This window comes from Klebsiella sp. JB_Kp004 (assembly GCF_040065795.1).
Classification (GTDB): domain Bacteria; phylum Pseudomonadota; class Gammaproteobacteria; order Enterobacterales; family Enterobacteriaceae; genus Klebsiella; species Klebsiella quasipneumoniae.
This window is the reverse complement of sequence record NZ_JBEAKW010000001.1, coordinates 283,260-394,162: the sequence shown is the minus strand read 5'-3', so window position 1 is coordinate 394,162 and position 110,903 is coordinate 283,260. Positions and strand designations below refer to the sequence as shown.

120 protein-coding genes and 1 pseudogene (2 of these 121 cut by a window edge) are annotated in these 110,903 nt (G+C 55.9%); 81 read left to right on the top strand and 40 right to left on the bottom strand.

Annotated elements, in window-relative coordinates:
• The 13 genes from yceG to ABLX76_RS01900 all read left to right on the top strand — a co-directional run.
• On the top strand, positions 1-66 hold the 3' end of the coding sequence (gene yceG / locus ABLX76_RS01960; protein ID WP_023289140.1) for a cell division protein YceG. It extends 957 nt beyond the left edge of the window; 66 of the gene's 1,023 nt are visible here — the last part of the coding sequence; its start codon lies off the left edge, out of view; the stop codon is at positions 64-66.
• Positions 56-697 (top strand): dTMP kinase, encoded by a 642-nt coding sequence (tmk, locus tag ABLX76_RS01955; protein ID WP_023289141.1) that lies wholly within the window; start codon positions 56-58, stop codon positions 695-697. Before yceG ends, tmk begins: the two co-directional genes overlap by 11 nt.
• Complete coding sequence (gene holB / locus ABLX76_RS01950) at positions 694-1,698, top strand: DNA polymerase III subunit delta' (RefSeq protein WP_348873858.1); 1,005 nt, start codon at positions 694-696, stop codon at positions 1,696-1,698. The genes tmk and holB overlap by 4 nt, the downstream gene beginning before the upstream one ends.
• 10 nt (positions 1,699-1,708) lie before the next feature.
• Positions 1,709-2,503 carry a metal-dependent hydrolase gene (locus ABLX76_RS01945; protein WP_032452441.1) on the top strand — a complete coding sequence of 265 codons (795 nt, stop codon included), beginning with the start codon at positions 1,709-1,711 and terminating at the stop codon, positions 2,501-2,503.
• 296 nt (positions 2,504-2,799) lie between these two features.
• Positions 2,800-4,233, top strand: a complete 1,434-nt coding sequence (gene ptsG, locus ABLX76_RS01940; protein WP_002900680.1) for a PTS glucose transporter subunit IIBC — start codon at positions 2,800-2,802, stop codon at positions 4,231-4,233.
• A gap of 261 nt (positions 4,234-4,494) precedes the next feature.
• Positions 4,495-4,851 carry a purine nucleoside phosphoramidase gene (gene hinT, locus ABLX76_RS01935; protein WP_032452442.1) on the top strand — a complete coding sequence of 119 codons (357 nt, stop codon included), beginning with the start codon at positions 4,495-4,497 and terminating at the stop codon, positions 4,849-4,851.
• 4 nt (positions 4,852-4,855) lie between these two features.
• Positions 4,856-5,230, top strand: coding sequence for a YcfL family protein (locus ABLX76_RS01930; RefSeq protein WP_348873856.1), 375 nt, complete (start codon positions 4,856-4,858; stop codon positions 5,228-5,230).
• 21 nt (positions 5,231-5,251) lie between these two features.
• Positions 5,252-5,890, top strand: a complete 639-nt coding sequence (gene lpoB / locus ABLX76_RS01925; RefSeq protein ID WP_072096711.1) for a penicillin-binding protein activator LpoB — start codon at positions 5,252-5,254, stop codon at positions 5,888-5,890.
• On the top strand, positions 5,871-6,698 hold the full coding sequence (gene thiK / locus ABLX76_RS01920) for a thiamine kinase (RefSeq protein WP_348873854.1): 828 nt from the start codon (positions 5,871-5,873) through the stop codon (positions 6,696-6,698). Before lpoB ends, thiK begins: the two co-directional genes overlap by 20 nt.
• A gap of 23 nt (positions 6,699-6,721) precedes the next feature.
• The gene (nagZ, locus tag ABLX76_RS01915) at positions 6,722-7,732 is read left to right on the top strand and encodes a beta-N-acetylhexosaminidase (protein WP_167878548.1); all 1,011 of its coding nucleotides are present in this window, start codon (positions 6,722-6,724) and stop codon (positions 7,730-7,732) included.
• A 35-nt stretch (positions 7,733-7,767) separates the two neighbouring features.
• On the top strand, positions 7,768-8,310 hold the full coding sequence (gene ycfP / locus ABLX76_RS01910) for an alpha/beta hydrolase YcfP (protein WP_002900775.1): 543 nt from the start codon (positions 7,768-7,770) through the stop codon (positions 8,308-8,310).
• A 244-nt stretch (positions 8,311-8,554) separates the two neighbouring features.
• A complete protein-coding gene (locus tag ABLX76_RS01905) occupies positions 8,555-9,859 on the top strand; it encodes an NAD(P)/FAD-dependent oxidoreductase (protein ID WP_008805997.1) in 1,305 nt (434 codons plus the stop codon).
• 193 nt (positions 9,860-10,052) lie between these two features.
• Positions 10,053-10,592 (top strand): glycine zipper 2TM domain-containing protein, encoded by a 540-nt coding sequence (locus ABLX76_RS01900; protein ID WP_002900781.1) that lies wholly within the window; start codon positions 10,053-10,055, stop codon positions 10,590-10,592.
• A 57-nt stretch (positions 10,593-10,649) separates the two neighbouring features.
• Here ABLX76_RS01900 and ABLX76_RS01895 read toward each other — a convergent pair whose 3' ends face one another.
• A complete protein-coding gene (locus ABLX76_RS01895; protein ID WP_048297236.1) occupies positions 10,650-12,839 on the bottom strand; it encodes a TonB-dependent siderophore receptor in 2,190 nt (729 codons plus the stop codon).
• Between the two features lie 68 nt (positions 12,840-12,907).
• Here ABLX76_RS01895 and ABLX76_RS01890 point away from each other — a divergent pair, with 68 nt between their 5' ends.
• Positions 12,908-13,030 (top strand): hypothetical protein, encoded by a 123-nt coding sequence (locus tag ABLX76_RS01890; protein ID WP_048326277.1) that lies wholly within the window; start codon positions 12,908-12,910, stop codon positions 13,028-13,030.
• Positions 13,031-13,082: 52 nt separating this feature from the next.
• Here the strand turns inward: ABLX76_RS01890 and ABLX76_RS01885 are convergent, their stop codons facing one another.
• Positions 13,083-13,718 carry a TetR/AcrR family transcriptional regulator gene (locus tag ABLX76_RS01885; RefSeq protein WP_023289148.1) on the bottom strand — a complete coding sequence of 212 codons (636 nt, stop codon included), beginning with the start codon at positions 13,716-13,718 and terminating at the stop codon, positions 13,083-13,085.
• Positions 13,715-13,834: a hypothetical protein gene (locus tag ABLX76_RS01880; RefSeq protein ID WP_044522093.1), complete on the bottom strand. Its 120-nt coding sequence runs from the start codon at positions 13,832-13,834 to the stop codon at positions 13,715-13,717. The genes ABLX76_RS01885 and ABLX76_RS01880 overlap by 4 nt, the downstream gene beginning before the upstream one ends.
• Before the next feature lie 133 nt (positions 13,835-13,967).
• Here ABLX76_RS01880 and bhsA point away from each other — a divergent pair, with 133 nt between their 5' ends.
• On the top strand, positions 13,968-14,225 hold the full coding sequence (bhsA, locus tag ABLX76_RS01875; RefSeq protein ID WP_002900788.1) for a multiple stress resistance protein BhsA: 258 nt from the start codon (positions 13,968-13,970) through the stop codon (positions 14,223-14,225).
• A 128-nt stretch (positions 14,226-14,353) separates the two neighbouring features.
• Here the strand turns inward: bhsA and ABLX76_RS01870 are convergent, their stop codons facing one another.
• Positions 14,354-15,307 carry a L,D-transpeptidase family protein gene (locus ABLX76_RS01870; protein ID WP_348873851.1) on the bottom strand — a complete coding sequence of 318 codons (954 nt, stop codon included), beginning with the start codon at positions 15,305-15,307 and terminating at the stop codon, positions 14,354-14,356.
• Between the two features lie 165 nt (positions 15,308-15,472).
• The gene (gene mfd, locus ABLX76_RS01865) at positions 15,473-18,919 is read right to left on the bottom strand and encodes a transcription-repair coupling factor (protein WP_348873849.1); all 3,447 of its coding nucleotides are present in this window, start codon (positions 18,917-18,919) and stop codon (positions 15,473-15,475) included.
• Between the two features lie 39 nt (positions 18,920-18,958).
• Here mfd and ABLX76_RS01860 point away from each other — a divergent pair, with 39 nt between their 5' ends.
• The 7 genes and pseudogenes from ABLX76_RS01860 (at position 18,959) to ABLX76_RS01830 (ending at position 24,601) form a co-directional block, all read left to right on the top strand.
• Entirely contained in the window at positions 18,959-19,090 is a 132-nt protein-coding gene (locus ABLX76_RS01860) for a hypothetical protein (protein WP_032428740.1), read from the top strand.
• 133 nt (positions 19,091-19,223) lie between these two features.
• Positions 19,224-20,423: a lipoprotein-releasing ABC transporter permease subunit LolC gene (lolC, locus tag ABLX76_RS01855; RefSeq protein WP_023289151.1), complete on the top strand. Its 1,200-nt coding sequence runs from the start codon at positions 19,224-19,226 to the stop codon at positions 20,421-20,423.
• Positions 20,416-21,117: a lipoprotein-releasing ABC transporter ATP-binding protein LolD gene (gene lolD / locus ABLX76_RS01850; protein ID WP_032452447.1), complete on the top strand. Its 702-nt coding sequence runs from the start codon at positions 20,416-20,418 to the stop codon at positions 21,115-21,117. The genes lolC and lolD overlap by 8 nt, the downstream gene beginning before the upstream one ends.
• Positions 21,117-22,361 (top strand): lipoprotein-releasing ABC transporter permease subunit LolE, encoded by a 1,245-nt coding sequence (gene lolE, locus ABLX76_RS01845; protein ID WP_023289152.1) that lies wholly within the window; start codon positions 21,117-21,119, stop codon positions 22,359-22,361. Before lolD ends, lolE begins: the two co-directional genes overlap by 1 nt.
• A gap of 48 nt (positions 22,362-22,409) precedes the next feature.
• On the top strand, positions 22,410-23,321 hold the full coding sequence (gene nagK, locus ABLX76_RS01840; protein WP_044522096.1) for an N-acetylglucosamine kinase: 912 nt from the start codon (positions 22,410-22,412) through the stop codon (positions 23,319-23,321).
• Between the two features lie 14 nt (positions 23,322-23,335).
• Positions 23,336-24,166, top strand: coding sequence for a Sir2 family NAD+-dependent deacetylase (gene cobB / locus ABLX76_RS01835; protein ID WP_017898959.1), 831 nt, complete (start codon positions 23,336-23,338; stop codon positions 24,164-24,166).
• Between the two features lie 90 nt (positions 24,167-24,256).
• A pseudogene (locus ABLX76_RS01830) lies at positions 24,257-24,601 on the top strand (hypothetical protein).
• A 24-nt stretch (positions 24,602-24,625) separates the two neighbouring features.
• Here ABLX76_RS01830 and ABLX76_RS01825 read toward each other — a convergent pair.
• On the bottom strand, positions 24,626-25,588 hold the full coding sequence (locus tag ABLX76_RS01825; RefSeq protein WP_004140612.1) for a sugar-binding transcriptional regulator: 963 nt from the start codon (positions 25,586-25,588) through the stop codon (positions 24,626-24,628).
• Between the two features lie 35 nt (positions 25,589-25,623).
• Positions 25,624-26,418 (bottom strand): triose-phosphate isomerase, encoded by a 795-nt coding sequence (locus ABLX76_RS01820; RefSeq protein ID WP_065881727.1) that lies wholly within the window; start codon positions 26,416-26,418, stop codon positions 25,624-25,626.
• Positions 26,419-26,660: 242 nt separating this feature from the next.
• Here ABLX76_RS01820 and pdxA point away from each other — a divergent pair, with 242 nt between their 5' ends.
• The 9 genes from pdxA (at position 26,661) to ABLX76_RS01775 (ending at position 37,993) form a co-directional block, all read left to right on the top strand.
• Complete coding sequence (gene pdxA / locus ABLX76_RS01815; RefSeq protein ID WP_008806010.1) at positions 26,661-27,668, top strand: 4-hydroxythreonine-4-phosphate dehydrogenase PdxA; 1,008 nt, start codon at positions 26,661-26,663, stop codon at positions 27,666-27,668.
• Between the two features lie 35 nt (positions 27,669-27,703).
• On the top strand, positions 27,704-29,422 hold the full coding sequence (locus ABLX76_RS01810; RefSeq protein ID WP_012968563.1) for a four-carbon acid sugar kinase family protein: 1,719 nt from the start codon (positions 27,704-27,706) through the stop codon (positions 29,420-29,422).
• 92 nt (positions 29,423-29,514) lie between these two features.
• Positions 29,515-30,534: a 2-keto-3-deoxygluconate permease gene (locus ABLX76_RS01805; RefSeq protein WP_004204602.1), complete on the top strand. Its 1,020-nt coding sequence runs from the start codon at positions 29,515-29,517 to the stop codon at positions 30,532-30,534.
• Between the two features lies 1 nt (position 30,535).
• Complete coding sequence (locus ABLX76_RS01800; protein WP_064180330.1) at positions 30,536-30,910, top strand: PTS glucitol/sorbitol transporter subunit IIA; 375 nt, start codon at positions 30,536-30,538, stop codon at positions 30,908-30,910.
• A 28-nt stretch (positions 30,911-30,938) separates the two neighbouring features.
• A complete protein-coding gene (gene rpiB, locus ABLX76_RS01795; RefSeq protein ID WP_008806013.1) occupies positions 30,939-31,397 on the top strand; it encodes a ribose 5-phosphate isomerase B in 459 nt (152 codons plus the stop codon).
• Positions 31,398-31,427: 30 nt separating this feature from the next.
• Positions 31,428-32,378: a transaldolase gene (gene tal / locus ABLX76_RS01790; RefSeq protein ID WP_065881725.1), complete on the top strand. Its 951-nt coding sequence runs from the start codon at positions 31,428-31,430 to the stop codon at positions 32,376-32,378.
• A 19-nt stretch (positions 32,379-32,397) separates the two neighbouring features.
• Positions 32,398-34,404, top strand: coding sequence for a transketolase (gene tkt / locus ABLX76_RS01785; RefSeq protein WP_261901567.1), 2,007 nt, complete (start codon positions 32,398-32,400; stop codon positions 34,402-34,404).
• 239 nt (positions 34,405-34,643) lie between these two features.
• Complete coding sequence (locus tag ABLX76_RS01780; protein ID WP_348873846.1) at positions 34,644-36,272, top strand: long-chain fatty acid--CoA ligase; 1,629 nt, start codon at positions 34,644-34,646, stop codon at positions 36,270-36,272.
• Positions 36,269-37,993: an aldehyde dehydrogenase family protein gene (locus tag ABLX76_RS01775; RefSeq protein ID WP_348873844.1), complete on the top strand. Its 1,725-nt coding sequence runs from the start codon at positions 36,269-36,271 to the stop codon at positions 37,991-37,993. Before ABLX76_RS01780 ends, ABLX76_RS01775 begins: the two co-directional genes overlap by 4 nt.
• A 45-nt stretch (positions 37,994-38,038) precedes the next feature.
• On the opposite strand, the gene potD is transcribed toward ABLX76_RS01775, so the two are convergent.
• The 4 genes from potD to potA are packed head-to-tail and all read right to left on the bottom strand — an operon-like array spanning position 38,039 to position 41,841.
• A complete protein-coding gene (gene potD / locus ABLX76_RS01770) occupies positions 38,039-39,085 on the bottom strand; it encodes a spermidine/putrescine ABC transporter substrate-binding protein PotD (RefSeq protein WP_277475828.1) in 1,047 nt (348 codons plus the stop codon).
• A complete protein-coding gene (gene potC / locus ABLX76_RS01765; RefSeq protein WP_004150813.1) occupies positions 39,082-39,867 on the bottom strand; it encodes a spermidine/putrescine ABC transporter permease PotC in 786 nt (261 codons plus the stop codon). The genes potD and potC overlap by 4 nt, the downstream gene beginning before the upstream one ends.
• Positions 39,864-40,721 (bottom strand): spermidine/putrescine ABC transporter permease PotB, encoded by an 858-nt coding sequence (gene potB, locus ABLX76_RS01760; RefSeq protein ID WP_004150812.1) that lies wholly within the window; start codon positions 40,719-40,721, stop codon positions 39,864-39,866. Before potB ends, potC begins: the two co-directional genes overlap by 4 nt.
• Positions 40,705-41,841 carry a spermidine/putrescine ABC transporter ATP-binding protein PotA gene (potA, locus tag ABLX76_RS01755; RefSeq protein ID WP_032452454.1) on the bottom strand — a complete coding sequence of 379 codons (1,137 nt, stop codon included), beginning with the start codon at positions 41,839-41,841 and terminating at the stop codon, positions 40,705-40,707. Before potA ends, potB begins: the two co-directional genes overlap by 17 nt.
• Before the next feature lie 257 nt (positions 41,842-42,098).
• On the opposite strand from potA, the gene pepT reads away from it, so the two are divergent.
• Both pepT and ABLX76_RS01745 read left to right on the top strand, forming a co-directional pair.
• Complete coding sequence (pepT, locus tag ABLX76_RS01750) at positions 42,099-43,331, top strand: peptidase T (RefSeq protein WP_023289160.1); 1,233 nt, start codon at positions 42,099-42,101, stop codon at positions 43,329-43,331.
• Positions 43,332-43,614: 283 nt separating this feature from the next.
• Positions 43,615-44,106 carry a transposase gene (locus ABLX76_RS01745; protein WP_348873841.1) on the top strand — a complete coding sequence of 164 codons (492 nt, stop codon included), beginning with the start codon at positions 43,615-43,617 and terminating at the stop codon, positions 44,104-44,106.
• A 493-nt stretch (positions 44,107-44,599) separates the two neighbouring features.
• Here the strand turns inward: ABLX76_RS01745 and ABLX76_RS01740 are convergent, their stop codons facing one another.
• The 4 genes from ABLX76_RS01740 to ABLX76_RS01725 all read right to left on the bottom strand — a co-directional run bounded on the left by ABLX76_RS01740 (position 44,600) and on the right by ABLX76_RS01725 (position 48,204).
• Positions 44,600-45,721, bottom strand: coding sequence for a cupin domain-containing protein (locus tag ABLX76_RS01740; RefSeq protein WP_004206634.1), 1,122 nt, complete (start codon positions 45,719-45,721; stop codon positions 44,600-44,602).
• Between the two features lie 85 nt (positions 45,722-45,806).
• Entirely contained in the window at positions 45,807-47,273 is a 1,467-nt protein-coding gene (gene phoQ / locus ABLX76_RS01735; RefSeq protein WP_004206635.1) for a two-component system sensor histidine kinase PhoQ, read from the bottom strand.
• The gene (phoP, locus tag ABLX76_RS01730; RefSeq protein ID WP_004206636.1) at positions 47,273-47,944 is read right to left on the bottom strand and encodes a two-component system response regulator PhoP; all 672 of its coding nucleotides are present in this window, start codon (positions 47,942-47,944) and stop codon (positions 47,273-47,275) included. The genes phoQ and phoP overlap by 1 nt, the downstream gene beginning before the upstream one ends.
• A 41-nt stretch (positions 47,945-47,985) precedes the next feature.
• On the bottom strand, positions 47,986-48,204 hold the full coding sequence (locus tag ABLX76_RS01725) for a hypothetical protein (protein WP_123822730.1): 219 nt from the start codon (positions 48,202-48,204) through the stop codon (positions 47,986-47,988).
• Positions 48,205-48,225: 21 nt separating this feature from the next.
• Here ABLX76_RS01725 and ABLX76_RS01720 point away from each other — a divergent pair, with 21 nt between their 5' ends.
• Both ABLX76_RS01720 and ABLX76_RS01715 read left to right on the top strand, forming a co-directional pair.
• Positions 48,226-49,032 (top strand): AraC family transcriptional regulator, encoded by an 807-nt coding sequence (locus ABLX76_RS01720; protein ID WP_023289162.1) that lies wholly within the window; start codon positions 48,226-48,228, stop codon positions 49,030-49,032.
• Positions 49,033-49,115: 83 nt separating this feature from the next.
• A complete protein-coding gene (locus tag ABLX76_RS01715) occupies positions 49,116-49,478 on the top strand; it encodes a cupin domain-containing protein (RefSeq protein WP_348873839.1) in 363 nt (120 codons plus the stop codon).
• 54 nt (positions 49,479-49,532) lie between these two features.
• Here the strand turns inward: ABLX76_RS01715 and purB are convergent, their stop codons facing one another.
• The 5 genes from purB to rluE are packed head-to-tail and all read right to left on the bottom strand — an operon-like array spanning position 49,533 to position 53,891.
• A complete protein-coding gene (gene purB / locus ABLX76_RS01710) occupies positions 49,533-50,903 on the bottom strand; it encodes an adenylosuccinate lyase (protein WP_004176557.1) in 1,371 nt (456 codons plus the stop codon).
• A 3-nt stretch (positions 50,904-50,906) separates the two neighbouring features.
• Positions 50,907-51,548, bottom strand: coding sequence for a high frequency lysogenization protein HflD (gene hflD / locus ABLX76_RS01705; RefSeq protein WP_004140557.1), 642 nt, complete (start codon positions 51,546-51,548; stop codon positions 50,907-50,909).
• 54 nt (positions 51,549-51,602) lie between these two features.
• Positions 51,603-52,709, bottom strand: a complete 1,107-nt coding sequence (gene mnmA / locus ABLX76_RS01700) for a tRNA 2-thiouridine(34) synthase MnmA (RefSeq protein ID WP_012542211.1) — start codon at positions 52,707-52,709, stop codon at positions 51,603-51,605.
• A 56-nt stretch (positions 52,710-52,765) separates the two neighbouring features.
• Positions 52,766-53,224: an NUDIX hydrolase gene (locus ABLX76_RS01695; RefSeq protein WP_348873837.1), complete on the bottom strand. Its 459-nt coding sequence runs from the start codon at positions 53,222-53,224 to the stop codon at positions 52,766-52,768.
• Between the two features lie 16 nt (positions 53,225-53,240).
• Entirely contained in the window at positions 53,241-53,891 is a 651-nt protein-coding gene (rluE, locus tag ABLX76_RS01690; protein WP_032452457.1) for a 23S rRNA pseudouridine(2457) synthase RluE, read from the bottom strand.
• A gap of 240 nt (positions 53,892-54,131) precedes the next feature.
• Between rluE and icd the strand changes: the two genes are divergently transcribed.
• The 5 genes from icd (at position 54,132) to ABLX76_RS01665 (ending at position 58,204) form a co-directional block, all read left to right on the top strand.
• A complete protein-coding gene (gene icd, locus ABLX76_RS01685; protein ID WP_023289166.1) occupies positions 54,132-55,382 on the top strand; it encodes an NADP-dependent isocitrate dehydrogenase in 1,251 nt (416 codons plus the stop codon).
• A 595-nt stretch (positions 55,383-55,977) separates the two neighbouring features.
• The gene (locus ABLX76_RS01680; RefSeq protein ID WP_130941825.1) at positions 55,978-56,244 is read left to right on the top strand and encodes a hypothetical protein; all 267 of its coding nucleotides are present in this window, start codon (positions 55,978-55,980) and stop codon (positions 56,242-56,244) included.
• Between the two features lie 798 nt (positions 56,245-57,042).
• Positions 57,043-57,429: a hypothetical protein gene (locus ABLX76_RS01675; RefSeq protein ID WP_032452458.1), complete on the top strand. Its 387-nt coding sequence runs from the start codon at positions 57,043-57,045 to the stop codon at positions 57,427-57,429.
• Positions 57,426-57,764 (top strand): YecR family lipoprotein, encoded by a 339-nt coding sequence (gene yecR, locus ABLX76_RS01670; protein WP_050442630.1) that lies wholly within the window; start codon positions 57,426-57,428, stop codon positions 57,762-57,764. Before ABLX76_RS01675 ends, yecR begins: the two co-directional genes overlap by 4 nt.
• 20 nt (positions 57,765-57,784) lie before the next feature.
• Positions 57,785-58,204 carry a hypothetical protein gene (locus ABLX76_RS01665; RefSeq protein WP_065883861.1) on the top strand — a complete coding sequence of 140 codons (420 nt, stop codon included), beginning with the start codon at positions 57,785-57,787 and terminating at the stop codon, positions 58,202-58,204.
• 203 nt (positions 58,205-58,407) lie between these two features.
• Here the strand turns inward: ABLX76_RS01665 and ABLX76_RS01660 are convergent, their stop codons facing one another.
• The 4 genes from ABLX76_RS01660 to ABLX76_RS01645 form a co-directional block, all read right to left on the bottom strand.
• Entirely contained in the window at positions 58,408-59,178 is a 771-nt protein-coding gene (locus ABLX76_RS01660; protein ID WP_087848969.1) for a winged helix-turn-helix domain-containing protein, read from the bottom strand.
• On the bottom strand, positions 59,175-59,567 hold the full coding sequence (locus ABLX76_RS01655; protein WP_087848968.1) for an amino acid-binding protein: 393 nt from the start codon (positions 59,565-59,567) through the stop codon (positions 59,175-59,177). Before ABLX76_RS01655 ends, ABLX76_RS01660 begins: the two co-directional genes overlap by 4 nt.
• On the bottom strand, positions 59,560-59,883 hold the full coding sequence (locus tag ABLX76_RS01650) for an antibiotic biosynthesis monooxygenase (RefSeq protein WP_004203706.1): 324 nt from the start codon (positions 59,881-59,883) through the stop codon (positions 59,560-59,562). The genes ABLX76_RS01655 and ABLX76_RS01650 overlap by 8 nt, the downstream gene beginning before the upstream one ends.
• 136 nt (positions 59,884-60,019) lie before the next feature.
• A complete protein-coding gene (locus ABLX76_RS01645) occupies positions 60,020-60,493 on the bottom strand; it encodes an OsmC family protein (protein WP_032452461.1) in 474 nt (157 codons plus the stop codon).
• A 157-nt stretch (positions 60,494-60,650) separates the two neighbouring features.
• Between ABLX76_RS01645 and ABLX76_RS01640 the strand changes: the two genes are divergently transcribed.
• Together ABLX76_RS01640 and ABLX76_RS01635 are read left to right on the top strand one after the other, a co-directional pair.
• Complete coding sequence (locus ABLX76_RS01640) at positions 60,651-61,292, top strand: GntR family transcriptional regulator (RefSeq protein ID WP_064154847.1); 642 nt, start codon at positions 60,651-60,653, stop codon at positions 61,290-61,292.
• A 290-nt stretch (positions 61,293-61,582) separates the two neighbouring features.
• Positions 61,583-62,128, top strand: coding sequence for a cysteine hydrolase family protein (locus ABLX76_RS01635; RefSeq protein ID WP_241516187.1), 546 nt, complete (start codon positions 61,583-61,585; stop codon positions 62,126-62,128).
• Between the two features lie 54 nt (positions 62,129-62,182).
• Here ABLX76_RS01635 and ABLX76_RS01630 read toward each other — a convergent pair whose 3' ends face one another.
• The gene (locus ABLX76_RS01630) at positions 62,183-62,410 is read right to left on the bottom strand and encodes a DUF1272 domain-containing protein (RefSeq protein ID WP_023289211.1); all 228 of its coding nucleotides are present in this window, start codon (positions 62,408-62,410) and stop codon (positions 62,183-62,185) included.
• Between the two features lie 111 nt (positions 62,411-62,521).
• The gene (locus tag ABLX76_RS01625; protein WP_023289212.1) at positions 62,522-63,715 is read right to left on the bottom strand and encodes a zinc-dependent alcohol dehydrogenase; all 1,194 of its coding nucleotides are present in this window, start codon (positions 63,713-63,715) and stop codon (positions 62,522-62,524) included.
• Positions 63,716-64,325: 610 nt separating this feature from the next.
• Here ABLX76_RS01625 and ABLX76_RS01620 point away from each other — a divergent pair.
• The 6 genes from ABLX76_RS01620 (at position 64,326) to cydB (ending at position 69,001) form a co-directional block, all read left to right on the top strand.
• Entirely contained in the window at positions 64,326-64,511 is a 186-nt protein-coding gene (locus ABLX76_RS01620; RefSeq protein ID WP_004150795.1) for a general stress protein, read from the top strand.
• 90 nt (positions 64,512-64,601) lie between these two features.
• The gene (locus ABLX76_RS01615; RefSeq protein ID WP_023289213.1) at positions 64,602-65,096 is read left to right on the top strand and encodes a ferritin-like domain-containing protein; all 495 of its coding nucleotides are present in this window, start codon (positions 64,602-64,604) and stop codon (positions 65,094-65,096) included.
• Positions 65,097-65,122: 26 nt separating this feature from the next.
• Complete coding sequence (locus ABLX76_RS01610) at positions 65,123-65,629, top strand: ferritin-like domain-containing protein (RefSeq protein WP_023289214.1); 507 nt, start codon at positions 65,123-65,125, stop codon at positions 65,627-65,629.
• 15 nt (positions 65,630-65,644) lie between these two features.
• The gene (locus ABLX76_RS01605) at positions 65,645-66,532 is read left to right on the top strand and encodes a manganese catalase family protein (protein ID WP_348873832.1); all 888 of its coding nucleotides are present in this window, start codon (positions 65,645-65,647) and stop codon (positions 66,530-66,532) included.
• Positions 66,533-66,587: 55 nt separating this feature from the next.
• Complete coding sequence (locus ABLX76_RS01600) at positions 66,588-67,994, top strand: cytochrome ubiquinol oxidase subunit I (protein ID WP_285202996.1); 1,407 nt, start codon at positions 66,588-66,590, stop codon at positions 67,992-67,994.
• On the top strand, positions 67,991-69,001 hold the full coding sequence (gene cydB / locus ABLX76_RS01595) for a cytochrome d ubiquinol oxidase subunit II (protein ID WP_048297273.1): 1,011 nt from the start codon (positions 67,991-67,993) through the stop codon (positions 68,999-69,001). Before ABLX76_RS01600 ends, cydB begins: the two co-directional genes overlap by 4 nt.
• On the opposite strand, the gene ABLX76_RS01590 is transcribed toward cydB, so the two are convergent.
• Genes ABLX76_RS01590 through ABLX76_RS01580 form a run of 3 tightly spaced genes read right to left on the bottom strand, consistent with a single transcriptional unit; the run spans position 68,995 to position 72,174 of the window.
• Positions 68,995-69,915: an HlyD family secretion protein gene (locus ABLX76_RS01590; protein ID WP_023289218.1), complete on the bottom strand. Its 921-nt coding sequence runs from the start codon at positions 69,913-69,915 to the stop codon at positions 68,995-68,997. The two genes, cydB and ABLX76_RS01590, sit on opposite strands and share 7 nt — an antisense overlap.
• The gene (locus ABLX76_RS01585) at positions 69,912-70,124 is read right to left on the bottom strand and encodes a DUF1656 domain-containing protein (RefSeq protein WP_049014926.1); all 213 of its coding nucleotides are present in this window, start codon (positions 70,122-70,124) and stop codon (positions 69,912-69,914) included. Before ABLX76_RS01585 ends, ABLX76_RS01590 begins: the two co-directional genes overlap by 4 nt.
• Positions 70,117-72,174 carry an FUSC family protein gene (locus ABLX76_RS01580; protein WP_348873829.1) on the bottom strand — a complete coding sequence of 686 codons (2,058 nt, stop codon included), beginning with the start codon at positions 72,172-72,174 and terminating at the stop codon, positions 70,117-70,119. The genes ABLX76_RS01585 and ABLX76_RS01580 overlap by 8 nt, the downstream gene beginning before the upstream one ends.
• Positions 72,175-72,251: 77 nt before the next feature.
• On the opposite strand from ABLX76_RS01580, the gene ABLX76_RS01575 reads away from it, so the two are divergent.
• Complete coding sequence (locus ABLX76_RS01575) at positions 72,252-73,046, top strand: helix-turn-helix transcriptional regulator (protein ID WP_044522244.1); 795 nt, start codon at positions 72,252-72,254, stop codon at positions 73,044-73,046.
• Positions 73,047-73,105: 59 nt separating this feature from the next.
• Here the strand turns inward: ABLX76_RS01575 and ABLX76_RS01570 are convergent, their stop codons facing one another.
• A complete protein-coding gene (locus ABLX76_RS01570; RefSeq protein WP_023289222.1) occupies positions 73,106-73,303 on the bottom strand; it encodes a hypothetical protein in 198 nt (65 codons plus the stop codon).
• Positions 73,304-73,871: 568 nt separating this feature from the next.
• Between ABLX76_RS01570 and ABLX76_RS01565 the strand changes: the two genes are divergently transcribed.
• From ABLX76_RS01565 to ABLX76_RS01550, 4 genes are all read left to right on the top strand, one after another.
• Positions 73,872-74,504, top strand: a complete 633-nt coding sequence (locus ABLX76_RS01565; RefSeq protein WP_023289223.1) for a helix-turn-helix domain-containing protein — start codon at positions 73,872-73,874, stop codon at positions 74,502-74,504.
• Positions 74,505-74,549: 45 nt separating this feature from the next.
• Complete coding sequence (locus tag ABLX76_RS01560; protein ID WP_032429125.1) at positions 74,550-74,705, top strand: hypothetical protein; 156 nt, start codon at positions 74,550-74,552, stop codon at positions 74,703-74,705.
• 427 nt (positions 74,706-75,132) lie between these two features.
• On the top strand, positions 75,133-75,819 hold the full coding sequence (locus ABLX76_RS01555) for an EAL domain-containing protein (RefSeq protein WP_065883873.1): 687 nt from the start codon (positions 75,133-75,135) through the stop codon (positions 75,817-75,819).
• Positions 75,820-75,953: 134 nt separating this feature from the next.
• Complete coding sequence (locus tag ABLX76_RS01550; RefSeq protein ID WP_348873826.1) at positions 75,954-76,364, top strand: Spy/CpxP family protein refolding chaperone; 411 nt, start codon at positions 75,954-75,956, stop codon at positions 76,362-76,364.
• A gap of 84 nt (positions 76,365-76,448) precedes the next feature.
• Here the strand turns inward: ABLX76_RS01550 and ABLX76_RS01545 are convergent, their stop codons facing one another.
• Complete coding sequence (locus tag ABLX76_RS01545) at positions 76,449-77,951, bottom strand: UbiD family decarboxylase (protein WP_023289226.1); 1,503 nt, start codon at positions 77,949-77,951, stop codon at positions 76,449-76,451.
• 120 nt (positions 77,952-78,071) lie between these two features.
• On the opposite strand from ABLX76_RS01545, the gene ABLX76_RS01540 reads away from it, so the two are divergent.
• On the top strand, positions 78,072-78,971 hold the full coding sequence (locus ABLX76_RS01540) for a LysR substrate-binding domain-containing protein (protein ID WP_023289227.1): 900 nt from the start codon (positions 78,072-78,074) through the stop codon (positions 78,969-78,971).
• On the opposite strand, the gene ABLX76_RS01535 is transcribed toward ABLX76_RS01540, so the two are convergent.
• Entirely contained in the window at positions 78,968-80,752 is a 1,785-nt protein-coding gene (locus tag ABLX76_RS01535) for a diguanylate cyclase (RefSeq protein WP_087849426.1), read from the bottom strand. The genes ABLX76_RS01540 and ABLX76_RS01535 overlap by 4 nt on opposite strands.
• 73 nt (positions 80,753-80,825) lie before the next feature.
• The gene (locus ABLX76_RS01530) at positions 80,826-82,034 is read right to left on the bottom strand and encodes an HD domain-containing phosphohydrolase (RefSeq protein WP_065883883.1); all 1,209 of its coding nucleotides are present in this window, start codon (positions 82,032-82,034) and stop codon (positions 80,826-80,828) included.
• Between the two features lie 303 nt (positions 82,035-82,337).
• Here ABLX76_RS01530 and fraE point away from each other — a divergent pair, with 303 nt between their 5' ends.
• From fraE to ABLX76_RS01510, 4 genes are all read left to right on the top strand, one after another.
• Entirely contained in the window at positions 82,338-83,381 is a 1,044-nt protein-coding gene (gene fraE, locus ABLX76_RS01525; RefSeq protein WP_044522254.1) for a fructose-asparagine asparaginase, read from the top strand.
• Positions 83,382-84,055: 674 nt separating this feature from the next.
• A complete protein-coding gene (gene lpxP / locus ABLX76_RS01520) occupies positions 84,056-84,970 on the top strand; it encodes a kdo(2)-lipid IV(A) palmitoleoyltransferase (RefSeq protein ID WP_023289231.1) in 915 nt (304 codons plus the stop codon).
• 89 nt (positions 84,971-85,059) lie between these two features.
• Positions 85,060-85,698, top strand: a complete 639-nt coding sequence (gene leuE, locus ABLX76_RS01515) for a leucine efflux protein LeuE (protein ID WP_004203730.1) — start codon at positions 85,060-85,062, stop codon at positions 85,696-85,698.
• Between the two features lie 130 nt (positions 85,699-85,828).
• Positions 85,829-86,092, top strand: a complete 264-nt coding sequence (locus ABLX76_RS01510; protein WP_004203731.1) for a DUF2534 family protein — start codon at positions 85,829-85,831, stop codon at positions 86,090-86,092.
• Between the two features lie 59 nt (positions 86,093-86,151).
• Here the strand turns inward: ABLX76_RS01510 and ABLX76_RS01505 are convergent, their stop codons facing one another.
• The 5 genes from ABLX76_RS01505 to ABLX76_RS01485 all read right to left on the bottom strand — a co-directional run bounded on the left by ABLX76_RS01505 (position 86,152) and on the right by ABLX76_RS01485 (position 89,305).
• Positions 86,152-86,277 (bottom strand): hypothetical protein, encoded by a 126-nt coding sequence (locus tag ABLX76_RS01505; RefSeq protein ID WP_004203733.1) that lies wholly within the window; start codon positions 86,275-86,277, stop codon positions 86,152-86,154.
• Between the two features lie 192 nt (positions 86,278-86,469).
• Positions 86,470-86,571: a YoaK family small membrane protein gene (locus tag ABLX76_RS01500; RefSeq protein WP_004150782.1), complete on the bottom strand. Its 102-nt coding sequence runs from the start codon at positions 86,569-86,571 to the stop codon at positions 86,470-86,472.
• 57 nt (positions 86,572-86,628) lie between these two features.
• A complete protein-coding gene (locus ABLX76_RS01495) occupies positions 86,629-87,642 on the bottom strand; it encodes a sensor domain-containing diguanylate cyclase (protein ID WP_017898645.1) in 1,014 nt (337 codons plus the stop codon).
• Between the two features lie 264 nt (positions 87,643-87,906).
• A complete protein-coding gene (locus ABLX76_RS01490; protein ID WP_004131512.1) occupies positions 87,907-88,890 on the bottom strand; it encodes a tyrosine-type recombinase/integrase in 984 nt (327 codons plus the stop codon).
• Positions 88,891-89,005: 115 nt separating this feature from the next.
• Positions 89,006-89,305: a helix-turn-helix transcriptional regulator gene (locus ABLX76_RS01485; RefSeq protein WP_004213095.1), complete on the bottom strand. Its 300-nt coding sequence runs from the start codon at positions 89,303-89,305 to the stop codon at positions 89,006-89,008.
• A 120-nt stretch (positions 89,306-89,425) separates the two neighbouring features.
• Between ABLX76_RS01485 and ABLX76_RS01480 the strand changes: the two genes are divergently transcribed.
• The 11 genes from ABLX76_RS01480 to ABLX76_RS01430 all read left to right on the top strand — a co-directional run bounded on the left by ABLX76_RS01480 (position 89,426) and on the right by ABLX76_RS01430 (position 100,569).
• Positions 89,426-89,704, top strand: a complete 279-nt coding sequence (locus ABLX76_RS01480) for a regulatory phage cox family protein (RefSeq protein ID WP_020806130.1) — start codon at positions 89,426-89,428, stop codon at positions 89,702-89,704.
• Positions 89,705-89,724: 20 nt separating this feature from the next.
• Positions 89,725-89,943 (top strand): DUF4761 domain-containing protein, encoded by a 219-nt coding sequence (locus ABLX76_RS01475; protein WP_100679923.1) that lies wholly within the window; start codon positions 89,725-89,727, stop codon positions 89,941-89,943.
• A 15-nt stretch (positions 89,944-89,958) separates the two neighbouring features.
• Positions 89,959-90,336, top strand: a complete 378-nt coding sequence (locus ABLX76_RS01470) for a hypothetical protein (protein ID WP_094311305.1) — start codon at positions 89,959-89,961, stop codon at positions 90,334-90,336.
• 15 nt (positions 90,337-90,351) lie between these two features.
• Positions 90,352-90,624, top strand: coding sequence for a hypothetical protein (locus ABLX76_RS01465; RefSeq protein ID WP_004213097.1), 273 nt, complete (start codon positions 90,352-90,354; stop codon positions 90,622-90,624).
• 68 nt (positions 90,625-90,692) lie between these two features.
• Positions 90,693-90,917 carry a hypothetical protein gene (locus tag ABLX76_RS01460; protein ID WP_004213098.1) on the top strand — a complete coding sequence of 75 codons (225 nt, stop codon included), beginning with the start codon at positions 90,693-90,695 and terminating at the stop codon, positions 90,915-90,917.
• Positions 90,918-90,925: 8 nt separating this feature from the next.
• Positions 90,926-91,480: a 3'-5' exonuclease gene (locus tag ABLX76_RS01455; RefSeq protein WP_227524870.1), complete on the top strand. Its 555-nt coding sequence runs from the start codon at positions 90,926-90,928 to the stop codon at positions 91,478-91,480.
• Between the two features lie 273 nt (positions 91,481-91,753).
• Positions 91,754-92,770 (top strand): phosphoadenosine phosphosulfate reductase family protein, encoded by a 1,017-nt coding sequence (locus tag ABLX76_RS01450; RefSeq protein WP_094311306.1) that lies wholly within the window; start codon positions 91,754-91,756, stop codon positions 92,768-92,770.
• Complete coding sequence (locus ABLX76_RS01445; RefSeq protein ID WP_227515060.1) at positions 92,767-94,989, top strand: replication endonuclease; 2,223 nt, start codon at positions 92,767-92,769, stop codon at positions 94,987-94,989. The genes ABLX76_RS01450 and ABLX76_RS01445 overlap by 4 nt, the downstream gene beginning before the upstream one ends.
• Before the next feature lie 480 nt (positions 94,990-95,469).
• Positions 95,470-97,209, top strand: coding sequence for a retron Ec67 family RNA-directed DNA polymerase/endonuclease (locus ABLX76_RS01440; protein ID WP_071549017.1), 1,740 nt, complete (start codon positions 95,470-95,472; stop codon positions 97,207-97,209).
• Between the two features lie 216 nt (positions 97,210-97,425).
• The gene (locus ABLX76_RS01435; protein ID WP_348873820.1) at positions 97,426-97,833 is read left to right on the top strand and encodes a hypothetical protein; all 408 of its coding nucleotides are present in this window, start codon (positions 97,426-97,428) and stop codon (positions 97,831-97,833) included.
• A 54-nt stretch (positions 97,834-97,887) separates the two neighbouring features.
• Positions 97,888-100,569 (top strand): hypothetical protein, encoded by a 2,682-nt coding sequence (locus tag ABLX76_RS01430; RefSeq protein WP_348873818.1) that lies wholly within the window; start codon positions 97,888-97,890, stop codon positions 100,567-100,569.
• Between the two features lie 597 nt (positions 100,570-101,166).
• On the opposite strand, the gene ABLX76_RS01425 is transcribed toward ABLX76_RS01430, so the two are convergent.
• Both ABLX76_RS01425 and ABLX76_RS01420 read right to left on the bottom strand, forming a co-directional pair.
• Complete coding sequence (locus ABLX76_RS01425; RefSeq protein ID WP_117082582.1) at positions 101,167-102,228, bottom strand: phage portal protein; 1,062 nt, start codon at positions 102,226-102,228, stop codon at positions 101,167-101,169.
• A complete protein-coding gene (locus ABLX76_RS01420; protein ID WP_117082583.1) occupies positions 102,222-103,949 on the bottom strand; it encodes a terminase family protein in 1,728 nt (575 codons plus the stop codon). The genes ABLX76_RS01425 and ABLX76_RS01420 overlap by 7 nt, the downstream gene beginning before the upstream one ends.
• Before the next feature lie 156 nt (positions 103,950-104,105).
• On the opposite strand from ABLX76_RS01420, the gene ABLX76_RS01415 reads away from it, so the two are divergent.
• The 12 genes from ABLX76_RS01415 to ABLX76_RS01360 form a co-directional block, all read left to right on the top strand.
• Positions 104,106-104,945: a GPO family capsid scaffolding protein gene (locus ABLX76_RS01415; protein ID WP_117082584.1), complete on the top strand. Its 840-nt coding sequence runs from the start codon at positions 104,106-104,108 to the stop codon at positions 104,943-104,945.
• A gap of 9 nt (positions 104,946-104,954) precedes the next feature.
• Positions 104,955-105,989 carry a phage major capsid protein, P2 family gene (locus ABLX76_RS01410; RefSeq protein ID WP_004213107.1) on the top strand — a complete coding sequence of 345 codons (1,035 nt, stop codon included), beginning with the start codon at positions 104,955-104,957 and terminating at the stop codon, positions 105,987-105,989.
• Between the two features lie 49 nt (positions 105,990-106,038).
• Positions 106,039-106,896 carry a phage terminase small subunit gene (gene gpM, locus ABLX76_RS01405; RefSeq protein ID WP_117082585.1) on the top strand — a complete coding sequence of 286 codons (858 nt, stop codon included), beginning with the start codon at positions 106,039-106,041 and terminating at the stop codon, positions 106,894-106,896.
• Between the two features lie 112 nt (positions 106,897-107,008).
• Positions 107,009-107,524 (top strand): head completion/stabilization protein, encoded by a 516-nt coding sequence (locus ABLX76_RS01400; RefSeq protein WP_348873815.1) that lies wholly within the window; start codon positions 107,009-107,011, stop codon positions 107,522-107,524.
• The gene (locus tag ABLX76_RS01395; RefSeq protein ID WP_004131559.1) at positions 107,524-107,724 is read left to right on the top strand and encodes a tail protein X; all 201 of its coding nucleotides are present in this window, start codon (positions 107,524-107,526) and stop codon (positions 107,722-107,724) included. The genes ABLX76_RS01400 and ABLX76_RS01395 overlap by 1 nt, the downstream gene beginning before the upstream one ends.
• Positions 107,715-107,999 (top strand): hypothetical protein, encoded by a 285-nt coding sequence (locus tag ABLX76_RS01390; RefSeq protein WP_004215823.1) that lies wholly within the window; start codon positions 107,715-107,717, stop codon positions 107,997-107,999. The genes ABLX76_RS01395 and ABLX76_RS01390 overlap by 10 nt, the downstream gene beginning before the upstream one ends.
• Positions 107,996-108,541 carry a lysozyme gene (locus ABLX76_RS01385; RefSeq protein ID WP_004213111.1) on the top strand — a complete coding sequence of 182 codons (546 nt, stop codon included), beginning with the start codon at positions 107,996-107,998 and terminating at the stop codon, positions 108,539-108,541. The genes ABLX76_RS01390 and ABLX76_RS01385 overlap by 4 nt, the downstream gene beginning before the upstream one ends.
• A gap of 186 nt (positions 108,542-108,727) precedes the next feature.
• Positions 108,728-109,063, top strand: coding sequence for a peptidase (locus ABLX76_RS01380; protein ID WP_157846642.1), 336 nt, complete (start codon positions 108,728-108,730; stop codon positions 109,061-109,063).
• Complete coding sequence (locus ABLX76_RS01375) at positions 109,064-109,531, top strand: phage tail protein (protein WP_117082587.1); 468 nt, start codon at positions 109,064-109,066, stop codon at positions 109,529-109,531. It begins immediately after the preceding gene.
• A complete protein-coding gene (locus ABLX76_RS01370) occupies positions 109,528-110,163 on the top strand; it encodes a phage virion morphogenesis protein (RefSeq protein WP_348873813.1) in 636 nt (211 codons plus the stop codon). Before ABLX76_RS01375 ends, ABLX76_RS01370 begins: the two co-directional genes overlap by 4 nt.
• Positions 110,160-110,747: a phage baseplate assembly protein V gene (locus ABLX76_RS01365; RefSeq protein WP_009486481.1), complete on the top strand. Its 588-nt coding sequence runs from the start codon at positions 110,160-110,162 to the stop codon at positions 110,745-110,747. Before ABLX76_RS01370 ends, ABLX76_RS01365 begins: the two co-directional genes overlap by 4 nt.
• Positions 110,744-110,903 carry the 5' portion of a GPW/gp25 family protein gene (locus ABLX76_RS01360; protein WP_274891497.1) on the top strand. Its footprint extends 191 nt past the window's final position, so only the first 160 of its 351 coding nucleotides appear in the window; its start codon is at positions 110,744-110,746; its stop codon lies beyond the right edge, outside the window. Before ABLX76_RS01365 ends, ABLX76_RS01360 begins: the two co-directional genes overlap by 4 nt.

Here is a 110,903-nt window from a genome sequence, read left to right as displayed (position 1 = left end):
CTGGTCAGCCATAACCGCGCGGTGCAGGACTATCTGAAAGTACTTAAGGAAAAAAATGCGCAGTAACTATATCGTCATCGAGGGGCTGGAGGGCGCCGGGAAGACCACCGCACGTCAACTGGTGGTGGAGACGCTGCAGTCGGCAGGTATTCACGATATGGTGTTTACCCGTGAGCCGGGGGGCACAATCCTTGCCGAAAAACTGCGTAGCCTGGTGCTGGATATCCAGTCCACGGGCGATGAAGTGATTAACGATAAAGCGGAAGTGCTGATGTTTTACGCGGCGCGCGTCCAGCTGGTGGAGACCGTGATTAAGCCTGCTCTGGCTCGCGGCCAGTGGGTGATCGGCGATCGTCACGATCTCTCCACTCAGGCCTATCAGGGCGGCGGCAGGGGGATTGACCGCACGATGCTGGCGACGCTGCGTGATGCCGTTCTCGGCGATTTTCGACCTAATTTGACGCTGTACCTCGACGTCACGCCGGAAGTGGGGCTGCGGCGCGCCCGCGCCCGCGGCGAACTGGATCGCATTGAGCAGGAGTCCATGAACTTCTTCAATCGTACCCGTGCGCGCTACCTTGAGCTGGCCGCGGCGGATCCTTCTATCCGCACGGTGGACGCGACGCAGCCGCTGGATGCCGTCGCGCGCGATATTCGCGCCACGATCGTCCAGTGGATGGCGGAGCAACCGGCATGAAATGGTATCCGTGGCTGCGCCCCTCGTTCGAGCAACTGGTCGGTAGCTATCAGGCCGGACGAGGCCACCACGCCTTACTGTTACAATCCCTGAGCGGGATGGGCGGCGAGGCGTTGATTTATGCGCTGTGCCGCTTCCTGATGTGCCGCCAGCCCGAAGGGCATAAAAGCTGCGGTCACTGCCACAGCTGCCAGCTGATGCAGGCCGGTACGCACCCCGATTACTACCCGCTGAGCCCCGAGAAAGGCAAAAGCGCGCTGGGTATTGACGCGGTGCGCGATGTCAACGACAAGCTCTATGAGCGCGCGCGCCTCGGTGGGGCGAAGGTGGTATGGATTAGCGATGCCGCCTTGCTGACCGATGCCGCCGCCAACGCGTTGCTGAAAACGCTGGAGGAGCCGCCGGAAAATACCTGGTTCTTCCTCGCCTGCGAGGAGCCGGCGCGTCTGCTGACCACTCTGCGCAGTCGCTGCCGCCTGCACCACCTGTCGCCGCCGACGGAATCTTATGCCCTGGCCTGGCTGGAGCGTGAGGTGAACCTGCCGCAGGAGGCGCTGCTGACCGCGTTACGTCTGTGCGCCAGCGCGCCGGCCGCCGCGCTTGAGCTGCTTAAGGAGCCGCAGTGGACGGCGCGACAGCAGCTGTATCAGGCGCTGGCGACCACGCTGGCGAGCGGTGACTGGCTGGCGCTGCTGCCAATACTCAATCATGAACAGGCGGCGGTTCGCCTGCACTGGCTGGCATCGCTGCTGGTCGATGCGCAAAAACGACAGCAGGGAATTGCCCTGGTGAGTAATCCGGATGTCTGGCCGCTGCTGGAGCAGTTGGCGCATAGTCTGCCCGCCTCCCGGCTGCAGGCGATTGCCCATGACGTCTGTACCTGCCGCGAGCAATTGCTGAACGTCGTCGGCGTCAACCGCGAACTGCTGCTCACCGAGCGCCTGCTGCGCTGGGAACATTACCTGCAACCCGGGACGGTTTTACCCGTCTCCCACCTCTGAGTGAGACATTATGTTTTTAGTCGACTCCCACTGCCATCTTGATGGTCTGGATTATCAAACTCTGCACAAAAACGTCGATGACGTGCTGGCAAAAGCGGCCGCGCGCGATGTGAAATTTTGCCTGGCGGTCGCCACGACGCTGCCTGGCTACCGCAGTATGCGCGAGCTGGTAGGAAGGCGTGACAATGTCGTTTTCTCCTGTGGCGTGCACCCGTTAAACCAGGACGAGCCCTACGAGGTGGAGACGCTGCGCACGCTGGCGGCGGAAGAGGGCGTCGTCGCGATGGGAGAGACCGGGCTGGATTATTTTTATACCCCGGAAACCAAAGCCCAGCAGCAAACCTCATTCCGTGACCATATCCGCATCGGCCGGGAGCTGAATAAGCCAGTGATCGTGCATACCCGTGACGCTCGCGCCGATACCCTGGCCATTTTACGTGAAGAAAAGGTGACGGATTGCGGAGGCGTACTACACTGTTTCACTGAGGACAGGGAGACGGCGGGTAAGCTGCTCGACATGGGGTTCTATATCTCGTTTTCCGGTATCGTCACTTTCCGTAACGCCGAGCAACTGCGCGATGCGGCGCGCTATGTTCCGCTGGATCGTCTGCTGGTGGAGACCGATTCACCGTACCTGGCGCCGGTACCCCATCGCGGCAAAGAGAACCAGCCGGCGATGGTTCGTGACGTTGCTGAATACATGGCGGTACTGAAGGGTGTGTCGCTGGAGCAACTGGCTCAGCAGACCACCGACAATTTTGCCACGCTGTTCCACATTGACCCCGCCCGCTTGCAACCTGCTTGATCTGCTTATTATTTTAAGGCTCGTAATTAATAGCCAAAGCGAGTAAAGTTCACCGCCACAAAAGTGGCGGTGAAGGTTTTTTGGCAACATCTGGATACAACTTATGTAAGCTGATGTAAATTTTTACCGGAAGGCTGATTGAAACGTGATAGCCGTCAAACAATCATCCCGTTAATTATTTTACTCTGTGTAATAAATAAAGGGCGCTTAGATGTCCTGTCCACGGCGCGGTTCTCCCCCCGGGCCAATGCGTGAAAACGTAAAAAAGTACCAAATACTCAGGAGCACTCTCAATTATGTTTAAGAATGCATTTGCTAACCTGCAGAAGGTCGGTAAATCGCTGATGCTGCCGGTATCCGTACTGCCTATCGCAGGTATCCTGCTGGGCGTCGGTTCCGCAAACTTCAGCTGGCTGCCAGCCGTGGTCTCCCACGTTATGGCAGAAGCAGGCGGTTCTGTTTTCGCCAACATGCCGCTGATCTTCGCTATCGGTGTGGCCCTCGGCTTCACCAATAACGACGGTGTATCCGCACTGGCTGCAGTCGTAGCTTACGGCATCATGGTGAAAACCATGGCGGTGGTTGCGCCGCTGGTGCTGCATTTACCTGCTGACGAGATTGCGGCAAAACACCTGGCTGATACCGGCGTGCTTGGCGGTATTATCTCCGGTGCTATCGCCGCGTACATGTTCAACCGCTTCTATCGCATCAAGCTGCCAGAATATCTCGGCTTCTTTGCGGGCAAGCGCTTTGTACCGATTATCTCTGGTCTGGCCGCTATCTTCACCGGCGTGATCCTCTCCTTCATTTGGCCGCCGATCGGTTCCGCGATCCAGACCTTCTCCCAATGGGCTGCTTATCAGAACCCGGTGGTGGCGTTTGGTATCTACGGTTTCATCGAGCGTTGCCTGGTGCCGTTTGGTCTGCACCACATCTGGAACGTTCCTTTCCAGATGCAGATCGGCGAATACACCAACGCGGCGGGTCAGGTTTTCCACGGCGATATCCCGCGCTACATGGCAGGCGACCCGACTGCGGGCAAACTGTCTGGCGGCTTCCTGTTCAAAATGTACGGTCTGCCGGCAGCGGCTATCGCGATTTGGCACTCTGCTAAACCGGAAAACCGCGCCAAAGTGGGCGGTATCATGATCTCCGCCGCGCTGACCTCGTTCCTGACCGGTATCACCGAGCCGATCGAGTTCTCGTTCATGTTCGTGGCGCCGATCCTGTACGTTATCCATGCCATCCTGGCGGGTCTGGCGTTCCCGATCTGTATCCTGCTGGGTATGCGTGACGGTACCTCGTTCTCTCATGGCCTGATCGACTTTATCGTGCTGTCCGGTAACAGCAGCAAGCTGTGGCTGTTCCCGATCGTCGGTATCTGCTATGCGATCGTGTACTACGTCATTTTCCGCGTGCTGATTAAAGCCCTGGATCTGAAAACCCCGGGTCGTGAAGATACCACCGAAGAGAGCAAAGCTGGCGCAACCAGCGAGATGGCTCCGGCTCTGGTCGCCGCTTTCGGCGGTAAAGAGAACATCACCAACCTCGACGCATGTATTACTCGTCTGCGTGTTAGCGTGGCGGATGTAGCGAAAGTTGACCAGGCTGGCCTGAAAAAACTGGGCGCCGCTGGCGTGGTAGTGGCAGGTTCTGGCGTACAGGCCATCTTCGGTACCAAGTCCGATAACCTGAAAACTGAAATGGATGAGTACATCCGTAACAGTTAAGACGTAGTATCGGGGAGACTAAGGCAGCCAACTGGCTGCCTTTTTTACGTGACCAGATCGGCCTTCCAGAGGCGATAACCCCGCAAACTGTCCGCCAAATGCTTATTCCCTCAGCAGCTAAGTCCATAGTTGAATAAGAAAAAGAGCTTTCAGGTTGAAAGAGAGGGAGGATGTCGCTCATACTCTTACCGGAACCTGTGCGTCCGCGTTTATCTGCAGAAGCAGGCCAGCGTACGGGATAAAACTAATAAGGAATCAGTCATGGCAGAAGAAACGATTTTCAGCAAAATCATTCGCCGGGAGATCCCGTCGGATATGGTTTATCAGGATGAGCTTGTGACCGCTTTTCGCGACATCTCCCCGCAGGCGCCCACCCACATTCTGATTGTCCCGAACGTTCTGATTCCTACCGTAAATGACGTTACCACTGAACATGAACTGGCCCTGGGCCGGATGATGACCGTCGCGGCGAAGATTGCCCGCGATGAAGGCCTCGCCGACGATGGCTACCGGTTGATCGTCAACTGCAACCGTCACGGCGGCCAGGAAGTTTACCATATCCATATGCATCTGCTGGGCGGTCGTCCGCTGGGTCCGATGCTGGCGCACAAAGGCTAACGTCATGCTCAGGACCCTTTTGGGCGTGTGTCTGGCGGCGGGGCTGCTGGCCGGTTGTAGTTCACATCCGGAGATCCCGGTTTCTGACCAGCAGGCGCTGGTGATGGAGTCGAGCGTGCTGGCCGCCGGGATCAGCGCCAGCGAGCCTGTCGTCGTGGCGACGGAGATCCAGGCCACCGCCTCCTCTACGCTGTATAACGAGCGCCAACAGCCGGTCACTGTGCATTATCGTTTTTTCTGGTATGACGCCCGAGGGCTGGAGATGCACCCTCTGGAGGCGCCGCGCACCATCGTGGTTCCGGCTCGCTCCTCGGTGACGTTGTATGGCAGCGCCAATATCCTGGGGGCGCATAAGGCCCGCCTTTATCTTTATCTGTAAGGGGTAATTATAATGATGAAAATGTGTCGCTATGCGTTAATCACAGCACTGGCGATATTCCTCGCAGGCTGTGCGGGGCTGCGTGAGCAGCCCGCGCCGGTAGAAGAGGCCAAACCGCAGCCGCAGCAGCCTGCGCAGCCGCAGCCCACGGTGCCGACGGTACCGGCGGTGCCATCCGTCCCGTCGCAGCCAGGACCGATTGAGCATCAGGATCAGCAGTCGGGTCAGCCGGCGCCGCGCGTGCGTCATTATGACTGGAACGGCGCGGTGCAGCCGATGGTGGGACAGATGCTGCAGGCGGGCGGGGTCAATGCCGGCAGTATTCTGCTGGTTGACAGCGTGAACAACCGCACCAACGGTTCGCTGAATGCCGGAGAAGCTACCACCGCGTTACGCAACGCGCTGGCGGGCAACGGCAAATTTACCCTTGTTTCACCGCAGCAGCTGGCGGTCGCCAAGCAGCAGCTGGGCCTGTCGCCGCAGGACAGCCTCGGCAGCCGCAGCAAAGCCATGGGCATCGCCCGCAACGTGGGCGCGCAGTATGTGCTTTACTCCAATGCCACCGGCAACGTCAACGCGCCTGAGCTGAAGATGCAGTTGATGCTGGTGCAAACCGGCGAGATTATCTGGTCAGGTAAAGGTGCTGTTCAGCAACAATAAGCTAACGCGCGACGAGCTCTTGTCGCGCTTCTTTCCCCACTATCATCCTGTCGCCTCGCTGAGCCAGACCGGCCTCAGCGGCGGCAGTGTGATTATCAGCGACGGCGACCGGCGACGAGTGCTGCGTCAGCCGCACGACCCGTCTGCCGCTGCCTGTTATTTTCGCCGTCAGTATCGCGCGCTGCGCCGGCTGCCTGCCAGGCTGGCGCCCAACCCCCTGTTTTACTCGCCCTGCTGGATGGTGGTGGAGTATTGCGCGGGTGAGGTGAAAAGCGAGTTACCTGACTGCCCGCAGCTGTCTGCCTTATTGTATGATTTGCATCAGCAACCGCGGTTCGGCTGGCGTGTTAGTCTCGGGCCGCTGCTGGCGCAGTACTGGCAGAGGAGCGATCCGGCCCGGCGCACGCCGCGCTGGTTACGCTGGCATCAGCGGCTGTGCCGCCGGGGCGAGCCTCGTCCTCTGCGCCTGGCGCCGCTGCATATGGACGTCCATGCCGGCAATATTATCCACAGCGACGCCGGTCTGAAGCTGATCGACTGGGAATATGCCGGCGATGGCGATATCGCGCTGGAGCTGGCCGCCGTATGGATCGCCCCGGGCGAGCGCCGCCAGCTGGTGATGGCGTATGCCCGGCGGGCGGCCATCGACCCGCAGCAGCTATGGCGGCAGGTGGCGCGCTGGCGTCCGTGGGTACTGCTGCTGATGGCGGGCTGGTATGAAATGCGCTGGCGGCAGAGCGGGGATCGGCAATTTATCACGCTGGCAGATGAAACATGGTGTCAGTTAGACAACGAACGCAAAGGATAAGAGAGGTCAGTGTGGGCCCAGTGATGTTGGATGTTGAAGGGTATGAACTGGATGCGGAAGAGCGAGAGATTCTGGCGCATCCGCTGGTGGGAGGGTTGATCCTCTTCACCCGAAATTATCACGATCCGGCGCAGCTGCGGGAGCTGGTGCGCCAGATCCGCGAAGCCTCCCGTAACCATCTGGTGGTGGCGGTCGATCAGGAAGGGGGACGCGTTCAGCGTTTTCGCGAAGGCTTTACCCGTTTACCGGCGGCCCAGTCTTTCGCCGCGCTGCTGGGGATGGAAGAGGGGGGCAAACTGGCCGCCGAGGCCGGCTGGCTGATGGCCAGCGAAATGATCGCCATGGACATCGATATTAGCTTTGCGCCAGTGCTGGACGTCGGCCATATCAGCGCCGCGATCGGCGAACGTTCTTATCATGAAGATCCGCAGAAAGCGCTGACGATGGCGCGTCACTTCATTGACGGCATGCACGCCGCGGGGATGAAAACCACCGGCAAACACTTCCCGGGACACGGGGCGGTGACTGCCGATTCGCATAAAGAAACCCCATTCGATCCGCGTCCGGCATCGGTCATCCGCGACCACGATATGGCGGTATTCAAAAGCCTTATCGCTGAGCAGCGTCTGGATGCCATTATGCCGGCGCATGTAATTTATCCGGAGCTCGATCCGCGCCCGGCCAGCGGTTCAGCGTACTGGCTGAAGACGGTGCTGCGCGGCGAGCTGGGCTTCGACGGGGTGATTTTCTCCGACGATTTGTCGATGGAAGGGGCGGCGATCATGGGCAGCTATGCCGAACGCGGCCAGGCATCGCTCGACGCCGGTTGCGATATGATACTGGTCTGCAATAATCGTAAGGGCGCGGTCAGTGTGCTGGATAACCTGTCGCCGATCAAAGCAGAGCGTGTTACGAAATTGTATCATAAAGGTTCCTTTTCCCGTCAGGAGTTAAGGGATTCAGCCCGTTGGAAAACGGTGAGTGCCCAGCTGGAGCAGCTTCATGCGCGCTGGCAAGAGGCGAAGTCCGCGTAACGCTCTGCGGGGCGTTGTTGTCTGGTGAGGATGCGATGATTATCTATTTACACGGTTTTGACTCGAACAGCCCCGGTAACCACGAGAAAGTGATGCAGTTGCAGTTTATTGACCCTGACGTGCGGTTGATAAGCTACAGCACGCGCCACCCCAAGCACGACATGCAGCATTTGCTGAAAGAGGTCGATAAAATGCTGCAGCTTACCGCCGATGACCGGCCGCTGATCTGCGGCGTTGGACTCGGCGGTTACTGGGCTGAGCGGATTGGTTTCCTGTGCGATATTCGTCAGGCGGTGTTCAATCCGAACCTGTTTCCGCATGAGAATATGGAAGGCAAAATCGACCGACCGGAAGAGTATGCTGACATCGCCACCAAGTGCGTGACCAACTTTCGCGAGAAGAACCGCGATCGCTGCCTGGTGGTGCTTTCCCGGCAGGACGAAGCGCTGGACAGCCAGCGTTCCGCCGACCTTCTGCACCACTATTATGAAATTATCTGGGATGAAGAGCAGACCCATAAGTTTAAAAACATCTCGCCGCACCTGCAGCGGCTGAAAGCGTTTAAAACCCTCGGTTAAGCCTTTTCCCCTGTCTCCAAACCCGCGCCGGGTTCACCGCGCGGGTTTTTTCATGTCTACACTTATTGGTTTCGCTGAAAAAATACGCGACAAAACTTGATGCACATCAATTTTGGTATGACCAATGCACCGTTCATGGTATTCTCGACAGTGCTGAATGGTTTCATTGACGTAACTTGTTGTTAAATAAAGGCTATTTTAATAACTTTTATTTAACAATTGGTTAATAATTTTAGGGGTACACATGACTACGCCATTGAAAAAAATCGTAATTGTGGGTGGCGGCGCAGGCGGACTGGAACTGGCAACTCAGCTGGGGAAAAAGTTAGGGCGCCATAAGAAAGCGAAAATCACCCTGGTGGACCGTAACCACAGCCATCTGTGGAAGCCGCTGCTGCACGAAGTGGCCACCGGTTCTCTGGATGAAGGCGTTGATGCGCTGAGCTATCTGGCCCATGCCCGCAACCACGGCTTCCAGTTCCAGCTGGGGTCGGTGGTCGATATCAATCGCGAAGGGAAGACCATCACCCTCGGCGAACTGCGCAATGAAAAAGGCGAGCTGCTGGTGGCTGAGCGTAAACTGCCGTACGACACGCTGGTGATGGCGCTGGGCAGTACCTCGAATGACTTCAACACCCCTGGGGTGAAAGAGAACTGCATTTTCCTCGACAACCCGCATCAGGCGCGTCGTTTCCATCAGGAGATGCTCAACCTGTTCCTTAAGTACTCCGCGAACCTTGGCGCTAACGGTAAAGTGAACATTGCCATCGTCGGCGGCGGCGCCACCGGCGTGGAACTCTCCGCTGAGTTGCATAATGCCGTGAAACAGCTGCACAGCTACGGTTACAAAGGGCTGACCAACGAAGCGCTGAACGTCACGCTGGTCGAAGCGGGCGAACGCATTCTGCCTGCGCTGCCGCCGCGCATTTCCGGCGCGGCGCACAATGAGCTGACCAAGCTGGGCGTACGGGTGCTGACGCAGACCATGGTCACCAGCGCCGATGCGGGCGGCCTGCACACCAAAGATGGCGAATATATTGAAGCGGATCTGATGGTCTGGGCGGCCGGGATCAAAGCGCCAGATTTCATGAAAGAGATCGGCGGCCTGGAAACCAACCGTATCAATCAGCTGGTGGTTGAGCCGACGCTGCAGACCACCCGCGACGCGGATATTTTCGCCATCGGCGACTGCGCCTCCTGCGCCCGTCCGGAAGGCGGGTTTGTGCCACCGCGTGCTCAGGCGGCGCACCAGATGGCCACCTGCGCGCTGAATAACATCCTCGCGCAGATGAAAGGCAAACCGCTGAAGGCGTATACCTATAAAGACCATGGCTCGCTGGTGTCGCTGTCCAATTATTCCACCGTCGGCAGCCTGATGGGCAACCTGATGCGCGGCTCGATGATGGTGGAAGGGCGCATTGCGCGCTTCGTGTACATCTCCCTGTACCGTATGCACCAGATCGCCCTGCACGGCTATTTCAAAACCGGCCTGATGATGCTGGTTGGCCGCATCAACCGCATCATTCGCCCGCGTCTCAAGCTGCACTAATCGCTACCCCGACCCGGAGCTCGCCCTGGCGGCGCCTCCGGGCTCTTCTGCTGAACCGGCGGGGATCCCGCTCGGAATCCTCTGAATCCCTTTGATTTGCAGCGAATTCTCGCACTTTTCATCCGCTATCTGATTTGCGCCTTGCCGGGTCCGGTTGCAAAATTGTATCAACAGCAACAAAGGAGGATCTCCCGTGAATAAATCTATGTTGGCGGGTATAGGGATAGGCGTGGCTGCCGCGCTGGGCGTTGCAGCTGTCGCTGGTCTCAACGTGTTAGATCGCGGCCCGCAGTATGCGCAAGTGGTCTCCAGTACACCGATTAAAGAAACCGTGAAAACGCCGCGCCAGGAATGCCGTAATGTCACCGTGACCCATCGTCGTCCGGTACAGGATGAAAACCGCATCGCCGGTTCCGTGCTGGGCGCGGTGGCGGGCGGGGTGATTGGCCACCAGTTCGGCGGCGGTCACGGACGCAGCGTGGCGACGGTGGTGGGCGCACTGGGCGGCGGCTATGCCGGTAACCAGATCCAGGGCGCGATGCAGGATAACGACACCTACACCACCACGCAGCAGCGCTGCAAAACGGTGTATGACAAATCCGACAAAATGCTGGGCTACGATGTGACCTATAAGATAGGCGATCAGCAGGGGAAAATCCGTATGGATCACGATCCTGGCAGCCAGATCCCGCTGGACAACAACGGCCAGCTGGTCCTGAATAACAAAATCTAAAAACAGATTTGTGTAATGATTAGCCCCTCAATCGCTCAGGCTGAGGGGCTTTTTTTGTCAGAAAGTTAACGCGTAATTCAGACCGAAGGTACGGCCACGGCCTTTGTATTCATACAGCGACGAGCTGCCGTAGGTTGGGCTGTAGAGCAGCGGCGCGCGCTGGCCCCAGATGGTGACATAATCTTCGTTAAGCAGGTTTTCGATACTGAAGGTCAGTTTCCCCACCGGCAGCGCGTAACTGCCGATAAAATCGACGGTATTATAGCCTTCCAGCTTGTTGCCGGCGGCGTCGCTGAGGTCAAACACCTGCTGGCTCTGCACGCGCAGGCTCCACGGATCCGGCGCCCAGCCTACCCAGGCGGTGGCTTTGGACGGCGAGGCGAGGGTGACGTCCCATTTTTGCCAGCGGCCATCGGTCTGCACCTGTGATTTCAGCACGTTGAAGTTGCCGCCGACGCTCCAGTCGCTGTCCGGAATAAAGTAATCGACCGCTCCCTCAACGCCGTAAATACGCCGCTTGTCGGACTGAACATCGATGGTCATGTCGGTACGGTTGACCACGATGGTCTTATCCGAAGTCGAGTAATACGCCGCCAGCTGGGTGCGCAGGTTATCGCCGGTGTAGCGCCAGCCCAGCTCATACGAGTTAACTTTGATCCCCTGCAGCGGCGAGTCATCGACGTTGACGCTGGAGAGCAGCGGCAGATGACCATTGACCGCGGCGCCGTATTTCCCGATGCCATAGTATTTACCCGGATCCGGCAGCTCAACGCCCTGCGAGAAGTTAAACCAGGTCTGTTGACGCTCGGTCAGATGGGCGACGATCCCGGCGTTAAACAGGAAGTTGTCATAATCGGTTTTGCCGCCTTTGATGGCGTCGGCGGAGCGCGCTTTGCCGTTGGCGATATCCTGTTGCTGGGCGTAGCCGACAAAGTCGTCAACCCGGTTTTCGGTCCACTGGTAGCGAACCCCGCCGCTGATGGTAAAGATATCGTTCAGATCGTAGCTTGACTGCAGGAACGGCGCGACGTTGGAGATGCTGTATCCCGGGTAGCGGCCGGTGGTGTAGATCGATTCGTTGTGCAGCCCGCCGGAAGCCAGCGATTGTTGCAGATCGAAGAACATCTGATTGGCATTGAAGGTCTCATGATCGGCGTCGAGACCCCAGGTAAGATCCCAGCCCGCCAGCGGCTGACTGTTCAGGGTCAGCTTTGCCCCATACTGATCGGTATCCTGCTGCGACGAGGAGAAACTGCTGACCTGGCCTTTGCTGAGCGTCGGGAACGGATAGAAGGTGAGGGATTCATCGCGATAGTACACCTGGCTCACCAGATTCTGACCGAAGAAGTCGGCATCGGAGTACTGGAGGCTGATCAGATGGCGCTCGGTGCCGGGGATACGATCGGAATTGAGCCCATCGGTGGTGTACGCTTTGCCGCCGCTGGTCACCGCGGACATATTCTTTCCGAGCCACAGGCCATAGTCATCATCGCCCTGGCTTTTATAATACTGGGTGACCAGCTGCAGCTGGCGGTTGTCGTCGATCTCGATCGTCCCCGTTCCCATGACGTCCAGACGGTCGGAGTGCTGGAGCCCCGTTTGGGTGTTATCGAGGAGCAGCGCATCGTTGTTGCCGTCGTACCAGCCGCCGAAACGCTGATAGGCTACCGATAAACGCCCGGACGCGTGGTCTGTCCCGCCGCTGACGGCCGCCGCGACGCGCTCATCATGATCGTTGCTGTTGGCAAACCCGCTCTTGCTGCCCACCTCAAGATCGACCTGCCGATCCTGCTGCCCTTTTTTGGTGACGATGTTGATAAGTCCGCCGGTACTGCCGCCGCCGTACAGTGAGGTCGCCCCGGAGATCACTTCGATATGTTCGATGTTGAACGGATCGATGGCGTCGAGCTGGCGACTGTCGGTGCGTGAGGAGTTGAGCCGGACGCCGTCAATCAGCACGACGATGGCGCGCCCGCGCATGTTCATCCCGTAATTGGTGCGCCCCTGGCTGCTGACATCGATGCCCGGGATCAGCTGAGCCAGCACGTCTTTGAACTCTTTCCCGCCCTGGACCTGCTGCTCAATCTCCTGGCCCTCAATGACCCAGGTGGTTTGGGCCATCTCGGCCACGGTACGGTGGGTGCGGTTCGCGCTAACGATGATGCTGTCTTCATCAGACTGAGCCGCCAGCGCAGGCAGCGCGCTGGCCAGCAGCAGAGGGTGGAGCACCCAGAGGCGCTTTTTCATATCCATTCCTTTTAAGAGCAAGTTGCTTTGTCGTTGTTATGGGCCGGCGTCGGCCGGTATTCGTTACAATGCGAAACATCTGGAAAAACTCAAAAAAGGATTTTGCACATAATGAATATCGCAATCAATATCATTTGCGTTTATCTTGCGTGAGAAAAGGTAATAAAAATCAATCTATTTTGTGGGGGTAAAGCGAAACGGCGGGCGGTTCCGGCGGCAGAATACCGCCGGAAGCGGGGCGCATCAGGACTCGAGGACCAGCGGCCAGAGACGGAGAGTGGTGTCAGTGATTTGCATCAGTTTGTCGAAATCGGCGCCTTCCCGTGCGCTGATGGACATCCCCTGCAGGACACAGTTGAGAAACTGCGCGAGCTGCGCCACGTCGCGGCCCGCGGGCAGTTCGCCCTGCGCTTGCCGCTGCTGCAGAAACTGGGTTAGCGCCTGCTCCTGCATCGCATGGCGGGATTTGATGGTGTTGGCGATATCCGTCGAGGAGGCGGCCAGCGCGGCGGAGGTATTGATGATAAAGCAGCCGGCCGGCGTCTCTTTGCTGGTAAAGCAGGTGGCGACCGCGGTGAAGTAGTCGCGCAACGCCCGATCGACGGTTTTTCCCTCAGCAAACAGCACGGCTTCGTGCTTCGCGGCAAAGCGCGAAATGTAACGATCCAATACTGCGCGGAACAGTCCTTCTTTATTCACAAATTCCGCATACAGGGTGGGGGCTTTTGCTCCTGTCGCCTCGACCAGATCGGCGAGCGAGGTCGCCTCATAGCCGTGCTGCCAGAAGAGTGTCATGGCTTTGTCCAGCGCCGCATCCCTGTCGAACACCTTCGGTCGGCCACGGCTTTTTTTGGCGCAACTTTGAACGTCAGTTGTCATGATGCCGTTGTACCTATGTTGGTTTGATGAATGGCCATTATAAAAATAAACGATCGCCGGGGCCAGCGCTGTTGGTTCAAAAATAAATAATTCATATGCGTATGAAAATTAAGCATTTTATAAATAGTTAAACGATCGTTATAAAAATGCGTTGACGTGTGACTTAGATCACATTATTATTTACCTATCGATCGTTAAGTTAATGCTTACGACCCTACTATAAAATTCATCTGCATAGGTATAATAATCATGAAAACCGTTAATACTCTGGCTATTGCCGCCGTGCTTAGCTCCCTCTCTTTCGCCAGCTTTGCCGCTGTTGAGGTGCAGTCCACCCCAGCCGGCCAGCATAAAGTGGGCACCATCTCTGCGTCCGCAGGGACTAACCTGGGATCGCTGGAAGACCAGCTGGCGCAGAAAGCGGATGAAATGGGCGCCACTTCATACCGTATTACTTCGGTAACTGGTCCGAATACTCTTCACGGTACCGCGGTTATCTACAAGTAAACCCGATGCGTCGCTGCCCGGCCCCCTTCACCGGTCAGCGATGAGTAAGACCCTGTTGTACCCCTGTTTGACCCTTGCCAACAAAAAACCCGCCGTCAGGCGGGTTTTTTGTTTTCTGCAGCGTGAGGTTACAGCGACTGCGGACCAGGGTCGGCATGACGGGTAACGTCAATGGGCATGCCCGAGCGGTAATTCATCGCGCGCTCCATTACCGTGCCGTCGGTCTGCGGCGCCTGTTTGAACGCCTTCATGGCCGCGTTAAGCGTAATAGGCAGGGTCTGCGGGTCGTCATCGATATGCTCAGACAGCGGCTGGTGGATTTCGACCAGACGGCGGCCGTCCGGCTCCACCGACGCCTTAATCGGCGTGTTGATAATATTCACCTTCGTGCCCGGCGAGATCGCGTTGTACAGCGCCTTGATATCGTTGTCGCGCAGACGAATACAGCCGGAGCTGACGCGCATGCCGATGCCGAAATCGGCATTGGTGCCGTGCAGGAGATAGACTCCGCCATAGGCGGCAAGGCGGATAGCGTAATGGCCCATCGGGTTGTCAGGACCGGCAGGCACCACCGCCGGCAGCTCAATCCCCATCGCTTTGTAGCGCGCGCGAATGTTAGCGGTTGGCGTCCAGGTCGGATTAGCCCGCTTGTCGGATACGGTGGTGACCATCGTCGGTGTGATGGTGGTTCCGCCCAGTTGGCCGATGCCGATCGGGTAGACGGTCACTTCATTCTTGCCCGGCGGGTAATAGTAGAGGCGCAGTTCGGCAAGGTTGATCACCAGCCCTTCGCGCGGCGCATCGGGCAGCAGCGTCTGCAGGGGGATAGTCAGCACGCTGCCGGCGCGCGGAACATAGGGGTCTACCCCGGGATTGGCCTGCAGCAGGGCCAGAAAGCCGACATTGTACTTTTTGGCAATCGCCTCCAGCGAACCGCCGTTATCCTGCACCACATGGAACTGATTCTGCCCCACCAGCCGGCTGCCCGGCGGGGGAAGGGGCCAGGTGTTAGCGCGCGCAGGCAGCGCCAGCGCGGCAACCAGCGCGACCAGCGCCAGCGCCAGGGGGAAACGGTTTCTCATTACCATAACTCCAAAATATATAACTGGTTATTTTTATATGAAAAAGGAGATGAGATTATGGCGTGAGTCTGTGTGGGGAAATCCAGGCGGATTGCAAAATGTTTGTAAAGATTGCCAGATATGTGAAAAGGGAGATACGGCGTACCGGCCGTATCTCCCCCGCGATCAGGCGACGGCGTTCTCTTCCAGCTGGCGCATGAACTGGCGAACCCAATCCATCCGCGTCTTACGCTCCTCGAGATCCTGCATGAACTTCAGGCGCGTCGGCCCGTCCAGGCGGAAGTGCTGCGGCTGCTTCTGCAGCAGGCCGATCAACCACACCGGATTGACGTTGTTTTTCTCGTTAAATTCGATCACGCCGCCTTTTTCATTGCTCTCCAGCTTACGGATCCCCAGCTTCTGCGCTTGCTGACGCAGACGGGCGATATCCAGCAGATTGCGGGCGGCGTCGGGCAGCCGGCCAAAACGATCGATCAGCTCGACTTTGATCTCCTCCAGATCCTGTTCGTTTTTGGCGCTGGCAATGCGCTTATAGAACGACAGACGGGTATTGACGTCGGGGATGAAATCATCAGGCAGCAGGGAAGGCATGCGCAGTTCGACTTCCGTCTGCTGGTTGGTGAGATCTTCCAGCGACGGCTCGCGCCCGGCTTTCAGGGCATCTACCGCATTCTCCAGCAGCTCCATATACAGGGAGAAGCCGATGGTCTCCATCTGACCGCTCTGATCTTCGCCCAGCAGCTCCCCGGCGCCGCGGATCTCCAGATCGTGGGTCGCCAGCGCAAAGCCGGCGCCAAGATCTTCCAGCGAGGCAATGGCTTCGAGGCGCTTTTGCGCATCGGTGGTCATCGCCTTCGGGTGCGGCGTCAGCAGCCAGGCATAGGCCTGGTGATGGGAGCGGCCAACGCGGCCGCGCAGCTGGTGCAGCTGGGCGAGGCCAAAGTGGTCGGCGCGTTCGATAATGATGGTGTTGGCGGTGGGAATGTCGATCCCGGTTTCGATGATGGTGGTGCACACCAGCACATTGAAGCGCTGGTGATGGAAGTCATTCATCACCCGCTCCAGCTCGCGCTCCCGCATCTGACCGTGGCCGATGGCGATCCGCGCCTCAGGCACCAGCTCCGCCAGCTTGTCGGCGGCTTTCTGGATGTTCTCGACGTCATTAAACAGGTAGTAAACCTGACCGCCGCGCAGCGTTTCACGCAGGATCGCCTCGCGCACGACCAGCGCATCGTATTCGCGAACGAAGGTCTTTACCGCCAGGCGGCGCGCCGGCGGCGTGGCGATGATCGACAGATCCCGCATCCCGCTCATCGCCATGTTCAGCGTTCGCGGGATCGGCGTGGCGGTGAGGGTCAGGATATCGACATCGGCGCGCATCGCTTTGATGCGCTCTTTATGCCGCACGCCAAACCGGTGCTCTTCGTCGACGATCAGCAGCCCCAGATCGCGCAGCTTCACCTCGCTCTGCAGCAGCTTATGGGTGCCGATCAAGATATCGATTTTGCCTTCCGCGGCCTGCTCGAGGATCTGCGCCTGCTCTTTAGCGCTGCGGAAGCGGGAGAGCATTTCGATGCGTACCGGCCAGTTGGCGAAACGATCGCGGAAGTTGTCATAGTGCTGCTGAGCCAGCAGGGTGGTCGGCACCAGTACCGCCACCTGTTTGTGGTTCTCCACGGCGAGGAAGGCGGCGCGCATGGCCACTTCGGTCTTGCCGAAGCCCACATCGCCACACACCAGGCGGTCCATGGCCAGCGGCTGGCACATATCGCTGAGGACGGCGTTGATCGCCTGCGCCTGATCCGGCGTGGTTTCAAACGGGAAACCGTCGCAGAACAGCTGATACTGTTCGCGGTCGTGTTTAAAGGCAAACCCGGCTTTCGCCGCGCGCTGGGCGTAGATATCCAGCAGTTCGGCCGCGACGTCGCGTACCTTCTCGGCCGCTTTTTGCCGCGCCCGGGTCCAGGCATCGCCGCCCAGCTTGTGCAGGGGCGCGTTCTCTTCCGCTCCGCCGGCGTAGCGACTGATAAGATGCAGGGAGGAGACCGGAACGTATAATTTGGCATCGTTGGCGTAGGTCAGCATCAGGTATTCGCCGGTGATGCCGCCCGCCTCCAGGGTGGTCATCCCCGCATAGCGGCCCACGCCGTGTTCCAGGTGAACGACCGGCTGGCCAATATGCAGTTCGGCAAGGTTGCGAATGAGCGTGTCAGGGTTAATGGTGCGACGGGAATCCTGACGACGGCGCGCTACGCGCTCACCGAGCAGGTCGCTCTCGCAAATCAGTGCCAGGCCACGCTGGCTGTCGATAAACCCGTGCTCGGCGGCGCCAATCATCAGATAGCGCCCGTTGCCGGTGGCTTCCTCCAGGCGCAGCAGGTGTTTCGGCGCAATTTTGATCCGCGCCAGCATTTCGCTCAGCGCTTCACGGCGACCCTCGCTTTCAACGGAGAAGATCACCGGGCCGGCAAACGCTTCGAGGAAGCGGCGCAGATTATCCAGCGGCGCTTTGTTTTGCGCCTGGACGGCGAGGTCCGGCAGCGTCTGGTAGCCCAGGTTGGTATTCGCTGCTTTTTCGGCCAGGCGCTCGGTTTTCAGCTGAACGCGCGGCCACTTTTTCAGTTCGCTGAACAGCTCATCGCTGCGCAGCCACAGTAGTTCCGGCGGCAGGAGCGGGCGCATCGGATCGACGCCGCGGTTTTCAAAGCGGGCGCGGGCTTCATTCTGGAAACGCTCCGCGCTGGCCTCGAGATCGCCGGTGTTGACGATCAGCGTGCTGGCCGGGAAATAGCTAAATAACGGCGGCAGCGGCTCGCTGAAGAACAGCGGCTGCCAGTATTCGATACCGGCAGGCAGCGTCCCTTTACTGACCTGCTGATAGATATGCTCGGCGTCGCGCTTCACCTCAAAGCGGTCGCGCCACTGACTGCGGAACAGCTCGATGGCGGTCTGGTCGGTGGGGAATTCGTGCGCCGGCAGCAGGTTAATGGCCGCCACTTCCTCCAGCGTGCGCTGGCTGTCGACGTCGAACAGGCGCAGGCTGTCGATTTCATCGTCAAAGAAATCGAGGCGGTAGGGCTGGTCGCTGCCCATCGGGAACAGGTCGAGCAGCGCGCCGCGGGTGGCGTATTCGCCATGCTCCATCACCTGATCGACATGGCGGTAGCCGGCCCCCTCGAGCTGATCGCGCAGCGCATCGCGCGACAGGCGCTGACCCTTTTTCATCACCAGCGCGTGGCCGTGAAGGAAGCTGTGCGGACAGACGCGCTGCATCAGCGTGCTGACCGGGACGATCAGCACGCCGCGCTGCATAGTGGGTAACTGGTAAAGGGTGGCAAGACGGGAGGAGATGATGTCCTGATGCGGCGAGAAGCTGTCGTAAGGGAGCGTTTCCCAGTCCGCCAGCCCCATCACCAGGCTGTCGGTGAACTGCCTGATCTCGTCGTTCAGACGCAGCGCGTTTTGCATGTCAGGCGCCACCAGCACCACCGGGCCCTTGTGGCGTTCGGCCATCTCCGCCACCAGGGTGGCGCAGGCTGCGCCGGTCAACTCGCCAAGCTGGCGCTGGTCACCGGCTTTCACCGGCAATGAGTATCGATATTGTTCAGGCATAGACGGTTTCATGGTCTCTTAGGGATTCGCTCTGCCGATATGGAGGGCAACTCGCTGATATTCAATAGTGAGATTATCCGCGATTGGTCTGGATTCGCCAACCCGAATTGCCATCGCGTGTTGAGTGAAGAAAGGTCAGCGCTGTCGATAAGCGTAAAGATTAATAAGTAAGTACATATCTATCCGTTTGTATTTGCTTGATTTTTAGGATTATTGCTAATAAAGTCGTCAGGTATCAGTCATTTACGCTGCCCCTAATCGCTTATATACTCGGGAATCGGCTATCAGCAACCAGATGGATGACATGTACCAACCTGCCGCACTCTTTATCGGCCTGCGCTATATGCGCGGGCGCGCAGCCGACCGCTTCGGTCGTTTCGTCTCCTGGCTTTCCACCATCGGTATTACCCTCGGCGTCATGGCGCTGGTGACGGTCCTGTCGGTGATGAACGGCTTTGAACGCGAACTGCAAAACAACATCCTGGGGCTGATGCCCCAGGCCATTCTTAGCGCCAAACAGGGTTCGGTGAATCCCCAACAGCTGCCGGAGCGCGAGGCGAAACTCCAGGGCGTCACCCGCGTGGCGCCGATCACCACCGGCGACGTGGTGCTGCAGAGCGCGCGCAGCGTGGCGGTCGGCGTGATGCTGGGCATCGACCCGGCGCAGAACGATCCCCTGACACCGTACCTGGTGAACGTCAAACAGAGCGATCTGCAGGCGGGCAAATATAACGTGATTCTCGGCGAGCAGCTGGCGGGCCAGCTGGGGGTGAATCGCGGCGATAAAATTCGCGTGATGGTCCCCTCCGCCAGCCAGTTTACGCCGATGGGACGCGTGCCGAGCCAACGTCTGTTTACAGTCATCGGCACCTTCGCCGCCAACAGCGAAGTCGATGGTTATCAGATGCTGACCAACATCGACGATGCTTCCCGTTTGATGCGCTACCCGCTGGGGAATATCACCGGCTGGCGCCTGTGGCTGGATAAACCGCTGCAAGTGGATACCCTCAGCCAGCAGACGCTGCCGTCGGGTACCCAGTGGCAGGACTGGCGCGAGCGCAAGGGCGAACTGTTCCAGGCAGTGCGTATGGAGAAAAATATGATGGGCCTGCTGCTCAGCCTGATCGTCGCCGTCGCGGCCTTCAATATTATTACCTCGCTGGGGATGATGGTGATGGAGAAGCAGGGCGAAGTGGCGATCCTGCAGACCCAGGGGCTGACGCCGCGACAGATTATGGCCGTCTTTATGGTGCAGGGCGCCAGCGCCGGGATCGTCGGCGCGCTGCTGGGAGCCGTGCTTGGCGCGCTGCTGGCCAGCCAGTTGAATAATTTAATGCCGATCATCGGCGCCTTCCTTGACGGCGCGGCGCTGCCGGTGGCGATTGAGCCGCTGCAGGTCGTCGTGATCGCCCTGGTGGCGATGGCGCTGGCATTGTTGTCTACGTTGTACCCTTCCTGGCGCGCTGCCGCCACTCAACCCGCTGAGGCTTTACGTTATGAATAAGATCCTGCTGCAATGCGACAACCTGTGCAAACGCTATCAGGAAGGCAATGTGCAAACCGATGTCCTGCACAATGTCAGCTTCAGCATTGATGAAGGCGAGATGATGGCCATCGTCGGCACCTCCGGCTCCGGCAAAAGTACCCTGCTGCATCTGCTGGGCGGCCTCGATACGCCCACCTCTGGCGACGTGATTTTCTCCGGCCAGCCGATGAGCAAGCTCTCTACCGCCGCGCGCGCCGACCTGCGCAACCGCGAGCTGGGCTTTATCTATCAGTTCCACCATCTGCTGCCGGACTTTAGCGCGCTGGAAAACGTGGCGATGCCGCTGCTGATTGGCAAAAAGAAGCCGGCGGACATTGAACGTCAGGCGAAAGCGATGCTGCATGCGGTCGGGCTTGAACACCGCAGCCATCACCGTCCGTCGGAGCTCTCCGGCGGCGAACGCCAGCGGGTGGCGATTGCCCGCGCGCTGGTGAACAAACCGCGGCTGGTATTGGCGGATGAGCCGACCGGTAACCTCGACGCCCGCAACGCGGACAGCATCTTCCAGCTGCTGGGCGAACTGAACCTCGCGCAGCGCACCGCGTTTCTGGTGGTGACCCACGACCTGCAGCTGGCGAAGCGGATGAGCCGCCAGCTGGAGATGCGCGATGGCCGCCTGACCGCCGACCTGACCCTGATGGGGGCCGAGTAATGGCCTCTCCGTTATCGTTATTAATTGCATTGCGTTTCAGCCGCGGCCGGCGGCGCGGCGGCATGGTGTCGCTGATCTCGGTGATCTCCACCATCGGCATTGCGCTGGGGGTGGCGGTGCTGATCGTCGGTCTCAGCGCGATGAACGGCTTTGAGCGCGAGCTGAACCACCGCGTGCTGGCGGTGGTGCCGCACGGTGAAATTGAACCCGTGAACCAGCCGTGGAATAACTGGCAGGAGGCGCTGGCGAAGGTGCAGAAGGTGAAGGGGATTGTCGCGGCGGCGCCCTATATTAACTTCACCGGCCTGGTGGAGAGCGGCAGCAATATGCGCGCCATCCAGGTGAAAGGGGTCGACCCGCAGCAGGAAACCCGGCTCAGCGCGCTGCCCACCTTTGTGCAGAATAACGCGTGGGCCGGCTTCAAGGCCGGCGAACAGCAGGTGATTCTGGGTAAAGGCGTCGCCGATGCCCTGCACGTGAAGCAGGGGGACTGGGTGTCGATCATGATCCCTAACGCCGACGCCGACCATCAACTGCTGCAGCCGAAACGCGTCAGGCTGCATGTGACCGGTATTTTACAGCTGAGCGGCCAGCTCGATCATAGTTTTGCCATGATCCCGATGCAGGATGCGCAGCAGTACCTGGAGATGGGCGGCAGCGTGACCGGCATCGCCATCAAGGTCACCGACGTTTTCCATGCTAACAAGCTGGTGCGCGACGCCGGCGAGGTGACCAACAGCTACGTCTACATCAAGAGCTGGATTGGCACCTACGGCTATATGTATCGCGATATCCAGATGATCCGCGCCATTATGTACCTGGCGATGGTGCTGGTGATCGGCGTGGCCTGCTTCAACATCGTCTCGACGCTGGTGATGGCGGTCAAAGACAAAAGCGGCGATATTGCGGTGCTGCGCACGCTTGGCGCAAAAGACGGCTTAATTCGCGCGATTTTCGTGTGGTATGGTTTATTAGCCGGATCGGTAGGCAGCCTGTTCGGGGTGGTGATCGGCGTGATCTGCGCGTTGAATCTGACGTCAATCATCAATGGCATCGAATACCTGATTGGGCATAAATTCCTCTCCGGCGACATCTATTTTATTGACTTCCTGCCGTCTGAACTGCACTGGCTGGACGTCTTTTATGTGCTGGTGACAGCACTGTTGCTGAGTTTGCTGGCCAGCTGGTATCCCGCCCGCCGCGCCAGCCGTATCGACCCGGCGAGGGTGCTGAGTGGCCAGTAATTTATCGTCATCGTCGGCCTGGCTGACGACACAAGAGGAATTGCTGAAATGTACTATGGATTTGACATTGGCGGCAGCAAGATAGCGCTGGGCGTATTTAATCAGGAGCGGCGGCTGCAGTGGGAAAAACGCGTCGCCACGCCGAAAAGCAGTTATGAGGATTTCCTCCAGGCGGTGGAGGCGCTGGTCCGCGAGGCCGATGCGCGCTTCGACCGGCAGGGGACGGTTGGGATCGGTATCCCGGGGATGCCGGAGACGGCGGACGGCACGCTGTATGCCGCTAACGTGCCTGCCGCCAGCGGCCGGCCGCTGCGCGCCGACCTCAGCGCGCGGCTGGGGCGCGATGTGCGCCTCGATAATGACGCCAATTGCTTCGCGCTGTCGGAAGCGTGGGACGATGAGTTTACGCAATACCCGCTGGTGATGGGGCTGATCCTCGGCACCGGCGTGGGCGGCGGCCTGGTGTTGAACGGTAAATCGATTACCGGACATAGCTATATCACCGGCGAGTTTGGTCATATTCGTCTGCCGGTGGATGCCCTGGAGGTGGTCGGGCGTGATTTTCCGCTGCTTCGCTGCGGCTGCGGCCAGCTGGGCTGCATTGAAAATTATCTCTCCGGCCGCGGTTTCGCCTGGCTGTATGAACATTTTTATCAGCAACCGCTTACCTCGCCGGAGATTGTGGCGCAGTGGCAGCAGCACGATCCCCGCGCCCAGGCGCACGTCGAGCGCTATCTCGATCTGCTGGCGGTGTGTCTGGGAAATATACTGACCATTGTCGACCCGGATTTGCTGGTGCTCGGCGGTGGATTATCTAACTTTACGGCCATTAGCGAAGGGCTGGCGCAGCGATTGCCGCGCCATCTTCTGCCGGTCGCCAGGGTACCGCGCATTGAGCGCGCGCGCCACGGCGATGCCGGGGGAATGCGCGGTGCGGCCTTCCTTCATCTGAGCCATTAACCACAGAGGTAGCTATGCAGTCGCGCCGTTTACATCGATTGAGCCGTTTTCGTCGCAATAAACGTCAGTTGCGTGACCGTCTGCGTCAGCGGATTTTCTTTAGGGAGGACAGGATGAAGCCTGAAGCGATGGCCAAACCGAGAGTGGTGGTGTTAACCGGCGCGGGCATATCGGCGGAGTCGGGGATCAAAACTTTCCGCGCGGCCGATGGCCTGTGGGAAGAGCATCGGGTGGAAGATGTGGCGACGCCGGAAGGCTTCGCCCGCGACCCGGCGCTGGTGCAGGCGTTCTACAACGCCCGCCGTCGTCAGCTGCAGAGTCCGGAGATCGCGCCGAACGCGGCGCATCTGGCGCTGGCGCGTCTGGAGGATCTGCTGGGCGACCATTTTCTGCTGGTCACCCAGAATATCGATAATCTGCATGAACGCGCCGGCAACCGCCGGGTGATCCATATGCACGGCGAGCTGCTGAAGGTGCGCTGTTCGTGGAGCGGCCAGGTGCTGGAGTGGACCGGGGACGTCACCGCAGAGGACAAATGCCACTGCTGCCAGTTCCCGGCGGCGCTGCGTCCGCACGTGGTCTGGTTTGGCGAAATGCCGCTGGGGATGGACGAGATCTACAGCGCGCTGGCCGAAGCGGATATCTTTATCGCCATCGGCACCTCCGGCCACGTCTATCCGGCGGCCGGCTTTGTGCACGAGGCGCGACTGCACGGCGCCCATACCGTTGAACTGAACCTCGAGCCCAGCCAGGTGGGCAGCGAGTTTGCCGAAAAGCACTACGGGCTGGCAAGCGAAGTGGTACCCGCCTTTATCGATAAGCTGCTGCAGGAAAACGCGCTGTAAACTGAATCAGCCTGCCGGTGGCCAGGGCGACGCCAACCGCTTCCGGCAGCGCTGTTGACAAGGATGTCACGTCATGACAGGAGTCAGACCATGCATCATCCCCTGGTCATTGCATCGATCGCCTTGATCGCGTCCATTATCGTCGGCATCTGGAGCCAGCGTGCGCTACCTGAATACGCTGATAGCCGACCGATCCTCTTCCTGCTGTGCCTGTTGATCGGCACCGGCAGCGCGTAGTGCCTGCTGCTGGATGGCTTAGCCCTGCTGTTCACCGGTCAGGTCGCGACGGGCGGTGTGCGGGTATACGGCCCCATGCTGCTGCTGGTGGTGCTGTGGAAACCCCTCAACGGGATCTTCGGCATCATTGAAGATTTTGTGCAACGGCGAGCCGAAAAAGGGAAGGACAAAGGCCAGCGCGACGGAGGGCGACGCTGAGCCGCCGCCTGCGCCGTAGCTTATTTATAGCGCCTTTTGCATATTAATGACCGAACGGGCGTTCGAGGCGCTGGTAGCCAGCACATCTATAACCCCGGTGCGTAATGCCCCCAGGATCGCCGTCGCTTTCGTACTTTCGGAGGCGATAGCGATGACGCAGGGAATGGCCCGCAGCTGTTCGAGACTTAAGCCAATGACCCGGTCATTCATCACCGTATCGACGGGTTTGCCCTGAATATTGAAAAAGCTGTACCCCGCCAGATCGCCCACCACCCCCTGTTCCTGACGCGCGGTGGCAATTTCCTGCGGCGTAAACCAGCCGAGCTGGACCATAAAGCTGTTTTCATTCATATCGCCGAGGCCAATGATCGCCACGTCAGCTTTGCTGGCCTGTTCGAGCGTGGCCTTAATCAGGCGGTTTTGCATAAAGGCGGCGCGCAGCTCCGGGGTTTCCACATAGGCCGGGGCGTAAAGCGTTTCGCTGAAGCCGTTAAATTTGCGCGCCAGATTCCGGCTGATGTGGTCGGCGTCGATCAGCTGATTGTCGCGCTTGGTTCCGCCGATGCCGCAGATAAAGCGGCAGTGGCGCTCAGGAAACACACCGACGTGATTCGCCACCGCGGCCACATTGCGCCCCTGACCAACGGTGACGGTCATATCGTTTTTTAACACCCCAGCCAGGTAGTTACTGACCAGGGCCGCCACCTGCTGGCGCTGTTCATCTTCATCATGGTGATCCAGGGCAATCAGCGCGCGCTTAATGCCAAAGTGCGAAATAAACTGCTGCTCAATCTGGGAGCTGAAGACCGGATGGTATTTGACGCTGATCTCAACAATCCCTTCCTGGCGCGCTTTTTTCAGCAGGCGCCCGACTTTGATACGCGAAATGCCGAATCGTTTGGCGATCTCTTCCTGCGTTTGTTCCTGATCGTAATAAGCCACCGCAATTTCAGTGAGCAGGGCGTAATCTGAGTCTTGTTCAATCATGGCCTGGAATTTCCATCTCTGGTGTCCCTCTTATATTACTGCGCCTGCAAAATAAATTCCTGTGTAACGCGTTGAACAATGTCGCAATAGCCTTGTGCGTCCCAGGCCGCGCGGCCGATAAACAAGCCATTGATCTCCGGCTGGCGCAGCAGTTCCACCGCGTTTTGCAGTGTAACGCTGCCGCCATAGAGCAGTGGGATACGGATTCCTGTCTCATGACCAAACCGCTCGCAAAGCGCCTCACGCAACGCCTGATGAATGACGCCCGCCTCCTGCGGTGAGGCGGGCGTACCATGTTCGCCAATGGCCCACACCGGTTCATACGCAATCAGGATCTGCAGCGCTTGCTGGTGGCTCAGGCCATACAGGGCGATCTTCGTCTGCCGCACCACGCTTTCACGCGACACCTGCCAGCGTTTCTCCTCGGCGCTATCGCCAATACAGATCAGTGGGCGCAGGCCATGACCTAAGGCGCTATGTACTTTTCGATTAATCGCGGCATCGCTTTCATTAAAGGCGGCGCGTCGTTCTGAATGTCCCAGCTCAACAAGCGTGGCGCCGGTTTCTGCCAACATGGCCGCCGAGATTTCCCCGGTCCAGGCGCCCTGATCCGCTTCATGCATATTCTGCGCGCCGGTCAAAAGTGGTAACTGATGCATTTGCAGAAAATGGCTGACGGGTTGGATCGCGGTGAAGGGGGGAATGACGAAGGGCTGAATAGCAGGGTGACAGCCCTCTGGCATCCGCGCTGCCAGCGTTTCGCACCAGGCCATGGCCTGCGACAGCGGCTTATTCATTTTCCAGCTGGTTCCTAACCATATCGGGGTCATCTTTGCTTCTCCTGTTAATAAAATCAAACGCTTGCAAAATGTGGGTGTCATACCCTGTATTGAGGTTGAACTTTTTATCAGTACATGAACATATGTTAGATCACATTTTTCGATGAAAAAAATCTATGAATTTTTTTATGTGATCCTCATCACTAATGGCGGCTCATTCATCAGGTAATGTTTTGAGCATATGATTTGACTATGAACATATGAACAATCAACTGAGACAAGAGAGGCGCATGATGTCAGCAGAGAAAAAACCCGTTGTGGCGATTACCATCGGCGATCCGGCAGGGATCGGCCCAGAGATCACAGTGGCCACCATGATGGACAAAAGCGTGTATGACGAGTGCAAACCGTTCCTGATCGGCTCGGTACCGATTATCAGCCGGGCGATGAAAATCATGGGCTGCGATTTTGCTATCCATAAAATTGCTCATCCTCAGGAGGCCCGTTTCAGCTGGGGGACGCTGGATGTCCTAGAAACCGGCGACTACGACTGCGACAGCATCGAATGGGGCAAGGTGCAGAAGCTGGCGGGGCAAATGTCGCTGGACTATGTGATGAAGTCGATCGAACTGGGCAAAGCGGGGCTGATCGACGTGGTCTCTACTGCACCTATTCATAAGGAAGCCATCAAGCTGGCGGGATGTAAGCTCCCGGGCCATACCGAAATCTATCAGGTGGAAACCCAATCTGATTATGGCTTGACTATGTTCCACGTCCACAACCTGCGCGTCTTCTTCGTGAGCCGCCATATGGCGCTAAAAGCTGCCTGTGACTATGCCAATAAAGCGCGGGTGCTGGCCTGCGTTCAGCAGATCCATCATGAATTTACTGCCCTGAACATCAACAATCCGCGTATTGCCGTGGCCGCCCTGAACCCGCATGGTTCCGACAACGGTCTTTTTGGTCACGAAGAGGCAGACAATCTGATCCCGGCGGTGAAAGCGGCCCAGGAGATGGGGATCAACGCTATCGGGCCGGTACCGGCCGATTCCGTGTTCCATCTCGGCAAACAGGGGCGCTACGACGCCATTCTCTCGCTTTATCACGATCAGGGGCATATCGCCTGTAAAACCCTCGACTTTGAACGTTCAATCACCATTACCTTCGGCCTGCCGTTTATGCGCAGCTCCGTTGACCATGGGACGGCGTTTGATATCGCCGGTACCGGTAAGGCGGGTACTGTCAGTATGCTGGAGTCGACGCTGGTGGCGGCCCGTTACTGGAAAATGAAGCATCAATAATCGCTGAGGTTCATGCGAATCACGAGGACAGAGAAATGGAAAAACATCTGTTGATTAGCAAGGGCTGTAAGGGCTGGGGTGGGCCTCTGACTATCACGCTGGGTCAGGGAAAAAAGATTGCGTACATTACCGGGGGGATCCGTCCCCCGGTCGTGGACCGCCTGAGCGAACTGACCGGCTGGCCCTCCATTGATGTATTCAAAAATGGCGAACCGCCGGCAGAAGAGATTGGTTTAATGGTCATCGACTGCGGCGGCACGCTGCGCTGCGGACTCTATCCGAAGCGGGGAATTCCCACCATTAACCTGCATCCCACCGGCAAAAGCGGCCCGCTGGCGGAATTTATACACGAAGGGATCTACGTCTCCGGGGTGACGCCTGCCTGCATTGAGATGGTCTGGCCACAAGGGGAAGGCGGAAAGCTTGGGATCGTGGCTGACGATTTGACCGGGGCGACCACCGTCGGGGTGCTGCTGGCACGTAGCGGTTTAAAAACCGCCGCGTTTTTCGATACCGAATCCTTCTCCCGCAATGAGGTCGAGTATCCGGCGATGGTCGTCAGCAGCGACAGCCGCCCATTGCCGAAAGCGGAGGCCCAGCACAAAGTGAGCGCTGCGGTGAAACAGCTGCAGGCTCGCGGCGCGCACTACTTCACCAAGCGGATTGATACCACGCTGCGCGGCGGCATCGGATTTGAAATCGATGCCATGCTGGAACAACTGCCGCAGGAGACGGTGGCGGTTGTGGTGCCGGCGATGCCGCAGTCACGGCGTATTCTCGTCGGCGGTTATTCGGTGATTGATTCGGTAGCCCTGTCGCGGACCGATGTGGCTCGCGATGTACGTACCCCGGTCACCGAGTCGTGGGTGCCGGGACTGTTGGCGGCGCAGACCCATCATCAGGTCGGGCATATCGCGCTGACGTCGGTGATGAAAGGCGAAGGGCAAATCCAGCAGGATTTGCAGGAGCAACAGCAACGCGGCGTGCGGGTGATAGTGGTCGATGCGATAACCGTCGACGATGTCGATGCCATCGCCGGGGCGGTAGTGGCCCTGAACTGGAACGTGCTGGCCGTCGATCCGGGGCCCTTTACCGAACGGCTGGCGGTTCGTCGCGGCCTGATGCGCGAAGCGCGGAGCAGCGCGCCCGCGAGCCTGACAGCGGACGGCCAGCGCGGCTCGATTTTGATCGTTGCCGGCAGCGCAACGCCAGTAACCAAAAAACAGCTCCAGTATTTGATCGCCAGGGATGACCGGGTCTGCCATATCCCGGTTGATGCCGAGCTGTTGGTTGACAGGAAAAACGCCGCTGAGATTGAAGTCAATCGCGTGGTACAGCATGCCCGACAGTGCGTCCCGGCGCAGCACAACGCGCTCTTTGTTTTTGAATCCGCCTTGACCGGGCGGTTGCTAAACCTTCAGGAAGAGGAGCAGAGATTTGGTCTGGCCCACGGTGAGGCTGCGCAAAATATTAACCACGGATTGGGCAGTATTGTACGCGAGGTGCTTAACTGTGCGTCGGGTGAAATTAAAGGATTGTATATGACCGGCGGTGACACCATGGTCAATGTCCTAAAAGAGCTGGGCGCGACCGGAATAGAAATGATTGACTATGTCATCCCGCAAACCGATATGGTGCGGATTATTGGTGGTGATTATGCCGGCTTAATTTGTGTCGGAAAAGGAGGGTTAACCGGACCGGAAGATATTATTGGCATCATTGTTGACCGAATTTATCAAGAAGCACAGCAATAACCCAGTCATCTAATAAAAAATAAACGACGTAATGGTCGTCAGGGTAGTATTGCGTCGTTATCTCTGTTAAATCTTAATTTAAGAGTCACCCTATGAATATTAATATACTTGAGAAAATGAATAAGGTGCCCGGTGGGCTAATCATTATTCCACTGCTGGTGGCAATATTGATTAATACCTTTGCTCCCCAGGTGCTCAGTATTGGCGGCCCGACCACCGCTTTATTTAAAGTCGGTTCCAGCGCCATGATGGGCATATTTTTGCTCATTTGCGGAACCTCAATCAATATCCGTCAGGCCGGTTTGCCGCTCTATAAAGGCGCCGTGCTGCTGTTTCTCAAATGTCTGGCCGGGGCCCTGGCGGTATGGGCCGCGGGAACGTTGTTTGGCCCGAGCGGATTTCTCGGGATATCGACCCTGGCGCTGATTGCCTGCCTGACCAGCTCGAACAGCTCCCTCTATATCGCATTGTGCAGCAACTATGGCGATGCCAGTGATGCCGGGGCGATCTCCGTGTTCTGCATCAAGGATGGTCCGTTTGTCACCATGATGGTGCTGGGCGTCAGCGGCCTGGCCAATATTCCCTTCGCCGCGCTGCTGTCGATGCTTATCCCGCTGCTGATTGGCATGCTGTGGGGCAATCTGGACGAACGTTTTAAACAGTTATGCGCCGCGGCGCAGCCGCTGGTGATCATTATTATGTCGTTCGCCATCGGCGCCAACTCCAGCATCAATACGGTGTTTACCGCCGGCCTGTCCGGGATCCTGTTGGGGATTATCTCCGCGCTCACCGGGATTGTGTTCTACTTTATCTACAACCTGTTTTTGAAGAAGAAAAGCGCGCTGGGCGCCGCGCTGGGAACCACCGCCGCCAGCTCAGCGCTGACGCCGGCGATGGTTGCCCAGGCGGATCCTTCGCTGGCGATGTACGTGGATGCCGCCACCGCGCAGCTGGCGACGGCGAGCATTATCACCATGATCACCGCGCCGATACTGGTCGCCTGGTTTGATAAACGGCTGAAAAAGCGGGCGCCAGCCGCTGAACCTTTGAAAGACGCGAAAAGTGAAGAGAGCGTGACATTATCTTCCCCTGCCGCCAAAGGACACAAATAGTATGAGCGTGCCGTTGTATTCATTACGAATTACCGCCGTCGGGGAATATGTTGAGTGCTCTTTGCGGGAGCAGCGGCTTATTTTATTCTCCGATGCCGTTCCCGACGATATTGCGAGTTATTGCGCCGTACACCAGGCCAGCGAACTGACCGCCGAGTTAGCGCCCGGTCAGCGAATGAAATTAAATGATAAAAATTATCGGGTGACCGCGGTAGGCAGTGTGGCAACGGCAAATTTACGACAGCTTGGCCATATCACGCTAAATTTTGATGGCGCAGATATCGCTGAATTACCCGGGACGGTACACCTTTACGGCGAACCACCACAAATTATTCAGCCCGGCGACCAAATTTCGTTTTACCCGAATTGTCATTAAGACGTACTGTTAAATTAAGGAAATAACCATGAAAACAATCGCTATTGGTGCGGATGATGCCGCCTATGCTTTTCGCGATACTATCGTCGCTTATTTGAATGGGCTGGGAATAAACGTCGCGGATTACAGCAGCGATAAGCGCCAGGGGAGTACCGTTTATCCGGATGTTGCCCATGCGGTGGCGATGTCGATTAAACAGGGCGAACACGAGCGCGGCATTCTGATCTGCGGTACCGGCATTGGGATGAGTATTGTGGCCAATAAAGTCCCCGGGGTCCGTGCCGCCCAGTGTCACGATACCTTCTCCGCTGAGCGAGCGCGTAAAAGTAACAACGCGCAGATTATTACCCTCGGCGCGCGGGTGATTGGCACTGAGCTGGGCAAAAAAATTATTCAGGCGTGGCTTGAGTCCGAATATGAAGGCGGCGGCTCCGCGCCCAAAGTGGAACGTATTGATTATTACGAACACCAGCATGCCAGAGATTAATCTCCGCAGTCGTAAGATAAGGAACAGATGATGAGCCAGTTAGACGAACTGAAAAAATACACCACGGTTGTTGCTGATACCGGCGATATTGAATCGATTAAAAAGTTTGCACCCCAGGATGCGACCACCAACCCCTCGCTGGTGCTGAAGGCCGCGCAGCTGCCGCAGTATCAGCCGCTGATTGCCGATGCGATTGGCAAGGCACGCCGCCAGGGAGGCAGCGCAGAAACACAATTGATTAACGCCTGCGATCAGGTGGCAGTGGATATCGGCAGCGAGGTGCTGCGCCATGTGCCCGGGCGTATCTCCACCGAAGTGGATGCCCGCTTTGCCTGGGATCGCGGGATGTGCGTCGCGAAGGCGCGCAAGCTCATCCAGTTATATGAAAAAAATGGCATTGGTCCCGAGCGGATTCTAATTAAGCTCGCCGCCACCTGGGAGGGCATTCGCGCTGCCGAAGAGCTGGAGCAGAGCGGTATAAACTGCAACCTGACGCTGCTGTTCTCTTTCGCTCAGGCCCGGGCATGCGCCGAAGCGGGCGTCTTTCTCATCTCGCCCTTTGTGGGCCGCATCTACGACTGGTATCAGAAGCACCAGCCGCAGTCAGCCTATCAGGTGGACAGCGATCCGGGCGTGGTCTCTGTGCGCCAGATTTATCAGTATTACAAATCCCATGGCTATGACACGGTGGTAATGGGCGCCAGCTTCCGTCGAATTGAGCAGATCCAGGCGCTGGCGGGCTGCGATCGACTGACCATCTCTCCGGCACTGCTGGACGAGCTGGCGGCCAGCGAAGGGGCGTTGACCCGCCAGTTGACCCCCGGCTGCGTGACGGAAACCCGTCCCAGCCCGATGACGCAGGCGGAGTTCCTCTGGCAGCATCATCAGGATCCCATGGCAGTGGAAAAACTAGCGGAAGGGATCCGACTGTTTGCTGTCGATCAGGTGAAACTGGAACAACAGATTCAGCAGATGTTGTAATCCGCGGGGATAAAGACTGATGAAAACGACAAATACCACTCGCCGCCAATGCGCCAACGCGCTGCGTGCCCTGAGCATGGACGCAGTACAGAAAGCCAAATCCGGCCACCCGGGTGCCCCGATGGGTATGGCTGACATTGCCGAAGTGCTGTGGCGTGATTTCCTGAACCATAACCCGAACAATCCGGCCTGGGCTGACCGTGACCGTTTTGTGTTGTCAAATGGCCATGGTTCGATGCTGATTTACAGCCTGCTGCACCTCACTGGCTACGATCTGCCGATATCCGAGCTGAAAAACTTCCGCCAGCTGCACTCCAAAACGCCGGGTCACCCGGAAGTCGGCTACACTGCAGGCGTGGAAAACACCACCGGTCCGCTGGGCCAGGGTATCGCTAACGCGGTCGGGATGGCTATCGCCGAGAAAACCCTGGCGGCGCAGTTCAACCGTCCGGGACACGATATCGTCGACCACTACACCTACGCTTTCATGGGCGATGGCTGCATGATGGAAGGCATTTCTCACGAAGTGTGCTCTCTGGCCGGTACCCTGAAGCTGGGCAAACTGGTGGCCTTCTATGATGACAACGGCATCTCCATCGACGGCCACGTTGAAGGCTGGTTTACCGACGATACCGCCAAACGCTTTGAAGCCTACGGCTGGCACGTGGTGCGCGGCGTTGACGGTCACGACGCTGACGCCATCAAACGCGCAGTAGAAGAAGCGCGCGCGGTCACCGACAAACCGTCCCTGCTGATGTGCGAAACCATCATCGGCTTCGGTTCGCCGAACAAAGCCGGTACCCACGACTCCCACGGCGCGCCGCTGGGCGACGCCGAAATCGCCCTGACCCGCGAAGCGCTGGGCTGGAAACACGCGCCGTTTGACATCCCGTCTGACATCTATGCGCAGTGGGATGCCAAAGAAGCTGGCCAGGCGAAAGAAGCGGCATGGAATGAGAAGTTCGCTGCCTACGCCAAAGCCTTCCCGCAGGAAGCAGCCGAATTCACCCGTCGTATGAAAGGCGAGATGCCGTCTGACTTCGACGCCAAAGCCAACGAGTTCATCGCGAAGCTGCAGGCCAACCCGGCGAAAATCGCCAGCCGTAAAGCCTCTCAGAACGCCATCGAAGCTTTCGGTCCGCTGCTGCCGGAATTCCTTGGCGGTTCCGCTGACCTGGCGCCGTCCAACCTGACCCTGTGGTCTGGTTCTAAGCCGATCAACGAAGACACCGCGGGTAACTACATTCACTACGGCGTGCGTGAGTTCGGTATGACCGCTATCGCCAACGGTATCGCGCTGCACGGCGGCTTCCTGCCGTACACCTCCACCTTCCTGATGTTCGTGGAATACGCGCGTAATGCGGTACGTATGGCGGCGCTGATGAAGCAGCGTCAGGTGATGGTCTACACCCACGACTCCATCGGTCTGGGCGAAGATGGCCCGACTCACCAGCCGGTAGAGCAGGTGGCTTCCCTGCGCGTAACGCCGAACATGTCCACCTGGCGTCCGTGTGACCAGGTTGAATCCGCGATTGCGTGGAAATATGGCGTCGAGCGTCAGGACGGTCCGACCGCGCTGATCCTCTCCCGTCAGAACCTGGCGCAGCAGGAGCGTACCGCAGAGCAGCTGGCGAACGTGGCCCGCGGCGGTTATGTGCTGAAAGAGTGCACCGGCTCGCAGCCGGAGCTGATCTTCATCGCCACCGGTTCAGAAGTGGAACTGGCGGTTGCCGCGTGGGACAAACTGACCGCCGAAGGCGTGAAGGCGCGCGTGGTTTCCATGCCGTCCACCGACGCGTTCGACAAGCAGGATGCGGCTTATCGCGAATCCGTACTGCCGAAAGCCGTGACCGCGCGCGTTGCCGTGGAAGCGGGTATCGCTGACTACTGGTTCAAATACGTTGGCCTGAACGGCGCCATTGTTGGCATGACCACCTTCGGTGAGTCTGCGCCGGCTGAGCAGCTGTTCGAGGAGTACGGCTTCACCGTCGATAACGTGGTTGCTAAAGCGAAAGCGCTGCTGTAAATCCCCACCACTATCGCCCGGCCCGGAGTCGGGCGATACGCTCTCTGAGTAATGATCTTCCGGTCATGAGTTTGTCTTTTCCTTTCTGAACCATTTCCCACTCTATTTTGTGCGTGACCGCTGATTTCTGTACGTTTTTTTGTGCAGACCGGCAAATGTAGACCAGATTCAATAGGCGTCCGCACGTTCGCGCCGCGACCCTGTTCCCCCGCCCGGAAGTCTGCAAAGGAGACCCCGCCATGCCGTCACCGATGATTTATCAGGATCTCACCACCACCGCGCTGCTCAGCCATGCGGCGCAATACCACAGCGAGACGGAGATCGTTTCGGTGGGCGCCGGCGGTGAGAAAGAGCGCAGCTGCTGGGGGGAAGTGGCCAGCCGCGCTCAGCGGCTGGCATCGGCGCTGGCGTCGCTGGGGCTGCCGCCGGGCGCCCGCTGCGCCACCCTCGCATGGAACAATCGCCGCCACCTGGAGATCTATTTCGCCGTCGCCTCCGGCGGCTGGGTGACGCACACCGTCAATCCGCGGCTGTCGGTTGACCATCTGCGGTATATCCTCAACGACGCCGCCGACGAGGTGCTGTTCTTTGACCAGACCTTTTTGCCGCTGGTGGCGCAGCTGCTGCCGCAGCTGCCGACGGTGAAACACGTCGTGCTGATGGCGCCCCGCAGCGAAGCGGCGCTCAGCCAGCTGCCCTCATTGCTGTTTTTTGACGAACTGTTGCAGCAGGGGATGGCAGACTATCGTTGGCCGCCGCTCAATGAACTGACGCCGGCCTCGCTCTGCTACACCTCGGGGACCACCGGCCGACCGAAAGGGGTGTTGAATACCCATCGTTCGCTGGTCCTGCATGCCCTGAGCGGCAATCAGCCGGACGCCGCCGGGATCTCGGCCAGGGATAGCCTGTTGCCGGTGGTGCCGATGTTCCATGTCAACGCGTGGGGGACGCCGTTTATCGCCGCCCTGGTCGGCGCGCGGCTGGTGCTTCCGGGGCCGCACCTCGATGGCGACAGCCTGCTGCAGCTGCTGGCCGCCGAGAAGGTGACGGTGGCGTTCGGCGTGCCGGTGATCTGGGCCGGTCTGTTGTCGGCGATGCGGCGGTCGGACATGCGGCTGCCTGATTTTAAACGCGCGTTTGTTGGGGGCTCCGCGCTGCCGCCGTCGATGATGGAGGCCTTTCAGCACGATTACGGCATTACGCTGATCCACGCCTGGGGAATGACCGAAACATCGCCCATCGGCACCATTAACACGCTGTTGAGCAAACATGACGCACTCCCGGCACCGGAGCAGCAAAAACAGCGTAGCGGTCAGGGGCGGCCTATTTTTGGCATCGAGCTACAGGTGGTGGATGTCGAGGGCGACCCACTGCCGATGGACGGTCAAAGTCAGGGATATCTGCAGGTCAGAGGGCACTGGGTGGTGGAGCAGTACTATGGTCAGGACGAAAGCGCCCTGACCGCGGCTGGCTGGTTTGATACCGGCGATATCGGTACGCTCGACGCCAATGGTTATCTGGTGATCAGCGATCGGGCAAAGGATATCATCAAGTCCGGCGGCGAGTGGATCTCCACCGTTGAGCTGGAGAATATCGCCATCGCGCATCAGGCGGTGCGCAGCGCGGCGGCCATCGCCGCCCGCCACCCGCGCTGGGACGAGCGGCCGGTGCTGCTGTGCGTTCGCGTGGAAGGGGGCGAAGTGGAAGAGAGCGATCTGCTGGCCTGGTTTGAGAAACGGGTACCCAAATGGCAGATCCCGGACCGGGTGATATTTGTCGATGCGCTACCGGTCAGCGCCACGGGCAAGGTGCTCAAAAATCAGCTGCGCCAGGCCTATGGAGAGATTTTAATGAGTGAGGGAAAATGAGCCACGCGCGACCCGGTCTGACGACCTGCTCTCAGTATGACGCAGCGCTGCACGCCTTGTCGGCGGCGCGCCAGCGCTGGGCGGAGACTTCAGTGAATCGTCGTCTGGCGCTCCTGCGCCAGATCAAGGATGCCCTGGCTTCAATTGCTCCTGCGTGGGTGGAGGCGGCGGCGAGGGCCAAAGGACTACCGCCAGGCGATCCGCTGACGGGCGAAGAGTGGCTGGCAGGCCCCTGCGCGCTGATGGTCGGCTGCAACGGGCTCATCGCCACCCTGGAGCAGCTGGAGGAGAAGACCTTTCTGCGGCGGATCCCGCTGCGGACGCTGGCGGACGGCCGCCTGGCGCTGCGGGTGGTGCCCGGCACGCTCTGGGATCGACTGTTGCTGTCTGGTGTTCGCGCTGAAATTTGGATGCAGCCGGGGGTCACCCGGGCCAATCTCGATCGCTGCGCGGCAGCCGCATACGATATCCCGCCGGCCGCGCGGCAGGGCAAGCTGGCGCTGGTGCTCGGCGCCGGGAATGTGGCCGCTATCGCGCCGCTGGACGTATTACACAAACTGTTTATTGAAAATCAGGTCTGCCTGCTGAAGCTCAACCCGGTGAATGATTATCTGCACGATCTGCTGGCTCAGGCTCTGGCGCCGCTGATCGCCATGGATGCGCTCCGCATCGTCACCGGCGATGCCCAGGCGGGAGCGTGGCTGACCACCCATCCCGCAGTCGATGAGATCCATATCACCGGCTCGCGGGAGAGCCATGACGCTATCGTCTGGGGCGACGGTGAGGCGGCTCGCCAGCGTCGGGCCGCCGGGACGCCGCTGAACCCGCGTCGGGTGACCTCGGAGCTGGGCGGCGTCAGCCCTACCATTATCGTCCCCGGTCCGTGGAGCGAGGCGGATATCGCTTTTCAGGCGCAGCAGCTGGCGACGCAGAAGATGAACAATGGCGGGTTTAACTGCGTGGCCAGCCAGGTGCTGATCCTGCAGCAGGGCTGGGAGCCGGCGTCGGCCCTGCTTAATCAGCTGTACCGGCTGATCGCCGCCAATACCCGTCCGGACTATTACCCCGGCGCGGAAAACCGGCTGACTGACTTTCGCCTGCGCGCCCGTCAGCCGCTGGAGATAGCCCGCGGCGACGCGCTGCCGTTGATTGTGGCGAACACCGAGGATGATCCTGACTTCTGCCAGCAGGAGGTCTTTGGCCCGGGGCTGTCGATCACCCGCCTTGAGGCCGACAGCGCGGAAAGCTTTTTGCGCCAGGCGATCGGCTATGCCAATCAGCGGCTGCAGGGCACGCTGGGGGCCAATATTGTGATCCACCCGCGCACCCGCAAGGCGATTGGGCGTAAGCGTTTTAACGCGCTGATCGCCGAGCTGCGCTACGGCACGGTGGCGATCAACTGCTGGAGCGGGGTGGCCTTCCTCTTAGCTCCCTGCCCGTGGGGGGCGTTTCCCGGCCACAGGCTCGACGATATTCAGAGCGGGCGGGGCAAGGTGCATAACAGCTTTATGCTGGAGAAAACCGAGCGCACGGTGATTGAGGCGCCGTTTCGGCCGTTTCCGCGCAGTCTGTGGCATGGCGAACTGACGCTGATGCCCCTGCCGCCCTGGTTTATTACTCACCGGGGGCAGGAAGCGGTGGCGCAGCGGCTGGTGGATTTTTATCATCGGCCGCGCTGGCGCAAGCTGCCGGCGATCCTCTGGTGCGCGCTGAGGGGCTAAAGTGAGAGCAAAAAAAGGGCGGAACCGCGGTTCCGCCCGGCGGGATTAGCGGCCCGCTTTCAGCTTCTGGTAATACTCTTCATAAATAGCGCTGGCGCTGCCGACGTCATTTTGCCATTCGCCTTTCTCGATGGTGGCGGCGTCCGGATAGAGCGATTTATCGTTGGCCACGGCCGGGCTGAGCATTTTGCGCGCCGCCAGGTTTGGCGTGGGGTAGCCGATGGTTTCCGCGACCTGCTTGGCGACATCCGGGCGTAGCAGGAAGTTAATCAGCTTCAGCGCGCCGTCGACGTTTTTCGCATTTGCCGGGATCGACAGGCTGTCCATCCAGAAGATGCCGCCTTCTTTCGGCCAGATCACTTCCAGCGGCGTACCAGCCTGGCGGGCGACGTAAGCCGAACCGTTCCATACCATGCCGAGGTTCACTTCGCCTTCCATATACGGGTTCGCCGGGTTATCGGAGTTAAACGCCGCGACGTTGGGCATCAGTTTTTTCAGCTCGTTATAGGCGGCTTCAATCTCTTTCGGGTCGGTAGTGTTGCCGGAATAGCCCAGCTTACGCAGCGCTATCTGGAACACTTCGCGCGCGTCGTCGGTCAGCAGCAGGCTGCTTTTGTATTCCGGCTTCCACAGGTCGGCCCAGCTGGTGACGGTTTTCGGATCGATAGCGTCGCTGTTGACGCCGATGGCCGTCGCACCCCAGATGTAGGGGATGGAGTAGTCGTTATTCGGGTCGAACGGTTTGTTCAGCATCTGCGGATCGAGGTTGCTGAAGTTAGTCAGCTTGCTCTTATCGATCTTCTGCAGCATGCCTTCTTTACGCATCTTGTCGACGAAGTAGGTCGACGGGACGACCAGGTCGTACGCCCCATCTTTATAGGTCTTGAGCTTGGCGTACATGGTTTCGTTCGACTCGTAGGTCGAGTAGATAACCTTGATGCCGGTCTCTTTGGTGAATTGCTCCAGCAGGCCCGGCGGCACATATTCGGTCCAGTTGTAGAAGTAGATCGTTTTGCTGTCGTCCGCGTGGGCGGCGCTCATGCCGATTGCCAGAGCGCCCGCCGCGAGCAGGTGGCGTGACCATTTTTTCATTTTAACGTCCCCTGAGTTTTATCACGTGCAATTAACTGACTGGCGATGACCATCACCAGCGACAGAACCAACAGTATCGTTGCCAGAGCGTTCACCTCTGGCGAAACGCCGACCTTGACCATCGAATAGATCTTCAGCGGCAGGATTTCATACCCCGGACCGGTGACGAACGAGGAGACCACCACGTCATCCATCGACAGCGTGAAGCTCAGCAGCCACCCGGCCGCCACCGCCGGCAGGGCCAGCGGCAGGATGATTTTGCGCAGGATGGTCATCTCGCTGGCGCCCAGATCTTTCGCCGCCTCCAGCATCCGCACATCGAAGCCTTTCAGCCGGGAGTAAACGGTGACCACCACAAACGGCAGGCAAAAGGTGATATGCGAAAACAGCAGCGACCAGAAGCCAAGCTGGACGCCAATCAGCATAAACAGCACCAGCAGGGAGATGGCCATGACAATATCGGGCGACATCATCACCACAAACAGCATGCCGCTAACGAACGGTTTGCCGCGAAAACGGTAGCGGTACAGCGCCACGGCGGTTAGCGAGCCGATAAGGGTGGCGAAGGTCGCCGACAGCACCGCCATGGTCAGCGAGTGCTGGGCGGCCTGCAGCAGGCTATCGTTGTTCATCAGCAGACTGTACCAGTCGGTGGTGAACCCCTGCCAGTTGATGCCGAAACGCGACCGGTTAAACGAGTTAACGATCAGAATAATAATAGGGATGTAGAGATACGCGTAGATGGCGGTCATAAAGCCGCCGCGCAGCAGTCGACCGATCATTCCAGCTCCACCTTTTTATTCAGCAGGCGCGCCGCGCGCCAGTAAATCAACAGCATCAGGCCCATCACCAGGGTTAAGGTAATGCTGGTTGCCGCGCCGAACGGCCAGTCGCGAATATTGAGGAACTGGCTCTTGATCACATTGCCGATCAGCAGGTTCTTGGCGCCGCCCATCAGGTCGGAAACGTAGAACAGCCCCATCGCCGGCAACATGACCAGCAGGCAGCCGGCGATGATCCCCGGCATGGTCAGAGGAATGATGATGCGGATAAACGTCTGCAGCTTGCTGGCGCCGAGATCTTTCGCCGCTTCCAGCAGCGGCCGATCCAGTTTCTCAATGCTGGAGTAGAGCGGCATCACCATAAACGGCAGCAGGATGTACACCAGGCCGATAATCACCGCCGACGGGGTGAACATAATGCGTATCGGCGTGTCGATCACTCCCAGCCACAGGAGAAACTCGTTCAGGTAGCCTTTGGTGCTGAGGAAAATCTTCAGCCCGTAGATGCGGATCAACGAGTTGGTCCAGAAGGGAACGATCAGCAGGAACAGCAGCAGAGGCCGCACCTTCTGCGGCAGCCGGGCAAGGAACCACGCAAACGGGTAGCCCAGCGCCAGGCAGGCGAGGGTCGCCAGCAGCGCCATGTTCAGCGAATGCAGCAGCACGTCGTAATAGAGCGGATCCAGCAGCCGCGAGTAGTTGTCCAGCGTGAAGACCAGCTTGACGAAGTTAGCGTCGTCGCGGGTCAGGAAGCTGGTGGCGATGATCATCAGGTTGGGCAGAAAGACAAACAGCACCAGCCAACCGACGATGGTGGCGATCACCACATTCTGGAATTTACTGGTGTTCTTCATCGGCCAGCACCACCTCCCAGCTCTCCACCCAATTGATAGACATTTTCTGGTCAAGAGAGTGGTCGAAATCCGGGTCGTCTTCGTTAAAGAATTCGCTGACCATCACCATTTTGCCGTTTTCCAGCTCCACCACCGACTCGAGAGTCATGCCCTTATAGTTGCGCTCGCGCACATAGCCGATCAGGCCGTCGGCGTCGCTGTTGTGGTGGATCTCATCGACGCGCAGATCTTCCGGGCGCAGCAGGACATGCAGACGCTGGCCGGCCTCCACCGCAAAATTGACGGTGATGTTGCATTCACGCCCTTCCACGCTGGCCCGCACGCGCTGTTCGTCGAGGCGTTCAATGACCGTGGCGTCGAAGATATTGATCTCGCCGATAAAGCTGGCGACGAACAGGTTTTTTGGCTCTTCGTAGATCTCGCGCGGGGTGCCGTCCTGTTCGATTTTGCCATCACGCATCACCACGATGCGATCGGACATGGTCAGGGCCTCTTCCTGGTCGTGCGTGACGAAGACGAAGGTGATGCCGAGCTTACGCTGCAGCGCTTTCAGTTCGTTCTGCATCTGCTTACGCAGCTTGTAATCCAGCGCCGAAAGGGACTCATCGAGCAGCAGCAGGCGCGGTTTGTTGACCACCGCGCGGGCGATGGCCACGCGCTGCTGCTGGCCGCCGGAGAGCTGGTGCGGTTTGCGCTGGGCAAACGTCTCCAGCTGCACCATCTTTAAGGCATCCATCACCCGCGGAGTGATTTCCGCCGCCGGGGTTTTCTGCATCCGCAGGCCGAAGGCGACGTTCTCGAACACCGTCATATGCGGAAACAGGGCGTAGCTTTGGAATACGGTATTAACGTGGCGGTTTTCCGCCGGAACATGAGTGATATCGTGATCTTCGAGATGGATCCGTCCGCTGTCGACGTTTTCCAGGCCGGCGATAAGGCGCAGAACGGTGGTTTTACCGCAGCCAGAGGGGCCAAGCAGGGTGAGAAACTCACCATTGTTGATGGTCAGGTTAAGGTTATCGATGACCGTTTTACCATCAAAGCTTTTGCGAATTCCCGCCAGTTGCACCAGCGGCGAACGCGAACGCGGTTGTATATTCAATTTTTGACTCTGTCCCATGTAGACGCAACGGAAACTTCCGACCGCTGCGGGGTTTGTGATTAACCACCTTTGGGGTTGCACGTTTTTAATAAGGGCCAGCATTCTACGGCAAACGAGGGTAATCGCCAATCCTTGATACGCCTGCATAGTCTACCTTTACACCATAACGTCGGTTCCGTTATTAAATTTCGCTTTACGGGCTAAGAATGACCTGACGCAATATTTGTCTTTTCTGGCTTATCAATAATGTTGTCACAAAAGAAGAGGGTGGCTACATGGATAAATTGCTTGAGCGTTTTTTGCAGTACGTTTCTTTGGACACGCAGTCGAAGCCTGGCGTTCGTCAGGTCCCCAGCACGGAAGGGCAGTGGAAGCTGTTACGCCTGTTGCAGGCGCAGCTGGAAGAAATGGGACTGGTCAAGGTAACGCTGAGTGAAAAGGGGACGGTAATGGGAACCCTGCCTGCCAACGTCGAGGGCGATATCCCGGCCATCGGCTTTATCTCTCACGTCGACACCTCCCCGGATTTCAGCGGCAAAAACGTTAACCCGCAGATTGTCGAAAACTATCGCGGCGGCGATATTGCGCTGGGTATCGGCGATGAGGTGCTCTCCCCGGTGATGTTCCCGGTTCTCCATCAGCTTTTGGGTCAGACGCTGATCACCACCGACGGGAAAACGCTGCTGGGGGCGGACGACAAGGCCGGCATCGCCGAGATCATGACCGCGCTGGCGACCCTGCAGGCGAAAAATATCCCCCACGGCGATATCCGCGTGGCCTTCACCCCCGATGAAGAGGTCGGAAAAGGGGCGAAGCATTTCGACGTCGAGGCCTTTGACGCCCGCTGGGCCTATACCGTTGACGGCGGCGGGGTCGGCGAACTGGAGTTTGAAAACTTCAATGCCGCCTCGGTGACCATTAAGATCGTCGGCAACAACGTGCACCCCGGCACCGCGAAAGGGGTGATGGTCAACGCGCTGTCGCTGGCCGCGCGGATTCATGCCGAAGTGCCGGCCGACGAGGCGCCGGAGACTACCGAAGGCTATGAAGGCTTTTATCATCTCACCAGTATCAAAGGCAGCGTCGATCGGGCCGAGATGCACTACATCATCCGCGATTTTGACCGTAAGCACTTCGAGGCGCGCAAGCGCAAGATGATGGAGATCGCCAAAAAGGTGGGCAAGGGGCTGCACCCGGACTGCTATATCGAGCTGGTGATCGAGGACAGTTATTACAATATGCATGAGCAGGTGATCGCCCATCCGCACGTGGTCGATATTGCCCGCCAGGCCATGGTGGACTGCGATATCGAACCGCAGATGAAGCCGATCCGCGGCGGTACCGACGGGGCGCAGCTCTCGTTTATGGGACTGCCATGCCCGAACCTTTTTACCGGCGGCTACAACTATCACGGCAAACATGAGTTTGTCACCCTGGAAGGGATGGAGAAAGCGGTGCAGGTGATCGTGCGTATCGCCGAGCTGACGGCGGCACGAAAAGGGCATTAATCTTCTCAGGCAGCCCGGTAGGGCCGCGTGTCGGACAAGACGCCGGATGTCGGCTGCGCCTTATCCGGCCTGGGGGCCAACCGGTGGCCGCGGAACCCGTAGGCCCGGCAAGCGCAGCGCCGCCGGGCGGTCAACAGCAGAGCGGGAACTTGTCTTCGTGCCGGATGGCGGCTGCGCCTTATCCGGCCTGGGGCCCAACCGGTGGCCGCGGAACCCGTAGGCCCGGCAAGCGCAGCGCCGCCGGGCAAAAGCGATAAGGCTAATACTGAGGAGGGAACCTCACATGTCTGACTATCGTCGCAGTTATATCCCCGGCGGCTGCTGGTTCTTCACCGTTAACCTGCAAAATCGCCACAGCGATCTCCTGACGCGGCATATTGCTCATCTGCGTATCGCTACAGCGCTGGTTAAAAGCAAAAAACCTTTTCTGATTAACGCCTGGGGGGGTTTACCGGAGCATATGCACTGCATCTGGACTCTGCCTGAGGGGGATACCGATTATTCCGGTCGCTGGCGGGATATTAAAAAAACGTTTACCCGGGCGCTGGCGCAGCGCCATATCTGGCAACCGCGCTTCTGGGAACATGCCATCCGTAATGAAGAAGATTACCGGCGGCATATGGATTACGTTTATATCAATCCCGTTAAGCACGGTTATGTCCGTCGGGTGCAGGATTGGCCGTATTCGACCTTTCATCGTGATGTGCGCCGGGGATGGTACCCCCCGGAGTGGGCGGGTGAGGTAAGCGAATTTGATGCAGGCGAGAGGCGATAATGCTCGGGTAAGACATTGCCGCCATCGAAACCACAAAGTGCCGGATGGCGGGTAACGCCTTATCCGGCCTACGGTCCAACGGGTGACCGCGGAACCCGTAGGCCCGGCCAGCGCAGCGCCGCCGGGCGGTCAACAGCAGAGCGAGTGCCTGTCTTCGTGCCGGATGGCGGCTGCGCCTTATCCGGCCTACGGTCCAACAGGTGACCGCAGAACCCGTAGGCCCGGCAAGCGCAGCGCCGCCGGGCGGTCAACAGCAGAGCGGGTACTCGTCTTTATGCCGGATGGCGGCTAACGCCTTATCCGGCCTACGGTCCAACAGGTGACCGCAGACCCCGTAGGCCCGGCAAGCGCAGCGCCGCCGGGCGGTCAACAGCAGAGCGGGTGCCTGTCTTCGTGCCGGATGGCGGCTAACGCCTTATCCGGCCTGGGGTCCAACAGGTGACCGCGGAACCCGTAGGCCCGGCAAGCGCAGCGCCGCCGGGCAGGATGGCACTCAGTCGCCAAAGAACCAGTAGCCGCTGTTGACCAGCGCCGCCAGCATGGCGAGGAAAGAGGGATCTTCCAGCGCATCGCCAAAATGGTCGGCGCGCAGCGTCAGGTGGGTGGCTAAGGCGTCCAGCGCCGGGCGGTGCGGAGAGTTGATCTTCTCGCCATTGACGAACACCTCGCCGTCAATGCGCAGCACCCGCAGGCCGCCCAAGCGTTCCAGGGTATCGCCCTGCTGCAGGGCATCGTAAATTTCATCGGGCTGATACGGCGGCTCCGGCGGCGCGACGTCGAGCTCATGACGCGACTGAGTGATAAACTCGCCGAACCACTGCTTAAAGTGCTCCGGTTGGTTAATCAGCCCCAGCATCATCTCGCGCAGGCGGTCGAGTTCGGCCGGTAAAATATCCGCCGGATGGTCGCGGGAGGGCACGTCCGGATCGGCGTAGCGCTGGCTGCCCAGTTCGCGCTGGAGAACGTAGTCGGCAAAGCCGCTGAACAGCTCGCGGGCATTCGGCGCGCGATAGCCGACCGAATAGTTCAGCGAATTTTCCAGCGAATATCCCTCATGCGGGAATCCTGGCGGAATATAGAGAATATCGCCCGGCTCCATCTCTTCATCGATGATCGCCTCGAAGGGGTCAACCTGCAGCAGGTCCGGATGCGGGCAGTGCTGTTTCATCGGCACTTTTTCCCCGACGCGCCAGCGCCGACGGCCAGTGCCCTGGATGATAAACACATCATACTGATCCAGATGCGGGCCGACGCCGCCGCCCGGTACAGAGAAGGAGATCATCAGGTCGTCGATACGCCAGTCCGGCAGGGCGCGGAACGGGTGCATCAGCGCCGCCGACGGCTCATGCCAGTGGTTGACCGCCTGTACCAGCAGGGACCAGTTGTTTTCGCTCAGGTGATCGTAGCTTTCGAAGGGACCGTGACTGACCTGCCATTTTCCATCCTGATGGCTGACAAGGCGGCTATCGACCTCGCTCTCCATGGCCAGTCCAGCCAGTTCGTCCGGGCTCAGCGGGTCGATAAAATTGGCGAAGCCGCGCTTCAGTACCACCGGCCGTTTTTGCCAGTAGCGTTCGATAAAGTCGGGCCAGTTAAGCGTTAATTGATAATCCATATTGATATTCCACTGCAGGTGTCTGACAGGGATTATAACGGATGCGGCGCCCCGGCGATGCAGGCGCCGTGAAAAAACTCAACGATTAACTCTCTTTATCTTCCATCAGCTGGCGGCCAAACACCACCTCCATGCAGGCGCCGCCGAGCAGGCTCTCGCCGGCGATGATCTCCCCGTCATATTGTTCGACGATTTCCCGGGCGACGGAGAGCCCCACCCCCTGGCCGGGACGCAGAGTATCCGCCCGCTGACCGCGGTCGAAGACAGCGCGGCGCTGGCTCGGCGGGATCCCCGGCCCATCGTCTTCCACCAGAATGTGCAGATGGCTGTCGGTGGTCTGGCGCACGGAAACCTCCACGAACTCCAGACAGTACTTACAGGCGTTATCGAGAACATTACCCATCACTTCCATAAAATCGTTCTGCTCGCCGACAAAACTGATCTCCGGCGAGATGTCGAGCGAGATATTGACCCCCTTGCGCTGATAAACCTTATTGAGGGCGGAGGTCAGGCTGTCGAGCAGGGGGGCGATCGGGTGCAGCTCCCGGCTCAGCAAGGTGCCGCCGCTGCGCATGCTGGCGCGATGCAGATAGTAACCAATCTGCTGCGAAATACGGCTGATCTGCTCCAGCATCACCGGCTCCGCCTCGTCGACGCTGATCTTCTCGCCGCGCAGCGAGCGCAACGTGCTCTGCATCACCGCCAGCGGCGTTTTCAGGCTGTGGGTGAGATCGGTGAGGGTGGTGCGGTATTTGTCATAGCGTTCACGCTCGCTGCGAACCAGCCGGTTAAGGTTGCTGACCAGCCTGGTCAGCTCGCGGGTGGTGTTGGGATTGAGCTTCTCGCGGTGATGTTCCTCCAGCTCGCGCACCTCTTTGGCCAGCGACTCGATGGGGCGCAGGCTCCACCAGGCGGCGACCCACAGGAGGGGGATCACCAGCAACAGGTTGGCGGCCAGCACGTAGATAAACCAGCTCCACACCATATAGCTGCGCTTGAGCTCCACCGGGATGGTGTCGACCACCACGATACTGAGCTGGGGCATTTTGCTGGTGGCCGGGTAGAAGTTGATCGCCACCGAGTGGGTCATCTCCGAATCGTCGCCCTGTTCGCGGATGGCGTCCAGCTGTTCCTGAACCTCATGGTTATTGCGCAACAGCATACTGCTGCTGTCGACATCGGCTTCAATTTCATGAAAGCCATTGCGTTTCAGCCAATCCGGTTGAATGCGTTTTGTCAGCCAGGGGACATCGCGCTGCGCCCACAGCAGTTTGCCCTTCTCATCGTAAATAAGGGTCACCGTCGGGCTTTCCATATTCAGATTTTCCGGGATATCGACGTCAATGGCGCCGTTCTCCCATTTGGCCAGCATATAAAAGAGATTGCTCTCGCCGCGCAGCAGACGGAAGGTGGTTTTATCGAAGCTGACGCTGTAGCCCACCAGCGCCACCATGCCATAAGCCAGGGAGAGCACCAGCACCACCCCGGCGGTCGCCAGCAGGAAGCGAACCCGTAACGACAGCGGGAAAATATGCCGCAACAGTCCCTTCATCAGCGCAGTTCGAACAGATAGCCCTGGCCGCGCACCGTGGTGATGACGTCCTGCGGGTATTCAGCCTGAATTTTCTTACGCAGCCGGCCCATCAGCACGTCGATGGTATGACTTTCACGCAGTTCGGCATCCGGGTAAAGCTGGAGCATCAGCGAATCTTTACTGACCACTTTGCCGCGATTGCGGATCAGGGTTTCCATAATGGTGTACTCAAAAGCCGTCAGCTTGATCGGCTGGTCGTTCACCGACAGCTCGCGCCGGGAGAGGTCGACCTGGAACGGCGGCAGAGAGATCACCTGCGAGGCCAGGCCGCTGTTGCGGCGCAGCAGCGCCTGCATGCGGGCGGCAACCTCTTCAATATGGAAAGGCTTGGTGACGTAATCATCCGCCCCGGCGCTCAGCACTTCGACTTTATCCTGCCAACCTTCGCGGGCGGTCAGCACCAGCACCGGCAGTGACACGTCGTGGCTGCGCCAGCGGCGGATCAACGATAATCCATCTTCGTCCGGCAGACCGAGATCGACGATGGCGATATCCGGGAGATGTTCGCCCAGATAGTAATCCGCTTCCTTGGCATCCTCTGCGGCATCGACCTGATGGCCCAGCTCCTGTAGCTGAACTTTGAGGTGGTGACGCAGCAGGGCATTATCCTCAACCACGAGTACGCGCATGGCTGTTCTCCCTTGCAATTTCGAAAGTAGTCTGACGCTTATTATATACGCAAAATATAAACAGCTGTTAAATAAAGCTTTTTATACAAACGGCGTGCAGCATCGCCGGGCAGGTCGGCGTTGGGCGGCGCCTTTTGCGCACGGGCATGGAACTCCTTCATTCTATGCGTAATTTCAGCAAACGCCCAGCGGCAGGGCGCGGGCAGCGGCGGGTTGGTGATGTTAATTTTTTGTGTAATAGTGCTGGAATTATCCCTCAATGACGCCGCAGGTTATCCATTATGTCTCAGCAGCAGAGCGCGGACTGGGTCAGGCTGGCGCAGTCGCCCAGTCGGACGGAGCGCATCGAAGCCTTCTTCGGCGGCCACGGCTATGAGCCGCACCGGCATGACACCTACGCCATCGGCCAGACGATCGCCGGCGTGCAGAGCTTTCACTATCGCGGCGGGCTACAGCACAGTCTGCCCGGCGGGACGATGGTCCTTCACCCGGACGAAATACACGATGGCGAGGCGGGCACCGAGGCGGGGTTTCACTACCGCATGGCCTATATCGAACCCGCGCTGATCCAGAAGATACTCGGCGGCAGGCCATTGCCGTTTATCCCCGGCGGCTTGTCGGCGGATCCTCGGCTACGTCGCGCCGCGCAACCGTTGTTGAAAGCGGTCACGGCTACCTTCGAGCCGCTGGAGGAAGAGGACGCCCTGTACGACCTGGCGCAGACCCTGGCCGTGGTCGGCGGGCAGCGTTCCCGTCGCCAGGCGTTTGATTATCAGGCGGCGGAGAGGGCCCGGGAGTATATCCATGCCTGTTTTATGCAGGATATGACCCTCGACATCCTGTCGCAGGTCAGCGGCCGGGACCGCTGGAGCCTGAGCCGCGATTTCAGAACGCTGTACGGCACCAGTCCGTGGCGATACGTCATGATGCGCCGGCTCGATTTTTGTCGCCAGCGGATGCGCGCCGGGGAGCGTCTGGTGGATATTGCCGCCGAGGCGGGCTTTGCCGACCAGAGCCACATGACGCGCCAGTTTATCAGCCGCTTTGGCCTCTCTCCGGGGCGCTGGCTGCGGGCGATCCGCGGCTAAGGCGGCGCAGGTTGCACAATCGTTCAAGCGTGACCGCGGCGCGGTGAACTATGCTGACTGCCTTTATCACAAGGAGACAGCCTATGTATCAACTCGTTAATTTTGCTCATAAATTTTCCCTGTTCAGCGAACAATGGCAGCCCAAAGTGGTGGCCGAAATGAACGACTATCAGTTCAAGATCGTGCGCATCGCCGGCGACTTTATCTGGCACAGCCATCCGGAAACCGATGAGACGCTGATGGTGGTGGAGGGGGTATTGCGCGTGGACTTCCGCGACGGACATGTGCTGGTGAAGGCCGGGGAGATGATCGTCGTGCCGCGCGGGGTGGAACATAGGACCTCGGCGGAGATGGAAGCGAAGCTGCTGCTGATTGAACCGCGCGGGGTGCTGAATACCGGCCACGAGGGGGGCGAGCGGACGGCGGTGAACGACGTCTGGATCTGATCGCCTTCCGGCGATAAAACGCCCCTCTTTCCGGCGGAAAGAGGGGCAGGGCGCTTACTTCAGCTCGTCAACCATGGTGGTTGCCCGACCGATATAGTTGGCCGGAGTCATCGCTTTGAGACGCACTTTTTCCTCTTCCGGCAGGGCGAGGCTGTCAATAAACTGCTTCATCCCTTCCGCGTCAACGCGTTTGCCGCGGGTCAGCTCTTTCAGCTTCTCGTACGGTTTTTCGATACCGTAACGACGCATCACGGTCTGGATCGGCTCAGCCAGTACTTCCCAGTTGTGATCCAGTTCGTCCAGCAGGCGATCCTGGTTCAGCTCCAGCTTGCTGATCCCTTTGAGGGTGGACTGATAGGCGATCAGCGCATAGCCGATGCCCACGCCGAGATTACGCAGGACGGTGGAGTCGGTCAGGTCGCGCTGCCAGCGGGAAACCGGCAGTTTGCTGGCCAGGTGCTGCATGACCGCATTGGCCAGGCCGAGGTTGCCTTCGGAGTTTTCGAAGTCAATCGGGTTCACCTTGTGCGGCATGGTGGAGGAGCCGATTTCCCCGGCGATGGTCTTCTGTTTGAAGTGGTTGAGCGCGATGTAGCCCCACACGTCGCGATCGAAGTCGATCAGAATGGTGTTGAAGCGCGCGATGCAGTCAAACAGCTCAGCGATATAGTCATGCGGCTCGATCTGCGTGGTGTACGGGTTCCACTGAATGCCCAGCGAAGTGACAAACTCTTCGCTGAACTGATGCCAGTCGACTTCCGGGTAGGCAGCGATGTGGGCGTTGTAGTTACCCACCGCGCCGTTGATTTTACCGAGGATTTCCACCTGGTTCAGCTGACGGTACTGGCGCTCCATACGGTAGGCGACGTTCGCCATCTCTTTACCCATGGTGGACGGCGTCGCCGGCTGGCCGTGGGTACGGGAGAGCAGCGGTACATCGCGGTACTGGGTCGCCAGATCTTTTACCGCGTCAATCAGCTTGCGCCAGTAAGGCAGAACCACTTCGTCGCGGGCGGTTTTCAGCATCAGCGCGTGGGAGAGGTTATTGATATCTTCGGACGTACAGGCGAAGTGAATAAACTCCGACACGGCGTGCAGTTCGGCGACGTCAGCGACTTTCTCTTTCAGAAAGTACTCTACCGCTTTCACGTCGTGGTTAGTGGTGCGCTCGATGGTTTTGATGCGCTCGGCGTCTTCGACGCTGAAATCGGCGACGATTTTGTCAAGGAAACCGTTTGCGTCGGCAGCAAAAGCAGGAACTTCCTTGATCGCTGCGTGGGCGGCCAGTTTTTGCAGCCAACGTACTTCCACCTGAACGCGGAATTTCAGCAAACCGAATTCGCTGAAGATACCGCGCAGCGCGCTGACTTTATCGCCGTAGCGGCCGTCTACAGGGGAAACGGCGGTCAGTGAGGATAATTCCATAGATCACAACTCCGGGGTTAAATGAGCAAGAATTTGCTTTGCCTGGTTAACCAGACGATTACGGGAAAACATAAGCTGCAGACGTCCGCCGCCCACCTGATGCCAGAGCACCGCGGCGCGAATCCCCGCCAGCAGCGCTGAGCGAACTTTCGCCTGCACCTGCGGGCTTTGCAGCACGGCAGGGGAGCCGGTCACCTGAATACGCGGGCCCAGCGGGCTTATCACATCGACATAGATGCCCGCCATGGCGCTGAGCAGCGTTTCGGACTGCAGGTCAAAGTGCTCCAGCTGACGGTGCAGGCCGGCGATGCGGTTGCCGAGCGTGTCCATCGCCCCTTTACTGGCGGCGAGCTTGCGCTCCAGCACCATCAGGCTCAGGGTATAGCGGGTGAGTTCCGCATTGAGGCCCTGACGGCTGCTGGTATTGAGCACCCCGAGCAGCGTTTCAAGGCCGAGGCGAAGATTGGCTTCACTGCCACCGAACACCGCCAGCGTCGACTCGGGATCGAGGTCGATGATGCTGTTCAGCGACACATGCAGGGCATCGCTGTCGCAATGTCCCTGATGCGCCAGTTGCTGAACCAGTCGCGCCGCCTGGCAAACGCCAGCCAGCGCCAGGGTGATGTCATAGTAATTCTTCGCCACACATACTCCTTGTCAGCCGCCGGGGCGGTTCGTCCCGGCGGAAATAACGCGCGTTCAGGACTGCAGAGGCAGTCGTTGTTCAATAATTCCGCCGCCGAGGCACACTTCACCCAAATAGAACACGGCGGACTGGCCCGGGGTCACCGCCGCGACCGGCTCATCGAAGCGGACTTCGATACGGTCTTCATCCAGCGCGGTAACGGTGCAGGGGATATCGGTCTGGCGATAGCGGGTTTTCACCGTGCAGCGCAGGGTGCCCTGCAGCGGTTCACGGTCAACCCAGTGCAGCTGTTGGGCAATCAGGCCGACGGACATCAGGCGCGGGTGGTCATGGCCCTGGGCGACGATAAGAATATTATTCTCCACGTCTTTATCGACCACATACCATGGGTCTTCGCTACCCTCTTTGGTGCCGCCGATACCCAGTCCTTTACGCTGGCCCAGGGTATGGTACATCAGCCCCTGATGGGTGCCGATCTCCTCGCCGTCGACGGTGAGGATTTTGCCCGGCTGCGCCGGCAGATAGCGGCCAAGGAAATCGCGGAATTTACGCTCGCCGATAAAGCAGATGCCGGTGGAATCTTTTTTCTTCGCGGTGATCAGATCCAGCTCTTCGGCGATCTTACGCACCTGCGGTTTTTCCAGCTCACCCACCGGGAACAGGCTCTGGGCAATCTGCTCGTGGCTGAGGGTATAAAGGAAGTAGCTCTGATCTTTGTTGCCGTCGAGACCGCGCAGCAGCTGGCTTTTACCGTCGACATCGGCGCGGCGCACATAGTGCCCGGTGGCGATGTAGTCGGCGCCGAGGTCTTCAGCGGCAAACTCGAGGAAGGCTTTAAATTTGATCTCTTTATTGCACAGAATATCCGGGTTCGGCGTGCGGCCGGCTTTGTACTCTTCCAGGAAGAGCTCAAAGACGTTATCCCAATATTCGGCGGCAAAGTTAACGGTGTGCAGTTCAATGCCCAGCTTATCGCAGACCGCTTGCGCATCGGCAAGGTCGGCGGCGGCGGTGCAGTATTCCTCGCCGTCGTCTTCCTCCCAGTTCTTCATGAACAGGCCTTCCACCTTATACCCTTGCTGCAGCAGCAGGTACGCGGAGACCGAGGAGTCGACGCCGCCGGACATGCCGACGATCACTTTTTTCTGGCTTTCTGACATGGAAATACTCGCTACATTGAACTTCGAGGCGGCGTATTCTAGCACGCGCTCACCGTTCATTCACCCCCTGTGAACGGCCAGTTAAATGCGCCAATCAGCGACAGCGGCTGGCGCGGGTCCTGCAGGTAGCAGCGAATGCTTTCGGCAACCAGCGGCGAGCGCAGGTTTGGCGCGTTAAGAATTTCCTCAGCACTGAGCCACAGGCAGCGATCGATATCGCTGTCGTGCGGTTCAGTGGCGCACAGATCGCTAAGTTCGATGGCGAACAGGAAGCGCAGAAACGGGGTGTTATCGGGGGCCAGCCACTGATGCATGCGGATGAAGCGCTGCGGCGTGGCGCGAATGCCGGTCTCTTCCCACAGTTCACGTTCGGCGGCCTGCAGCAGCGTTTCATTGGCCTCGAGATGGCCCGCCGGCTGGTTCCACAATGCTTTGCCGTTAATGGTCTCTTCGACGATGAGAAATTTATCCTGAGCGTGAACCACGCAGGCAACAGTGACATGAGGTTTAAACATCGCTTTTCCTTTTCGGTTATTCGGCTTTGCGCCAGTCGCCGTTGGCCAGCCCGTCGAGGGTGTAGCCGCCCATAGCGTAGCGGATCAGCCGCAGGGTAGGGAAGCCGACGTGGGCGGTCATCCGGCGCACCTGACGGTTGCGTCCCTCGTAGAGCGTGATCTTCAGCCAGCGGGTGGGGATCGATTTGCGCTCACGAATCGGCGGGTTGCGCGGCCACAGCCAGGCGGGCTCCTCCACAAGTTCTACGCCGGCAGGCAGGGTGGGGCCATCGTTGAGGGTGACGCCGTCGCGCAAAGCGGCCAGCGCCTCGGGGGTGGGTTCGCCTTCCACCTGGACGTAGTAGATCTTGCCGGTGCGTTTACCCGGCTGGGTCAGCTTCGCCTGCAGCGCGCCATCGTTGGTCAGCACCAGCAGCCCTTCGCTGTCGCGATCGAGTCGACCTGCGGCGTAGACGCCCGCTACGGGAATAAAATCTTTCAGCGTGCTGCGCCCGGCCTCGTCGGTAAATTGCGGCAACACATCATAGGGTTTATTGAACAAGATCACAGTTTTTGGCTGGCGTTCTTTGCGTTGTCTGGTGACTTGTTGTGTGCTGAATCGCTCAACGCGATGTTTTCTAAATGAAGTTTTCTGCATGGTATTTTCAGGCTCTATCAATTGCCGCATTATAGCCTAATTACGAATGCCTTTCATGGACGCAAACATTCAGGTAGTATTGACATGCTCATTACAAATTATTAACAAAAAATTGCTCAAACCGATTCGCAACACAGGCAGGAAGGCGACACGGACGCGATAGCTCCGGTTAGCGGGAAGACCCGGTACTCCGAAGCTGGCCGACTCAGCCAACACCAGGCTCGCGTGAAGAGGGAAGAGCAGAACCAGAAGCGCTCGAAGGAGAGGTTAATGGAAAGCAAAGTAGTAGTTCCGGCGGAAGGTCAAAAAATCACCCTGCAAAACGGTAAACTGAACGTCCCTCATAATCCGATTATCCCGTTCATTGAAGGTGACGGTATCGGCGTTGACGTTACCCCAGCGATGCTGAAAGTGGTTGATGCCGCCGTTGAGAAAGCCTATAAGGGCGAGCGTAAAATTTCCTGGATGGAAGTTTACACCGGTGAGAAATCGACCCACGTCTATGGCCAGGATGTCTGGCTGCCAGCTGAAACCCTCGATCTGATTCGTGACTACCGCGTTGCTATCAAAGGTCCTCTGACTACCCCAGTCGGCGGCGGCATTCGTTCCCTGAACGTGGCGCTGCGTCAGGAGCTGGATCTCTACGTTTGCCTGCGTCCGGTACGTTACTACCAGGGCACCCCGAGCCCGGTTAAGCACCCGGAACTGACCGACATGGTTATCTTCCGTGAAAACTCCGAAGATATCTATGCCGGCATCGAGTGGAAAGCCGACTCTGCTGAAGCAGACAAAGTGATCAAATTCCTGCGCGATGAGATGGGCGTGAAGAAAATTCGCTTCCCGGAACATTGCGGCATCGGCATCAAGCCGTGCTCTGAAGAAGGCACCAAACGCCTGGTTCGTGCAGCCATTGAGTATGCGATCACCAACGATCGTGACTCTGTGACCATCGTTCACAAAGGCAACATCATGAAGTTCACCGAAGGCGCGTTCAAAGACTGGGGCTACCAGCTGGCTCGCGAAGAGTTCGGCGGCGAGCTGATCGACGGCGGCCCGTGGGTGAAAATCAAGAACCCGAACACCGGCAAAGAGATCGTGGTAAAAGACGTGATCGCCGATGCCTTCCTGCAGCAGATCCTGCTGCGTCCGGCGGAATACGACGTTATCGCCTGTATGAACCTCAACGGCGACTACATCTCTGACGCGCTGGCGGCACAGGTTGGCGGTATCGGTATCGCCCCGGGCGCCAACATCGGCGACGAGTGCGCGCTGTTCGAAGCGACTCACGGTACTGCGCCGAAGTATGCAGGCCAGGACAAAGTGAACCCGGGCTCCATCATCCTGTCCGCAGAAATGATGCTGCGCCATATGCAGTGGTTCGAAGCCGCAGACCTGATCGTCAAAGGCATGGAAGGCGCTATCGCCGCCAAGACCGTGACCTATGACTTCGAACGTCTGATGGAAGGCGCTAAACTGCTGAAATGTTCAGAGTTTGGCGACGCGATTATCGCGAACATGTAATCTGGCCCCCAGATTATGTCAGAACGGGAACCTGGTGGTTCCCGTTTTTATTATTAGTTTTCGAACGGTTAACAAAATTTTATCAAAACAAGTTATCAAAACCCCTCCCGAAAAACCTCATAAGGCCACTTCTTTCCACTCCTTACCTCGATCACCAGGTGACCTATCCTTTGCTATTGCGTTTTATGTACGAGCACATTGACTGGTCTCCCCATTGGTTAATACATCCGCGATGTGAGCCTCAACATTATAAATTACATGAGGGCAACCCAATGAAGACGCAATGCTCCCATAAATCGATCATCCCTATTTTTCACGCAGTTGAAGCAGTCAGTTCTGCCAGAGACCTCTGCTGCAAGCATGCAACTTCAGTCGACACTTTGTACACATGGTTGCACGAGGAAGGGGATAAACGGGGCGCATTTAAACCTGAAGAAGAAAAGAATCGCCGGATATTTGGTGGAATATTTTGTAATCCACACAAAAATTAATGAGATCTTTCTTGAAGAATAGGTCGTTTAGCCTTATTTTATGCTGCAAAATAATTAAATGTTTATTGGGTCTTCCTCTCGAAAATAATTAATGATGATACAACATGAATAATACAACAGGCGCTTCCGTTCCATCGGTCACGCTCGCACAGTTTCCAGTCGAACGCCCGTCAGAATTTAATGCAAATATTAATTTTTTGTGTGCTGTTATTGAATGTGAGTTAACACATCTAATCATAGCTATTAACAATAAATATAATCCAACCATTTGCACCGAATTACACAACCTTTTTGAATTGCAAAAAAGCTTCGCAAAGATCAGTGATGAATTATTTTATGCGCTGGGTGTCGCTAATGAAAAACAAGCCTGAGGACTCCGTCGGTCATCCGTCGCTGCCTTTTACAGTACGTGTGGCATGGCGGTACTTGAGCCGGTGGTGGTTAGCTTTTTATATCATTATTTTGATAAAACTTGCTTATGTTATCATGAATTATCACAGGGGTAATTAATGTGAATGCATATTATTTATCAGTGGGCAATAAAACACGCAATGAGCTTCATGGGGTTAATCTGTAAGTCTTGCCCCATTCCGATATGATAAGATGAGGCTTATACTGGGGTGGCAGGAATAGAGATAACAAAACATACTAGAGTTATGCATCTTCCCGTGGCGAGAAATTAATCATCGATAAAGCGATGTATTGACATTACCTCAATAAAAAAACACATTTCACAAGTTAATAACTTTGTGTTCTCATTTTGTTTGCTGACAATTGCCCGATCTTACGAGTACGGGAAAAGTAAAAGCTAGACACTTGAAACATCCAACCCTTATCAAAAATACAGGATTATAAATGGAAAAGGATTAATACCTTCATTGTTGTCACGATGTTATTCCTGGCTAGCCCTGCTTTTGGGGACGTCATTACGCAGATGAGAAGTGAGGCAAATGAGATATCAGGGGCAGCTCACGTTATTAGCTACCAAAGCCTGCAGTTGATTCATGGGCTCATAGTCGAAAGTAACGCTGTATGCGGCAGGGGACGTACTGGGTCTGTTGCTTGGTGATTCATCTACTGGAACGAAGAGCGTATCAGCCTGGATCGACAGTCGACCGTTGAAGCACTGATTTATAAATTTGAATATAACCACATGGAAACACAACTATATGATGAAGAAAATCCCCCCCACCGCGCTTCTGTTAGCTTGCGCACTGGTTGGTTGCACCGTAAACCAAATAAACGATCAGGAAAAGCACGTCGCGAAGTTTCGCGAAACCAGGAGCCTTTACAACAAAGCGCTACTGCGCTGCGAGGAGATCGCTAACAAGAAATATCATGGCCAGTTGTATGGCTCTGTCCGGGTTGAAGGTGAAGCGCGTGTCGCGGTCTCCCGCGGGTATGAGAAAGAGCGCCGTGTCTGCGCTGACAATTATGACCGGAAAATGAGAGCATTGTGGGATGCTCAACCTGCCGATGTTCATGCGTTTTATGAGCAACGCCGCGCTGAATTGCATCAAGAAAACAACGCCGTTAATGAAGAGGCAAAAAGATGAACATCCTGAAGACGCTTTCTGGCGTAGCACTGACGACGGCGCTGGCCGGGTGTGCCGTTCCCCCTCCAATGGGCGTCACTAACGCGAGCCGCGCTGACGCTACCGTTAAATTTTCGTACCTGCTAAACGGTAGCCAGCCTGCTAACTTCACGCCGACCTTTAACGGCGCGCAGGAGAAGGCGGCGGCAATCTGCAAAAAATGGGGGTACACCGGCGCGGAGGCTGTCGATGAACTCGCCAAAACTGAATGCTCCGAGACGAATATATTCATCCGCGGTTGCCTGAAAGGCGAAGTGTCAAAACTGTACATGTGTAGTGGCAAGATCCAACAATAGAGAAAATAATGAAAAAATTGATGATAGCAATCACCCTGGCGACCGTCGCTGCAGCACCGGCACACGCCATTAACGCTAAATATCGCGAACAGCTGGAGCGCTCCGGATGCAATGAGATGAACGCCGGGCAGGGCTGCGACATCCACAAAACTAAAGCGCAAAACGCCGCAGAAGCGAAGAAGAGCCAGAACTTTTCGAAATTCGCTGGTACCTACTCCGTTTTCCTTCGGAATGGTCAGCGCATTGGCAACAAAATCATTGTGGTGAAGCCCCATGAGGTGCGTTACAACGGCCACCTGGCGGAGCGCCCGCGGGTCGTCAACGGCGTGCTGCTGTTTTCCGTGCAGGAGGCACAATTCTCCATCACCAGCACGCACGGTAATGAGCTAGGAACTTGGTTCAACGATGCGAACGATACCGGCGGCACTATCGGCCGATAGGCTGCCCGGAAAAAAGACCCGCTGCGGCGGGTTTTTTTACACCACCGCTTCCTCCAGTGTCGCGAGTGGAGAAAGCAGGTAATACGAAGCTAGTGTTTAATTTTGAGCTCGGCAGCGTCGGCAATAAATATATGCTGGAGCTGAAAAAGGGTGCCCGGAACTAAACCATTTTCTGCAGGTACGCCAGAAAAAATGTGAGTAATCTATGCGTTGCGCTCACTATGATTAACGTTTTCTGGTGGCTCAACATAGTCTAATCCGCGGATGCTATCTTTGAGATTAAACAGCCGGGACAGCGCCGCTCTGCCGCTATCCGTCACTTGCACTTCCCGATATCCCGGCGTGCGGGTGATCCATCCTTTCTGCTCAAACAGCGCCATCAGCGCCGATCCGGCGTCGCCTCCCAGATGAAAACGTCTTTCGCTCCAGTCAAGACAGGGGCAGCAAGGCTTACGTCGCGGTCGAGCGTTAAGTACTGCGCCCAGGCTTTCAAGCTGGGTTTTACCGGCTGACGTCAGGGACTGCCCATCGGCCGTCAGCCATTTTTCCCGCAGCATAAACTCATAAATATTCACCGCCAGTTCGCCCGCCAGATGGTCGTAGCAGGTGCGGGCGTAGCGAAGCGTAACCGGCGTGCTGGTGGCCAGCGCCTTATGCGCCTGCATTGAGACGCCCATCAGGTTTTCCAGCAGCCCGGCGATATGCGGGCCCGCGAGGCGGTAATAGCGGTGGCGCCCCTGCGCGAGACACACCACCAGCCCGTTGCTGAGCAGCCGGGCAAGATGTCCGCTGGTGGTGGAGGCGGAGACCTCGGCGACCGTGCTGAGCTCGGTCGCCGTCCATGCGCGCCCGTCCATCAGCGCGCAGAGAATACTGACCCTTGACGGGTCGGAGAGGGCTGAGGCCACCATCGCCATCGCGGTTTCCAGCGCCGCCTCTGGCTCACTGTCTTGCTGCGTTTTCAGGAGATTCATTCAAAAAGTATGGCCCATTTTTTGGTCACTTCCGCTGCCCGGGTGTCATCATCGGTAAGGAGAATGAGCCGGTTACGGTGGTCGCTGTACTGTACCAGAATATTAATACCGTTGCGGGCCAGGGTGTCTGCAATGTCTCCCAGTTCCCCGGGTCGTTCCTGGGGTAACTTGCGTATCAGAGGACGGCATACATCGCTGACCGTAAATCCGGCCTCGGTCAGCACCCTGCGGGCTGTCTCACCGTCTTCCACCAGAAAATGCGCATGTCCGGCATCAGGCGTGGTGAATACCCCACCACCTTCGAGACCCACACCGTTGTTGCCCAGCGCTATACCCATTGCGCCAAGCGAGCCCGGCGTGTTGCTGAGAATGACGTGAATATCATACATCTGGCTGTGCTCCCCGATCCGATGAGTAATCCCGGAACACGCGGGCAACGCGTATTCTGTAATATGAAAAAATCGATGCTTTGCCTTCGCGCTGGGCAGCCAGATGCCGCTCATTTTGCTGCCAGTTGGCCACCGATGCTTCATCTTCCCACCAGGATAACGAAAGGATTTTGCCGGGCGAATTCAGGCTCTGAAAGCGCTCGATGGCGATAAACCCCGGCGTGTCTGAAAGCAAAGGCGTCAGCCCGGCCGCCAGCTGAAGATATCTTTCCTGTGCTTCCGGTAAGGCGTCGGCCTCAAAAAGTACCGCAATCATAAGTCTGCTCCGTGGTGAATTTCCCTGCAGTCTAATGACGGCCAGAGCAGGATGCTTCGGTGTGCAGCGAAGTGTGGCTGAGGTTGGATACCCCAGCCACATTTCCTGAGCGCCGGATGACCGCGCCAGAAACGAGTTACTCTGCGTTAAAGATAATAAATTCAGGCTGGTAGCTGACCGGGAAATTGACCGAGCGGGCGATAAAACAGACGTGATGGATCTGCTGATGAATGGCCGCGGCGGCGTCGAGATCGGTACCTGGTAATACGGTGATTTTCGGCCTGAGGGTAGCAGAAATAAAGCGACCCGCGCCCCCTTTTAATACTTCACCCGTTGCCACCGGCGAGTCCTGATATTCCATGACCGTAATGCCGGCATCTGAGGCCAGATGTAAGTACCACAGCATGTGACAGGCAGAGAGAGAAGAGAGCAGGAGATCTTCCGGGTTCATTTTGCCGGGATCGCCGCCCAGTAATGGATCATTTGAACAATGAATAGGTTCTTTTCCCTTTACCGCGATATCCCAGGTTCGGGCATAAGCCTTGTAACCCGAGGTACCCGAGCCCTGATTGCCGGTCCATGTGATATGACTGGTATAAGCATGTTCCATTGGTTTGCCTTTCTCTAGAGAGGGATGAATTTCTTCACTGCGGTATCGTCCAGGTGCATTGCCTGAACGAAGCCGCAGGTAGAATCGCAAGGTTGTCATGACGCTGGCTAGAATGGCATAATGGTATACCATTTATGAATGATGTAAAGAGAGCCAAATGAACGCTGCTACCCGTTCGACCGCCGACATCCTTGCCAGTGAGTTAAAAATCTTAATCAACAAGGGGGCATTGCGAGATGGCGACCGGCTTGTAGAGCGCGACCTGGCCTGCCAGTTTTCTGTCAGCCGTATCCCAATGAGAGAAGCGATACAGCAGCTTGAGCGCGAAGGTCTGGTTGAGATTTACAGAAATCGCGGCGCGGTGGTGAAAACGCTGACGGCCGCAGATGTCGATGAAATTTATCAGCTGCGGGCACTCCTGGAAGGTGAAGCCATTTTTCATAGCCTGAAGAATATGGACCCGGAAACGCTTGCCCGGGCAGAGCTGGTGCATCAGCTGCTGAGCAGCGCTTCTGAACCCGAGCAGCAGGGGAGGTATAACCGGGAGTTTCATGAACTGCTGTATCGGAAGTGTAACAATCAGCGCCTGTTGAAGATGATCGGTGAATTGCGCGAGCAGATTGAAAGATATGAGCTTTTTCAGAACAGACTGCTGTCGGATACGCTGAAATTCCAGGATGAGCATCAGCAGATCCTGATGGCCTGCCAGCAAAATAATCCACAGGAGGCTCGGGCATATACCGTGAAACATATTCTTTCAGCAGGCGAAACCCTTCGCGCCTATATTGTAAGCCGTTAATGGTTGCGTAAAGCGGCTGCGTTGTTCAGACATAAATTGCAATCCGTCTCAGCTCAATGCTATAAGAAAAGAGCCGTTTTAATGGCGCTTATGTTTTATCTGTAAAGAATAAGTGAAGGTCAGATAATGATTACGTCAGTGCAGCCAACCACCACCGTCACCACCACGACCGTAACCTGCGGTGGTGTGGGCGTATCTGTGACCGGCTCCTGACAAACAGATCCTCACTCCCCGCCAATGTGGACGGGGAGCGTCTTCTCCGTTCGTGACAGACTGAATGGAGACCCATCATGATTTCATCTGAACATGCCCTGTTAATTATCGATATGCAGCAGGGGCTTTTCAGTGGCCCGGTTTCCCCGTATCAGGCCGATGCGCTTCTGGCGAACGTTTGCCTGCTGATTGAAAAAGCGAGACAGGCTGAGGTGCCAGTCTTCTTTGCCCGCCATACCGGACCTGACGACTCTCCGTTCTCCGCGCAAAGTCCATTAACCCAACTGCTGCCTGAGATGGGGGTTAACTGCGAGCGGGATATCGTTTTGATTAAAAAATACCCCTCCTGTTTCCAGCAAACTGACCTTGAGCATCAGCTCGCCCAGGCCGGCGTAAAACAGCTGGTTATTGCCGGGATGAAAACCGAATTCTGCGTGGACACGACCTGCCGAGCGGCATCGGCGCTGGGATTACGGACGGTGTTGATCTCGGATGCGCACTCAACCATGGATAACGAACGTTTATCAGCGCCTGACATCATTGGCCATCACAATGTCACCCTTGCGGGGCCCTTTGTGACGCTGTCGACCGCGGCAGAGTGGCGCTTTTCGGCAGAGAAATAAGGGTGAAGAAAGGGAGCCTGAGGGCTCCCGTTCGCGACGCCTGCTCATCCGGTTTTACTGCGTATGGCGACGCAGGGTGGAGGCGGGGTGACGCCGGAGCGCCTCTTCGGGACGCACCGGGCGCCGCACCAGCTCGCCGCCGCAGTTCGGGCAATGACCGTTCAGCCGGGCCGTCATGCAGTCCTGGCAAAAGGTACACTCGAACGAACAGATAAACGCTTCGGGTGAGTCTGGCGGCAGATCTTTATCACAGCATTCGCAATTCGGGCGTAACTCGAGCATGACCTTCTCCTGTGGTTAATGGCGGTATCCGCCACGGCGGGCCAGCGGATGCTGTATTTATATCACGGCCCGCACTGGCCGCCGAAGGGTTTCGCTGCGTTAACCTCCGCCTCAAAGCGTTGCCTTTCCGGGCTGCATCCCCGGCACGAGGATCACTTTGCGGCATGCCTCTTCACGCTTCTCAAAGATCTGATAGCCGCGCGCGGCCTCCTCCAGCGGCATATGGTGCGTGATAATCTCCTCCGGGGTGAGCAACCCTTGCTCAATTAGCGCCAGCAGATCCGGCAACCAGGCATGGACGTGGGTTTGCCCCATTTTGAAGGTCAGCCCCTTATCAAAGGCATCGCCAAACATAAATCCGTGAATGAAACCGGCGTAAACCCCAGGCACGCTGACGATGCCGCCGCGGCGCACGGCGGCGATGCACTGGCGCAGCGCTTTCCCGCTGCTGCCCTCGATTTTCAGGGTGCTGAGGACGGTTTCCGTGAGGCTGCCTTTCGCCTCGAAGCCGACGGCGTCAATCACCGCGTCGACGCCGCGATGGCCGGCGGTGTTGTCGATAATCCACTGCGCCGGGTCGTCATGGTGGTCGAAGTTTATCGGGATCGCGCCATAGCGCTGCTGCGCGAAGTCGAGTCGGTAATCGTTATGATCAATGATGAATATCTGCTCTGCGCCATTGAGCCTGGCGCAGGAGGCGCACAGCAGGCCAACCGGGCCGGCGCCAAAAATAGCCACGCTGCTGCCGGGTTTGACCTCGGCGTTTTTTACCGCCTGCCAGGCGGTGGGCAGAATATCCGACAGAAACAGCACCTTTTCATCGGGTAAGGTGTCCGGCACTTTAAACGGGCCGGTATTGGCTTTGGGAACCCGCACATATTCCGCCTGGCCGCCGGGGATCCCGCCGTACAAATCACTATAGCCAAACAGCGCCGCGGGTGGCGAAATACCTTTGCGATTGAGCGTCGCCCCCTGGCCGCTATTGGTGCTTTCGCAGGCGGCATATTGCTGCAGGCGACAAAAGAAGCAGTCTCCGCAGGCAATGACAAACGGGATAACCACCCGATCGCCTTTACGAACCGCGGTGACGTCCGAACCGGCGTCCACCACTTCCCCCATAAATTCATGGCCGAAAATATCACCATGGTGCGTGCCGGGGATCTTTCCGCGGTAAAGGTGCAGATCGGAACCGCAGATCGCCGTCGCCGTGACGCGCAGAATAATATCGTCCGGCGCCTCAAGGGCTGGGTCGGGCATGGTGTCAACGCTGACATGATGGGGGCCATGATAAGTGAGTGCTTTCATAGAGTCTTCTCCTGGAGAGAATGGCTGATCGCATCAGGCGCAAAGGCAAAGTGACCTGACGCTATTGCCGCCGATAAACCACCGTGAAAATAAAGCGTAGAGTACTAATAATGGAACTGCGTGATATTCCAGTCGCTGAATATATTCCACGCTTCGCTTATTTATTGGCGTTATTTGCCTGTTTCCCCTGAATATGCCAGGCTTAATCGGGCATGATATTCGCTCCATTTTATTTTTCCAGCCGCTTCCCCAGCGGCTTTTTTTTTGCCTTAAAAACAAGAAAAATTCCTAATTTCAGTCGGGCTACAGGCAATACTGCCGCTTCGTTATATAACCCAACGGGAGTAACCCGCCGGTATAAATAATTCTTTGCCGCATGGGGAGTCTCTACGCATTATTTCCCTGAACACAGGGGGTTAGCCGAAATGTGCCGTCTGGTTGTTTTTGATGTGTTTTATAGAATTATTCCGAATTGCTGCTAAAAGGTGTCGGAAACACCGGATAATAATTTGACTAACCAGCATTACCCGCTAGATTTAAATATCGAACGACGAGTGATACGGAATATTTTCGTATCGTACTGACATAACCGATATACATGAGGTGAAATATGGCAGAGCATCGTGGTGGTTCCGGTAATTTTGCTGAAGACCGTGAAAAAGCTTCTGAAGCAGGTCGTAAAGGTGGTCAGCACAGCGGCGGGAACTTTAAAAATGATCCGCAGCGTGCGTCCGAAGCGGGTAAAAAAGGCGGACAAAACAGCCACGGCGGTGGCCGCAAGTCTGATAATTCCTGATTATCCTTTTCCTTGCACCCTGAAGTGAAAGTATCTCCTGCGAGTCTGTCACGGGCTCGCAGTTATTTTCTGACTCCGGAAGGTATTTCTATGAATATGAAAAGCATTGAAGATGTATTTATTCACCTGCTCTCAGATACCTACAGCGCAGAGAAACAATTAACCCGCGGGCTGGCTAAACTGGCCAGAGCGGCGTCCAGTGAAAAACTCAGCGCGGCGTTCAATGCTCATCTTGAAGAAACCCAGGGCCAGATTGAACGTATCGACCAGATCGTTGAGCAGGAATCCGGTCTGAAAATCAAACGCATGAAATGCGTGGCCATGGAAGGATTAATTGAAGAGGCCAATGAAGTCGTTGAGAGCACGGAAAAAAATGAAGTACGTGATGCCGCGTTAATTGCCGCTGCGCAAAAGGTCGAGCATTACGAAATTGCCAGTTACGGTACCCTGGTGACCCTGGCGGAACAGCTGGGTTATAAAAAAGCGGTCAAACTGCTGGCCGAAACCCTGGAAGAAGAAAAACAAACCGATGTGAAATTAACCGACCTGGCGGTAGGTAATATTAATAAAAAAGCAGAAAAATAAACGCTCCCTGACACGAGGAAATCACGATGAATCACATTGAACATTATCATGACTGGCTACGAGATGCGCATGCCATGGAAAAACAGGCAGAATCCATGCTGGAATCAATGGCTGGCCGTATCGATAATTATCCGGATCTCCGTGCCAGAATCGAACAGCATATTAATGAGACCAAACGGCAAATTACCGTGCTGGAAGAGATCCTCGACCGCAACGAGATTTCGCGCTCGGTGATTAAAGATTCAATGAGTAAAATGGCGGCTCTCGGCCAGTCCATCGGCGGGATGTTTCCTTCCGATGAAATAGTCAAAGGCTCGATCAGCGGGTACGTCTTCGAGCAGTTTGAGATCGCCTGCTATACCTCTCTGCTGGCGGCGGCTGAAAAAGCGGGCGATACCGCCTCCATTCCGGCCATTGAGGCCATCCTGGCGGAAGAGCAGGCCATGGCCGACTGGCTGATCAAACATATTCCTCAGACTACGGAGCAATTTCTCCTGCGTTCAGATGCTGACGGCGTAGAAGCGAAAAAATAACCAGGAGGCAGGCCTATGTTTCGTCATGTGAAACAATTGCAGTATACCGTGCGCGTTGCTGAACCCAATCCGGGGCTCGCGAATTTACTGCTCGAACAGTTTGGCGGCCCTCAGGGCGAGCTGGCCGCCGCGTGTCGTTATTTCACTCAGGGATTAAGCGATGACGATCCCGGCCGCAAAGACATGCTGATGGATATCGCGACAGAGGAGCTGAGCCATCTGGAGATCATTGGCACCCTGGTCGGCATGCTAAATAAAGGCGCCAAAGGGGCGCTGGCGGAGGGCACCGAAAGCGAGGCGGAACTCTATCGTTCGCTCACCGCCAACGGCAACGACAGCCATATTACGTCGTTACTGTACGGCGGCGGTACCCCGCTGACCAACTCGGCGGGGGTGCCGTGGACGGCGGCCTATATTGATACTATCGGCGAACCCACCGCCGACCTGCGGTCGAACGTCGCGGCGGAGGCGAGGGCGAAGATCGTCTATGAACGGTTGATCAACGTGACCGACGATCCCGGCGTAAAAGACGCGCTGGCGTTCCTGATGACCCGCGAAGCGGCGCATCAGCTCTCTTTTGAGAAGGCGCTGCAGTCGATTCGCAACAACTATCCGCCGGGCAAACTGCCGCCCATTAGCGAGTACGCGAACACCTACTACAATATGTCTGAAGGTGGAGAAGTACGCGGCAGCTGGAACAGTGACAAACACTTCGATTATGTCAAGGATCCGCAGCCGGCCGTGGATGGCGGAGATGGCAGCGCCTCTGTCGGCCTGACGCCGGAGCAGGAAGCGCTGTGCAAAGCGATGCTGAAGCGAACAGAGTCTGACCCGCAGGGTGATCCTTTGACCGGCGCTGAACTGGGCGCCGGTAAGCAAAACACGTTATCATCGGCTAAGTGATGTTCGCATAAGCCCCGGCTGCGGCCGGGGCGTTTCATAATGATGGGTGCGGATTATGTTTGAATTTGACGCGTTTCATCTGGCCCGACTGCAATTTGCCTTTACCGTTTCCTTCCATATTCTGTTTCCGGCCATCACCATCGGCCTTGCCAGCTACCTTGTGGTGCTGGAAGGGATGTGGCTGCGAACCCGGGATAACGTCTGGCGCTCGCTCTACAACTTCTGGCTGAAAATTTTCGCCGTCAATTTTGGCATGGGCGTGGTTTCCGGATTAGTCATGTCCTATCAGTTCGGCACCAACTGGAGCGGATTCTCCCAGTTTGCCGGCAGTATTACCGGCCCGCTGCTGCTGTATGAAGTGCTGACCGCCTTCTTCCTCGAAGCGGGATTCCTCGGCGTGATGCTGTTCGGCTGGAGCAAGGTGCCGCCGGCGCTGCATTTTTTTACCACCTGCATGGTAGCCCTTGGCACCCTGGTCTCCACCTTCTGGATCCTCGCCTCCAATAGCTGGATGCAGACGCCGCAGGGTTTTACCCTCGAAAATGGCCACCTTATCCCGCAGGACTGGCTGGCGATTATCTTTAACCCCTCATTCCCGTATCGCTTGTTCCATATGGCGATCGCCGCGTTTCTTAGCAGCGCCATGTTCGTCGGGGCCTCCGCCGCCTGGCATCTGCTGCGCGGCAACGACTCGCCGGCCATCCGCAAAATGCTGTCGATGGCGATGTGGATGGCGCTGCTGGTGGCGCCCATCCAGGCGGTGGTGGGGGATATGCATGGCCTTAACACCCTTGAGCATCAGCCGGCGAAGATTGCGGCGATTGAAGGACACTGGGAAAACCGGCCGGGCGAGGCCACCCCGCTGTTACTGTTTGGCCTGCCGGATATGGAAGAGGAGCGGACCCGCTATGGCCTGGAGATCCCGGCGCTGGGCAGCCTGATCCTCACCCACAGCCTGCATAAGCAGGTGCCGGCCCTGAAAGATTTCCCGAAAGAGGACCGGCCCTATTCGCCCGCCGTGTTCTGGTCGTTCCGTATCATGGTTGGGATGGGCGTGTTGATGATCGCCTTAGGGATCTGCAGCGCCTGGCTGCGCTATCGTCGGCGGCTGTACCATTCGCGTCCCTTCCAGTGGTTTGCGCTCTGTATGGGGCCCGCCGGTCTTATTGCGCTGGTCGCCGGGTGGGTGACCACCGAGATGGGCCGTCAGCCGTGGGTGATCTACGGTTTGCTGCGCACCCGGGACGCGGTGTCGTTGCACAGTACGCTGCAGATGGCTATCAGCCTGCTGGTGTTTATCGTGGTCTACTGCGCGGTGTTTGGCGTGGGGTATTACTATATCTTCCGGCTTATCAAAAAAGGGCCGCAGCCGGTGACGGAGCTGACCTCGCAAACCGCAGGCACCCCGGCGCGTCCGCTCTCGGCGGCAGAGCCGGTGCGGGATGAGGAGAACGCATTATGAGCATCGATATCTCGGTGATTTGGTTTGTCATCATTGTCTTCGCCACGTTGATGTATATCGTGATGGATGGTTTCGATTTAGGCATCGGGATGCTGTTCAGCGTGGTGCATGACGCCGAAGAGCGCGATGTGATGGTTAACAGCGTGGCGCCCGTCTGGGATGGTAATGAGACCTGGCTGGTGCTCGGCGGGGCAGGGCTGTTCGGCGCGTTTCCGCTGGCTTACGCGGTGATCACCGATGCGCTGGTTATCCCGCTGACGGCGATGCTCATCGGCCTGATTTTCCGCGGCGTGGCGTTTGAGTTTCGTTTTAAAGCGGTTCCCTCGCATCGCACCTTCTGGGACTATGCCTTCGCCGGCGGCTCGCTGCTGGCGACCTTCAGCCAGGGGATTGTCGTCGGCGCCTTTATCAACGGCTTTGCGGTAGCCGACCGCCGCTTCGCGGGCTCGACGCTGGACTGGCTTACCCCCTTTAACCTGTTCTGCGGTCTGGGGCTGGTGGTGGCCTATCTGCTGTTGGGCACCACTTGGCTCATCATGAAAAGTGAAGGCGCGCTGCAGCAGCGGATGCGCGAACTGACTCGCAAGGTGCTGCTGGCGCTGATGGCGGTGATCGCGGTGGTCAGCGTCTGGACGCCGTTGGGCTGGCGCTACGTGGCGGAACGCTGGTTTACGCTGCCCAATTTCTTCTGGTTCGTGCCGGTGCCGATCCTGGTGCTGACCCTGAGCCTGTGGATCTGGCGCCTGAGCGCGCGCCCCGCCAGCCACGCTCGTCCCTTTATCCTGACGCTGGGCCTGATATTCCTCGGCTTCAGCGGGCTGGGGATCAGCGTCTGGCCGAACATTATTCCGCCGCACATCTCCCTGTGGGATGCCGCCGCGCCGCCCTCCAGCCAGGTATTTATGCTGCCGGGGGCGCTGCTGATCATCCCGGTGATCCTGATGTATACCGCCTGGAGCTATTACGTCTTTCGCGGCAAAGTGTCCGGTAGCGAAGGCTATCACTGAGAGGACAGCAAGTCGGCTACTGATGATTGGCCGGCGCGCCGCGCCGTCCGGTCAGGGATGACCGAAATGGTCGCGGACAGACCGGCGACCCGCTCCACCCCTGCGGGCAGGGTATCGATATGGATACGCACCGGCACACGCTGCGCCAGCCGCACCCAACTGAACGTTGGCTCGACCTGCGGCAGGCCCAGGGCGCCGGTTTCATCATTGGTATCGCCGATCCCGTGCCCGATGCTCTCCACATGGCCGGTAATAACCGGGTCATAGCCCATCAGCGTGATGTGCGCGGTATCGCCAATGTGGATGTGGCGCAGACGGGTCTCTTCAAAATACCCCACCACCCAGAAGCTCTGACCATCGATAATGGCGACTGTCGTCACCCCGGCGGTGGCATAGTCGCCGGGGCGCAGCCGGAGATGGGTCACGTAGCCGGATACCGGCGCCCGCACGGTGGCATGGGCTACATTCAACTGCGCCAGCGCCAGTGCCGCCAGCGCGCCCTGGTAGTTAGCGGCCGCGACGCTGGCCGCGCTGTTGGTCTGTTTCAGATCTTCGCTGGAGATGACGCCCTGGATCTGCGCCCGACGTCTGGCGGCATCCTGGCGCATCGCCATCTCCTGGCGTCGGGCTTCCACCTCCGCCTGAGCGCTGCTGACCGCCAGCTTCAGCCAGCGCGGATCGATGGTATAGAGTACCTCTCCCCGATTGACCCACTGGTTGTCTTTCACCGCCACGCTGGCCACCGGCCCCGAGACATTGGGGGCGATCTGCACCACGTCGGCCCGCATCCGGCCATCGCGGGTCCAGGGCGTCTGCGCCTCCTGTTTCCAGAAAATGAAAGCCAGTAGCGCGGCGGCGGCGACGGCGCCTAAAGTCAGGGCATAGCGGCCCAGAAGTGTCAGATACAGTGTCATACGGATAACCCCAGCGAGTGAACGCCCTGCAGGAGCAGGAAGAAAAGCGCGATAAAAAGGGACAGCCCCCACAGCGGCCGGCACGGCAGGCGACCCGGGCCGCGGGCGGAGAAGATAAGCGGTTGCAGCAACAGTGTAGCGAGCAGGGCGATAAGGCCGACAATCAGCAGGCCGGGGAAAAATACCCCGCCCAGCGCGAGGTCACGCATGGTTCTGGCTCTCCTCAGGCAGGTGTAAGGCGCAATACAGCGCGATGAGCGCTTCCGCACGTTCGCGCGAGGCGGCATCGGTCGCCGGTAAAGCCTGGGCCAGCAGCGCATTGACCGGTTGCTCCAGGGCCGTCATGTCCGGCTGCGGGTTCAGCGCGTCCAGGAGCGCTTGCACTGCGTCCGCCGACGCACTGTCCGCCTGCTGATAGCGACGGCGCAGATGGATCACGGCGAGACCGGTACGAATATCGCGCAGCATCGTGTCAAGCAACTGACCGGCTGCCGGTCCGCTCTGCGGCAGGCGGGGCAGCAGTAATGCGGTTCGGTCGATCATCAGGTTGGTCCAGCGGTGGGCATTGTGCGCCAGCCGGCCGCGAGCGGCGCGGCGGATATCGCGCTGGCACAGCGTCAGCAGACGACGGATAGCGGTTTCCGCCTGCACGGTTTGCAGCAGGCGCATACCAAACGCCGCATAACCGACGGCGATAAACAGCGCGAGCGCGGTGTTGATCGCCGTCGCGAAGTCGCCGCGGTAGCTGGCCCCCAGCTCGCACAATATCGGCAGCGTCAGGGTGATGCCCATCGCCATAAAGGTGGTGGCTGGCCGCGCCTGCAGCGAGCCGGCCAGCAGATAGACCGGGGCGAGCACCGCCGCCAGCAGCGCAAATTCGTTCACCTGCGGCAGCAGGACGAAGCTGTAGAGCAGGCTGAACAGCACGCCCCACACGCAGCCGATCAGGTATTTCACCAGATGCGCCGCCGGCGCGTCGAAGCTGGCGAACAGGCTACAGCAGACCCCGAGGATCGAGACCGCGGTGCCGCCATCGGGCCAGGCGGATCCTATCCAGATCAGGCAGCCGCTAAGGATGATGACGAAGGCGCCGAAGGAAGTCCGCAGGGCGCTGAGCGGATCGCGATGGAAAACATAACCCTTCGCCGCGCCGGCGTCGGGGGGCAGGGCAGGCGACCGCCGGCGATAAACCGCCTTCGCCAGCCGCTCGCTCTCCTGCAGGAGGCGGATGGCTTCCGCCAGATGGCGCGCCAGGCTGAGCCGCAGCGCCTCGTCCATGGTCTGCGCGTCAGCAGCGTACCGGGCGATGAGCCGCTCGCAGCGGGAGAGAAGTCCGTCTGCCGAGGGCGCCGATCTGGCGGCTTGCGGGCCTGTCAGCCAGGCCTCTGCCTCCGCTAGCAGCGCCTGCAGGTCGTCAGGTGGCGGCCCGCTCCGCTGTAAACGGTCATACAATTCGCCATTGACGATCAACAGTCGCGCCAGCCGGTCGTGGATCGCTTTTCTCGCCTGGCGGTGAGGGACAGACAGGCCGTCATCCCAGGGCAGGTGGTGGTTGATGCCCTGGAGAAACTGCAGGCTCAGCGCCAGCCGCAGCGTTTCCGCCGCCACCGGCTTGCCTGCCAGCGTATCGGCGATCCGCTGGCGGGCGGTTGCCAGCGTCTGTGCCAGCGTGCTGTTAAACCGCCCGGCGATGCGCACCGGCAGCACGAAGCGATGGATCAGGCCGGCGCATAAGATACCGATGACGATCTCTTCCACCCGGGTGACGGCGAGATCAAAGATCGTCCCGGGCGCGGAGACGGCGGGAAAGCCAATCAGGCTCGCGGTGTAGCCCGCCAGCAGGAAGGCGTACCCGCGCGGCGTGCGTTCAAGCAGGGACAGGCAGAGGCTACCCGCGATCCACAGGGCCAGCACGACGCTGCACAGGATCGGCTGGTTGACGAAGGTGGGCACGATGATCACGGTGGCCGCCGCGCCGACGACGGTCCCGACCAGCCGATAGACGCTACGGCTCAACGAGGCGCCCGCCGAGGTCTGCGAGACGATATAGACGGTGATGATGGCCCAGGAAGGCCGCTGCAGACCGATGGAGAGCGCAAGATAGTAAGCCAGCATCGCCGCGGCGAAACTCTTCGCGGCATAGATCACCGCCTGGCCATCGCTGCGCAGCGCGGCTGAGGGTGTTTGCGGCATGAAACGGCGCGCGACGGCGCCTGCGGCCCATAGCCAGCGGGCCTGACGAAAGAGGATGATGTTCATGCCGCCGATTATTGCCGGCTTGCGCTTGCGGAGAAATACTCTATTCTGTCAAAAAATACCTGAATCTTGCCAACCGTATGCCATCACCTTTTGCCAATACGCTGTACGATCCGGACGCGTCTTCCTGCCCGGCCGTCGCGCGTCATCTTGATTTTGTCGAGTATGAAGCCGAAGTGCCGGTGCATAGCCATCGCAAAGGACAACTGATTATCGTGCTGTATGGCGCGGTGCGTTGTCGGGCGGAAAATAACCTGTGGATCGTGCCGCCTCGCTGCGCGGTATGGATCCCGGGCGGTATTGCCCACAGTGTGACCGCCACCTGGAACGCGCGCCTCAACTACCTGTTTATTGAACCCGGGGCGGCGGCGCTGCCCGACAGCTGCTGCGCGCTGGCGCTCTCTTCCCTGATCCATGAGCTGGTGGGGCGGCTCACCCGCGAAGGGGCGGACTACGCGGCGGATAGCCATGCCGGGAGACTGACCCGGGTGACCCTTGACGAGCTGGCGACCATGCCGGCGCAGCGCCTGAATCTGCCCGTCTCAGCGCACCCCAAAATACGCGCCATGGCCGACAGGCTGGTGAGTCATCCTGACGATCGCAGTACCCTGCCGGTGTGGGCGAAACGTCTGGCGCTGAGTGAACGCTCCCTGGCGCGCCTGATGCAGCGGGAGACCGGCCTCACCTTCGGACGCTGGCGCCAGCAGCTGCATCTGATTATTGCCCTGCAGGAGCTGGCCAGCGGCGTTTCGGTACAAAACGTGGCGGCTAAGCTGGGGTATGAGTCGGTGAATGCTTTCATTACCCTGTTTAAAAAAACGATGGGGACGACGCCGGCGCACTATTTTGCCGAACGGCAGACCGGCACTCGTTAAGAAAAAGGGACGGGCGACGACCGCTGGCCTGACGCCCGCCAGAGAGGGCGGGTAGGGGCTTAGGCTTTCGGCGACTTGATCTTAATAATAAATCGCTCATTCAGCCGGGTGATCCTCGCGCCAATGTCGCCAAACTCGGTGGCGATTTTAAAAAAATCGTCCGCGGCGACGTCGAAATCGAGTTCAATTTTCTGATGTTGTCCTGTCGCTAGTAATTCATAGAAATGGTCAAGGCTGCGGGCTTTTTCGCTGGGCATCGTATTTCTCCATGGTCAACCAATCAGCAGGGCGTTTATGACTTATCGCGCTTTCCGGATTATTCAGCAGAATGGCAATGGGGCCTGATATAAGATTATGCAATGACAGTAAGAGTGGGGTAGGGCGATATTATTCCGTGTTGTTAAACCGTGCGGTCGCGCGTTTGCCGGCGATACCATGACGGCAGGAACAATCCTGTGGCGTCGGCTGATGATAGACATTGTTTGATGACAATTTGATGTCAGTAAAATGAACCTGCAAGGGCTCGGGATTTCATATCGCTAAATAATTTTTATTCTGTGGCTGTTAAGGTAGTTCTTAACTACTTTATGGTGATGGGGCTTTATTTTTTATGGCCAACGGCGAGGGAACAACGATGCAATTACTTGATTTATTCGCAGGCTTATTGTGGTTAAGCAGCGTTATTTTCCTGCTGTTTGTTCTTGATGTGGTCATCACCCGTTATCTTTATCGTAAATAACCGACAGCGGCGACGGCGCTCGGCGTAGGGTACAGCGCCGGAGGATGATAGTATAACGCCGGGACTGATTCAGGAAGGAATGCGCGGTGGCCGGGAGAGTTGATTACGATATTGAAAAATACCAGTTTACCGAAGCCGGTGAAACGTCGCGGCTGCGGGAGCAGTGGCGCGAAGTCTATCAGGAGTGCCGTCAGCTGCAGGCCGGGGCAGAGGAGCGCCTGCGCATTGCGTTACTGAACGTCGACTATGTCACCAGCTTCGAGCTGCCTTTTCGCCTGCTGCTGGTGCGCGCGCCGCAGCTGATCGCCGACGTCCGCGAGACGCTGCAGCTCAGCCGTAAAGCCGCCGTTTTCAACGGCAAACGTTACGGATGCGTCTACAGTTTGAAGCAGGATTTACAGGCTGTACCGGAGAGCTTTCATTACCACCTGACAAACCGCATTCGTCGCGTCGAAGCGACGGGCCTGACGGCGGCGCCGTACCAGCAGATCGCCCGGGAGATTAAACCTGCCCGGGATCGACTCCGCCAGGCATTAATCGCCGGCCTGCCGGTTACTGCGCTTGATGCCCTGTTCTGGTTCGGCAGTCAGCGGGTGGCGGCGGACATTGCCCAGCTGCGCCGGTCCGGGATGGCTATTGTCACTGAGGAGGTGGAGGTCAGCGACAATCTGTTCAATACCACCCGGCGGGTACCGGTTTATCGTCTGACCAGCGCGTGAGCGGGTCTCGCTTCGCCCAGCCGCTGCCTCTGCAGGCAGTCGACCATTGCGCCATCAAACCAGACGCACAGCCCTCTGGCGGCATGCCGCGGAGCCGGTTCCCGCCACGCGCTGACGCTGAGCATGATCAGCATCAGCGCCAGCGGAACCACGTATATTCTTTTCACTACCCTGTTCCCGCTTCGCCTTTTCTGCCAGTAAGGTAGCGGGAAAATATGACGTTTCGTTGACCCGACTGCCTGATTTATCGCCCGCAGAAGGCATGGCCGGCGGGGCGTGCCGGGTGATGCGTTATTCATCTTCGGCATAACAATATGACAAAAACTGGCGGCTTGTTTTTTTCGTTTTTATTACACCATGCTTTTTATCCTGCAGGGAAAAGCATGAAGTCGCCATGCCTGGCGGCGGGGTTATCTTGTAACTGGCTGGTTTGAAACGATATTTTAATTGTGATTTACGCGTGTCTGACAGCGGTGGCAAATTTATATTAATTCACTTTACCGATCAATAAATTATATCTTGATAGCTTTTGGCTATCGAATGTTTCTTATCGATCATTTTAAACTATTTTTGTTAGCGGGAAATATATGACATGCTTTAACCCTTTCTTATTTCTGGTATTTTTTAAATGGTTAAAGAAAACGTGAAAAATACCTCTTATCGCTTCGTTCTGGAGCCCGCTATTAGCGATGGTGGCGGTTACCACTCGTGGGAATTGCTCACTAAAGACATTATAGCACCCGCACAAAATAACACCTCAGCGCCCACGTTTTCTTTCTCCACGCTCACCGAAAGCGATAAGCTTGCACTATTTACCCGACAAATCGAGTTGCTTTCCGTATTTGATTTTTCCCAGGTCGATAATAAGCCGATCTCTCTGAATATTGATGATTTATTAAGCCATTTTATTCTGACTGACCGCTATCTCTGTGATTTTCTGCGCTCCTGTAAAAACATTGCTCTGGAAATAAATGAGAATTTTCATGAATTTATCGCCGGTCGTGAACTGACGGCGCTGAGCACGCTGGCGGCGCTTTGCCCGGTCTGGCTGGATGACTTTGGTCGCGGACGAACGACGTTCCGGCTGCTGGAGCGATTTCGCTTTGATTGCGTCAAAGTGGATAAAGACTATTTCTGGGACAAAGAAAACGATCCCGCTTTGCCCGGGCTGTTACAGGCTATTCATACCCTGACCGGGCATGTGATTGTGGAGGGGATCGAAACCGAAAAGCAAAAACGGCTCATCAATGCGGCCGGGGATATCATTGGTCAGGGCCGTTACTGGAAGGATGAATATATCTTTCTTTGCTGCTGAGCGCCCGCCGGGGCCAGGTTCGGTTACCTGCCATGCTTTTCTTATCCAGTTTTAAACGAATGCTTTGTTACAGATAGTCTTTATTCCCGCGATGATAATCCAGTCTCTTTTACTTGCCTGAAGGATAACTCATTGTGAATACACGCTTGCGTAACACCCTGATCGCCATTGCGCTGACCACCTGCTTCACCGCCGCCAGCCAGGCGTCGACCTCGGCTGACGTGCCGTCTGTCTCGCAGGACCCGGTCGTCCAGCACCTGAAGCTGAGTGAGGATCAGGTCGCCAAAATCCAGGCGCTGCGTAAGGGCTTCGAAAACAGTGTGAGCCAGATTAAAATCAGCGGCTATCAGGACGGTGCCCTGGCCGACGTGATTCATTCCGGGAAATGGGATGAAGCCAAAGTCAAACAGCAGCTGGCTGCCTTTAGCCAACTGGATCAGCAGGTGCGCTATTATCGCGTGAAATACTACTTCGACGTCAGCCAGGTGCTGACCGCCGAGCAGCGTGAGCAGGTGAAAAAAGACCTCGCCGCGGCGATCAACTAACCCGCCTTCGCCATCCGCTCCGGATGGCGCTGCATCGGGCGACAGACGCCGTGTGTCCGGCGCCTGTCGCCCCGCTTGACTGACTTACTGGCCGTGGCCGTTTTCCAGACGGGCAAAATACTCCGGGGCAAACGGACGCGGGTCGACATCGGCAAACGGCGCACGCTCAAAGTGCGCTTTCAGCGCCCAGGGGACCGTGCAGTCAAAAATCGTCTTGCAGCTGATACCTTCCCCGCGGATCGACGGACTGTATTCCGGCGTCTGGGAAGGATCGAGCTGATGACCGCGGATACCGGGGAGGGTGGTGATGCTGACATCCCCCTGCATGCGGGTGGTCATCGCCCACAGGATATCGTCGCTGTCAAAGATATCGACATCCTCATCAACCAGAATGATGTTTTTCAGTTCGGAATAGGTCGCCAGCGCCAGTAGCGCAGCCTGTCCCTGACGTCCTTCGTCGGCGGGCTGACGTTTTTTCACCTGCAGGATCCCCAGAAATTTACCGCCGCCCGCGGTGTGGGCGTAGACGTTTTGTAAAAAGCCCGGGATGGCGGCCTCGACGGCATTCCAGATACTGGCTTCGGTCGGCAGCCCGGCGAGGGTGGTATGTTCTTCCCCCGGTCCCACCAGCGTCTGCAGGATGGCATTGTGCCGCATGGTTACCGCTTTGACTTTGATCACCGGCAGCGACGGGTTGGCGCCGCCGCAGTAGCCGGGAAATTCCGGCATCGCGTGGCCGCTGTTGGTGTGTTGATCTTCTCTGACGCGCACGCCGGGCAGCAGTTCGCCTTCAATGACGATCTCGGCGCGGGCGATGGCTTTCTCCGGGACGCTGACGCCCTGCACCAGCTCCACCGGGCGCTGACGCAGCGCGCCGGCGACGCCCAGTTCGTTATAGCCAAACGGCGTGGTAGGGGCTTCGAAGCAGGCGCCAATATAGATGGCCGGATCGAGACCCATATTGATGGTTATCGGCAGCGGTTTGCCGGCAGCCTCGGCTTTCTGGCGAAACACTTCGATATGGCGGCCGGCGGCAAGAAACATCGACAGTTCATCCCGGCCCTGCACGCACAAGCGGTGGATGGTGACGTCGGTGAGCGAGGCGTCGTCAGGATCGCTGGCCAGCGCCAGGCCCAGGCAGAAGAAGGGGCCGGCGTCGATCGGGGTGTTGGTGGGCGCCGGGAGCAGGGTGCGCAAATCAAAGTCCGGATCGTCGGCCAGAAAAACCTGCTCCTGACAGGGGGCGCTGCCGGCTGGAACCACCACCGGCGCGACCGGTGTTTTCACCGCTTTACCCACCTCCAGCGCCAGCTGCGAAGCTTCGCAGCCCAGCAGCAGCGCCGCCCGCTGGCGGCTGGCGTGCATGCCCACCAGAATGCGTGAATGCGGATAGCCTTTAATATTGTTAAACATCATCGCCGGGCCAATGCGGGTGGGGCGCTTCACGGTGCCGCCGGCGCCGATATGACGATAGACGCCGGCCAGCTCGGCGTTAGGGTCCACCGGATGATTGGTTTCGAGGTATTGATTGTCATGCTGTTGCAGCAGCGCGATGGCGTCGCGCAGATCCTGAATCGGTGCGGTCATGATGTTCTCCTTAGCGTGTCGATGCGCACAGTATGCTTCGCAGGCTAATGGTTATCAATTGCATCATTCATGCGTTATTGATAAGATTTTTATTATCAATAAAACCCATGGAGTCCGGCCATGTCCTTGCGAGCGTTACGCCATTTTGTGGTCGTTGCCGAAGAGTTACATATGCACCGGGCGGCGGAGCGGTTACATATCGCCCAGCCCGCCCTCAGCCAGCAGATTAAACAGCTCGAGCAGCGTCTGGGGGTGGTGCTCTTCTCCCGCGCCAACCGCCGTCTGACCCTGACCGCCGCGGGCGAGGCCTTTTGGCAGAAGACGCGGCTGGCGCTGGAGATGGTCGACCAGGCGGCACTGGACGCCCAGCGCACCGCGCGGGGCGAGCAGGGAAGGTTGCATCTGGGGTATGTCTCCAGCGCGATGTACGACAGTAAACTGCCGGGGCTGCTGCGCGAGCTGCGCGCCGACTGGCCGGGGATTGAGCTGTCGCTGGTGCATGGCGATGTGCAAATGCTCTACGAAGCGCTGCTGGATCTGCGCCTGGATATCGCCATCATCCGCGCGCCGCTGGCCTCGCCGCCGGAGGCGCTGGTGGTCAGGCCGTTTGTGCGGGAAAAGCTCTGCCTGGCGCTCTATCAACAGCATCCGCTGGCGGGCGTGGGGGCGCTCAATCTGGCCTCATTGCGCGCGGATAACTGGATCTCGCTTGACGATCCGCAGGGCACCGGGCTGGAGCAGGTGTTTATTGACGCCTGCCGCGTCGCGGGCTTTACGCCGCAGGTGGCGCAGCGGATTAACGACGTCACCTCGATGATTAGCCTGGTCTCCGCCGGGGTCGGGGTGGCCCTGGTTCCGGTCTCGGCGCGGGCCTTACGCCTCGATAACGTGGTGTATATCGATCTTCAGGACCGGCTGGCGGAGAGTGAGCTGAGCATGGTTTACCACCGCCATATCCGTTCGGCGGTGGTGCGGAAAGTTATCTCGCTGCTCAATGCGACCGAGCAATCACCCGGTTAGCTGGTCTTCAGGCGGCCAAAGCTGACAATCCTTGAGCGGCCCAGCTCTTTCGCCCGGTACAGCGCGGCGTCCGCCGCGCGCAGCAGGCTGTCGCTTTGGGTATGCTGCGGGTAGCTGGCGATGCCAATCGACACATCCACCTGGCCTATCTCGGTCAGACCATCGCGCAGCGTCATCGCATGCACCTGGGTATAGATCTCGCTGGCGCACTGGTGCGCCTCGGCTTCGTCAATGCCGGGGAGCAGCACCAGAAACTCTTCGCCGCCGTAGCGGAAAGCCGTGCCGATATCGCGCACCGCGCGCTGCACGATGGTGGCGACGCTCTTAATCACCAGATCGCCGGCCTCGTGGCCGTAGCGGTCATTGATGGCTTTAAAATGATCGATGTCGATCATCAGACAGCTCAGCGGGGTGTGGGTATGGACCGCCAGCGCCATCTGTGAATGCAGCGCTTCGTCAAGATGATGGCGATTACGCAGGCCGGTCAGGGAATCGAACAGCGCTTTTTCCAGCAGGGCGCTGCGTAAGCGCTGATTGGCCAGCGCCAGGCCCAGCGCTTCCGCCATCAGCTCAAGGTAGGCCCGGGAAGGAGCGTCACTGGCGGTAACGTTCTGAAAGGTCAGCAGCCCGATGGCTTCGCCCTGGGCGATGAGCGGTACGCAGAGCGACTGGCCGGCGTGCGCCTCCGGCAGATGATAGCAGGTGATATCGGGTTCGCCCTGCACCGGCGGATGGCTGAGTCCCCGACGTATCGCCCAACAGTCGTCGGGTGAAAAGGGCGTCGTCTCCCCGGCGGGCGCCAGCCACTGCGCCACGCAGCGCATCTGCCAGGGGTCGGTATCCAGAATATACAGTTTCCCGGGGATCGTCGGGGCGATATTCGGCGCAAACAGTTCCGCCACCTTAATCACATCCTCAATGGTTTCACAGCCCTGCAGACGCTGGGTCATGCGCGCCAGCAGTTCGCGGATCGCCCAGTCAGCGTCGCGCTGCTGCTCCAGCTGCTGGCGGGCCAGGCCGTTCTCGCGAAAAATGCGGATGGCCTGGGCCATATCGCCAATCTCATCCACCTGAGTAAACTGCGGCGTCTCCACCGCATAGTCCTGGGAGGCGAGACGCTGCACCACGTCGCTCAGGCGAACCACCGGGTAGAGCACCCGCCGTTTGAGAATAAAGCCGAGGACGAACAAAAACATCAGCGCGGTCAGGCCGACCATGATTTCCGACAGGGTGCGCCAGATCCGCGAGCGTTCGGTGGCCTGGTCAATGGCGACGGCGGCGCGATTTTCGAGCATCTGGCGGAAGCGATCGATCTGCGTCTGCATGCGTTCCAGCTCGGTCTCGTATGCATTACCGTACAGCACCGCGATGGCCGCTGGCGCATCGCCGTGGGCGACATGCGCCAGCGCGGCCTGTTGTTCATCCTGCAGTTCAGCGGCAATCTGCAGGCCATCGTGGAGCAGCGCCAGCTCCTCGCGGCTGGCGCCGTTATCTTTCAATCTGGCCAGCCGCAGCTCAATGTTTTTGTCGGTCCGCTGCAGCTGCTGGTACTGCTCCAGCGTCTCCGGCGAGGGCTTAACCACGTATAGCCGGGCGAGGTCAGACAGCGCCCAGGCGTCGTTTTCCACCTTGTCGGAGAGGGTATCAAAGACCTGGCGCTGCTGTACCGCCTGGCGTTCGACGCGGTCTGCGCTGGAGGCCATGAGCATGGCGCTCCCGGAGGCCAGCGTCAGGCCGACGGTGATCCCGTAGGCCCAGTTGGTGATGGTGGCGATTCTCACCCTGTGTTTCCTTGCATGCAGATGAAGCTGTTTTAATTTATAGAACCCGTCCCCGTCACGACGGTGGTCCGCTTCAGGGACGGTGCTCGCTGCGGGGGTGTTCGAGGGTCTGAAGAATGATGGCGTGTAGCGTTTCCGCATGGTGGCGCAAAACGAGAAAGACATCGCGATCCAGAGCGCCATTTATAACATCCGTTTCCATAATCTGTAAGGCCTCCTGCCAGGCCATCCCTTTACGATAAGGGCGATCTTCGGTCAGGGCGGTGAAAATATCGGCGATGGAGATAATGCGGTCGGCGAGGGTCAGGTGATCCTTTTCGAGATGCAGAGGGTAGCCGCTGCCGTCCAGTTTTTCATGATGATTCGAGGCCCAGTTGATAATGTCGCCAAGCTCGCTGTAGTCGCTAAGGAGATCCCCGGTCATGTAGCTGTGCTCGCGTACCTGGCTCAGCTCGTCGTCATCCAGCTCCCCCTCTTTTTCCAGAATAGAAAGAGGGATATAAACCTTACCAATGTCGTGCAGATAGCCGGCAACCTGTATTTGCTGGCAGATGGGCTCCGGCAGCTGCATCCAGTGGGCAAGCTGGCGGGCGATTTCCCCCACCATAATACTGTGGCTGGCGGTAAAGCTGCTGTAGGTGTCGACAATTTTGGCAATCAGCAGGCAGACATCTTTCAGACCGTCAATATCCAGATACAGCGTGTTGATGGGGGCAATAATTTCCAGCAGCCGTTGAATATGCCCGGGATGCAGGTGCTGCCAGAAGTTCGCATTTTCAGCGACCTCGCACAGGGTATCGCAGAGTAACGGATCGATCTCCCGGTGCAGGGTGACGAACTGCTCCACCACTGCCCGCGTGGGCCAGGCGGTCACGCGGCTATCCGCCGGCAGCAGCCGTTCAAAGGCATCGGCGAAATAGACAATATGCTGTTCGCGGCTGCCGCGGTGCTCCGGGCTAAAGTGGTGGTCGCGAATCAAGGGGACGATGGGCCGGAAGGTTGCTAACCCCTCGAGCATCGCCGCCCCCTGGCGCTGATGCGGATCGTGGATATTATCGATGGCATCCAGCGAATGAATGGTGCGTCTATCACCCAGTACGCCGATATCGTGCAGCAGCGCGGCGCAAAAGATGGTCTGCTGCCGCTCGGCAGGCAAGCCCAGCCTTTGCGCCAGCGTCAGGGCGATTAAGGCCGTTCGTTGCATATGCCGGTGCAGATCAGGGTTAATGATCTGAATGACGTTGGTGGTCAGCATCAGGGCCGACTTCAGGGCAATACGCATTTCTGTTCTCCGTTCGCGTCACCCGGCGGGCATAAATGACCTCGGGGGTGCCGGAAGTGTCGATAATCTGATCCCAATGCGTGTTGTGTGTTGCTGAAAGGGTAAAAACTCATAATGTATGGGTTCATGGCGCCTGCCCGGTTCAGATCCAGTCATGCACCAGATTTGGGCGATGTTGATGCGAGAACCTTATTATTGTCTGATAGTTAACCATTTACCCCCCGTAAAAGATATCAATTCTGGCAAGCCCTTTGCATTAAGCAAGCGTAAGTTTGATTAATGTCTATGAAGGGAGTGACTTGTATGAATTTTAGAGCATTACTTGCCATTGCGTTACTGACGATGAGCAGCCTGGCGTTTAGCGAGACGCGCTTACCGCATATTGTCATTTTAGCCACCGGCGGGACGATTGCCGGCTCGGCGGCCAGCAATACCCAGACGACGGGCTATAAGGCCGGGGCAATTGGCGTGCAGACGCTGATTAACGCCGTGCCGGAAATAAGTAAAATCGCCCACGTCGAAGGTGAGCAGGTGGCGAATATCGGCAGTGAGAATATGACCAGCGATATTATTCTGCAGCTCTCGAAGCGGGTGAATGCGTTATTAGCCCGGGATGATGTCGATGGCGTGGTGATCACTCATGGCACCGACACCCTCGATGAAACCCCTTATTTCCTCAATCTGACGGTGAAAAGCAATAAACCGGTGGTCTTTACCGCCGCGATGCGTCCGGCGACGGCGATCAGCGCCGACGGGCCGATGAACCTGCTGGAAGCCGTCACCGTCGCCGCCGACCCGGATGCCCGTGGGCGCGGGGTCATGGTGGTGCTTAACGACCGCATCGGCGCGGCGCGCTTCGTCACCAAAACCAATGCCACCTCGCTGGATACTTTCCGGGCGCCGGAGGAGGGTTATCTTGGCGTCGTGGTGGGGGGAAAACCCCAGTTTGAAACGCGGGTGGATAAAATTCATACCCTGCGCTCGGTCTTCGATGTGCGTCAGCTGAAGGCTCTGCCGAAAGTGGTGATCATCTATGGTTACCAGGACGACCCGGAGTATATGTACGATGCGGCGATCGCCCATCATGCCGACGGTATTATTTACGCCGGCACGGGGGCGGGTTCTGTATCGGTACGTAGCGCTGCTGGTATTAAAAAAGCGCAGCAGGCGGGCATTGTAGTGGTGCGCGCCTCCCGCACCGGCAGCGGCGTGGTGCCCCCGGACGACAGCCAGCCAGGGCTGGTGGCCGATTCCCTCAACCCGGCGAAAGCGCGTATTCTGCTGATGACGGCGCTGACGCAGACGAAAAATCCGCAGCTGATCCAGCAATACTTCCACACCTATTGATCCTCTACGTCCAGAGCGTGGTTCGCGCCCTGGCCGCGTTGTTCTCTCAATGACCCGACGCGAGTGCAAACCGGCGGCGGATCATTGTCCGTCATTCACCCCCGCCTGTTTTTATGCGCGAGGCGTAAAGAAATATTTTTTTAGCAGCCGGCGAGGGCGCCATTAAAATGCCTCCGCAGGAAAAGACGAGTATTTTTAAAGCAGGCTTAAATAAACCTATTCTTAATTATTGTCTTAAGGCGAATTTAATCTTCCTTATGCTGATAGATTAAACATGATGCATTCCACGGCGCGCGCGCTTTAATTATCACGCCCACAAATGACGACGCGACGCGATGCACCACGCCGCTGGCCGCGCGGCTTAGCGGACGACATCTCCCCGCAGGCAGGGCGCCCCCGGTGAAGAATTCGGTTTTTTCTGCTAGTAACGCGGATGATTAGCGTGAAAATGATATACATGATGAATATATTAAAAGGGCCGCAAGATTTAAGTTTACATTTAGTAACATTTGTGCCGCAATTATGTTTTTTTGTCAGCACGCAGTTTTTTACTTGCCGGAAGGAATTTCGCCGGATTAGTATTGTCGAACTTGCTGTACGTACCGCCTAATGATGATAAATGGACTCTGTTTTCCTTAAGCGTTACCACATAATTAATGTTTACAGGAAAAATCATGGCCTGCGTATTTCATAAACAACTTTTACACCCGCGCAACTGGCTGACCTGGTTCGGGCTCGGCATTCTCTGGTTGATCGTGCAACTGCCTTATCCGCTGCTGCATTTTATCGGCACCAGCGCGGGTCGTCTTTCCCGACGCTTTCTCAAACGCCGCGAACATATCGCCCGGCGCAATATTGAGCTCTGCTTCCCGGAGATGTCGCCGGCGGCGCGCGAGACCCTCATCGATCAAAACTTTATGTCGCTGGGAATGGGACTGATTGAAACCGGCATGGCCTGGTTCTGGAGCGATGAGCGGGTTAAAAAATGGTTTGATGTCGAGGGCTTTGCCAACCTTAATCATGCGCTTAGCGGCGGGAAAGGGGTGATGGTCGTCGGCGTACACTTTATGTCGCTGGAGCTGGGCGGGCGCGCCATGGGGCTGTGTCGTCCAATGATGGCCACCTATCGTCCGCACAACAGTCCGCTGATGGAGTGGGTGCAAACCCGCGGTCGCCTGCGCTCGAACAAAGCGATGATCGATCGCAACAATCTGACTGGCCTGGTACATGCCTTAAAATCAGGCGAAGCGGTATGGTTTGCTCCGGACCAGGATTACGGCCCCAAGGGCAGCGTGTTTGCGCCGTTTTTCTCCGTCCCGCAGGCGGCTACCACCAACGGCACCTATGTGCTTTCCCGTTTATCGGGGGCGAAAATGCTGAGCATCAGCATGGTGCGCAAGCTGGATCGCCAGGGCTACAGCCTGCACATTAGCGAAGTGATGAATGACTATCCGGGTGAGGATAAGCAGATTGCCGCCGGCTATATCAACAAGGTGATTGAGCGCGAGATCCTGCGTGCCCCCGAGCAGTATCTGTGGGTGCATCGCCGTTTTAAAACCCGCCCGCTGGGTGAACCCTCCGTCTATTAACCTTCCCGCACAGGCTGCGCTTTCAAAATCCCGACAGTTGGGGTAACGTGAGCCGGATCATGTTTTAGTCGTGCGCGAAGGAGTGCAGAGTGTTCGCTGAGTTTGGTGTTCTGAATTATTTGACCTACCTGGTCGGGGCGGTGTTTATCATCCTCGTCCCTGGCCCTAATACGTTTTTTGTGCTGAAGACGGGCATTGCCCACGGCGTAAAGAAAGGCTATCTGGCGGCGGCGGGCGTCTTTATTGGTGACGCGGTGCTGATGTTTCTGGCCTTTGCCGGCGTGGCAACGCTGATTAAGACCACGCCGGTGCTGTTTAACGTCGTCCGTTACCTCGGGGCGATTTACCTGCTGTGGCTGGGGGGCAAAATGCTCTATGCGGTGCTGACCCAGCGTGACGGCCAGGCCGACGCCAGCGCAGAGCCGGCGAGCGCGATCCTCAAACGCTCCCTGACCCTGAGCCTGACCAACCCGAAAGCGATTCTGTTTTATGTGTCGTTTTTCGTGCAGTTTATCGACGTCAACGCCAAAGCTCCCGGGGTGGCGTTCTTTATTCTGGCGCTGACCCTCGAGGTGATAAGCTTCTGCTATATGAGCTTTTTGATCCTCTCCGGCTCGTTTGTCACCCGCTACGTCAAAACCCGCAAGAAGCTGGCCAAACTTGGCAACAGCCTGATTGGCCTGGTTTTCGTTGGGTTCGCCGCGCGCCTGGCTACCCTGCAGTCCTGATCCCCACGGGCCGGTTACCCACAGACCGGCCCGCCGCCTCTTATTCTGCTCTGTAACAAAAACCCTTCATTTTTTATTGCATTGGTGTTACATATACAGCCGTTTATCGCTCAGCAAAAAGGAAGCCCGGATGATTCTGCAAAAACTCCTCAGCAATAAAAACTGCAAAAAATACTGTCTGTCGCTCGCGGCGGTGTTTGCTATCGCGCTGGCGGTGGTAGGACGGGCGACCTTTGGCGGCGTGGTGAGCGAGTACAATATGCCGTACTCGGAGTGGACGACGTCCATGTTCTTCCTGCAGGGGGCGATGGTGACGGTTTACAGCATCGTCTTTACCGCGCTCTTCGCTATTCCGCTCGGCTTTATTTTCCTCGGCGACGAGCGTCAGGATTAAGCGTCAATGGGCGAACCAAAGTTCGCCCTGTTTTATCAGCTCATCAACAGCGTGAAGCATTAATCATCGTCATGATAGTGATGATGGTGGTGATGGCGATGGTGGTGATAGCCATCGTCAACAATGCATCCCGATAACAGCGTGCACAGCGCAATAATCAACGGTAACACGATCGGTTTTTTCATCCTTACTTCTCCCGCTATTTTTCTTTCCCCGGGGCCGAGAATGCCGCGGCGGATAACGTGAGTGTAAAGCGTTAACTTATTGATGGGATAGGACAACTCCGCAATATCGCCGCGGCGATCACCACCAGCCGAACTGGGCGCCGGCCACCGCCACGATGGCGACAACCAGCATAATAATGGTGCTTTTTTTCATTATGCTCCGCCCGGCGCCGCATAGCCGCCGACAAAAAACCAGCCGAGAAAGACGACGGCGATGATAAAGATCGCCACCGGGAAAAGAATACCCAATTTCATGATAGTGTCCCTGTACCCACGAATGATGCCCAGCATGATACTGGATATCGCGTGACTTTAGTCAATATGAATAAAATTCTCCTGCCGGCGAGACTTCTTATCCTGATACATCGCCTCATCGGCAGCGCGTAAGGCCGCTTCAACATCGATACTCTGCGGATCGCAGATGACCACCCCGAAGCTGGCGCCCTCATAGTTGATACGCTGTTCGCCGAGGAAGTAGACGCCGCACAGGGCCTGGCGCAGGGTGGTGACATACGCCTGCTGCGCCGCGGGCGGCTGGGCGCTACCGACGATCAAAAACTCATCGCCGCCAAGGCGGCCAACGATATCTTCCCGGCGCGCGACGGCGGTGAGTCGTTCGCCGACCTGCACCAGAAAGCTGTCGCCGCACGGATGGCCGAACCGATCGTTAATGGCTTTGAAACCGTCGAGATCGATAAAAATGAGCGCGACCTGTTGCTGCTGAGCGCGGGCGGAGGCAAAGCGTAGCGCCAGCTGCTTAAACAGCGCGCGGCGATTAGGGAGCTGGGTGAGCTCATCGGTCGACGAGTGCAGCTCCAGCGCGACGTTTGCCGCCTGCAGCTGTTGCACCAGGGTGTCTTTTTCCACGTAGTGGGAAATGAGCTTCGCGAACAGGCCCATGACCTGTTCACCTTCAAGATTATAAGGCTGTTGTTGCCGGCTGGTGGCGCAGAGGGTGCCGAACAGAGAGCCGTCGGCCAGGCGCACAGGAATGCTTAAAAAGGTGGCGATCCCCAGCTCCTGGGCGGCGATGCAGGAGTGCCAGCGACGGGCGACGTCATTGCTAAACGTACACTGATCCTCAAGGGCGCGTTTGCACAGAGATTCATCCCAGGGGACGGAAAATCCTTCCGGGATCTGCATTTCGCTGCTGTTGTGGGCGAACATGATCTGCTGCCGCTGGGCGTTGATATCGATGCGGGTAAGGTAGGTGGACTCCATTCGCGTCACCGCCTCCAGCATCTCCAGCAGCTGGCGCACCAGGGTTTCCAGGGACTGTTCCGTAGCGAGGGTTTGCGACACCCGGGCAAGAATAAAATCTGACATGAATAATACAGCTCCAGCACGCCAAACGTCACCCCAGCATATTGGGCTGCAAACGGACATCAGCGTCGAGTAAACAGTGATATTTTTAAATTTATCACATCTGTCTGGGGAATACTTGTCGACACGGCGGGAAAAAAGCCCCGTCGGGTGCGTTGGACACACCCGGAACAAGGGGCTTTCAACGGTACAATGCGGGGTTGCGCGGCACGCAAGACCATTGAAAGCCATAACTAATTACCTATCCGTGGACATTATGTGGACATTTCACGCATCGGCGCTACCTCTCAGCGGGTTAAGCGAGATCGCGTCCTGAAGATATTCCGGTGCAAAGTGAGCGTAGGCCATAGTTTGCTCAATTCGCGCATGCCCAAGGATCCTCTGTAACGTAATGATGCTTCCCCCATTAATCATAAAGTGCGTCGCGAAACTGTGGCGTAGTGCATGCGTCGCCTGGCCGGTCGGAAGATCAGGTTTTACTTCCCTGAGTATCTGCCTGAAGTCAGAATAAGACGCCTTACCAAATAACAACCCTCGCTTACCATCCGCTATGAGTTTTGCCACTTCCGCTGAAACTGGAACAGTCCGCTGCTTGTTACTCTTGGTTTTAACGAACGTCACTCGGTTCTGTATGATGTTTTCTGCCTTGAGTCGAGCCGCTTCACCCCAACGAGCTCCTGTACTTAAACAGAGAACGGCTATCTTCTTGTTGTCGCCATCCAGTCTAAAGAGCAAGTGCTTGATTTCGTCCTCTGTCAGATAGCCAGTTTCGGGGACTTCTTCTTTCAACTTCTTCCTGCCCCTGATCGGATGTTCACCCGAAAACAACTCGGCCTCGATAAGCGCGGTGAACATGCCACTGATGCTGTTGAGGTCACGGTTGATGGTAGAAGCTTTAATGCCCTGGCTTCTTCTTGCCGCGTAATACTGACTAATCAGCGCTTTCGTAATCTGAAAAGCACAAGGATCGTCGGTAATCCTGCAAAACACGTCTAACTTGTTGCGGTTTATCCTACCGTGCTCCTCATGCTTGCCTTTCAAATTCCACCAAAGCTGTATCAGTTCAGACAGATGCCGCTTATCCGTCGGTTTTGATAACCATTCTTTGGTGTGGTGGTTGAACTGCGTATGCTTCTCGAACGCTACAGCTTCACTTTTCTTATCAAACTTCCTGCGGATACGCTTTCCATTGCGACCAGCAGGCCTGATGTCCACTTCATATCGACCATCATCGAGTTTCTTAATAGTCATAAGAAAACCCTCCGATGGGTGCGTTTGCCTTTCGGCCTCAACGCGTTGCAATTATGTGATGAATACTTTTCGACCAATAATAGACATTTGAAATGTATGTAGGACTGGTTAATTGTTAACCAGTCTTTTGGTCTGAGTGCTGCGAGGTTGTTAAGTCTTGCCCAAAGTGTGCGAGGGCCGGTGCGATTTGACCGGCTTCAGGCGAAACCTGATCGGTCATAAACCACAGTGTGTATTTCACAAATCTAGGGTGTTGGAAGATTTTCATGATTGGTTCAAGGCTCGCACTTTTTGTACCAGCCTCATAGCCAGAAAGTGTGCTGTAAATTACTCCTGTTAACTCGCTGAATTGCCTACGATTAAGCCGTTCTGACTCCCTGATAAGCTTCAACTTCTCTGAAATAGGGATTGACATAAAAACCTCTTTGGGAAAATATTACGCGTATGGATAATAAATTTTCATTTGAGTAAGTGTCTTAACGGGCAATTAAAACCCATTAAGAGCAATTAATTACCCTAAAGGAGAATGTAACAGATGAGCAAACAGCTTGTAAGTAGCACGGATGCTGTGCCTTATCAGGAGTTCGCCAGACTCATCGGGAAAACCCCTGCTGCGGTGAAGGGCATGATCGAAAAAGGGAAGCTTCCTGTAATCGAGATGACCGATCCCCAGTCTACTTCTGGCCGTGCCGGTGAATACTGGGTTTACCTTCCAGCCTGGAACAACGGCATGAAACTGGCCTACGAAAGTCGTCCAAAGGAGATCAGGGAAGGGTGGTTGATGTGGCTTGGTCTCGGTGAGCCAGGTCGATAGCTGGTTTCAGGAGAGGAAACATGAAGAACGGTAGCCGCGGATCAGTATCACAGCTCAATAGCAAAACCAGCCTCTACTGTGGTTTTACTATTCTGAAACTCCCACGCAAAAAACCGTACAACCGCGAGCGCTATCAAATTACGCACACAGGCCATTATTACGGCATTGACTTTGCTTTATCCGAAGCATGCCGAACGATTGACAGAATCATGAATAAAAAGCGGTTTATTGCTTTTTAATCTCTGGGAGCGAAAATGAAACTCGAATATGCAGACAAAATTAACTCGCTTTTACAATGCTTCCATTTCAATAAAGAGTTTCTGGAATGGAATCATGATTACTCTCTCCAGCTTTTACGCCATGGCGTATCCCACCTTTATCATTTCGCAATGCTTCAAGGCGAGAATGATGAATGCACTCTTGAAGAACTCCGCAACATCATTATTTCCGTGACCGATGGTGATATCCCTAAACCATACGACCTGCTATCTCTGGACGCTGAGCAACTGAAGAAGGCTATGAAGTTTGTTCAGCCGCAGGCGGTAACCGTAGAAGTTACCCCGGAGATCTTCGAACACCTGAAACTGGGAGCTAAAGCCTCCTGGCGGCTGGAGCCCCCTCGCTTTAACTGATCATCGGAGTACGCCATGTTCACCGAAGAAAAAACATCTTGGGAACAGGAAATGCTGATTCGAGAAGCAGTGGAAAGTGCCGAGCAGGGGTTCACTGTACATCTAAAAAATGGGGCTCGTATCACCATTAGCTCAAAAAGCCCGTCTAAAGATTTAATAATTTACGGGCTCGAAAAAGCCATTCGCGGTAATCACGATCGCGCGCGAATGACCTTTATTGATTTCATGTATTACTGGCATGAAAGGATATTTAAGCAGATTAAAAGAAAATCGCGTCCAAACAATTAATTAACCCGCTGTAAAAATAACGGCATTCACTTTGCCGGGGATTCGTTTTGCCTTTTTCAGGAGGTTGCATGTCGGTTACGTCAATAAAGCCGGAAGGCGGAATAAGCGATCCAGAGTTTATGGGAATCAGCACCAATGCGCGCAAAGGCGAGCGCGCACACTTACTCGGATTGCTGCGCATTCGTATGGGCCTGCTGAAAGAGCAAGGCCTTACCCCCGAAGAGATTTATTCAGCACTTGAGCAGTGGATAGCCAACCACGAAACAATCACCAGTGAGGGCAGTAGACCATGAATCACGTAATGATCGATTTGATTAACGTTAGTAAGAAACCGTCATCACCTCTGTGTGCCATTGAAGCTGTGTTTTTTGAACCCTCAACAGGGCAGATCGGAAAGGTTTTTTATTCTTCGATAGACATTCGTAAATCTGAAAGCTTGAAGGGCCGTATCAGCATTAGTACGGCATTCGACTGGATGAAAAAAGACTCTCACTGGCGCGCCGAAGTGATGAGCGCAACCGAAGCTGAAGAAGATGCACTTTGCAGCCTTGCTGCTTTCATCGCCGACAACACCTGTCCCCGGAACTCGGCGTTATTCGTATGGTTCAAAGATGCCCCGGAAAAACTGGTTTCACTTCGCTATGCAGTGGATCGCTCAGAGGTGTCAGGCATTTTTCCTGAAGGCACAAAATACCGCTGCATTCGTTCACTTCTCGACCTTGCTGCGGCCACAGACTATGCGCCTCATGCGAGAAGCGCTCTGGCACGTTACACGCTCACTGACGCGCGATATCAAGCGGAACAAGTCTGCGAAATCTGGCAGCGATTGACCTCTCCACACATTGGATCGCTGTGAGGGCCGCCATGCATTCGCATTTATCTGTTGTTTGTAAAGCGCCGTTACCGGTCTGTAAGAGGGCGCTTGCCGCCCTGAATTGCTTTGCTCGTGGACAGCGTAATTACACCCGCGTCAAGCCACACGCCTATCTCGTTATCCGCATTGGCCTCCGTTGGCGTTTGCTAAGCAAAAACGGTGGCAAGCAGTGGCGACTGATGACCCATGAAACTTATAACCAGGAATGTCGAAAATGACTGAGGCTCTCCTGAAGCTAATTCTTGGAGGCGAAGAATGTCTCTAATCCAATACCCAAAAATCTTGTTTCAAAAGGACACATACAGCGTTTTATCTGTTTCTGGGGGAAAAGATAGCCTTGCAACGTGGTTACTTGCCGTTGAAGCAGGAATTAACCATAGCGTTGTATTTGCTGATACTGGACACGAACATCCTCAGACCATGGAGTATCTCGATTATCTCGAAATGAAACTAGGGCCGGTTGTTCGCGTTAAAGCCGATTTCTCTGATCGTATCATGAAAAAAAGGGAGTTTATTAGAACAGCTTGGCCGATTTCACTGGTAAATGAGTGCGGACTTACAGAGGAGCAAGCGGATTATACAGTAGAGCGAGCGCTTAAAATTTTGTGGCCCACTGGTATTCCTTTTCTGGATCTCTGTATGTGGAAAGGGCGTTTCCCTTCGACTCGGGTGCGTTTTTGTACTTTTGAGTTGAAGCATGCCCCTATCAAGAACCAGGTTATTGATCCGCTACTTGATAAGTATGACAACGTAATTAGTTGGCAAGGGGTACGAGCACAAGAGTCTCCAGCAAGGGCTGATTTACCTGAGTGGGAAGAAGATGCAGATGATAGACCCGGCTTATGTATTTATCGTCCGATCCATAAGTGGCTGCATGATGATGTTTTTGCTATTGCACGCCGCCATGGCATCAAGCCGAACCCCTTATATTTACAAGGATGCGGGAGAGTTGGATGCATGCCATGCATCCATGTCACTAAGGGGGAGTTAGCAGAAATTTTCGCTCGCTGGCCCGGAGAAATCTCGCGAGTAGCTGAATGGGAAAAACTTGTCGCAGCTGTAAGCCGTCGCGGTAACTCAACATTTTTTCCGTCTACAAACGATCCCCACAAATCGGAACGTCGAATTGAATTTATCACTCTAGAGAAGTACGGGATTGAGTCATATCGCGACTGGGTCATGACGACAAGAGGGGGGCGTCAATTCGATTTATTGGCTGGCATGAATAATGGCGTCAGCTGTTCAAGCATCTATGCGGGCGTATGTGAATGACAAGCCCGAGTTTTGCCTGGGACTGGAATGTCCCGTTAAAGGCCATAAACCCATATGCTCTGGCTAAGCCAGCGAGAAGGCCCTCTGCGCTGGCCGTTTGGATTGCTCTTTATGAGCAGGATAAAAGCGATCAACGCGAGCAGGCTGAAGCAATGAGTCGTGCAGCAGAAGAGTACCTCTTTTCTGTTGCACATTGCGATCCCTGGCGCTATGACGAACTGAATGATGCGCTGATTGAGAAAGCTAAGCGACATGCGGAACTCCATCGTGTTGATCCTCTTACCCTGATTCGTGATGACGTCGCCAGCCTACCAGGTTTCCTGCGAAAGCCGCTGGAATCAAGGATTAAGTATTTGGAAAAATCAGAAGATCCGCGCCATTTACCTACCTATCTGAATGAGGTCATTACTCCCTCATTAGTGAGAATTGACAAGGTCCGTGCTAACCAGGCGTCGCTGTCCTTCCAGGCCATGGCTGGCAGGGATAGCCTTGATCAACTCCTTCGACTTGCTGAACTGAATCAGCGGGAGATTAAGCGGCTTTCAACGCTGGTCGCAGCGCACATTGATATGATTTTTATCCAGCTTTGCGACGAGATGCTGACCGATGAATTAGCTTCTCCTATCGTAATACTGGAGCTATATCGTCGTGTGGCGGCCGAAGTGTCACGCCTCGATGTTATCCCGCCGGGTTATGAAGCGCTCCGCAGCAAACATAATCGCCGCAACCCGATTAACTACGAGTTGATACCGGGCGCGCTTGCTCGTATGCGTTGTGCTGACTGGTGGCAACGTAAGCTGTGGCAACTCCGCAACGAATGGCGGGAAGAGTTGCTTCGGGCAGCGTGCCTTGTTCATCGGCACGCATCACCTTATGTCAGCCATGACATTCTGTTGCAGAAGCGGGAACAACGCCGTAAGGCGATGGATTTTTTCCGCAACCATGATCTGATTAACGAAGATGGCGACACGCTCAGCATGGAGGATGTGGTGCTTGCAAGTGCCAGCAATCCAGCGCACCGTCGTAATGAGATGATGGCCTGTGTCAAAGGCCTGGAATTGATAGCTGAAATGCGTGGCGACTGCGCCATGTTCTATACCATCACCTGTCCTTCTAAGTACCACGCCACACTGATGAACGGGAAGCCTAACCCTACATGGGATCACTCGACAGTTAGGAAAAGCAGCGACTATCTGGTTGATACGTTTGCGGCATTCCGTAAGGCAATGCACAAAAAAGAGCTGCGCTGGTACGGCGTCCGCGTAGCCGAACCACATCACGATGGAACTGTGCACTGGCATTTATTGTGTTTTATGCGCAAAAAAAATCGACGTGCAATCACAGAGCTGCTGCGTCGTTTCGCTATCCGAGAAGATCGCGCCGAACTTGGCAATAACACTGGCGCTCGTTTCAAGTCAAAGCTGATAGACCCGCGAAAGGGGACTCCGGCCAGTTATATTGCAAAGTACGTCAGTAAAAACATCGATGGGCGTGGGCTGGGTGACACCGTCAGCAAGGAGACGGGTAAATCACTACGTGATAGTGCCGAGTACGTCACTGCATGGGCATCGTTGCACCGTGTTCAACAATTTCGTTTTTTTGGGATTCCAGGCCGCCAGGCGTACCGCGAGTTACGATTGTTCGCATCGCAGGCAACTCGTGCAATGAAAACCAGCAAACCGGGCGCTCCGGTACTTATGGATCCAAAACTGGACGCTGTGCTCGCTGCTGCTGATGTTGGCTGTTTTGCCACTTACATCATGAAGCAGGGCGGTGTACTTGTTCCCCGCAAAAATTACCTCATTCATACCGCCTACGAGCCGACAGTCGAACCAGGAACCTATGGCGATCACGGGATTCGTATTTATGGCATTTGGTCGCCAATCACCGGTAAGGAAAACAAAATATGCACGCATGTCCATACCTGGAAGAGGGTGAAGAAGGCTCCCGCTAACCCAGGCGCTGAAAGCGCCGCCCAGGGCGACCCCGTCGCCCCTTGGACTCGTGGCAATAACTATCCCCAGCCCCCAAAAAGGGGAGGCAAAAGATTATTGAATAATCCTCAACTATTGGAGTCGCAGGAGCTAGAAGAAGAATCGGGACCGCTGGATATAAATAAATTACCGGTTAAAGAAAGAAAAGCCGTTACTAGGCGTCTTCATGAAGCATGTAGAGCCAAGGGAATGCCATTGAGTCACCCAAAACGGTTTGATAAATGACCTATGACGTGTTGATTAAGCGACTTTTACCTCCTTGGGGGATTAAGTTCAGATGAAATTGACGCTGAACATTTTTTGAACGCCAGAAATCACTGTCTCAATCTCTACTGAGCTGTTATGACGGAAATTACAAACTACTATCCATAACAGGTGAAAAAACATAGCATTTCCATGCAACATATTGAAATTATTTGGTTTTTTTAAGAAGAAAAAGCTAATTAAAATTCTGGATTTTTGACCCTATTCATTGAAATTAATTTTTTCTCGAAAATGAGTAATTATACGATTTACATAATGCCATCAGTTTGATAACTTAATCTTGCACATAGGGGCAGATTTGTAGGTTGTGGTATCGCAGCCTGTGATCTAAATGTGAGAGGGACTCGCCTTCTGACATCCTTGTTTCATCGTTTCGTATAACTCTATGCTTTGCGTAAGAGTGCCCCTATGTGTAATTCTATCACAGCAGGGAATGAAAATATGGTTGCTCCAACTACTATTGAGCGGTTAAGGCTTATCACCACCCGGCAAGAATTAGCTGCTTTATTAAATTTAAAACCTCATTTCTTAACCAACATCCTTTATAGAAATGGAGTCAACACACAATACAGCCAGTTTCGAATACCAAAAAAAGATGGAAGCTTTAGGCTAATATCATCTCCTTCATCTAAACTCAAAGATATTCAAAAGCGTTTAGCAGAACTTCTTTACGAATGTCAGGCGAATATACATTTTGAAAGGAAAATAAACCCTGTATTATCACATGGTTTTGAAAAAAATAAAACCATTGTTACAAATGCAACCAGACATCGAAATAAAAGGATATTGTTGAATATTGATTTGGAAAATTTTTTCGAGTCAATAAACTTTGGCCGAGTTCGTGGTTTTTTTATTGCGAACAATGATTTTAAATTATCACCATTAATTGCCACAACTTTAGCGCAAATTGCATGTTTTAATAACAGCCTTCCACAAGGAAGTCCTTGTTCTCCAATAATCAGCAATTTGATATGCACTATTCTTGATATAAGATTAAGCAAGTTAGCTCAGAAAAATGGATGTCAATATTCTCGATATGCTGATGATATTACCTTTTCCACAAACAAAAAAGAGTTTCCCCAAGAACTGGTAATTGATAATGATGTTGTGAATGTCGGGGCTGTGTTACTTAAAGAAATCGAACGTGCAGGTTTTAGAATAAATCATAGAAAAACAAGATTGCTTTATTCAACTTCCCGGCAAGAAGTTACTGGGCTAACTGTTAATAAAAAAGTTAATGTCGACAATAGATATTACAAAAAAGTAAGAGCTATGGCTCATACTTTATACAAGGATCAATCATTTTCTATTATAAAGGAAAATGCAAAACCGCAAAAAGGGACGTTAAACCAATTAGAAGGCATGATGTCCTTCATCGATAGCATAGATAAGTATAACAATAAATTAAAACTAGCTAACAAACAACCTCAAAAGTATCAATCTTTTAATTATGGTTTGAACTATGAAGGAAAACTTAATCGTAGAGAAAAAACACTGAGTAAGTTTTTATATTATAAATATTTTCATGGATTACACTTACCGACCATACTTGTCGAAGGTAAAACAGATAGAGTCTATCTCAAATGTGCTTTAAGATCACTTTTTTTAACTTATCCTACATTAGTGAAAAAAAACAATGCTACAGGCAATATAAATTATTCGCTTAATTTTTTTAGGGAAAGTACAAGAACAAGTTACTTTCTCGATATATCAGGGGGGGCGGCTGAATTTGAGAAATTTATCACTCGTTATCCAGAACAATATAAGCGATTTAATCATACCCCTCTGTATCCAGTCATTATGATTTTGGATAACGACAGTGGCACTAGAACCATCGTTCGAAAAATATCTAAAACCTTAGGTGTAACTGAGGACTCTATTAAAAAAAATAGCTTTACCCATATTTTACATAATTTATATATTGTACTGACGCCGCTCCTTCCAGGAGATAGGGACTCATGTATGGAGGATCTTTTTGATAGTTCTGTATTAAGTGCCGTTATTGATGGTCGGTCATTTGATAAGTCTAATAATTATAATAAAAACACGCACTATGGAAAAAATGACTTCTCATTGAAGGTTATTAAAGTTAATGAAAAAAATATTAATTTTTTAGGTTTCTTACCAGTACTAAATGCTGTACGAGATTGTTTAGTGCATTATAATAACATCCCTAAATGAAAGTAATACGCTAGCAGACTAATGCTAGCGTATGTATTGATAAATTTAAATAACACGCAGGCATCTTAAAGCTAAACGTAGCTTATTAGCTTTTAAAGAACAGCCATTCTATTACTCTGAAGTTAAGCACCTGGGAGTTCTGTCAATAACTATACGCAGGAAACTGTCTTTGACACCGACCGTGTTGAACATGTAGCTAGCGAGTTAGCAGATCAGTTGAAAGTAACGGTACCAACAGAGGCCTTGACGGTGAATTTGGATGCACTTTCTCGGCAGGAAAAGAGAGAACTGGCTCAACGGCTTAGTGATGATGTGCGAAGTAAGCGTAAAAAACAGCGACCGCTGCGGGAACAGAGAGCCAGACTATCCATAAAAGAGCTTCTGGTTAAAGATCTTCTCGCACTGCGTGGGATTCATGCCAGTGTTGGGATGGTACAATCATTAATTGCGGGAGCGCATATTGACTATGGTAATCTGATCTTCGCGGTTAAAGATGGGCGTCTGAGGATTAGGAATCGATTGGATGCGGGCTTTAAAGTCGCCACGAAACAAAAGATGGCGAACATTTTAGATAGAGATAGAATACTAGAAAGGTTGAAGAAAGCCTTTTATGTAAATGGCTAGGGCAAATGGTGCCTCGTTAAAAGAGTGACAGCTTATTGCAAATTGGGATGAGTTATGAGCGTTATAAAAATAGAAGTTAATGGTAAGCCTAATGGGGCTATTATTTATGGCAATGTAAAGAAAACTATAATTTCCTGTTTCGTAGTTTCCTTTTTAATTCTTGCTGGAATGTATTTATCACGTTATTGCAATGAGCCATATAAATATCTTTTGATTAGCCCGTCTTTTTATAATAACTCTTATCTAAGCTGGACTACTGGTGTTTGGGGCAGTTTTTTAGGAATACATGGCACTATAGCTGCTTTGTCTATAACTTTCATGGGAATGTTTGTTGATCAGGTTTCAAAGACATCTGAGCATGGTTTCGAGTCTTTGTCTAAAGTACTATTACTAAGGGAGTATGATTTTTTAGGTTTTAGCGTCCAATCTGTATGCAGCCTATTGTGTGGTATTTTTTTACTTCTTATAGGTAGCGGTTTAATTGGGTATTTTGTTTCATCTTTCTTTTCATTATATTTTATTGTTAAGTACGGAATGATGTATTATAGGCTTTACCATATAACTGAAGAGCCTAGTATTATTAATGGGATTTTGTTGGACTCTATACGTTTCACGGGAAAAAAATATAACGACGTAAAAAACCAATGTCAGGAAATTACTAATGAATTTTCTAAGGTGATTTCTAGTAGCTCATACTATAGTAATAACCACAGTGCTTTCTACAGGAGTAATGATTCTATAACGTTAAGTGTTTTTCCTGAAAAAACCGATATTGCTATTTCGGGTTACAACCCAAAAATATTTAGTCAACTTTCTAATAAACTTACAGAGTTTAATCTTAAGCACAAACCTACTTTATTTATCTCTTTGGCCTTTTTATCACCCATATCAAGCTCCTCGATTAAGATCATAACTGCTGCTGATTCTGATTTAACTGAAGAGCATATATCAGAGATTGAATCTATTTTGAAAAAAGGGTTAACTTATACCACTGTTCCTTATATCTATAGTGATTTCAATAAATTTGAAGAAGCACTTGTCGAGAACATTAGGAACTGTTTATTGAGTGGTGATGAGTGGTCGTTAGATTTTGGTGTGCGTATTTTCAATGAATTAACTTCAAGTGAAAATTATATTAATACATTAAGAAATATTGATTTGGCAATAACATCATCCAATACAAAAGATCTTGTTAAAACATCGGTGCTCGCAAAGTTTTTTGAAAAAATGATTAATGAGTCTTTTAATCAAAACGAACTTGAGAAAGCAGCGAATATAATGCGATCATTAATTGATCTCGCAGGGTACATTTACAGTAAAAGCAACTTCTCCGATTTTTATAAAAAGATTTTTAGACTGTTTGAACACCGAGTTAGGTATCGTTTGGAAGAATCTAATTATGTTTTTTTAGATTTGTATACATCTATAGTTTTGCGAAACTTAGTTTATAAAAATTATGCGGCATTCAAAGTTGACACTGATTTTGTCACTAAAAGACTCCAGTACTTAGACCTCAGGAATGAGGCAAAGTATGATTCACTGAACGAAATGCAACGTAAAATGTTACGTTGCACTTTTGAAGTAATATCTTTGTTAATTATGCGGATAGAGTATGTTGGGGAAAAGGAGGGGGAATACAAAGAAGAGCTTATAGAACTTATTTCTTTATTGAAATCGTGGGTAAATGCTAAGTTTCTGCAAGAGTTATATTATAAGAAGGAACTTTACGATGTATTATTTTCTATTCCTCAAAAGTTTACTGTGTTCGATGCGGAAACTAAAATTCGAGAAATTCCTGATGGACAGGCGACGTGGAGATCGGTTTCGAATGATACATATAAGATGATTGCTTTTATACTTACACAAAGTGTATTCAATAGTAATCAGTTCAATCTTTTATTTGTAAGGGATGCTACTGAATTCAAGAATAAAACTTCTATACTAACACATGAATTAAAATCTATTATAACGTATATGAATGGAGATTCGTTTGCTAAATTATTTAAACTTATTACTAAAACAGATATCTCCGATAATAAAAATAAACAACAAGTCGTAGCTGAACTGGAGTCAATTACTTCATCATTAAGTGCTTTAGTATTGCGCAACGTAATTGAATCAGAATTAGAACCTTCATTGGTTGAAATATATAGTAACGAAATAACACTTTCTGTGGAGAAATTATTTGAGCTAATTATACCCTTGGATTCTATCTCTACAGAAGCGGAAGTTAATGGAATTGAAACTTCTCTTTTAATTGATAAAAGAGAAGTTCTTCCTGTAATAGATGGCACTTCTTATGTGATGAGTATTGATATTCATAGTAAATGGTTAATATATGAATGGATTCGAAGTGTGTTGAGTAGCATTGATATTAATGTAGTGGAAATTATTAATATTAATCATCCACAGGACTTATTAACTGATAAGCTAATCACGATAGAATACAAAGTCGAAGATAGAGTTAATACGTTTAGATATTCCAGAGGTTTGAAAGTTATTGACAAGGAGGGCCATCTAGATTTAAATGGCTCAGGGTTATATTATTTGGATTTATCAAATAATTTTTATTTGAAAAGATCAAAAAAAATATTATCAATAGATATTGAAAAAATTTCCGATGAAAATATTGAAGGCATTAGGGAGAGATATGATTTTGAAAAAGACAATCCTTATTTGTACTCGGTTTTGGATGCCTCGTTTAATATAGTGTGCGACACCAAAAGATATATGTAAACTTTACTTTATATCAGAGAGGGAATGCCAAACAATCAATGAAAGGCAAGAAAGGGAAATGGAACAATTAATTAAAGGAAACAGAACCGAGAACCCTGATAACAGTAATGTATCCTAAAAAGTATAAATGTGAAGTTTTTAATCATTATTGTGATTAACTCGCCATATACACAGATTTTTAGAGGGTAATTTTATCAAATGAGACCTAAAAATGTAGACACTCTGCTGCTGCAAAATAGTGCACAAATTTGCACAATTTTTTGAAGGTAATTTTACCCTTTCCGCCTTGTGGCGGTGCGGTCTAGCACCGGATCGGCAAATACACAAAAAACGAAGCAAATGTCGCGCGCAGGTGACGGGGGGCAAGCCCCCGCAAGCGGGTCAGGGTAGGGAAGGCGGCAGAATACGCAATTTGACGGTTTCTGCGTCACGGTGAGCGGTCGTTTTGGTTGGAGGCATGCCCTTTGCTGGGAAAAAGCAGCGACGCGCAGAGGGGCGCTGATGCGGGATTTTTTCAGCAGAAAAGATGAGGCCAGCGAAAACGCTGGCCTGTTATAAATGGCTGATGTTGTTTAAAGAAACTGAGTTTTCTGGCGGTTATTTCTCAGGGGTAAGCAACGCGTAAGGGTTAAAGCGGATCACTTCTTCTCCGATCCACTCATTGACCACCTTCAGCGCCTCCATTACGGGCGTCAGCTCGTTGATAGCGTAGACCCGGGCGGCTTTCTCGATATCCCCAAATGAGCCGTTTCCCTCTGGCATGGCGCCCATCAGCTGCGGCGGGATACGGTGTGCTGCGAGTATGTCGTCACGTGTGGCGTTCTTAATGTTGATAAACTCATCTTTCGCCGTGATCTGCTGGAAGGGGAGGATTTGCACGCCGTCTTTGCCGCCGCCTGGCGCATGCAGCAGCAGGTTTTTAAATGCGCCTTTCCCACGCGCACCGGTCAACGTCTCTTTGACTGCCTTCATGCTTTTATCATCAATCTGTCCAGCGCCAATATAGACAATACATCCAGCATGCGATCCGTTGTCGTAGTACAACTTACGGAACATGTCAGCGGAGTGGGCCAGGCTGGCGGCCAGCAGTGCTGCCATATATTCCGGCATACCGTAGATCTCCTGATTAATATCAGGGTTCAGAACGTGACAAACCGTTCCTGATTTGAACGTGTGCTCTTCTTTCCAGCGCCGGATAAACCAGTATTGATCGAGATCTGTGCTCCCACGCCGGGTGTACTTCGCCAGAGAGTGTTTGAAGGGTAGCGGGCCGCCCAGGCGATTACGCGGCAATTCGAGATAGGCATTGCCAAACGTGAACCAGTCCAGCGCAAACGCGGAAAAGGTCTGGCGATTGAGCAGCTTGTGCGGGATAAAGCAGCCGGTGAGCACATTTCGTTTGAAATACAACGCCGACTCATGCCAGGCGCTCTGACGTGGAGCTTTAGCCAGCCCGTAAAAATCCACTGGCGTCTCATAGTATCGCCCGTTGTCCAGGCAATAGAGATTGTCCAGCAAATCGGCCATATCACGCACTGGATAAGGGCCATCAAAGCTGAACGCTGTCAACGCGGGATCGGCCTTCAGTGACTCCGCAATGTCAGAACCGGCTGTGCTGGCTATCGGCTTTTTACCGTATTTCTTTTTCACAGTTACCATCCCATTGCGAAACCACCGCCGCCACTTTCCTGGCCCAACGGTTCATTAATAATCGAAAGCATGGTTGCCCACGCCATATCACCATGGCTTACGCCGCGCGATCGGTCAGTTTCGTAAGTGATGAAACCGCCGGGCGTAACAACTTTGCGAACAGCGTTAAAGGCTCTGACCAGGCCCTGCTCGCTGCGGTCATATTCCCAGCGGCCGGCGCGGATGACCTGCAACATTTTGAGGACAAGGGCGCGCTTGGAAGAGAGGCTCATCTGGTAGCAAATAGCCGCCGGGAACCAATTTTTAACAATCTGCCAGACCGCCTCCCCAACGCCTTGTCCGTCGATGGCGATGTGAGTGACGTTGTAGCGCTCGGCAGCCTCTTTGATGACCGCCGCCTGCTGCTCAAACTCCAGCCCTCGCAGTTGCTTCAATTCAACCGTGCGAAACCGGCCGCCAGCCACAAGGGGAGGGACAGTTACGGACAGAGCACCGGCATCACCATTGCCGCTGCCGCCGTTGGCGTCGTAGCCCAGCCACACCTCACGTTGGCCCATAGGGCGACTGGCGAACGGTTTCCAGTCGGACCAGTCGTCATACCCGTCAGCGCCGCACCCCAGTAACTGGCTAAGATTGAACGCGCTTTCGCCGTCTTTGACGAACTCGCACATGTACAGGTTTTCAAATTCATCGGGGCTGTTTTCGTCCCTGATTTCATCAATGTCGGTGTAGTCCCAGCCGTTGTTGATAGCGTCCTGAATAGTGACGATCTGCCGCCACGTTTTATCCGGGTAAAGCACGCCGCTATGGGTTTTCTTCCATGAAACGTCAAAGTCAACGCGCTGCGCTTTAGGCCGTTTCGCATTCCATCGATCGCCGGTCCAGAACTGATAGGCTTCATGGCTTTCGCTGGATGGCGTGGAGAAGTACGTGCGTGTTAAGCCTTTGAGCGTTGCCATGGCGCCGGCAACTTTGCGCAGGTTGATAAAGTTTCCTGTCCAGAAAAACTCATCAAATCGCAGGTGGCCGGTGTACGACTGCGCCGTCGCCGCCGACGTCCCGAGAAAATGCAGCTCCGCGCCGTTTGACAACGTGATTTGCTCACCGCCTTTAAGTTCGACGTCCACCTCTTCAGCCGCTTTACGGATGAAGTTGCGGAACTGGAGCGCCTGCTTGCGGGACGCCGACAGAAAAATTTGGTTGCGCTGATAGTCGTGCTTAACGTCCGTTCTTAGTGCGCCCAGCAATGCCTCGCGGGCAAAGTACCAGGTTGCCCCAATCTGCCGTGATTTGAGGATCATCCGGTTACGCTGATCTCGTTGTTCGTACCAGCCGCGCTGGTGCCATGCGAGAGAGTCGAGAATTTTTAAGCGCAACGCCTCGATCTGCTCCTCGGAGAAGTGATTTTTCTTCTTGCGACGACTGGTTTTTTTTACGCCGGTGATAGTGGAAGCCTGCCCGGTATCTAGCTTTTTCAACTGCCGGGTTAACAGGTCAATCTCTTTGAAATCGCCACTGGTTTTATTGTCTTTCGCGCTCAGCTGGCAGAGACGGGTGTCAATGGATTGCGTCACCCGTTTGATGGGCGTTGTGTCATCCCATGCGTCGCGCTTTTTCCACGAATAAACCGTGTTTGAGTTGATGCCCATGAGTCGCGAAATTTCGGCGGGCGGGTAACCCTGCCAGTAGAGCTGTTTTGCCCTTAATCGAATAAACGCATCCTGAATCATCACTTCCCCCTTTTGAGCAGGGAGATTACCTGCGCGCGATCCCCGCGGCTCGGGCTTTCAGGTCTGGCCGTTCTCCGACAACAAAACCGCGTGGCGCCGGGCTTTCAGGCTCTGCGATGATGCAGCGACTGACATTAATCAACAGGATAAAACGACATGGCCAGCACGACTAAACCCGCCCGCAAAAAGTTTCGCGTTGCGGTTTCCGGCGCCACCGTTGACGGGCGCGAGATCCAGCCGCAGCACCTCCGCGATGCGGCGGCGAGCTACAACCCGGCCGTTTACGGCGCCCGCGTGAACGTGGAGCACTATCTCTCCATGCTTCCTGACAGCAATTTTGGCGCCATGGGGGATGTTGTTGCTTTAAGCGCGGAGGATATCACCGAAGGGCCGCTGGCCGGTCGTACGGCGCTCTATGCCGAGATCGACGCTTCGGCACGAATGAAGCAGCTCACCGATGAAGGAAAAAAAATCTATTCCAGTATTGAGCTGCATCCGCAGTTTGCCCTTAACGGTAAGGCGTATGTGGTCGGCCTGGCGATGACGGACACCCCGGCAAGTCTGGGGACTGAGCGCCTAAAATTTGCCGCGCAGCAGCGCGCGCAGGTGATGGCCTTCAATAACCAGCAGATCGAGGCGCCGCTGTTCTCTGATGCGCTTGAAGCTGAAGTGATCGAACTGGCAGCTCATCGCAGCGAGGAGGGCGTCAACTGGTTCAACCGCGTGATGGGCATCCTTGGCAAAGGCCAGAAAACCGACGATCAGCGTTTCAGTCAGTTGCATCAGGTTGTTGAAGCCGTTGCTCAATCTCAGGCAGACCAGATTGACCGGTTCAGAGCCCTAGAACAGGAACGCCAACAGGATAAAGCCACCATTCAGCAACTGACCAGTGAACTTAACGAGCTGCGCGGTCAGCTTCAGCTCCAGCCCGCAGAAAATTACAACGCACGACCGGCGGCAACCGGCAACAGCAGCGCGCAGCTTGCAGACTTCTAAGAGGTAACCATGGAAAACCAGACCCGCGAACTATTTGATAAGTACATTGTGCGCCAGGCACATCTGAACGGTGTCTCACCCTCAGCCGTTGCCAATCGTTTCAGCGTCGATCCGACTATCCAGCAAAAACTGGAACAGGCCGCCATGGAGTCGGATGACTTCATGAAGCTGGTTAACCACTTTGGGGTTAAAGAGCAGGAAGGGCAGAAAGTAAAAATTGGCAGTAAGGGACCGATGGCGAGCACCAATAACAGCTCGGACGGCACCAACCGCCGTAACCCTGCACCGAACCATAACAAAGAGCCGCAGAACTACCACTGCCGCAAAACCAACTATGACTATGCGCTTTCGTATGCGGAGCTGGACGCGTGGGCCGGTCACCCTGAATTTCAGTCATTAATCAGTAATGCGATGGCCCGTCAGCTGGGGCTGGATCGCCAGATGATTGGCTTTAATGGCACGCATTACTCTGAAAACTCCGACCGCACGACCTATCCGTTATTGCAGGATTGCGGCGTTGGCTGGCTGCAAAAGATCCGCAATGAGGCGCCGCAGCGCATTATGCCAGGTATCACGCTGACTTCCCGTGATGAGAATAACGCGGTAATTGCGTCAGGCACCTACGGCAATATTGATGCCGCCGTGCTCGATGCACGCCACAGCCTTATGGATCCCTGGTTCCGCCGCGCTCCCGGTCTGGTGACTGTGCTCTCGTCCGATCTGCTGCTGAAAGTGAACCTGCCGAAAGTGAACGCGCTCAGCCAGACCAATCCGAATACCGAACTACTGGCCGCGCAGCTCATTGTCAGCCAGGAAAAGATCGGCGGCCTGCCGACGGTCTTTGTCCCGGGCATTCCTGAAGATGTCGTGCTCATCACCAACCTGAAAAACCTCTCTGTGTACTACCAGAAAGGCTCCCTGCGTCGCTCTATCCGGGAAGAGCCGCACTACAACCGCGTGGCGACTTACCAGTCCAGCAATGATGACTATGTCATTGAAGAGTACGGCATGATTGCCATGATCGACGGCGTGACATTCGCCTGATAATCCCCATCACATGGCGGGCAGCAAGCCCGCCCAGGAGAATGAACCCATGCTGACACCGGCACAAAGACACTTTCAGAAGGTCATGGCAGAGAGGCGGGGCATCAGTGATGAGCGTGACGCGGAGACGCGCACCGCGCATGAGCAGATCCTCTTTCGCCTGCATATGCATAAATCTTCGCTAAGCCAAATCCAGTCCCGCCAGGCGAAGGCCGCTGTAAAGGCCAGCATCCTTCCTGAGTTTCAGGGATGGATTGACGGCACGATCGAGGGCGACAGCGGGCGCGCGGATCCGGTTATCACCACGCTGATGGTGTGGGCGGTGGACTGCTCCGATTATGCTCTGGCGCTGCGTATCGGGCGCTACGTTGTTAAGCATGGCCTGAGCATGCCGGAGGACAACTATCGCCGCCCGGCGCCCACGGTGCTGACCGAAGAAATCTGTAACCCCATTCTGAACATCGCCACCACGGATGCCGGGGCCGAGCTGTCAGGTTATATCGCCATGCTGGACGAACTTGCCGAAATTGTGGCTGACAGTGATATGCCGGATGAAGTCCGCGCGAAGCTGTGCAAGGTACGGGCGTTTTGTCGGCGCGACACGGAAGACGCGGAAACCAAAGGCGAAGCGCTGAAACTCTTCCGGGAAGCCATGAGCCTGAACCCGGGTGCAGGTGTGAAACGGGAGATCGCTTCTCTGGTCAGCGCTTTGAAAAAGGCGCCGCAGACCAGCGCAGCAAGTGGTGATGCGGAAGATGAGATTTCATCCAGCGATACAGCAGCAACCGAAACACCCGCAACAGAAAAAGCAACACGAACGCGCAAGCAGACGAAAACGGCGGCCGGCACTCAAAAAGCCACCCGCAAAACGGCGGTAAAAAAGACAACGAAAACCGCCACAAAGTAAACGCCAAAGCGTAATGAACTGGCCCCGCGCCACAGGCGGCGCGCCCGGCGATCTGCCCGTAATGCGGTCTTTTTACCGGACGCCCACCGCCTGACCTACCGGAGAAACGACGATGAGTTTTATCGCACAGCGCCCCGTCAGACCTGCTGAAAGTGATGTGACAGACGTGGACGACGGCGGCGCACAGATTGCCATCGGCACTTTCTGGCCGACGGTAAAACTCCACGATCTGCGCCTGGCTGCCCGCATCGCCGGTGACATTACAACATCCCGATTAATGCATATGGCAACGGAGGCCGCGCTGCATGTCGCTGATCAATTGAAGGACTGGCGCAAGCAAAGGGAAGCGGAAGGCGCGGAGTCACTGGCTTCTGTACTGCTGACTTCCGCCGGTGAACCTGTCGAGCAGATTAACGGCGAAAGCGCAAAAGTTTATCGCTTCCGACGCGCGGTCTACTCCTTCACGCGCGCCAGCGTACTGGAAGGTTACAGGGACGTCGGCACCACGCCAAAGGGCGACAAGGATGCGGAGGCCCTGGACAGGCAGATCGACGATCTATGGCGGGACGGGCGCTGGAGTATCGCTGACATTTGGGAAGAAGCCCGTATCTATGCGGAGCTGTTCTGATGAAAGTCAGGGCGTTGCAAAACGACACGGTTGATCAGCTCTGCTGGCGTCATTACGGCAAAACCGCAGGTGTCACGGAGAAGGTGCTCGAAGCCAATCCGGGACTGAGCAACCAGATATTTTTGAATGCCGGGCAGGAGATCGAAATGCCCGTGATAACCAGCGAGGTGGAACGGGTAACCGTCCAGTTATGGGAATGACTTTGGATCGTATTAACGAATATTTTGCGTTTGCAACATCCGCCCTGGTGACCGGCGTGGGCGTGATGACCGTCAGCGAAAAGCTGGCGCTGGCTGGACTTCTTCTGGGGATTGTTTCCGCCGTACGGCTGGCGATTCACCGCCGCCGCATTGAGCAGGCCAGCCAGCGCCGTAACGATTTGATCGAGCAGATTCTCCGCCAGGCGCAAACCCGCAACCTGTCGGACCGCGAGCGGCAGTTGCTGGAGCAACTGCACGGAGACAAACCTGCATGAAGAACATCATCAAAAAATGTTCGATTGCGGTGATAGTGGCTCTGGGCATTTCGCTGGCGCCCGGGAGCGTCAGAACATCGAAAGAAGGGCAGCAGAAAATTGCAGGTTGGGAAGACTGCCGCAGCACGCCTTATTACTGCACGGCGGGGGTGTTGACGGTTGGCATTGGCTCCACGGGCGGCGTGGAAAACCGCGAATACAGCAACCAGGAAATAGCGCGGCGCTGGATCAACGATCTGCAACGGGCGGAGAACTGCATCAATAACAATTTCCATGGTGCCGACATGCCGCAACTCACCTTTGAGGCTATGACGGATGCGGCCCTGAATCTGGGCTGCACCGGGCTGATGTGGTTCACCGATAAAAACGGACGCAAGCAGAGGACCACGATCTGGAAGCATGCCCAGGCCAGACAATGGCCGCAGATGTGCAACAGGCTGACTGATTTCGTCAATGTGGGCGGTAAGCGCTCCGCCGGCCTGGTTAACCGGCGCAATGATTTTAAAGCCTGGTGCCTGCTGGGCCTGAGTACGCCGTCATGAGGGCGGGCAGTGTGATTGTGATGCTTGTCCTTCTGGCTGCTGTCTGGTGGCAGACCGACCAGCTGAGCGAGGCCCGGACCCGCAACAAGCTGCTGACCGAAACGGCGACCGGTTACGACCAGGTTATTCAGGAAGTGAAGGCGACCGCCATACAGACCCACAAATTACTGGCAGAGGTGAAAGTCCGTGAGCAACAGCGTAATGCAGAAGGGGAGCACCGACGTGAAGCAATGCAGGCCGCGTTCAATGGTGACGCGTGCGCTGTTACTCCTGTGCCTGACGCTGTCAGTCGCAGCCTGCAAAAACGCGCCGCCCGCGCCGGTCATTCAGCTGGTCCGTGAACCCGTCCCGGAGAGTCTGACCGAAGAGACACCACGCCCGGCGCTGGATAAGCCAGTGACCTGGGGCGCGGTGGCGATATTCAGCGACAGGCTGATGGATGCGCTTGATGCCTGCAATGCTGACAAAGCGGCGATCCGCCAGTGGGACAGCCTGCGCCAGAACACCCGAAAGGAGCCATAAATGCTGAAGATAAACACACTCCGCGCCGCCATAGAGAAAGCAAACACCTGGTGCCGGGCGAACCCGGAAGCCTGGACGGTGTTTGTTGAAGAGGGTGGCATTGAAACCACCGGTGAAACACCGTCTTTCATGTATCGCTATTCACTGGTGCTGTTCGTCATGAACTACGCCGGGAGTATTGACGACTTCACGCTGCCGCTGATGGCCTGGCTCTGGTTTAATCAGCCCGATCTGCTGCTGAACCCCGATAAAAACCAGCAGATTACATTCACCACGCTGATTAACAACGACGACACCGCCGATCTGATGTTTGAGCTGCAGGTGCGTCAGCGGGTACTGGTGCAGCTGGATGAAAACGGCGTGCCGTACGCCGAGCATTTGCCGGAGCCGCGCCCGCGCGTGCTGGCCCCCCACGCCGCAGGCTGGGGGCTGGTATTTGAAGGCATGCTTCAGGAGGCCGGAGCGTGAGCGATCGGATGTTCAGCGAGCTGGATCAGGTCTTTCAGGACATTCTCGACGGCGTCAGCCCGGCAGGGCGCACCCGTACCGCGCGCAAAATTGGCCTGGCATTGCGCCGTAGTCAACAACGCCGCATCGCATCACAGAAAAACCCGGACGGCAGGCGCTACACGGCACGCCGCCGCAAAGTTTACCGCACCCAGCAGGGGATCAAGTTCGTCTGGAATAATGAGGTCCGGGCGCTGAAAAACTGGCGGGGCGGGCGTGGGAAATACGGCCGGACAATCACGGGATTTGATGAGAAGCGCAGCGGTATACGCACTTTCTACCGGGCCGATATCGAGCGCTATCTGGAAATCAAAACGCAATCAGCGACGCAGACAGAGACAAAAAAAGCGCCGATGTTTACCCGCCTGCGCACCCTGCGTTTTATGAAAGTCAGACCGGACGCGGGCGGCGTCACCGTAGGATTTGATGGCATTGCTGCGCGCATTGCCCGTATTCACCAGTACGGCCTCCAGGATGAAGTTGGCCCGGGCGCTTACGCGCAGTACCCGGCGCGTGAACTACTGGGCATAACTCCGGCAGACCTGAGCGCTACGGAAAACGCCGTTATCAGCAGTCTGGGCGGTGCGTCATGAATGCTGAGCTGATGCGCCTGCTGGAAAACATTCTGCGCCTGGGCGTCGTGGAACAAATCAGCGCCGACAAGAAAGCGGTGCGCGTTCGCTCCGGCAGGTTGCTGACCACCTGGATCCGCTGGAACGTCACCCGCGCAGGGGCATTCAGCATCTGGCTGCCGCCCTCGATAGGGGAGCAGGTCTGGATCGGTTGTCCGGGCGGCAACCCTGAAAACGCGTTTGTGATTGGCTCTGCATACAGCGCAGATAATCCGCCAACGGGCAGCAACCTGCTGGAAATCAGCATCACCGCACCGGATGGCGCGCGCCTGCATTACGACGCCGCCGCCGATGCCGGAGCACTGTCCGTGACCGGTATTAAAACCGCGCATATCCAGGCAGAGACCCGCGTCACGCTGGACACACCGGAGGTGGAATGCACGGAACACCTCAAAACGCGCACTTTCGAACTGACCCACGGCGGCACGATGGCCGGTGATGTGTTCCATTCCGGCGGCGTGTTGCAGTCAAACGGGATCACCGTACATGAACATAAACACGGTGGCGTGCAGTCTGGTGGGAGTACTACAGGAGGCCCGCAGTGACAGCCAGTTACACGGGGATGAACCCGGAAGGCAACGGTTCGCTGACCGATCACGATCAGCTCTGGCAGTCTGTGACAAAAATCCTCACCACGCCAACAGGCTCCCGTGTGATGCGCCGGGACTTTGGCAGCGTGGTACCTGATTTACTCGATGCGC

What these genes read in the sequence shown, in the direction of transcription:
- tmk (WP_023289141.1), top strand. Translation starts at nt 56, where the DNA reads ATGCGCAGTAACTATATCGTCATCGAGGGGCTGGAGGGCGCCGGGAAG.
- holB (WP_348873858.1), top strand. Translation starts at nt 694, where the DNA reads ATGAAATGGTATCCGTGGCTGCGCCCCTCGTTCGAGCAACTGGTCGGT.
- ABLX76_RS01945 (WP_032452441.1), top strand. Translation starts at nt 1,709, where the DNA reads ATGTTTTTAGTCGACTCCCACTGCCATCTTGATGGTCTGGATTATCAA.
- ptsG (WP_002900680.1), top strand. Translation starts at nt 2,800, where the DNA reads ATGTTTAAGAATGCATTTGCTAACCTGCAGAAGGTCGGTAAATCGCTG.
- hinT (WP_032452442.1), top strand. Translation starts at nt 4,495, where the DNA reads ATGGCAGAAGAAACGATTTTCAGCAAAATCATTCGCCGGGAGATCCCG.
- ABLX76_RS01930 (WP_348873856.1), top strand. Translation starts at nt 4,856, where the DNA reads ATGCTCAGGACCCTTTTGGGCGTGTGTCTGGCGGCGGGGCTGCTGGCC.
- lpoB (WP_072096711.1), top strand. Translation starts at nt 5,252, where the DNA reads ATGTGTCGCTATGCGTTAATCACAGCACTGGCGATATTCCTCGCAGGC.
- nagZ (WP_167878548.1), top strand. Translation starts at nt 6,722, where the DNA reads ATGTTGGATGTTGAAGGGTATGAACTGGATGCGGAAGAGCGAGAGATT.
- ycfP (WP_002900775.1), top strand. Translation starts at nt 7,768, where the DNA reads ATGATTATCTATTTACACGGTTTTGACTCGAACAGCCCCGGTAACCAC.
- ABLX76_RS01905 (WP_008805997.1), top strand. Translation starts at nt 8,555, where the DNA reads ATGACTACGCCATTGAAAAAAATCGTAATTGTGGGTGGCGGCGCAGGC.
- ABLX76_RS01895 (WP_048297236.1), bottom strand. Translation starts at nt 12,839, where the DNA reads ATGAAAAAGCGCCTCTGGGTGCTCCACCCTCTGCTGCTGGCCAGCGCG.
- ABLX76_RS01890 (WP_048326277.1), top strand. Translation starts at nt 12,908, where the DNA reads ATGCGAAACATCTGGAAAAACTCAAAAAAGGATTTTGCACATAATGAA.
- ABLX76_RS01885 (WP_023289148.1), bottom strand. Translation starts at nt 13,718, where the DNA reads ATGACAACTGACGTTCAAAGTTGCGCCAAAAAAAGCCGTGGCCGACCG.
- ABLX76_RS01880 (WP_044522093.1), bottom strand. Translation starts at nt 13,834, where the DNA reads ATGCTTAATTTTCATACGCATATGAATTATTTATTTTTGAACCAACAG.
- bhsA (WP_002900788.1), top strand. Translation starts at nt 13,968, where the DNA reads ATGAAAACCGTTAATACTCTGGCTATTGCCGCCGTGCTTAGCTCCCTC.
- ABLX76_RS01870 (WP_348873851.1), bottom strand. Translation starts at nt 15,307, where the DNA reads ATGAGAAACCGTTTCCCCCTGGCGCTGGCGCTGGTCGCGCTGGTTGCC.
- mfd (WP_348873849.1), bottom strand. Translation starts at nt 18,919, where the DNA reads ATGCCTGAACAATATCGATACTCATTGCCGGTGAAAGCCGGTGACCAG.
- ABLX76_RS01860 (WP_032428740.1), top strand. Translation starts at nt 18,959, where the DNA reads ATGGAGGGCAACTCGCTGATATTCAATAGTGAGATTATCCGCGATTGG.
- lolC (WP_023289151.1), top strand. Translation starts at nt 19,224, where the DNA reads ATGTACCAACCTGCCGCACTCTTTATCGGCCTGCGCTATATGCGCGGG.
- lolD (WP_032452447.1), top strand. Translation starts at nt 20,416, where the DNA reads ATGAATAAGATCCTGCTGCAATGCGACAACCTGTGCAAACGCTATCAG.
- lolE (WP_023289152.1), top strand. Translation starts at nt 21,117, where the DNA reads ATGGCCTCTCCGTTATCGTTATTAATTGCATTGCGTTTCAGCCGCGGC.
- nagK (WP_044522096.1), top strand. Translation starts at nt 22,410, where the DNA reads ATGTACTATGGATTTGACATTGGCGGCAGCAAGATAGCGCTGGGCGTA.
- cobB (WP_017898959.1), top strand. Translation starts at nt 23,336, where the DNA reads ATGCAGTCGCGCCGTTTACATCGATTGAGCCGTTTTCGTCGCAATAAA.
- ABLX76_RS01825 (WP_004140612.1), bottom strand. Translation starts at nt 25,588, where the DNA reads ATGATTGAACAAGACTCAGATTACGCCCTGCTCACTGAAATTGCGGTG.
- ABLX76_RS01820 (WP_065881727.1), bottom strand. Translation starts at nt 26,418, where the DNA reads ATGACCCCGATATGGTTAGGAACCAGCTGGAAAATGAATAAGCCGCTG.
- pdxA (WP_008806010.1), top strand. Translation starts at nt 26,661, where the DNA reads ATGTCAGCAGAGAAAAAACCCGTTGTGGCGATTACCATCGGCGATCCG.
- ABLX76_RS01810 (WP_012968563.1), top strand. Translation starts at nt 27,704, where the DNA reads ATGGAAAAACATCTGTTGATTAGCAAGGGCTGTAAGGGCTGGGGTGGG.
- ABLX76_RS01805 (WP_004204602.1), top strand. Translation starts at nt 29,515, where the DNA reads ATGAATATTAATATACTTGAGAAAATGAATAAGGTGCCCGGTGGGCTA.
- ABLX76_RS01800 (WP_064180330.1), top strand. Translation starts at nt 30,536, where the DNA reads ATGAGCGTGCCGTTGTATTCATTACGAATTACCGCCGTCGGGGAATAT.
- rpiB (WP_008806013.1), top strand. Translation starts at nt 30,939, where the DNA reads ATGAAAACAATCGCTATTGGTGCGGATGATGCCGCCTATGCTTTTCGC.
- tal (WP_065881725.1), top strand. Translation starts at nt 31,428, where the DNA reads ATGAGCCAGTTAGACGAACTGAAAAAATACACCACGGTTGTTGCTGAT.
- tkt (WP_261901567.1), top strand. Translation starts at nt 32,398, where the DNA reads ATGAAAACGACAAATACCACTCGCCGCCAATGCGCCAACGCGCTGCGT.
- ABLX76_RS01780 (WP_348873846.1), top strand. Translation starts at nt 34,644, where the DNA reads ATGCCGTCACCGATGATTTATCAGGATCTCACCACCACCGCGCTGCTC.
- ABLX76_RS01775 (WP_348873844.1), top strand. Translation starts at nt 36,269, where the DNA reads ATGAGCCACGCGCGACCCGGTCTGACGACCTGCTCTCAGTATGACGCA.
- potD (WP_277475828.1), bottom strand. Translation starts at nt 39,085, where the DNA reads ATGAAAAAATGGTCACGCCACCTGCTCGCGGCGGGCGCTCTGGCAATC.
- potC (WP_004150813.1), bottom strand. Translation starts at nt 39,867, where the DNA reads ATGATCGGTCGACTGCTGCGCGGCGGCTTTATGACCGCCATCTACGCG.
- potB (WP_004150812.1), bottom strand. Translation starts at nt 40,721, where the DNA reads ATGAAGAACACCAGTAAATTCCAGAATGTGGTGATCGCCACCATCGTC.
- potA (WP_032452454.1), bottom strand. Translation starts at nt 41,841, where the DNA reads ATGGGACAGAGTCAAAAATTGAATATACAACCGCGTTCGCGTTCGCCG.
- pepT (WP_023289160.1), top strand. Translation starts at nt 42,099, where the DNA reads ATGGATAAATTGCTTGAGCGTTTTTTGCAGTACGTTTCTTTGGACACG.
- ABLX76_RS01745 (WP_348873841.1), top strand. Translation starts at nt 43,615, where the DNA reads ATGTCTGACTATCGTCGCAGTTATATCCCCGGCGGCTGCTGGTTCTTC.
- ABLX76_RS01740 (WP_004206634.1), bottom strand. Translation starts at nt 45,721, where the DNA reads ATGGATTATCAATTAACGCTTAACTGGCCCGACTTTATCGAACGCTAC.
- phoQ (WP_004206635.1), bottom strand. Translation starts at nt 47,273, where the DNA reads ATGAAGGGACTGTTGCGGCATATTTTCCCGCTGTCGTTACGGGTTCGC.
- phoP (WP_004206636.1), bottom strand. Translation starts at nt 47,944, where the DNA reads ATGCGCGTACTCGTGGTTGAGGATAATGCCCTGCTGCGTCACCACCTC.
- ABLX76_RS01720 (WP_023289162.1), top strand. Translation starts at nt 48,226, where the DNA reads ATGTCTCAGCAGCAGAGCGCGGACTGGGTCAGGCTGGCGCAGTCGCCC.
- ABLX76_RS01715 (WP_348873839.1), top strand. Translation starts at nt 49,116, where the DNA reads ATGTATCAACTCGTTAATTTTGCTCATAAATTTTCCCTGTTCAGCGAA.
- purB (WP_004176557.1), bottom strand. Translation starts at nt 50,903, where the DNA reads ATGGAATTATCCTCACTGACCGCCGTTTCCCCTGTAGACGGCCGCTAC.
- mnmA (WP_012542211.1), bottom strand. Translation starts at nt 52,709, where the DNA reads ATGTCAGAAAGCCAGAAAAAAGTGATCGTCGGCATGTCCGGCGGCGTC.
- ABLX76_RS01695 (WP_348873837.1), bottom strand. Translation starts at nt 53,224, where the DNA reads ATGTTTAAACCTCATGTCACTGTTGCCTGCGTGGTTCACGCTCAGGAT.
- rluE (WP_032452457.1), bottom strand. Translation starts at nt 53,891, where the DNA reads ATGCGGCAATTGATAGAGCCTGAAAATACCATGCAGAAAACTTCATTT.
- icd (WP_023289166.1), top strand. Translation starts at nt 54,132, where the DNA reads ATGGAAAGCAAAGTAGTAGTTCCGGCGGAAGGTCAAAAAATCACCCTG.
- ABLX76_RS01680 (WP_130941825.1), top strand. Translation starts at nt 55,978, where the DNA reads ATGAATAATACAACAGGCGCTTCCGTTCCATCGGTCACGCTCGCACAG.
- ABLX76_RS01675 (WP_032452458.1), top strand. Translation starts at nt 57,043, where the DNA reads ATGATGAAGAAAATCCCCCCCACCGCGCTTCTGTTAGCTTGCGCACTG.
- yecR (WP_050442630.1), top strand. Translation starts at nt 57,426, where the DNA reads ATGAACATCCTGAAGACGCTTTCTGGCGTAGCACTGACGACGGCGCTG.
- ABLX76_RS01665 (WP_065883861.1), top strand. Translation starts at nt 57,785, where the DNA reads ATGATAGCAATCACCCTGGCGACCGTCGCTGCAGCACCGGCACACGCC.
- ABLX76_RS01660 (WP_087848969.1), bottom strand. Translation starts at nt 59,178, where the DNA reads ATGAATCTCCTGAAAACGCAGCAAGACAGTGAGCCAGAGGCGGCGCTG.
- ABLX76_RS01655 (WP_087848968.1), bottom strand. Translation starts at nt 59,567, where the DNA reads ATGTATGATATTCACGTCATTCTCAGCAACACGCCGGGCTCGCTTGGC.
- ABLX76_RS01650 (WP_004203706.1), bottom strand. Translation starts at nt 59,883, where the DNA reads ATGATTGCGGTACTTTTTGAGGCCGACGCCTTACCGGAAGCACAGGAA.
- ABLX76_RS01645 (WP_032452461.1), bottom strand. Translation starts at nt 60,493, where the DNA reads ATGGAACATGCTTATACCAGTCATATCACATGGACCGGCAATCAGGGC.
- ABLX76_RS01640 (WP_064154847.1), top strand. Translation starts at nt 60,651, where the DNA reads ATGAACGCTGCTACCCGTTCGACCGCCGACATCCTTGCCAGTGAGTTA.
- ABLX76_RS01635 (WP_241516187.1), top strand. Translation starts at nt 61,583, where the DNA reads ATGATTTCATCTGAACATGCCCTGTTAATTATCGATATGCAGCAGGGG.
- ABLX76_RS01630 (WP_023289211.1), bottom strand. Translation starts at nt 62,410, where the DNA reads ATGCTCGAGTTACGCCCGAATTGCGAATGCTGTGATAAAGATCTGCCG.
- ABLX76_RS01625 (WP_023289212.1), bottom strand. Translation starts at nt 63,715, where the DNA reads ATGAAAGCACTCACTTATCATGGCCCCCATCATGTCAGCGTTGACACC.
- ABLX76_RS01620 (WP_004150795.1), top strand. Translation starts at nt 64,326, where the DNA reads ATGGCAGAGCATCGTGGTGGTTCCGGTAATTTTGCTGAAGACCGTGAA.
- ABLX76_RS01615 (WP_023289213.1), top strand. Translation starts at nt 64,602, where the DNA reads ATGAATATGAAAAGCATTGAAGATGTATTTATTCACCTGCTCTCAGAT.
- ABLX76_RS01610 (WP_023289214.1), top strand. Translation starts at nt 65,123, where the DNA reads ATGAATCACATTGAACATTATCATGACTGGCTACGAGATGCGCATGCC.
- ABLX76_RS01605 (WP_348873832.1), top strand. Translation starts at nt 65,645, where the DNA reads ATGTTTCGTCATGTGAAACAATTGCAGTATACCGTGCGCGTTGCTGAA.
- ABLX76_RS01600 (WP_285202996.1), top strand. Translation starts at nt 66,588, where the DNA reads ATGTTTGAATTTGACGCGTTTCATCTGGCCCGACTGCAATTTGCCTTT.
- cydB (WP_048297273.1), top strand. Translation starts at nt 67,991, where the DNA reads ATGAGCATCGATATCTCGGTGATTTGGTTTGTCATCATTGTCTTCGCC.
- ABLX76_RS01590 (WP_023289218.1), bottom strand. Translation starts at nt 69,915, where the DNA reads ATGACACTGTATCTGACACTTCTGGGCCGCTATGCCCTGACTTTAGGC.
- ABLX76_RS01585 (WP_049014926.1), bottom strand. Translation starts at nt 70,124, where the DNA reads ATGCGTGACCTCGCGCTGGGCGGGGTATTTTTCCCCGGCCTGCTGATT.
- ABLX76_RS01580 (WP_348873829.1), bottom strand. Translation starts at nt 72,174, where the DNA reads ATGAACATCATCCTCTTTCGTCAGGCCCGCTGGCTATGGGCCGCAGGC.
- ABLX76_RS01575 (WP_044522244.1), top strand. Translation starts at nt 72,252, where the DNA reads ATGCCATCACCTTTTGCCAATACGCTGTACGATCCGGACGCGTCTTCC.
- ABLX76_RS01570 (WP_023289222.1), bottom strand. Translation starts at nt 73,303, where the DNA reads ATGCCCAGCGAAAAAGCCCGCAGCCTTGACCATTTCTATGAATTACTA.
- ABLX76_RS01555 (WP_065883873.1), top strand. Translation starts at nt 75,133, where the DNA reads ATGGTTAAAGAAAACGTGAAAAATACCTCTTATCGCTTCGTTCTGGAG.
- ABLX76_RS01545 (WP_023289226.1), bottom strand. Translation starts at nt 77,951, where the DNA reads ATGACCGCACCGATTCAGGATCTGCGCGACGCCATCGCGCTGCTGCAA.
- ABLX76_RS01540 (WP_023289227.1), top strand. Translation starts at nt 78,072, where the DNA reads ATGTCCTTGCGAGCGTTACGCCATTTTGTGGTCGTTGCCGAAGAGTTA.
- ABLX76_RS01530 (WP_065883883.1), bottom strand. Translation starts at nt 82,034, where the DNA reads ATGCGTATTGCCCTGAAGTCGGCCCTGATGCTGACCACCAACGTCATT.
- fraE (WP_044522254.1), top strand. Translation starts at nt 82,338, where the DNA reads ATGAATTTTAGAGCATTACTTGCCATTGCGTTACTGACGATGAGCAGC.
- lpxP (WP_023289231.1), top strand. Translation starts at nt 84,056, where the DNA reads ATGGCCTGCGTATTTCATAAACAACTTTTACACCCGCGCAACTGGCTG.
- ABLX76_RS01510 (WP_004203731.1), top strand. Translation starts at nt 85,829, where the DNA reads ATGATTCTGCAAAAACTCCTCAGCAATAAAAACTGCAAAAAATACTGT.
- ABLX76_RS01505 (WP_004203733.1), bottom strand. Translation starts at nt 86,277, where the DNA reads ATGAAAAAACCGATCGTGTTACCGTTGATTATTGCGCTGTGCACGCTG.
- ABLX76_RS01500 (WP_004150782.1), bottom strand. Translation starts at nt 86,571, where the DNA reads ATGAAATTGGGTATTCTTTTCCCGGTGGCGATCTTTATCATCGCCGTC.
- ABLX76_RS01495 (WP_017898645.1), bottom strand. Translation starts at nt 87,642, where the DNA reads ATGTCAGATTTTATTCTTGCCCGGGTGTCGCAAACCCTCGCTACGGAA.
- ABLX76_RS01490 (WP_004131512.1), bottom strand. Translation starts at nt 88,890, where the DNA reads ATGACTATTAAGAAACTCGATGATGGTCGATATGAAGTGGACATCAGG.
- ABLX76_RS01485 (WP_004213095.1), bottom strand. Translation starts at nt 89,305, where the DNA reads ATGTCAATCCCTATTTCAGAGAAGTTGAAGCTTATCAGGGAGTCAGAA.
- ABLX76_RS01480 (WP_020806130.1), top strand. Translation starts at nt 89,426, where the DNA reads ATGAGCAAACAGCTTGTAAGTAGCACGGATGCTGTGCCTTATCAGGAG.
- ABLX76_RS01475 (WP_100679923.1), top strand. Translation starts at nt 89,725, where the DNA reads ATGAAGAACGGTAGCCGCGGATCAGTATCACAGCTCAATAGCAAAACC.
- ABLX76_RS01470 (WP_094311305.1), top strand. Translation starts at nt 89,959, where the DNA reads ATGAAACTCGAATATGCAGACAAAATTAACTCGCTTTTACAATGCTTC.
- ABLX76_RS01465 (WP_004213097.1), top strand. Translation starts at nt 90,352, where the DNA reads ATGTTCACCGAAGAAAAAACATCTTGGGAACAGGAAATGCTGATTCGA.
- ABLX76_RS01460 (WP_004213098.1), top strand. Translation starts at nt 90,693, where the DNA reads ATGTCGGTTACGTCAATAAAGCCGGAAGGCGGAATAAGCGATCCAGAG.
- ABLX76_RS01455 (WP_227524870.1), top strand. Translation starts at nt 90,926, where the DNA reads ATGATCGATTTGATTAACGTTAGTAAGAAACCGTCATCACCTCTGTGT.
- ABLX76_RS01450 (WP_094311306.1), top strand. Translation starts at nt 91,754, where the DNA reads ATGTCTCTAATCCAATACCCAAAAATCTTGTTTCAAAAGGACACATAC.
- ABLX76_RS01445 (WP_227515060.1), top strand. Translation starts at nt 92,767, where the DNA reads ATGACAAGCCCGAGTTTTGCCTGGGACTGGAATGTCCCGTTAAAGGCC.
- ABLX76_RS01440 (WP_071549017.1), top strand. Translation starts at nt 95,470, where the DNA reads ATGGTTGCTCCAACTACTATTGAGCGGTTAAGGCTTATCACCACCCGG.
- ABLX76_RS01430 (WP_348873818.1), top strand. Translation starts at nt 97,888, where the DNA reads ATGAGCGTTATAAAAATAGAAGTTAATGGTAAGCCTAATGGGGCTATT.
- ABLX76_RS01425 (WP_117082582.1), bottom strand. Translation starts at nt 102,228, where the DNA reads ATGGTAACTGTGAAAAAGAAATACGGTAAAAAGCCGATAGCCAGCACA.
- ABLX76_RS01420 (WP_117082583.1), bottom strand. Translation starts at nt 103,949, where the DNA reads ATGATTCAGGATGCGTTTATTCGATTAAGGGCAAAACAGCTCTACTGG.
- ABLX76_RS01415 (WP_117082584.1), top strand. Translation starts at nt 104,106, where the DNA reads ATGGCCAGCACGACTAAACCCGCCCGCAAAAAGTTTCGCGTTGCGGTT.
- ABLX76_RS01410 (WP_004213107.1), top strand. Translation starts at nt 104,955, where the DNA reads ATGGAAAACCAGACCCGCGAACTATTTGATAAGTACATTGTGCGCCAG.
- gpM (WP_117082585.1), top strand. Translation starts at nt 106,039, where the DNA reads ATGCTGACACCGGCACAAAGACACTTTCAGAAGGTCATGGCAGAGAGG.
- ABLX76_RS01400 (WP_348873815.1), top strand. Translation starts at nt 107,009, where the DNA reads ATGAGTTTTATCGCACAGCGCCCCGTCAGACCTGCTGAAAGTGATGTG.
- ABLX76_RS01395 (WP_004131559.1), top strand. Translation starts at nt 107,524, where the DNA reads ATGAAAGTCAGGGCGTTGCAAAACGACACGGTTGATCAGCTCTGCTGG.
- ABLX76_RS01390 (WP_004215823.1), top strand. Translation starts at nt 107,715, where the DNA reads ATGGGAATGACTTTGGATCGTATTAACGAATATTTTGCGTTTGCAACA.
- ABLX76_RS01385 (WP_004213111.1), top strand. Translation starts at nt 107,996, where the DNA reads ATGAAGAACATCATCAAAAAATGTTCGATTGCGGTGATAGTGGCTCTG.
- ABLX76_RS01375 (WP_117082587.1), top strand. Translation starts at nt 109,064, where the DNA reads ATGCTGAAGATAAACACACTCCGCGCCGCCATAGAGAAAGCAAACACC.
- ABLX76_RS01365 (WP_009486481.1), top strand. Translation starts at nt 110,160, where the DNA reads ATGAATGCTGAGCTGATGCGCCTGCTGGAAAACATTCTGCGCCTGGGC.